Source organism: Paenibacillus sp. B46(2026) (assembly GCF_056786355.1).
Map to the genome: position 1 here is coordinate 403,701 of NZ_CM165907.1, position 115,343 is coordinate 519,043.

Annotated in this window: 109 protein-coding genes, 1 pseudogene and 1 riboswitch (2 of these 111 cut by a window edge); of the genes and pseudogenes, 73 read left to right on the forward strand and 37 right to left on the reverse strand. The window is 46.6% G+C overall.

Annotated elements, in window-relative coordinates; genetic code table 11:
* Positions 1-419 carry the 3' portion of a Crp/Fnr family transcriptional regulator gene (locus AC1S8V_RS01945; RefSeq protein WP_482072203.1) on the forward strand. The gene continues 358 nt to the left of window position 1, outside the view, so only the last 419 of its 777 coding nucleotides appear in the window; its start codon lies off the left edge, out of view; it ends in the stop codon at positions 417-419.
* Positions 420-536: 117 nt separating this feature from the next.
* On the opposite strand, the gene AC1S8V_RS01950 is transcribed toward AC1S8V_RS01945, so the two are convergent.
* Together AC1S8V_RS01950 and AC1S8V_RS01955 are read right to left on the reverse strand one after the other, a co-directional pair.
* The gene (locus tag AC1S8V_RS01950; protein WP_482072204.1) at positions 537-1,094 is read right to left on the reverse strand and encodes a GNAT family N-acetyltransferase; all 558 of its coding nucleotides are present in this window, start codon (positions 1,092-1,094) and stop codon (positions 537-539) included.
* A 125-nt stretch (positions 1,095-1,219) separates the two neighbouring features.
* Complete coding sequence (locus AC1S8V_RS01955) at positions 1,220-1,375, reverse strand: hypothetical protein (protein ID WP_167350941.1); 156 nt, start codon at positions 1,373-1,375, stop codon at positions 1,220-1,222.
* Between the two features lie 371 nt (positions 1,376-1,746).
* Here AC1S8V_RS01955 and AC1S8V_RS01960 point away from each other — a divergent pair, with 371 nt between their 5' ends.
* The 4 genes from AC1S8V_RS01960 (at position 1,747) to AC1S8V_RS01975 (ending at position 7,762) form a co-directional block, all read left to right on the forward strand.
* Complete coding sequence (locus tag AC1S8V_RS01960) at positions 1,747-3,261, forward strand: DUF6359 domain-containing protein (protein WP_482074364.1); 1,515 nt, start codon at positions 1,747-1,749, stop codon at positions 3,259-3,261.
* Between the two features lie 210 nt (positions 3,262-3,471).
* Positions 3,472-4,101 carry a sporulation-specific diadenylate cyclase CdaS gene (cdaS, locus tag AC1S8V_RS01965; protein ID WP_482072205.1) on the forward strand — a complete coding sequence of 210 codons (630 nt, stop codon included), beginning with the start codon at positions 3,472-3,474 and terminating at the stop codon, positions 4,099-4,101.
* Positions 4,102-4,354: 253 nt separating this feature from the next.
* Positions 4,355-5,461 (forward strand): Glu/Leu/Phe/Val family dehydrogenase, encoded by a 1,107-nt coding sequence (locus tag AC1S8V_RS01970; protein ID WP_482072206.1) that lies wholly within the window; start codon positions 4,355-4,357, stop codon positions 5,459-5,461.
* Positions 5,462-5,695: 234 nt separating this feature from the next.
* Complete coding sequence (locus tag AC1S8V_RS01975; RefSeq protein WP_482072207.1) at positions 5,696-7,762, forward strand: methyl-accepting chemotaxis protein; 2,067 nt, start codon at positions 5,696-5,698, stop codon at positions 7,760-7,762.
* 157 nt (positions 7,763-7,919) lie between these two features.
* Here AC1S8V_RS01975 and AC1S8V_RS01980 read toward each other — a convergent pair whose 3' ends face one another.
* On the reverse strand, positions 7,920-8,783 hold the full coding sequence (locus AC1S8V_RS01980; RefSeq protein ID WP_482072208.1) for a LysR family transcriptional regulator: 864 nt from the start codon (positions 8,781-8,783) through the stop codon (positions 7,920-7,922).
* Between the two features lie 165 nt (positions 8,784-8,948).
* On the opposite strand from AC1S8V_RS01980, the gene AC1S8V_RS01985 reads away from it, so the two are divergent.
* On the forward strand, positions 8,949-10,001 hold the full coding sequence (locus AC1S8V_RS01985) for an oxidoreductase (protein ID WP_482072209.1): 1,053 nt from the start codon (positions 8,949-8,951) through the stop codon (positions 9,999-10,001).
* Between the two features lie 40 nt (positions 10,002-10,041).
* On the opposite strand, the gene AC1S8V_RS01990 is transcribed toward AC1S8V_RS01985, so the two are convergent.
* Together AC1S8V_RS01990 and AC1S8V_RS01995 are read right to left on the reverse strand one after the other, a co-directional pair.
* Positions 10,042-11,328: an MFS transporter gene (locus AC1S8V_RS01990; protein WP_482072210.1), complete on the reverse strand. Its 1,287-nt coding sequence runs from the start codon at positions 11,326-11,328 to the stop codon at positions 10,042-10,044.
* A 66-nt stretch (positions 11,329-11,394) separates the two neighbouring features.
* Entirely contained in the window at positions 11,395-12,636 is a 1,242-nt protein-coding gene (locus AC1S8V_RS01995) for an ATP-grasp domain-containing protein (RefSeq protein WP_482072211.1), read from the reverse strand.
* Positions 12,637-12,853: 217 nt separating this feature from the next.
* Here AC1S8V_RS01995 and AC1S8V_RS02000 point away from each other — a divergent pair, with 217 nt between their 5' ends.
* Both AC1S8V_RS02000 and AC1S8V_RS02005 read left to right on the forward strand, forming a co-directional pair.
* Entirely contained in the window at positions 12,854-13,417 is a 564-nt protein-coding gene (locus AC1S8V_RS02000; RefSeq protein ID WP_482072212.1) for a type 2 periplasmic-binding domain-containing protein, read from the forward strand.
* On the forward strand, positions 13,414-13,824 hold the full coding sequence (locus AC1S8V_RS02005) for a DUF2000 family protein (protein ID WP_482072213.1): 411 nt from the start codon (positions 13,414-13,416) through the stop codon (positions 13,822-13,824). Before AC1S8V_RS02000 ends, AC1S8V_RS02005 begins: the two co-directional genes overlap by 4 nt.
* Positions 13,825-13,948: 124 nt before the next feature.
* On the opposite strand, the gene AC1S8V_RS02010 is transcribed toward AC1S8V_RS02005, so the two are convergent.
* Positions 13,949-15,163, reverse strand: a complete 1,215-nt coding sequence (locus AC1S8V_RS02010; protein WP_482072214.1) for an MFS transporter — start codon at positions 15,161-15,163, stop codon at positions 13,949-13,951.
* A gap of 271 nt (positions 15,164-15,434) precedes the next feature.
* Here AC1S8V_RS02010 and AC1S8V_RS02015 point away from each other — a divergent pair, with 271 nt between their 5' ends.
* Positions 15,435-16,013 (forward strand): TetR/AcrR family transcriptional regulator, encoded by a 579-nt coding sequence (locus AC1S8V_RS02015; protein WP_482072215.1) that lies wholly within the window; start codon positions 15,435-15,437, stop codon positions 16,011-16,013.
* A gap of 100 nt (positions 16,014-16,113) precedes the next feature.
* Here the strand turns inward: AC1S8V_RS02015 and AC1S8V_RS02020 are convergent, their stop codons facing one another.
* Positions 16,114-17,238, reverse strand: coding sequence for an LLM class flavin-dependent oxidoreductase (locus tag AC1S8V_RS02020; RefSeq protein ID WP_482072216.1), 1,125 nt, complete (start codon positions 17,236-17,238; stop codon positions 16,114-16,116).
* A gap of 264 nt (positions 17,239-17,502) precedes the next feature.
* Between AC1S8V_RS02020 and AC1S8V_RS02025 the strand changes: the two genes are divergently transcribed.
* The 7 genes from AC1S8V_RS02025 (at position 17,503) to AC1S8V_RS02055 (ending at position 25,455) form a co-directional block, all read left to right on the forward strand.
* Entirely contained in the window at positions 17,503-18,888 is a 1,386-nt protein-coding gene (locus AC1S8V_RS02025) for a transcriptional regulator (protein WP_482072217.1), read from the forward strand.
* Between the two features lie 296 nt (positions 18,889-19,184).
* The gene (locus AC1S8V_RS02030; protein WP_482072218.1) at positions 19,185-20,513 is read left to right on the forward strand and encodes a hypothetical protein; all 1,329 of its coding nucleotides are present in this window, start codon (positions 19,185-19,187) and stop codon (positions 20,511-20,513) included.
* A gap of 30 nt (positions 20,514-20,543) precedes the next feature.
* Positions 20,544-21,899 (forward strand): helix-turn-helix domain-containing protein, encoded by a 1,356-nt coding sequence (locus tag AC1S8V_RS02035; RefSeq protein WP_482072219.1) that lies wholly within the window; start codon positions 20,544-20,546, stop codon positions 21,897-21,899.
* Between the two features lie 476 nt (positions 21,900-22,375).
* Positions 22,376-22,555, forward strand: coding sequence for an aspartyl-phosphate phosphatase Spo0E family protein (locus AC1S8V_RS02040; protein WP_482072220.1), 180 nt, complete (start codon positions 22,376-22,378; stop codon positions 22,553-22,555).
* Positions 22,556-23,047: 492 nt separating this feature from the next.
* On the forward strand, positions 23,048-23,563 hold the full coding sequence (locus AC1S8V_RS02045; RefSeq protein ID WP_482072221.1) for a hypothetical protein: 516 nt from the start codon (positions 23,048-23,050) through the stop codon (positions 23,561-23,563).
* 100 nt (positions 23,564-23,663) lie between these two features.
* Positions 23,664-24,563 (forward strand): ATP-binding cassette domain-containing protein, encoded by a 900-nt coding sequence (locus AC1S8V_RS02050; RefSeq protein WP_482072222.1) that lies wholly within the window; start codon positions 23,664-23,666, stop codon positions 24,561-24,563.
* The gene (locus tag AC1S8V_RS02055) at positions 24,556-25,455 is read left to right on the forward strand and encodes an ABC transporter permease (RefSeq protein ID WP_482072223.1); all 900 of its coding nucleotides are present in this window, start codon (positions 24,556-24,558) and stop codon (positions 25,453-25,455) included. Before AC1S8V_RS02050 ends, AC1S8V_RS02055 begins: the two co-directional genes overlap by 8 nt.
* A gap of 124 nt (positions 25,456-25,579) precedes the next feature.
* On the opposite strand, the pseudogene AC1S8V_RS02060 reads toward AC1S8V_RS02055, so the two are convergent.
* A pseudogene (locus AC1S8V_RS02060) lies at positions 25,580-25,742 on the reverse strand (transposase); the annotation flags it as partial.
* Positions 25,743-25,934: 192 nt separating this feature from the next.
* Between AC1S8V_RS02060 and AC1S8V_RS02065 the strand changes: the two are divergent.
* The 9 genes from AC1S8V_RS02065 to AC1S8V_RS02105 all read left to right on the forward strand — a co-directional run bounded on the left by AC1S8V_RS02065 (position 25,935) and on the right by AC1S8V_RS02105 (position 35,023).
* Positions 25,935-26,204: a hypothetical protein gene (locus AC1S8V_RS02065; protein ID WP_482072224.1), complete on the forward strand. Its 270-nt coding sequence runs from the start codon at positions 25,935-25,937 to the stop codon at positions 26,202-26,204.
* Positions 26,205-26,394: 190 nt separating this feature from the next.
* A complete protein-coding gene (locus tag AC1S8V_RS02070) occupies positions 26,395-26,583 on the forward strand; it encodes a Spo0E family sporulation regulatory protein-aspartic acid phosphatase (protein ID WP_347397282.1) in 189 nt (62 codons plus the stop codon).
* Between the two features lie 275 nt (positions 26,584-26,858).
* On the forward strand, positions 26,859-28,682 hold the full coding sequence (locus AC1S8V_RS02075) for a sensor histidine kinase (RefSeq protein WP_482072225.1): 1,824 nt from the start codon (positions 26,859-26,861) through the stop codon (positions 28,680-28,682).
* A 5-nt stretch (positions 28,683-28,687) separates the two neighbouring features.
* Positions 28,688-29,455 carry a response regulator transcription factor gene (locus AC1S8V_RS02080; protein ID WP_482072226.1) on the forward strand — a complete coding sequence of 256 codons (768 nt, stop codon included), beginning with the start codon at positions 28,688-28,690 and terminating at the stop codon, positions 29,453-29,455.
* Between the two features lie 103 nt (positions 29,456-29,558).
* Complete coding sequence (locus tag AC1S8V_RS02085; RefSeq protein ID WP_482072227.1) at positions 29,559-30,854, forward strand: ABC transporter substrate-binding protein; 1,296 nt, start codon at positions 29,559-29,561, stop codon at positions 30,852-30,854.
* A gap of 30 nt (positions 30,855-30,884) precedes the next feature.
* Positions 30,885-31,595 carry a hypothetical protein gene (locus AC1S8V_RS02090; protein WP_482072228.1) on the forward strand — a complete coding sequence of 237 codons (711 nt, stop codon included), beginning with the start codon at positions 30,885-30,887 and terminating at the stop codon, positions 31,593-31,595.
* Between the two features lie 278 nt (positions 31,596-31,873).
* Positions 31,874-32,788, forward strand: a complete 915-nt coding sequence (locus tag AC1S8V_RS02095; RefSeq protein ID WP_482072229.1) for a carbohydrate ABC transporter permease — start codon at positions 31,874-31,876, stop codon at positions 32,786-32,788.
* Positions 32,772-33,626: a carbohydrate ABC transporter permease gene (locus AC1S8V_RS02100; RefSeq protein ID WP_482072230.1), complete on the forward strand. Its 855-nt coding sequence runs from the start codon at positions 32,772-32,774 to the stop codon at positions 33,624-33,626. Before AC1S8V_RS02095 ends, AC1S8V_RS02100 begins: the two co-directional genes overlap by 17 nt.
* Before the next feature lie 59 nt (positions 33,627-33,685).
* Complete coding sequence (locus AC1S8V_RS02105; protein ID WP_482074365.1) at positions 33,686-35,023, forward strand: FAD-dependent oxidoreductase; 1,338 nt, start codon at positions 33,686-33,688, stop codon at positions 35,021-35,023.
* A gap of 73 nt (positions 35,024-35,096) precedes the next feature.
* Here AC1S8V_RS02105 and AC1S8V_RS02110 read toward each other — a convergent pair whose 3' ends face one another.
* From AC1S8V_RS02110 to AC1S8V_RS02125, 4 genes are all read right to left on the reverse strand, one after another.
* Positions 35,097-35,747, reverse strand: a complete 651-nt coding sequence (locus AC1S8V_RS02110) for an amino acid ABC transporter permease (protein ID WP_482072231.1) — start codon at positions 35,745-35,747, stop codon at positions 35,097-35,099.
* 94 nt (positions 35,748-35,841) lie between these two features.
* The gene (locus tag AC1S8V_RS02115) at positions 35,842-36,561 is read right to left on the reverse strand and encodes an amino acid ABC transporter permease (RefSeq protein ID WP_482072232.1); all 720 of its coding nucleotides are present in this window, start codon (positions 36,559-36,561) and stop codon (positions 35,842-35,844) included.
* A gap of 101 nt (positions 36,562-36,662) precedes the next feature.
* Positions 36,663-37,499 (reverse strand): transporter substrate-binding domain-containing protein, encoded by an 837-nt coding sequence (locus tag AC1S8V_RS02120; RefSeq protein ID WP_482072233.1) that lies wholly within the window; start codon positions 37,497-37,499, stop codon positions 36,663-36,665.
* Positions 37,500-37,539: 40 nt separating this feature from the next.
* Entirely contained in the window at positions 37,540-38,268 is a 729-nt protein-coding gene (locus AC1S8V_RS02125) for an amino acid ABC transporter ATP-binding protein (RefSeq protein WP_482072234.1), read from the reverse strand.
* A gap of 479 nt (positions 38,269-38,747) precedes the next feature.
* Here AC1S8V_RS02125 and AC1S8V_RS02130 point away from each other — a divergent pair, with 479 nt between their 5' ends.
* Positions 38,748-40,361 carry a glycoside hydrolase family 28 protein gene (locus AC1S8V_RS02130; protein ID WP_482072235.1) on the forward strand — a complete coding sequence of 538 codons (1,614 nt, stop codon included), beginning with the start codon at positions 38,748-38,750 and terminating at the stop codon, positions 40,359-40,361.
* A gap of 152 nt (positions 40,362-40,513) precedes the next feature.
* Here the strand turns inward: AC1S8V_RS02130 and AC1S8V_RS02135 are convergent, their stop codons facing one another.
* Positions 40,514-41,365 (reverse strand): helix-turn-helix transcriptional regulator, encoded by an 852-nt coding sequence (locus AC1S8V_RS02135; RefSeq protein WP_482072236.1) that lies wholly within the window; start codon positions 41,363-41,365, stop codon positions 40,514-40,516.
* A 200-nt stretch (positions 41,366-41,565) separates the two neighbouring features.
* Here AC1S8V_RS02135 and AC1S8V_RS02140 point away from each other — a divergent pair, with 200 nt between their 5' ends.
* Positions 41,566-42,027 carry a cupin domain-containing protein gene (locus tag AC1S8V_RS02140; protein ID WP_017691032.1) on the forward strand — a complete coding sequence of 154 codons (462 nt, stop codon included), beginning with the start codon at positions 41,566-41,568 and terminating at the stop codon, positions 42,025-42,027.
* Between the two features lie 90 nt (positions 42,028-42,117).
* Here AC1S8V_RS02140 and AC1S8V_RS02145 read toward each other — a convergent pair whose 3' ends face one another.
* From AC1S8V_RS02145 to AC1S8V_RS02155, 3 genes are all read right to left on the reverse strand, one after another.
* Positions 42,118-42,969, reverse strand: a complete 852-nt coding sequence (locus AC1S8V_RS02145) for a DUF4179 domain-containing protein (protein ID WP_482072237.1) — start codon at positions 42,967-42,969, stop codon at positions 42,118-42,120.
* A complete protein-coding gene (locus AC1S8V_RS02150) occupies positions 42,966-43,484 on the reverse strand; it encodes a sigma-70 family RNA polymerase sigma factor (RefSeq protein WP_482072238.1) in 519 nt (172 codons plus the stop codon). The genes AC1S8V_RS02145 and AC1S8V_RS02150 overlap by 4 nt, the downstream gene beginning before the upstream one ends.
* A gap of 272 nt (positions 43,485-43,756) precedes the next feature.
* Complete coding sequence (locus tag AC1S8V_RS02155) at positions 43,757-44,584, reverse strand: aldo/keto reductase (protein ID WP_482072239.1); 828 nt, start codon at positions 44,582-44,584, stop codon at positions 43,757-43,759.
* Between the two features lie 454 nt (positions 44,585-45,038).
* On the opposite strand from AC1S8V_RS02155, the gene AC1S8V_RS02160 reads away from it, so the two are divergent.
* A complete protein-coding gene (locus tag AC1S8V_RS02160; protein ID WP_482072240.1) occupies positions 45,039-46,295 on the forward strand; it encodes a DUF445 domain-containing protein in 1,257 nt (418 codons plus the stop codon).
* An 85-nt stretch (positions 46,296-46,380) separates the two neighbouring features.
* Here AC1S8V_RS02160 and AC1S8V_RS02165 read toward each other — a convergent pair whose 3' ends face one another.
* From AC1S8V_RS02165 to AC1S8V_RS02180, 4 genes are read right to left on the reverse strand one after another with little or no spacing between them, the layout of a single operon-like run.
* Complete coding sequence (locus AC1S8V_RS02165) at positions 46,381-46,734, reverse strand: YxeA family protein (protein WP_036616662.1); 354 nt, start codon at positions 46,732-46,734, stop codon at positions 46,381-46,383.
* A gap of 29 nt (positions 46,735-46,763) precedes the next feature.
* Positions 46,764-47,495: an ABC transporter permease gene (locus AC1S8V_RS02170; RefSeq protein WP_091038112.1), complete on the reverse strand. Its 732-nt coding sequence runs from the start codon at positions 47,493-47,495 to the stop codon at positions 46,764-46,766.
* Positions 47,496-47,507: 12 nt separating this feature from the next.
* Positions 47,508-48,257 (reverse strand): ABC transporter permease, encoded by a 750-nt coding sequence (locus AC1S8V_RS02175; protein WP_133386958.1) that lies wholly within the window; start codon positions 48,255-48,257, stop codon positions 47,508-47,510.
* Complete coding sequence (locus AC1S8V_RS02180) at positions 48,257-49,174, reverse strand: ABC transporter ATP-binding protein (protein ID WP_482074366.1); 918 nt, start codon at positions 49,172-49,174, stop codon at positions 48,257-48,259. Before AC1S8V_RS02180 ends, AC1S8V_RS02175 begins: the two co-directional genes overlap by 1 nt.
* 156 nt (positions 49,175-49,330) lie before the next feature.
* Between AC1S8V_RS02180 and AC1S8V_RS02185 the strand changes: the two genes are divergently transcribed.
* From AC1S8V_RS02185 to AC1S8V_RS02220, 8 genes are all read left to right on the forward strand, one after another.
* Complete coding sequence (locus tag AC1S8V_RS02185) at positions 49,331-50,044, forward strand: response regulator transcription factor (protein ID WP_482072241.1); 714 nt, start codon at positions 49,331-49,333, stop codon at positions 50,042-50,044.
* Entirely contained in the window at positions 50,044-51,426 is a 1,383-nt protein-coding gene (locus tag AC1S8V_RS02190; protein ID WP_482072242.1) for a sensor histidine kinase, read from the forward strand. Before AC1S8V_RS02185 ends, AC1S8V_RS02190 begins: the two co-directional genes overlap by 1 nt.
* Before the next feature lie 279 nt (positions 51,427-51,705).
* The gene (locus AC1S8V_RS02195; RefSeq protein WP_482072243.1) at positions 51,706-51,888 is read left to right on the forward strand and encodes a type A2 lanthipeptide; all 183 of its coding nucleotides are present in this window, start codon (positions 51,706-51,708) and stop codon (positions 51,886-51,888) included.
* 101 nt (positions 51,889-51,989) lie between these two features.
* A complete protein-coding gene (locus AC1S8V_RS02200) occupies positions 51,990-55,340 on the forward strand; it encodes a type 2 lanthipeptide synthetase LanM family protein (RefSeq protein WP_482072244.1) in 3,351 nt (1,116 codons plus the stop codon).
* A complete protein-coding gene (locus AC1S8V_RS02205; protein WP_482072245.1) occupies positions 55,333-57,552 on the forward strand; it encodes a peptidase domain-containing ABC transporter in 2,220 nt (739 codons plus the stop codon). Before AC1S8V_RS02200 ends, AC1S8V_RS02205 begins: the two co-directional genes overlap by 8 nt.
* A 426-nt stretch (positions 57,553-57,978) precedes the next feature.
* Positions 57,979-58,260, forward strand: coding sequence for a hypothetical protein (locus tag AC1S8V_RS02210; protein WP_482072246.1), 282 nt, complete (start codon positions 57,979-57,981; stop codon positions 58,258-58,260).
* Between the two features lie 58 nt (positions 58,261-58,318).
* Positions 58,319-59,617: a Tle-like phospholipase domain-containing protein gene (locus AC1S8V_RS02215; RefSeq protein ID WP_482074367.1), complete on the forward strand. Its 1,299-nt coding sequence runs from the start codon at positions 58,319-58,321 to the stop codon at positions 59,615-59,617.
* 52 nt (positions 59,618-59,669) lie between these two features.
* A complete protein-coding gene (locus AC1S8V_RS02220) occupies positions 59,670-59,942 on the forward strand; it encodes a hypothetical protein (RefSeq protein ID WP_017691024.1) in 273 nt (90 codons plus the stop codon).
* A 230-nt stretch (positions 59,943-60,172) separates the two neighbouring features.
* On the opposite strand, the gene AC1S8V_RS02225 is transcribed toward AC1S8V_RS02220, so the two are convergent.
* The 4 genes from AC1S8V_RS02225 to AC1S8V_RS02240 form a co-directional block, all read right to left on the reverse strand.
* Entirely contained in the window at positions 60,173-60,964 is a 792-nt protein-coding gene (locus AC1S8V_RS02225) for a YcnI family copper-binding membrane protein (RefSeq protein ID WP_482072247.1), read from the reverse strand.
* A 464-nt stretch (positions 60,965-61,428) separates the two neighbouring features.
* The gene (locus tag AC1S8V_RS02230; protein ID WP_482072248.1) at positions 61,429-63,144 is read right to left on the reverse strand and encodes a copper resistance CopC/CopD family protein; all 1,716 of its coding nucleotides are present in this window, start codon (positions 63,142-63,144) and stop codon (positions 61,429-61,431) included.
* A gap of 197 nt (positions 63,145-63,341) precedes the next feature.
* Complete coding sequence (locus AC1S8V_RS02235) at positions 63,342-63,998, reverse strand: response regulator (RefSeq protein WP_482072249.1); 657 nt, start codon at positions 63,996-63,998, stop codon at positions 63,342-63,344.
* 1 nt (position 63,999) lies between these two features.
* Positions 64,000-64,830 carry a sensor histidine kinase gene (locus AC1S8V_RS02240; RefSeq protein WP_482072250.1) on the reverse strand — a complete coding sequence of 277 codons (831 nt, stop codon included), beginning with the start codon at positions 64,828-64,830 and terminating at the stop codon, positions 64,000-64,002.
* A gap of 305 nt (positions 64,831-65,135) precedes the next feature.
* Between AC1S8V_RS02240 and AC1S8V_RS02245 the strand changes: the two genes are divergently transcribed.
* Positions 65,136-65,303 (forward strand): hypothetical protein, encoded by a 168-nt coding sequence (locus AC1S8V_RS02245; protein ID WP_017691019.1) that lies wholly within the window; start codon positions 65,136-65,138, stop codon positions 65,301-65,303.
* Between the two features lie 136 nt (positions 65,304-65,439).
* Here AC1S8V_RS02245 and AC1S8V_RS02250 read toward each other — a convergent pair whose 3' ends face one another.
* The 3 genes from AC1S8V_RS02250 to AC1S8V_RS02260 form a co-directional block, all read right to left on the reverse strand.
* Positions 65,440-67,272, reverse strand: a complete 1,833-nt coding sequence (locus AC1S8V_RS02250) for a bifunctional diguanylate cyclase/phosphohydrolase (protein ID WP_482072251.1) — start codon at positions 67,270-67,272, stop codon at positions 65,440-65,442.
* A 311-nt stretch (positions 67,273-67,583) separates the two neighbouring features.
* A complete protein-coding gene (locus tag AC1S8V_RS02255; protein ID WP_482072252.1) occupies positions 67,584-68,174 on the reverse strand; it encodes a DUF5317 domain-containing protein in 591 nt (196 codons plus the stop codon).
* Between the two features lie 242 nt (positions 68,175-68,416).
* The gene (locus AC1S8V_RS02260; RefSeq protein WP_482072253.1) at positions 68,417-69,838 is read right to left on the reverse strand and encodes a hypothetical protein; all 1,422 of its coding nucleotides are present in this window, start codon (positions 69,836-69,838) and stop codon (positions 68,417-68,419) included.
* A gap of 277 nt (positions 69,839-70,115) precedes the next feature.
* Here AC1S8V_RS02260 and AC1S8V_RS02265 point away from each other — a divergent pair, with 277 nt between their 5' ends.
* The 7 genes from AC1S8V_RS02265 to AC1S8V_RS02295 all read left to right on the forward strand — a co-directional run bounded on the left by AC1S8V_RS02265 (position 70,116) and on the right by AC1S8V_RS02295 (position 77,288).
* Positions 70,116-71,147, forward strand: a complete 1,032-nt coding sequence (locus AC1S8V_RS02265; protein WP_482072254.1) for a BMP family lipoprotein — start codon at positions 70,116-70,118, stop codon at positions 71,145-71,147.
* A gap of 332 nt (positions 71,148-71,479) precedes the next feature.
* Complete coding sequence (locus tag AC1S8V_RS02270; protein WP_482072255.1) at positions 71,480-72,979, forward strand: ABC transporter ATP-binding protein; 1,500 nt, start codon at positions 71,480-71,482, stop codon at positions 72,977-72,979.
* Positions 72,976-74,043, forward strand: a complete 1,068-nt coding sequence (locus AC1S8V_RS02275; RefSeq protein WP_482072256.1) for an ABC transporter permease — start codon at positions 72,976-72,978, stop codon at positions 74,041-74,043. Before AC1S8V_RS02270 ends, AC1S8V_RS02275 begins: the two co-directional genes overlap by 4 nt.
* On the forward strand, positions 74,027-74,950 hold the full coding sequence (locus AC1S8V_RS02280) for an ABC transporter permease (protein ID WP_017691011.1): 924 nt from the start codon (positions 74,027-74,029) through the stop codon (positions 74,948-74,950). The genes AC1S8V_RS02275 and AC1S8V_RS02280 overlap by 17 nt, the downstream gene beginning before the upstream one ends.
* Positions 74,951-74,997: 47 nt before the next feature.
* Complete coding sequence (locus AC1S8V_RS02285) at positions 74,998-75,669, forward strand: sulfite oxidase-like oxidoreductase (RefSeq protein WP_036673147.1); 672 nt, start codon at positions 74,998-75,000, stop codon at positions 75,667-75,669.
* A 1-nt stretch (position 75,670) separates the two neighbouring features.
* Positions 75,671-76,426 (forward strand): nucleoside phosphorylase, encoded by a 756-nt coding sequence (locus AC1S8V_RS02290; protein WP_482072257.1) that lies wholly within the window; start codon positions 75,671-75,673, stop codon positions 76,424-76,426.
* A gap of 250 nt (positions 76,427-76,676) precedes the next feature.
* Positions 76,677-77,288, forward strand: coding sequence for a hypothetical protein (locus AC1S8V_RS02295; RefSeq protein WP_482072258.1), 612 nt, complete (start codon positions 76,677-76,679; stop codon positions 77,286-77,288).
* A gap of 65 nt (positions 77,289-77,353) precedes the next feature.
* Here AC1S8V_RS02295 and AC1S8V_RS02300 read toward each other — a convergent pair whose 3' ends face one another.
* The gene (locus AC1S8V_RS02300) at positions 77,354-77,539 is read right to left on the reverse strand and encodes an Arc family DNA-binding protein (protein ID WP_482072259.1); all 186 of its coding nucleotides are present in this window, start codon (positions 77,537-77,539) and stop codon (positions 77,354-77,356) included.
* 164 nt (positions 77,540-77,703) lie between these two features.
* Between AC1S8V_RS02300 and AC1S8V_RS02305 the strand changes: the two genes are divergently transcribed.
* The 8 genes from AC1S8V_RS02305 to nfsA all read left to right on the forward strand — a co-directional run bounded on the left by AC1S8V_RS02305 (position 77,704) and on the right by nfsA (position 84,910).
* Positions 77,704-77,889 carry a hypothetical protein gene (locus AC1S8V_RS02305; protein ID WP_036616704.1) on the forward strand — a complete coding sequence of 62 codons (186 nt, stop codon included), beginning with the start codon at positions 77,704-77,706 and terminating at the stop codon, positions 77,887-77,889.
* Positions 77,890-78,013: 124 nt separating this feature from the next.
* Positions 78,014-78,502, forward strand: a complete 489-nt coding sequence (locus AC1S8V_RS02310) for an N-acetyltransferase family protein (RefSeq protein WP_482072260.1) — start codon at positions 78,014-78,016, stop codon at positions 78,500-78,502.
* Between the two features lie 123 nt (positions 78,503-78,625).
* Positions 78,626-79,027, forward strand: a complete 402-nt coding sequence (locus AC1S8V_RS02315; protein WP_458127136.1) for a metal-sensitive transcriptional regulator — start codon at positions 78,626-78,628, stop codon at positions 79,025-79,027.
* A gap of 55 nt (positions 79,028-79,082) precedes the next feature.
* Positions 79,083-79,283 (forward strand): copper ion binding protein, encoded by a 201-nt coding sequence (locus AC1S8V_RS02320; RefSeq protein ID WP_482072261.1) that lies wholly within the window; start codon positions 79,083-79,085, stop codon positions 79,281-79,283.
* A gap of 189 nt (positions 79,284-79,472) precedes the next feature.
* A complete protein-coding gene (locus tag AC1S8V_RS02325) occupies positions 79,473-81,986 on the forward strand; it encodes a heavy metal translocating P-type ATPase (RefSeq protein WP_482072262.1) in 2,514 nt (837 codons plus the stop codon).
* A gap of 271 nt (positions 81,987-82,257) precedes the next feature.
* Positions 82,258-83,418 carry a YhgE/Pip domain-containing protein gene (locus tag AC1S8V_RS02330; protein WP_482072263.1) on the forward strand — a complete coding sequence of 387 codons (1,161 nt, stop codon included), beginning with the start codon at positions 82,258-82,260 and terminating at the stop codon, positions 83,416-83,418.
* 156 nt (positions 83,419-83,574) lie between these two features.
* Positions 83,575-84,174 (forward strand): TetR family transcriptional regulator, encoded by a 600-nt coding sequence (locus AC1S8V_RS02335; RefSeq protein ID WP_482072264.1) that lies wholly within the window; start codon positions 83,575-83,577, stop codon positions 84,172-84,174.
* A complete protein-coding gene (nfsA, locus tag AC1S8V_RS02340; RefSeq protein ID WP_482072265.1) occupies positions 84,167-84,910 on the forward strand; it encodes an oxygen-insensitive NADPH nitroreductase in 744 nt (247 codons plus the stop codon). Before AC1S8V_RS02335 ends, nfsA begins: the two co-directional genes overlap by 8 nt.
* On the opposite strand, the gene AC1S8V_RS02345 is transcribed toward nfsA, so the two are convergent.
* The 7 genes from AC1S8V_RS02345 to AC1S8V_RS02375 all read right to left on the reverse strand — a co-directional run bounded on the left by AC1S8V_RS02345 (position 84,907) and on the right by AC1S8V_RS02375 (position 90,842).
* Positions 84,907-85,737, reverse strand: a complete 831-nt coding sequence (locus AC1S8V_RS02345; protein ID WP_482072266.1) for a TatD family hydrolase — start codon at positions 85,735-85,737, stop codon at positions 84,907-84,909. The two genes, nfsA and AC1S8V_RS02345, sit on opposite strands and share 4 nt — an antisense overlap.
* A gap of 81 nt (positions 85,738-85,818) precedes the next feature.
* Positions 85,819-86,727 carry an ABC transporter ATP-binding protein gene (locus AC1S8V_RS02350; protein WP_482072267.1) on the reverse strand — a complete coding sequence of 303 codons (909 nt, stop codon included), beginning with the start codon at positions 86,725-86,727 and terminating at the stop codon, positions 85,819-85,821.
* A 37-nt stretch (positions 86,728-86,764) separates the two neighbouring features.
* Positions 86,765-87,523 carry an ABC transporter permease gene (locus AC1S8V_RS02355; protein WP_482072268.1) on the reverse strand — a complete coding sequence of 253 codons (759 nt, stop codon included), beginning with the start codon at positions 87,521-87,523 and terminating at the stop codon, positions 86,765-86,767.
* Complete coding sequence (locus tag AC1S8V_RS02360; RefSeq protein ID WP_017690996.1) at positions 87,523-87,813, reverse strand: thiamine-binding protein; 291 nt, start codon at positions 87,811-87,813, stop codon at positions 87,523-87,525. Before AC1S8V_RS02360 ends, AC1S8V_RS02355 begins: the two co-directional genes overlap by 1 nt.
* Positions 87,814-88,076: 263 nt before the next feature.
* Positions 88,077-89,117, reverse strand: coding sequence for an ABC transporter substrate-binding protein (locus tag AC1S8V_RS02365; RefSeq protein ID WP_482072269.1), 1,041 nt, complete (start codon positions 89,115-89,117; stop codon positions 88,077-88,079).
* A gap of 308 nt (positions 89,118-89,425) precedes the next feature.
* Positions 89,426-89,538: riboswitch (TPP riboswitch) on the reverse strand.
* Positions 89,539-89,683: 145 nt separating this feature from the next.
* The gene (locus AC1S8V_RS02370) at positions 89,684-90,439 is read right to left on the reverse strand and encodes an NAD-dependent epimerase/dehydratase family protein (protein WP_482072270.1); all 756 of its coding nucleotides are present in this window, start codon (positions 90,437-90,439) and stop codon (positions 89,684-89,686) included.
* 16 nt (positions 90,440-90,455) lie between these two features.
* Positions 90,456-90,842, reverse strand: a complete 387-nt coding sequence (locus tag AC1S8V_RS02375) for a VOC family protein (protein ID WP_482072271.1) — start codon at positions 90,840-90,842, stop codon at positions 90,456-90,458.
* 174 nt (positions 90,843-91,016) lie between these two features.
* On the opposite strand from AC1S8V_RS02375, the gene AC1S8V_RS02380 reads away from it, so the two are divergent.
* Positions 91,017-91,526 (forward strand): DUF2798 domain-containing protein, encoded by a 510-nt coding sequence (locus AC1S8V_RS02380; protein WP_482072272.1) that lies wholly within the window; start codon positions 91,017-91,019, stop codon positions 91,524-91,526.
* 424 nt (positions 91,527-91,950) lie between these two features.
* On the opposite strand, the gene AC1S8V_RS02385 is transcribed toward AC1S8V_RS02380, so the two are convergent.
* Positions 91,951-93,186 (reverse strand): MFS transporter, encoded by a 1,236-nt coding sequence (locus AC1S8V_RS02385; protein ID WP_482072273.1) that lies wholly within the window; start codon positions 93,184-93,186, stop codon positions 91,951-91,953.
* A gap of 389 nt (positions 93,187-93,575) precedes the next feature.
* On the opposite strand from AC1S8V_RS02385, the gene serS reads away from it, so the two are divergent.
* Positions 93,576-94,874 (forward strand): serine--tRNA ligase, encoded by a 1,299-nt coding sequence (gene serS, locus AC1S8V_RS02390; RefSeq protein ID WP_482072274.1) that lies wholly within the window; start codon positions 93,576-93,578, stop codon positions 94,872-94,874.
* A 228-nt stretch (positions 94,875-95,102) separates the two neighbouring features.
* Here serS and AC1S8V_RS02395 read toward each other — a convergent pair whose 3' ends face one another.
* On the reverse strand, positions 95,103-95,306 hold the full coding sequence (locus tag AC1S8V_RS02395; protein WP_482072275.1) for a hypothetical protein: 204 nt from the start codon (positions 95,304-95,306) through the stop codon (positions 95,103-95,105).
* Between the two features lie 179 nt (positions 95,307-95,485).
* Between AC1S8V_RS02395 and AC1S8V_RS02400 the strand changes: the two genes are divergently transcribed.
* The 19 genes from AC1S8V_RS02400 to pstC form a co-directional block, all read left to right on the forward strand.
* Positions 95,486-96,592 (forward strand): Ig-like domain-containing protein, encoded by a 1,107-nt coding sequence (locus tag AC1S8V_RS02400; RefSeq protein WP_482072276.1) that lies wholly within the window; start codon positions 95,486-95,488, stop codon positions 96,590-96,592.
* Between the two features lie 375 nt (positions 96,593-96,967).
* Positions 96,968-97,519: a GrpB family protein gene (locus tag AC1S8V_RS02405; protein WP_482072277.1), complete on the forward strand. Its 552-nt coding sequence runs from the start codon at positions 96,968-96,970 to the stop codon at positions 97,517-97,519.
* A 4-nt stretch (positions 97,520-97,523) separates the two neighbouring features.
* The gene (locus AC1S8V_RS02410; protein WP_482072278.1) at positions 97,524-97,931 is read left to right on the forward strand and encodes a ribosomal maturation YjgA family protein; all 408 of its coding nucleotides are present in this window, start codon (positions 97,524-97,526) and stop codon (positions 97,929-97,931) included.
* A 28-nt stretch (positions 97,932-97,959) separates the two neighbouring features.
* Positions 97,960-98,517 (forward strand): GNAT family N-acetyltransferase, encoded by a 558-nt coding sequence (locus tag AC1S8V_RS02415; protein ID WP_482072279.1) that lies wholly within the window; start codon positions 97,960-97,962, stop codon positions 98,515-98,517.
* A gap of 51 nt (positions 98,518-98,568) precedes the next feature.
* Positions 98,569-98,898: a DUF952 domain-containing protein gene (locus tag AC1S8V_RS02420; RefSeq protein ID WP_091038169.1), complete on the forward strand. Its 330-nt coding sequence runs from the start codon at positions 98,569-98,571 to the stop codon at positions 98,896-98,898.
* Positions 98,899-98,967: 69 nt separating this feature from the next.
* The gene (locus tag AC1S8V_RS02425; protein WP_482072280.1) at positions 98,968-99,558 is read left to right on the forward strand and encodes a DUF1572 family protein; all 591 of its coding nucleotides are present in this window, start codon (positions 98,968-98,970) and stop codon (positions 99,556-99,558) included.
* Positions 99,555-100,148 (forward strand): histidine phosphatase family protein, encoded by a 594-nt coding sequence (locus AC1S8V_RS02430; protein WP_482072281.1) that lies wholly within the window; start codon positions 99,555-99,557, stop codon positions 100,146-100,148. Before AC1S8V_RS02425 ends, AC1S8V_RS02430 begins: the two co-directional genes overlap by 4 nt.
* Positions 100,149-100,982 (forward strand): DUF2785 domain-containing protein, encoded by an 834-nt coding sequence (locus tag AC1S8V_RS02435; protein WP_482072282.1) that lies wholly within the window; start codon positions 100,149-100,151, stop codon positions 100,980-100,982.
* A gap of 39 nt (positions 100,983-101,021) precedes the next feature.
* The gene (pxpB, locus tag AC1S8V_RS02440; RefSeq protein WP_482072283.1) at positions 101,022-101,738 is read left to right on the forward strand and encodes a 5-oxoprolinase subunit PxpB; all 717 of its coding nucleotides are present in this window, start codon (positions 101,022-101,024) and stop codon (positions 101,736-101,738) included.
* The gene (locus AC1S8V_RS02445; protein ID WP_482072284.1) at positions 101,735-102,769 is read left to right on the forward strand and encodes a 5-oxoprolinase subunit C family protein; all 1,035 of its coding nucleotides are present in this window, start codon (positions 101,735-101,737) and stop codon (positions 102,767-102,769) included. Before pxpB ends, AC1S8V_RS02445 begins: the two co-directional genes overlap by 4 nt.
* Positions 102,766-103,539, forward strand: coding sequence for a LamB/YcsF family protein (locus tag AC1S8V_RS02450; RefSeq protein ID WP_482072285.1), 774 nt, complete (start codon positions 102,766-102,768; stop codon positions 103,537-103,539). The genes AC1S8V_RS02445 and AC1S8V_RS02450 overlap by 4 nt, the downstream gene beginning before the upstream one ends.
* 86 nt (positions 103,540-103,625) lie before the next feature.
* Complete coding sequence (locus AC1S8V_RS02455) at positions 103,626-104,084, forward strand: NUDIX domain-containing protein (protein ID WP_482072286.1); 459 nt, start codon at positions 103,626-103,628, stop codon at positions 104,082-104,084.
* 641 nt (positions 104,085-104,725) lie between these two features.
* Positions 104,726-105,142: a pyridoxamine 5'-phosphate oxidase family protein gene (locus AC1S8V_RS02460; RefSeq protein ID WP_482072287.1), complete on the forward strand. Its 417-nt coding sequence runs from the start codon at positions 104,726-104,728 to the stop codon at positions 105,140-105,142.
* A gap of 479 nt (positions 105,143-105,621) precedes the next feature.
* Positions 105,622-107,862: a bifunctional 2',3'-cyclic-nucleotide 2'-phosphodiesterase/3'-nucleotidase gene (locus tag AC1S8V_RS02465; protein ID WP_482072288.1), complete on the forward strand. Its 2,241-nt coding sequence runs from the start codon at positions 105,622-105,624 to the stop codon at positions 107,860-107,862.
* A 217-nt stretch (positions 107,863-108,079) separates the two neighbouring features.
* On the forward strand, positions 108,080-109,135 hold the full coding sequence (locus AC1S8V_RS02470) for an EAL domain-containing protein (protein WP_482072289.1): 1,056 nt from the start codon (positions 108,080-108,082) through the stop codon (positions 109,133-109,135).
* A 179-nt stretch (positions 109,136-109,314) separates the two neighbouring features.
* Positions 109,315-111,411, forward strand: a complete 2,097-nt coding sequence (locus AC1S8V_RS02475; protein WP_482072290.1) for a methyl-accepting chemotaxis protein — start codon at positions 109,315-109,317, stop codon at positions 111,409-111,411.
* 178 nt (positions 111,412-111,589) lie between these two features.
* The gene (locus AC1S8V_RS02480) at positions 111,590-112,882 is read left to right on the forward strand and encodes an arsenic transporter (RefSeq protein ID WP_482072291.1); all 1,293 of its coding nucleotides are present in this window, start codon (positions 111,590-111,592) and stop codon (positions 112,880-112,882) included.
* 546 nt (positions 112,883-113,428) lie between these two features.
* Positions 113,429-114,352 (forward strand): phosphate ABC transporter substrate-binding protein PstS family protein, encoded by a 924-nt coding sequence (locus AC1S8V_RS02485; RefSeq protein ID WP_482072292.1) that lies wholly within the window; start codon positions 113,429-113,431, stop codon positions 114,350-114,352.
* 115 nt (positions 114,353-114,467) lie between these two features.
* Positions 114,468-115,343 carry the 5' portion of a phosphate ABC transporter permease subunit PstC gene (gene pstC / locus AC1S8V_RS02490; RefSeq protein WP_482072293.1) on the forward strand. It continues 60 nt past the right edge of the window, so 876 of the gene's 936 nt are visible here — the first part of the coding sequence; its start codon is at positions 114,468-114,470; its stop codon lies beyond the right edge, outside the window.

Consider the following 115,343-nt stretch of genomic DNA (forward strand, 5'->3'; position numbering starts at 1 on the left):
AACTGGCCATTATCTCGCTTGGCGATCTGGAAAGTATACTCAGCAAACATGGCGATCTGGCCTTGAAATTCTTGCAATGGATGGCACTGTCGCAGCGGATTACCCAGTCGAGATTCCGTGATTTGCTGCTCTATGGCAAGGCGGGTGCCCTCGCTTCGACACTGATCCGTGCCAGCAACTCGTATGGCAGGGTTACACCGGATGGTATTGTGCTGGACATGAAGCTCAACCATACCGAGCTTGCCGAGATGATCGGAGCTACCCGGGAGAGTGTAACGCGGATGCTGGGAGCATGGAAAGAACAAGGTACGCTGGATATGATGGATGGCAAACTGATGATTCGAGATCTGGCAGCCCTGCGCTGCATGTGTGGATGTCCGACATTCCCAAGCTGCCCGGTAGAGCTGTGCCGGTTGTAAAAAAATAGCTTGTTCCGAAGGTTGTACCTCCATTGGCGATTGGGGTCGTTACGGAGAATGATAAAAAGAGCTGGCATCCGTATAATCGGTGTCAGCTTTTTTGGTGTATGCGGAAAATTACATATGTAACAATTGGTCTCCATTGGCCGCGCCATATTCCCTGGCGAGAATCGAATAGATCACCGAGTCATGGAAGGAACCTTTGTAGAACCAGTGCTCCCGCAGCAGACCTTCACGCTGCATACCAATCTTCTTCATGACTTTCTCCGAAGCCGTGTTGTGCGGGCGACATTTGGCGTAAATCCGGTGAATGCCCAGTTCGTTGAAACCAAAACCCAGTATAGCGAGGGCTGCCTCGGCGGCATAACCCTTTCCTTGGTAAGCGGGATGGAGGACGTAACCGATCTCTGCGTTGGTTTTCTCCATCACGTGAATACCTACTCCGCCAAGGAGAGCCCCGTCACTTTTCAAACATATCGCAAGTTCAAAACCCTCTCTTGGTTGCGCCTGCTGCATGTCCATCACAAACTGCACGTATGCTCGTGTATCCTCTTCGGTATTCGGTCCCCATGCTGTATGTTGTGTAACTTCCGTCATGGAGGTATAGGCATGAATTCTCTCCCAGTCCGTCTCCCGAATCTCCCTGATAATCAGTCTATCGGTCTCCAATTGCATCGTTATTCACTCCTTCACGTTGTAAACATTTTACTGTTCATTGTACAACAAAATAGCCCATAAAACGGATTCAACGAAGGAATCGGTCATGGGCTATGCTGTGTATCCATGATGTATGTCGGGTGCTATTGTGGTTGTTTACATTGAACTGCGGGATACGTATACGCCAGCTTGCGAATAATTTCCTTTTGCCATTTCGTATCACCCAGATTGGTTGCCAGGTTCAGAAGATCCAAATAATCGTCAAGCTGCAGGTCAGCCTTTTGCAGAGGTGTATTCATTCGATGTTCGTTCCCCTTTATCTATAAAATCGTAAAATCATATACAGTAGACAGGTACATAGAGACAAGTTCAAGAATGATAATCATTATCACAGTTATATACTCATTATGCAATGAACGATGGCAAAATGCAATCCCAAGTCCGTAACGAATTTAACTTTTTTCAGAAAAAAGTCTCATCCACAGCACATAGGCAAATAGACTCAATTTCTAAACTTTTTCAATAATTTTACAAAAAGAAAGAGGAATTCAGCATATGAACCATTAAATTAAAGGAGCACAACCCATTATCAGGTTATTTGGAGGAGGAGAAAGGGAATATGAAGAAGGCGTTATGGCAGCACTGGATCGGGGCATTCCTGGTCTTTATCATGATGGCAACCGCATTGCTGGGGCCGGGTTCGCAAAGTCCGGTACAAGCTGCAGCACCACTTACGGTATCTCAGGCCATCGCTGCCCAGAGCGGTGGAGGAACGGCAACAGTTGAAGGGATCATTGTTGGACATGCTACCGGGTCACTTACCGCGAAGTTTACATCTCCGTATGCCAATGATTTCAATGTTCTGATTGCAGATTCAGCGTCAGAGCGAACCAACGCCAGATTATTGGATGTACAGATCCCCGCATCTTTCCGTTCGCAATATGGACTGGCTTCCAATCCGAGTCTTGTAGGCAAAAAGATCATCGTAACTGGAACCTTAGGTGCCTACAACAGCTATGCAGGAGTCAAAAATCCAACTTCCATCACACTTTCCTCCGGAACAACCAATCCTGATCCAGAACCGAACCCGGGCACTACACTGCCGGACGGTACTGGCAAGAAAGTATTGTTCGATAATACCCACGCCCAGACAGCAGGTGCTGCCGACTGGATTATTGACGGGGCATTTTCGGATTTTGCCAACGGTTTGCGTAACGCAGGCTTTGCCGTGGATCAGCTGGAACGCAGCATCCCGTATTCATTTGGTGAGCAAGCCATCACCTATAATAAATTGAAAGATTACCACGTCTTCATCATCGGCGAAGCCAACGTGCCGTTCAAAGCGACTGAGCAAGCTGCGTTGGTGCAGTATGTACAGAACGGAGGAAGTGTTTTCTTCATCTCCGACCACTATAATGCAGACCGCAACAAAAACCGCTGGGATTCTTCCGAAGTATTCAACGGCTATCGCCGCGGTGCCTTCCTGAATCCGGCCAAAGGCATGTCTTCGGCTGAAGCCGAATCACCAGCGATGCAGAGTGTGACGAGTTCAGACTGGCTCGCGACGAACTTTGGTGTCCGTTTCCGCTATAATGCCCTCGGCGATGTGAACGCATCGGATATCGTTGCACCAGCACAATCCTTCGGCATTACCACTGGCGTTAATTCTGTAGCCATGCATGCCGGATCAACCATTGCAATTATGGACCCGAATAAGGCCAAAGGATTGGTGTACGTACCAAGTGGCGTGTCCAAGTGGGGCAATGCCGTGGATCAGGGCGTATACAATGGTGGTGGACGAGCTGAAGGAGCCTATGCTGCCATTGCGAAGATTGGTGCGGGCAAAGCTGCATTTATCGGCGACTCTTCTCCTGTGGAAGATGCTACTCCGAAATATTTACGTGAAGAGACTGGCGCTACCAAGAAGACCTATGATGGATTCAAAGAAGTGGATGATGCTACTTTCCTCGTGAATACCGTGAAATGGCTCGCGGTCAAAGAGAGCTATACCAGTCTGGCACAAGTGCCAGGACTGACATTGGATACGGCAACAAGCCTGCTTCCTATCGAAGCTCCAGCTGCGTCCACCGAGCCGCAACTTGAGCCATGGGCTGCACCCGCCGCAGGCTACAAATGGTATGACCCGACTACATTTAAGACAGGTTCATACGGCAAAGCGCAATAAGTGAAATAAACAGGACATCAATCATCATGCGAATGGGGCCTGACCGTGGATGTTTGCGGACAGGCTCTTTTTTTGCTTGTTATACCCGTTACAATCATGACGACGCTTAGCTCCTACAGTCCTGCCATTGCATAAATAACTGCTCCGGAGGGGAAGGTATGGATACTAATGATGCGGCGTGAAGCCCAACCCAACCAGAGGAGGCGGCGAATGATGACTCAGCAAGCAGACTGTGACAGTTCCTCGATGAGGCAGAAGCTCAAGGCAGACCTCCATCGTGTAGCAGAGCGTATGAATCTGACGTTATCCCGGTTTGACAATGACAGCGTCTGTCTGTTGGGGCAATTTGCAGAGATTCGAGCGGAGATTAAGCAGATCGAGGTGCTCGCCTCTTCTTTTTATCTGGATTGTTACCTGTCACCTTTTACCGAGAAGTTTGCCGAATTAACATCAAGCGTACAGCATCTGTCTGACCGGAGATATGGTGCGTTGATTGTGATTGAACGGGAGACTCCGTTGGAGTCGATCATTCATTCAGGGGTGGCGGTGGATGCCAGAGTGACACATGCGTTGCTGGAATCCCTATTCATTCCCGGCGCGCCACTTCATGACGGGGCTGTGTTGATTCGTGGCAATCAAATTGTATCCGCTGGTAATGTGCTGCCGTTGTCGCAGGCGGAAGCGCATGAACGAAAGATAGGCACCCGTCATCGGGCTGCACTGGGATTAAGTGAATTGACGGACGCCGTTGTACTGGTTGTCTCCGAAGAGACGGGACAGGCCTCATTCGCGGTGGATGGAGATCTGCATCCGATTAATGTGGTTGAGACGCTATCTTAAATGTGAACGATTCAGTCGCTTGCTTGGGGGCAATTATATTAAAGCAGTTATGAGAAGAGTACCTTTCTCCTATAAGGGAGAGAGGTTTTTCTATTAATAGACCCCGCCATACGAGAAACATCGATCGATGCTTCTCTAACATTGTGATGTGATTTTGCACAAACTGGGTATTCGTGGGTACAATAGAGGATGGTCAATGAATAGAGAACAATGCGATTGGATCGCAAAAATGGTTGGAGGAGACGGTTAGCACATGAGTTGGTTTGAAGCAATGGAGCACCACGATTATGAGGAACTGGTTCTGTGCCAGGATCGAAATTCAGGGTTAAAAGCAATAATCGCCATACACGACACAACACTGGGCCCTGCGCTGGGAGGCACGCGGATGTGGACATATGCTTCGGAAGAAGCAGCCATTGAAGATGCCCTGCGCCTTGCCCGTGGTATGACATATAAGAATGCGGTATCTGGCCTGAATCTGGGCGGCGGTAAAACCGTCATTATCGGAGATCCGCGGCGTGACAAAAATGAAGCGATGTTTCGGGCTTTTGGCCGATACATTCAAGGGTTGAACGGACGTTATATCACGGCCGAAGATGTGGGGACGACGGAAGAGGATATGAACCTGATCTATCAGGAAACCGATTATGTGACAGGCATCTCGGCAAGCTATGGTTCATCCGGTAATCCATCGCCTGCAACTGCTTGGGGTGTATATCGCGGGATCAAGGCAGCAGCCAAAGAGGCATTTGGTACGGATATGCTGGAAGGCAAAACGATAGCGGTCCAAGGTGTGGGCAATGTAGCGATGCATCTGTGCAAATATCTGTATGAGGAAGGTGCGCATCTGATCGTTACGGATATCCACAAGGACTCGGTCAAGCAGGCTGTGGATCGCTTCGGCGCGACCGCTGTTGATCCCGCAGACATCACGGGTGTGGATTGTGATATCTATGCACCATGTGCGCTCGGGGGCACGATTAATGATGATACGCTCAAGACGCTCAAGGCAAAGGTCGTAGCGGGCTGTGCGAACAACCAGCTGCTGGAGACCCGTCATGGAGATCAACTATATGATATGGGCATCGTATATGCACCTGACTACGTCATCAATGCGGGTGGCGTGATTAACATTGCGGATGAGTTGAACGGATATAACGTAGATCGGGCGTGGAGCAAGATTGGAGAGATCTACACCAATCTGGAGAAAATATTCGAGAGCTCGCGTACTGAGGGGATCGCAACCTATGTTGCCGCAGATCGTCTGGCCGAGCGACGGATCGAACAGATGAAGAATACGCGCAGTACATTCTTGCAGAATGGTCATCACGCGCTGAGTTCTCGGAGATTGCGCAAGTAATCTTAATCCATTTATCATGTAATTCTGAAAACTGTCTGTTAAGTATCGGCAAAATCCATTCCGAAATTGGATGTTGTCGATCTGACAGGCAGTTTTTTTTGTTGCTGTCAGAACATAACAAAGAAAAACAGTGGCAATATCTCCCTAATTCATCAATTCCACTATGCATTTTTCCGATAATGTATATACATCGTTCAGATGAAGATGGTTCAGGGAAGTGGGGAGAAGTGGAAAATGGGGAAAAGACAAGGGGTAGGGCAAAAGATCAAAAATATGTCGCTTAAAATCAAGCTGCCAATCATGATCAGTGTATTGGTTGTGTTGGTTCTGCTTGGTGCAACGATCACAAGTTATATGATTTCATCTGATGTTGTGGTCAAGAAAAGCAAGGATGAAATGAATGTGATGGCTGACCGCCTTGGGGAAGGGCTTTGGACAGCGATGCAGCTTCAACAACAATTGAGTCATGCCATATCGGTGCATAATACCTTCAAGGAACTCTTGGAGTTGCGTGATACGAACGAAATGACAGATGAGACCTTTTTTACAGATGAGAATCCATATTTCAACAGAGCAAATACGATTCTCACTGACAGTATATCCGATACGGAAGGCTCCAAGCCGGACCTGTTCGTATTTGACAAGGAAGGAACCATGGTGGCGGGGACCATGCCAGAAGTCATTGGGCAGTCACGGGGAGATCGGGAATATTTCAAGGAGTCCATACAGGGGAAATCCTTCATCAGTGACGCGGTTGTCTCTAAGACTGGCAAGAAGCTCATTATTGTATTCTCGGAGCCTATCACCGATGAACAGGGGAATATACTGGGTGTGTTCGCCATGTCGGTGGACAGCAGCTTTTTCCTGGGGCAACTGGGAGACATTAAAATCAATGCCCAAGGCAGAGTTGAAGTGCTGAGCCGGAGCGGCATCATCATGTATGATTCACTGGACCCTTCCATTGTGGGACAAACGCTGGAAGAGGACAAGGAAGCGATGGGAATTATCGAGGCCAGAGCCACTGACAAAGTGAAAGTCACTTCAATGGATCGAGATGACATCTACTATCGTATTAATCAGATTCCTGAGGCGGATCTCTCCGTGGTCATTATTGACGATTATGATGATATCAAACGTCCATTAGAGGATATGCAGCGCCAGATGGTTATCGTAACATTGATCGGAGTTGCTCTGGCTATTGGCGTAGGATTATTGATCTCTCGAAGTATTACGAGACCTATCATTCGTCTGATTGGGCTGTTCCAACAGCTTGCTCAAGGGAATCTGACCGTCAAGGCCAATGGTAGGTATAACAGCGAATTCAAGGACCTGGCGGAGAGCTTCAATGGCATGGTGGAGCAGAACAGAAACCTGATTACTGATATGAATAGTTCGATCCATGTTCTTCAAGCCAGCACTCAGGAGCTGGAGGAAACATCCAGACAGACGGCAAGATCCATTGATGAGACATCGGCGACGTCCATGGGGATCGCGAAGGCAATGGAGGCCCAATCCGAAGATACCGAACAGATTGCAGGCAAATTCAACAGCTTTGGCGATAAAGTGGCTGCCATGAACAGCAGTGCCCAGGATGTGAAGGCGAGAGCAGATGAGATCGAAACGGTATTCCATAACGGGAATGAAGTCGTCAATGAATTGATGCGTATTAATGAGGTGAACGAGCGGGAAGTGGAGAAAATCTCGGAGATTACGGTCAAACTTCAAACGAGTTCGGGCAGTATTAGTCAGATCACGGAAGCCATCAGTCAGATTGCCAAGCAGACCAACCTGCTCGCATTGAATGCTTCCATCGAAGCATCCCGGGCTGGAGAACATGGCAGAGGATTTGCAGTTGTAGCCGAAGAGATTCGCAATCTGGCAGAGCAGAGTTCCCGCCAGTCCAAAGAGATCTCCAGCATTATCGAGCAGAATCTGGCCGATGTAGCCGAGAACAACCAAAGTGTTGCGGAAATTCACACCATTTCATCAAGGCAGGATGAGCTTGTTTTGCAGACTCGTCAGGCGTTTGATATGATTTTGGAGAAGGTGACGGTCATTAACCAACAGATCGCTACGATGGCAGGACAGATGCAAGAGATGTTACAGAACAAGGATGATGTACTGGAGTCAGCCCATAGTTTGTCCGCTTCAGGAGAGCAGGTATCCGCTTCGGTTGAGGAAGTAACGGCAACCATGATGGAGCAATCTTCGACAGTGCAGCAGTTGGCTAACATGGTCGATACGATCGATCAATTGACGCAAAAGCTGGCCGAATCGGCTGCGCGATTCAAGGTGGAGTAAGCGTTAGTTGAATATGGTATAGAGGAAAAAAATGACGACCAAAAAACACTCTTCGGAGTGTTTTTTGTTTTGCAACCAGCACCCCTGTCCCCATCTAAGTAATGCGCAATAAGGGCAATGTTCCGTGTGATGTTGTGTTGTGGTATAGTTGTCATCTTTAAAACGTAATGCATTTCTGATTCAGCAGCTTCATGAATTGATCCAGCGCACTGCTGACATAACGATCCTCACCGCGGACAAAGGTTGTCGTGGTATGAGTATAGCGATCTGCGAGATCGAATACGGAGAAAACATCCGGTTTCTTGTGAATAACATTGCACGGCATTATGGTAAAAGCAATCCCCGACTCCACACAGCTGAGCAGGTTTTCCATCGTACTAACTTCGATGATATTACGAGCGGACAGCCCCTCTTCCTGCAAAAATTCTTCGGTCATTTCACGATACGGGCAGCCCTCGGGGAAAACAACCCAAGATACTTGGCACAGACTTTCGGGTGGTGTGTCCATCTGTTTGGATATGATATGCACCGTGTCTTGCATCTCGTATTCCACTTTCAGTCCTTCCTTCACACAAGCCCCACTGATAAAGGCACCATCAATCTCATCGTCCTGTATTTTCTTGCGCAGTACTTTGGGTGAAGTGGCGTTAACGAGTGAGATGGACACCATCGGGTAGGTTGTTTGATATTCATTCAGAATCTCCATAAAGCGGCTGGATGCCGCTGTTTCTACAATGCCGATTTTCAGCGTGCCGGAAGGCTCACCGGGATCGGTCATATCCTGCTTCAGATCATGTAAAAGGTTGTGAATCTGTGTGGCGTACTGGACGAACTGTTCTCCTTTGGAGGTCAGTACAACGCCTTTGGGAAATCGGTTGAACAGCTGGATTTGATATTCCTGCTCCAGTTTTTTGATGCGCGTGGTGACATTGGATTGCGCATAATTCAGTTCTTTGGCGGCCTGTGAGATTTTGCCTGAACGTGCTACCGCGAGAACAATATCGATATCGGAAAGTTCCATGCTGTATCCTCCTGAACGTGGATTAACTTACATTGCATCCGCAGATGTGGATGTTAGGTATCTCTCTGAGAGATACAACTATATATTTCAATCATTTTACGATATATCATAGCCGCCGTACAATATCCTTAATGACGAAGAAAGTAGGGATATGACATGAATAACATGAATATACGTTCAACACTATTAAGCCCGGTAACGATTCATCAGTGGCAATTAAGGAACCGAATTGTGATGGCTCCGTTGACCCGGGGATTTGCTGATGATCAGGATGGGACCGTGACGGATGAGATGGTGGCATATTATGAGCAGCGTGCGCGGGATGGCGTGGGACTGATCATCACCGAAGGCATTATTCCGAATTTGGCAGGCAAAGGCACGTATGGCATCCCCGGCTTATATACAGATGAACAGACGGCTTCTTGGAAAAGGGTCACAGATGCTGTTCACAGACATGGCGGCACCATTATTGCTCAGCTGTGGCATGTCGGCAGGTTGTCCCACTCCGATCTGATCGGAACCGCTCCATTGGCACCTTCCAGCCTTGCGGCAGAGGGAAAGGTTCATAAGCTGCATAAGCCGTATCAGGTTCCCCAAGCGATGAGTGCACACGACATAGCGGATACGATTCAGCATTTTCAGACGGCCGCCCGCAATGCAGTTCTGGCAGGGTTCGACGGGATCGAACTTCATGCTGCGCATGGGTATCTAATCGACCAGTTTATCAATGAGAAGACCAACCACAGAACAGACAAATACGGAGGAGACACTGCGGGCAGATTGCGGTTCCTGCGGGATATTATTTTGGCTGTGAAAAAAGAGATCTGTGTGGATCGCATATCGGTACGATTCTCCGAGAAAAAGGACGATGATGCATCCTATGTATGGGCAGACAAAGCTGGAATGATTGATGCATATCTGAACTTGTTCCGCGAGACGGGAATTACAATTTTGCATCCCTCGACAGATCATTATGCGAAAGTGTGGGAAGGGGAGCAGTCTTTTCACGAGCGGATTCGAAGTCGGTGGGATGGAATCATCATCGGTGTGGGCAATTTGGATGTTCAGACCGCGGAGAACGCTATTGGTAAGGGAAGCATAGATTTGGCTGCGTTCGGCAGACCATTTATCGCCAATCCAGATCTGGTACAGAGATTGCATACGGGTCAGCAGTTGATCGAGTATGATGCGAATGCACATTTGCCTGTTTTGGTGTGAAAATAAAGTAAAAAAAGGGCAGAATAGGCTGCCCTGAGGTTCAGATACTTTTGGAGTGATCCAGCGGTTCCATTTCGTTTCTTCTTGTTGAGCTTTTTTCGATATACCAGAGAATGATCATACACAGCGCATAGAACAGACTGAAAGCCAGAATAATGATCCATACACTTTCCATGTCCATGCTTTTGATGAAAATGCCTGTCAAATATGGACTAAGTGTATAACCCAGGCAGCCTACGAATAACAGCAAGCCATTAAACCGTCCCTGATGTGTATCGGGTACACGCGAAGCAATATACAGGTTGATATTGGTCTGCACAAGAATCTCTCCAATGGTCCACAGCACCGTGGATAAGGCGACGATGGAGAAATGGGGGAAGGTTCCGAGCAGGTTCAAGGCTCCAAATCCGATTCCATAGAAGAGTGCGCCTGTAGCTATGGAGTTTAGGGCAGTTAATTTGCGTGTAGCGGACAGGATCACGGTGGTAAGAATAATGACGCTAATGGCATTGATGGTCATGACAGAGCCGTAATAGGCTGCCCCGTTCTCGCCAAACGAGTGATTCATCTGGAGTGGGAGGCTAAATGAGTATTGCATATAGATAAAATAGTTAAGAAATGACACAACGATGAAGAAGGCAACGAGTGGGTTTTTCAGCAGTAGTCTGAATAACGGTGAAGGCGGTTGGCTCAATCGTTGTTGTTCTTGTTGTTGTCCAGCATGTTCGCTGCTTGTTGATGCCAATTCCTTGCGTGTGCCGATCTTAACCTGGTTGATGATGATAAAGGTAGATATCAGAAACACGGTACCGATACTTATAAAGACAATGTTGACGTGATCCTTGATAAAAAAACCGGCGACCAGTGGTCCAATGGCTATACCCAGATTGGCCCCCAGATACATGAGGGAAAAGGCGGACTTTCGCTCTTTCTCCTCCGTACACAGTTGAATAATCAGTGCATTATAAGCAGGCCGGGTAATACTGATGAAGAACATGACTGCAATCAGAAGATAACCAACGGTAATGGTGTCTGACCAAAAAGAGCAACTTATAATCATGATGGCAGACAACAGTTGCCCGATGACAATAATTGTTTTTTTGCCCATCAGATCGCTTAAATAGCCGCCGAGAAGTACACCGGGTCCGCTAATCAGGGCTGCCATGGACACAAAGATCCCTGCACTGACCACATCCATGCCCATCTGCAACGTAAGCACCAAGGTAATCAGGGAGAATACAAAATCTCCCGTGCTGTTAATCGTTCTGGCTAAACAGAGATAATAGATATCGCGGCTCAGACCCGCGTAGGTTTTGAATAATGACAATAATTCCAGCCCTCCCCAGGATAACCGTCACTCCAGACCAAAAACGGCAAGGATCATCCGTACATCTTATACGGTTTCAGCAACCGTCACTTCAATCTTGAAGCGATCGTACATATCCAGCAGGGTTTGACGCAATTCCTCGAACGAATCACCCTCCACGATAGCATACCCTGATCTGGTCATCGTATCGTTTACGTCTCCGGCGAGCTGTCCCACTTGATAGGATACATTGAACTCAACGATGCCAGGTATATCCTCATAATCGTCTATTCCGGATATGTGTTGAATTACTCCTGCGCGTGAAGGGAAGCAGATCATTCCTGTGAATTTGTTGTTTGTCTTTTGTTGGTTAAACTCATATATTCCAATCTCGAGATCGGTGACAGCTTCGAAGAAATCAACGCCATGGGTGTTCTTGATACAAGGAGGCATAACATGCGATCCCCCGATTCTTGCACCAATTTCTCCAAATACCACTTCTCCTTCCGGAGTTAGAAATAGCTCGGCATGTGTTACAGATTGATTGATACCCAGGGCAGCAATGACCTGTTCATTGAGTTCTTTGATGTGTTGGATAAAATCAGCTTCCGTGCCTTCAGGGAACGTAATGCTGGCAGGGGGTTTCTGCTTGGTCGCAATGTCCAGACAGTTATACAGGTATTGGGAAACGGATGAAAATACAACTTTCCCCTTGGACACAATGGAATCACAATGAAACTCCGTACCGTGGATGAATTCCTCCAGCAAATCCCTTTGCTGCGCTTGTCTTGTATGGTGAAGATATTGAACTAATTCATCCATGCTGGACAATTTGAACGTATTAATACTGCCATATCCGCTGAGTGGCTTCACAATAACGGGGAACCCATGTGCAGCAGTGAAACGGATGTAGTCCTGTTCATGCAGAGCAATGGCAATTTCGGATGTCCGAATTCCACGTTGATGCAGCATTTGTTTCATAATCCATTTGTTGCGGACGGCTTCAGCCTGATTGCGCTGCATCCCTGGAATGCCGAACTCGGAACGGAGCTGGCCGCCGATCTCAATCGCATTCTCTCCCGGCGTTAACAAAGCTTCGATGGAATGGGATTCCCGAATCTGGATTATATGTTCCCGGATGGCGTCCACAGATTCCAGATGATCAACATATCTAATCTCGTCGAAGAAATCCTGAAGCCGCTCGGCATGATGCAGATTGTACCGTTCAATAATCAGAATTTTCTTGTGATCCGCTAATTTCTGTAAAGGTTTAACGAAGTTTAATCCAGTAGGTAGCCTGAAATCAGATATGTATACAATCGTTTTCATACGCTCTTGTAAATCCCCTTTCAGCAAAATGATAAAAATAGTAAAAATTCATTTCATAACATTATAACTCAACATTTTCCATTTTCAATACACTTTTTGGCGGGAAATATGAACGGAAATACATATTTGTGTTACGTTAAAGTGTTAATTGACAATAGGGATTTTTTGGTATACGATCTTTAGCGGATTAGAAATAAAAAGGAGGAAATAGAAATAAATGGAGATCGTTAAAGAGAAATATGCCATACTGGGAACGCTGGGAGACGATGAAGGATTCCTGACTTGCAGCATGCATATCGCGAAGAAGCTAGGCAACTCGGAACGAATCAAGCCATACCCCGAATTTGAAGCGGCTGCGGAAGACTTGAAATCGGGGGGAATTTCCTGCCTGTTGGTCCCTGGGGCATATCCCAAGCTCAACAGCTTCATCATGGATTCTGATTTGGTGGTGTCTGAGAGTTTTGTAGAGAAGATTCCTGCGCTGGTTCTATCCGGATACCATGAGGTATGTCCGGATCAGATCGATATTATCTATCATCATCCAGCAACCACATACTTGTTATCTGAACTTGATACAACCTATAGAGAGAACAGCACCGTATCGTCCAACCCCGAAGCCTGTAGAAAGGTTCTGCACAACACGGAGAATTCCATTGCGCTCACGAATCAGCTATGCGCTGATCATTACGGGCTTGTGACCTACAAGGTGTTGCGCGAGGGAATCAACATGCCATGGGTATGTTTTACACAAAATACACAGAGGGTGAATGCAGTCATATGAAGAGAATTGCTATTATACTGGATAAAAATCTGGAACCTGGCGCCGCCGCCAATGTGGCCGCCCTGTTAATGGGACAAGCAGCCCTGAACGAGCGGGCCTTATATTCTGATGAACCTGTGCTGGATCAGAGCGGTGTTCAGCATGCAGGTATCCGTTACAGTACAGTCATTCTGAAGGCAGGGGAGAATCAACTGATCACCCTTGCCAAATCCTGTTCGATTGACGGTGGTGGATTGAGTCATGTTGTTTTTTCACAAACAGGCCAATCCCTCAACAATGCATTTGAACAATATGCGGTTGAGATTGCTTCGATGGAATTGGAAGCTACCAGAGTGGTAGGTGTCATTGTATGGGGCGAGGATGATCAAGTTAGGGCAGCGACCAAAAAATTCAGTGTCATGAAATAAGGGAAAGGGCAGAAGCCGATCTTAGAGATCATTCTGCCGTTCTTTACATATGAAAGAATCGTTGTTATAGAGGTTGTTCAAAAAGTCCGCTTTTGATTACGAAGGATGCCTGAAGGCATCGCACTTATAGATGATTGCTGACAACGGCAGCTTTCTTTTCCGTAAAGTAATACACCAAAGCGAGCAGCGGCATGATCATGCCAATCAGCGTTGTGAGATTCCAGCCTCCGTTAGCATAAGACCAGCTTCCAAGGGATGAACCGATCGCACCGCCGACAAAAAAGATCGACATGAATATGCCATTCACACGTCCTCTCGCTTCGCTTCCTAACGAATAGATGATGCGTTGACCCAGCACCAGATTTCCCGAGACAGCCATATCCAGTGTGATCGCCACGATCACAAGCAGGATCAATGCCAACGTGGAGTGGCTCTGGAACACATAAGCAAGACCGAATGAAGCAGCGGCGATCACCATGGCAGCACCCGTCAGAATACGTGTTAGTCCGCGATCTGCCAATCTTCCGGCAATAGGAGCGGCAATAGCGCCTCCGACACCAGCCAGTGCGAACCAGGCGATTCCTTGCTGGGACATATCAAAATCGTTAGCCAGTCTGAGCGGAACCGTGGTCCAGAACAAGCTGAAAGCACCAAACAGACTGGCCTGATAGAACGCCCGGCGGCGTAGCAGTGGCATCGTTCTGAACAGTGTGCCCAAGGACACAATTAATTGCCCGTATTTCAAGGTGGGTTCAGGCTGGCGAGCAGGAAGAGCACGTGATAGGAGCAACATGAGAAGTGTTATGACAATGGCGGAGAATACAAAGACCGTCTGCCATCCGAAGAGGCTGGTGATAAAGCTTGCGACAGGACGAGCCAGCATGATGCCCAGCAACAGACCACTCATTACATTGCCAACAACCCGTCCGCGTTGTTCCTCGGAAGTAAGATATGTCGCATAGGGCACCAGAATTTGAGCGACCACAGAACCTATACCAATGAACAGAGAGGCAGTCAGAAATACAACAGCGGTGGGCGAGAAAGCCGCAGCAATCAGGGCAACAACCAGTACGATGAGGAAAAGAACGACCAGGCGTCGATTCTCGGTAATGTCACTGAGCGGCACGATAAACAGCAAACCAATGACATAACCAATCTGAGTCAACGTTACAATCAATCCGGCAGCGGCAGAAGACAGCCCTGTGGTCATGCTAATCGGTCCGATAACAGTCTGAGCATAATACAGGTTTGCCACGATTAATCCACAAGCTGAGGCCAGCAAAAAAATAATCCAGGTGGGCACAGGCGCCTTCTTCACTTGTTGTCTCATATCCATCATAATCATCCTCCACAGTTCTAAATTAGTAGTCCCTATAATCAGTAAATATAAAAATCGATAATTACTAAACGTTACGTACACTAATTACAAACATATAATAAACTAAACGTTTAGTATTGTAAATAGGCGTTGAAATTTTTTGTGAATATAAAAGTGAGCGGAGGATGTAATTGTGTGTGCTCATCGCAGTTTAGTATAATGAACGTATCGTTTTTAAGAATATGACTGATGATGAGAACTATGAATTAATTTACTTCCAGGAGGGCTCAAGATGACTGCCAAAAGAGGACGTCCGCGTAACATGGAAACCCAGAATGCCATTCTTACAGCATCGTATGAGTTGCTGTTGGAGTACGGATTCGGGGCAGTTACGATCGAGAAGATCGCTGAACGTGCACAGGTGAGCAAAGCCACTATCTACAAATGGTGGCCGAACAAAGGCGCCGTCATTATGGATGGATATATGTCAGCTGCAACGGCAAGATTGCCAGTACCGGATACAGGGTCGGTATTGGAGGATATACGGATACATGCGAGTAATCTGGTTCGTTTTTTGACCAGTCGAGAAGGAAAAGTGATTACACAGATCATCGGAGAAGGGCAGTCGGATGATGGGCTTGCGGAAGAATACCGCACAAGATATATCCAACCACGTCGGCGTGAAGCATGGGGAATTCTGGAGAAGGGTGTAGATCGTGGCGAATTGAAGACAGGGGTGGACATTGGATTATACATTGATCTGATCTATGGACCGGTGTTCTATCGCATGTTAGTGACGGGGGAAGCGATGGATGATGCGTTTGTAGATGTGTTGCTTGACTCCCTGTTTGAAGGCATTAAGTCCAAGTAGATATAGGGATAGTCGCGATACAAGTGGGAGGAAGAGGGAAGAGGGCGATTCGTAGGAATCACCCTGGAAGGAGCACGTGTATATTGTACGTGGGAGATTGTTAGACCTGGAATATAGGTGAGATGGCTGTGGGCCATGAATCTGTAGCATTAGAGGAAAGGAAGGATGAGTGCTGGGTTAACACCGGGGGTTCATTCCATACCGTACTGGGCAGTTCGCGGCGTAATACAGGGGCAACTTCCTTGGCAAAACGCTCCACTTGCTCCAACTGCTCGCTATGCGTCAGTCCATCTACGCTGATACTCAGCACCTGATGTCCGTAAGCGGCATGGTAGTCCAGAATTTTCTCAATGATCTGCTCCGGACTGCCGATTAACGCAGGACCTCGTGCAATGTTATCCTCCAGATCGGTGAAGGGCGACTGGTTATGCTGTGCGGCGGCGGTGGCATGGAACGCTTCATAATATGGCTTATAACGGCGAATGGCTTCTTCGCCCGTATCCGCAAGATAGAGACTGCCGGCACCAGAGCCAATCACTGCTTGCTGCGGATCATGACCATAATAATCGAGGCGCTCCCGATAATGATCAATTAACGCTTTGTATTTGGCCTGAGGATGAAAAGAATTCGACGTAAAGAGCGGCTCGCCATATTTGGCAGCTAGTTCCGTCGAGACCGTGCTGGACGCGCTACCATGCCAGATTGGGATGGATTGCTGAAGCGGCCTGGGCCACGTGGTCACTCCCTCAAGCGGAGGGCGATACGTTCCCTGCCAGGTTACATTCTCTTCAGACCACAGCCGTTTTAGCAGATGGTAGCGTTCATCGAGTGAGTCCCATTGTTCCTCTTCGCTTATGCCAAACAGCGGATAGTGCCGAGGGTCATTGCCTTTCCCGATGATCATCTCCAGCCGTCCGCCCGATAATTGATCCAACGTGGCATAATCCTCGGCAACCCGGACTGGATCAAGTATACTAAGAACAGTGACGGTGGTTAGTAACCGAATGCGTGTGGTTGCTGCGACTATTGCGGTTAATACGACAGGTGGCGAGGAAGATAGAAAAGGCGCACCGTGTCGTTCACCGATCCCATAGGCATCGAAACCCAGTCGTTCAGCCAGCTTTGCCTGCTCTAATATATTGTGGAATTTCTGCTGAGTTGTCAGAGCTTCCCCGGTTACGGCATTAGGCAGATTCATCATGAGACTAAACAAGGCAAATTTCATCTGACCTTCTCCTCGAACTGAATTGATAGTATCTGTGTCGTATAATCCTATTGAAATAGTAGGATATATAAGTTGGATTAAATGTATCACGTTCTAACGGATTCTTCTAATGGATTTTTTCTATAAGCAGGAACAGCGAGGCCTCCTTGCATAAATGTGAAGGGAATTGCCACGATTTTTATTGACCGCTGTAAAATTTAGGATTAAAATTGTGCTTATCATATAAATTCAAAATTATGGATTTTCATTGTGGAGGTGGGATACATGGAACCTACAACTACGATACGCTCATATATTGAGGACTACATCAGGAAACAGGGGTACACCCTGCAGTATTTTGCCGATATATCGGGAGTTAACGCTGGAACGCTTAGCGCAATTATTAAGGGGACTCGGCCTATCGCTATGGCGCAACTGGATCTGATTACCCAAGGCATGAAGCTGGAAGAGGGGTATTTCTACGAGATTTATGGGGCTGAATGTTTCGTGGAATCGGCACCTCATTGGAGGAGACTGGAACCATTCCTGCAACGCTGTGCTGAATTGGACAAGCTGGAATGTATTCATAAGGTTATTCAGGAAGTGACGGATGATCGCTCGTATATCTCGGAGTTGTTTGAGATGGCCGAAGGCATGCTTGAACGTGGACAGACGAAGGCTGCACGGATGTTGTACGAATGTGTGGCGGAGTGTGAGAAATATCAACACTCGGAACGTCTGGCTCTGTGCCAGTATCGCATCTTCACGTTATCTCTCGGTCAGAATCAACATGATAACCTGCGGGCCGCTGTGCACTTTGAGCCATATATTAATCGGCTGGATGAGGAACGGCAACTGGATGCGATTAAGGATTTGGGGAATACGTATCTCGCCCTGAGGTATTGGGACAAGGTAATTGATCTGGCTGAAGAATTAGATCAGAAAACGAAAATTTTGCAGTCATATACAAAGAAAAAAATAGCTAAAAGCGATAGACTTACCGCCTATCCTTTGTTCGTATATAGAGCTTATTCCAATTTGCTTAAATCAATGTCATGTGAAAGGCAGGGACGTTATGAAGAGGCATTGCACTATACAGAACTCTATGCCAAGCTTGCTAAAGTCTCTGAACCGGATGAAGAAGATCAGATTTTTATTGATAAATTTGCTGGTTGGACAGAAGCCAATACTTATTTATATAAATTAATGATTGGTGATTTCAATGTTTTACCTGCTTACGTGGAATTTATTGAACAAAATGAAGATGAAATTTTACCTGCAATAGTTAATATTTTAGAAGCGGCTAATAAGTTTGAACAAAATATTGATGAGATTTTGTATAAGTTTAGTGATCAAATTAACTCGGAAATTAACCATTCAAAAGGATATACAGAACAGATGAAAAGTGATATGTATGCTGCATTTTTGTTAGAACGTTCTCTCTATCACTTGAATCGTCATGAATATCGAGAGGGTTTGAAGGAGCTTATACACTGTTTAGCAGAATCTATAAGATTAAATAATCAAAAAGATGTCATTCATTGTATTTCCTTATATGAAAAGTACAAAAGCATGGGCAACACTGAAATCGAGCATCAATACAAACTTATAATGATGGAGGTTCAGAAATCTTATGAAAAAAAAGAAAATCTTCTATGTAATCTTGCTTAGCTTTATGATTATTAATTTTGGTGGAATTGGTAATTTTGATAGTGATGTAATTATACAAATGTTAGCTTATCATCATGGTGGAGGCAGTCTATAACAGCCAGAGATATATTAAATTGTCAATGAGGTTTACTTTCAAGTATTGAGAGTAAGCTTTTTTTGTATTTTCATAGATTGACCAATGTAAAATACAGGATTAAAATAACATTTATTATATATTATTGAATTATAAGTGATTAGATGATGGAGGTGTGATAAGGGAAATGGTACCTACAATAAGAGCACATATTGAGAAATATATGAGAGAACAAAATCTCAAGTTGCAGCATTTTTCCGATATGACAGGAATTAATGTTGGGACATTAAGTGCTATTCTTAAGGGTAGCAGACCAATATCCATGAACCAACTGAATCAGATCACTTCTGCAATGGGATTAGAAAAAGGATATTTTTATGAGATTTATGGGGTGGAATCCTTCATTGAATCATCGCCTCACTGGAGACGTTTGGAGCCATATCTATATGAGTGTGCTGAGCTTGGTAAGCTGGATTGTATACAACAAGTCATCACTCATGTAACGGACGATCGATCATATATAGAAGAATTATTTGATGTAGCTGAAAGCTTTTTTGCTAGAGGATTAAAAGAAGTAGCTCTTATTTTGTATGAATGTGTGGCAGACAGTGAAAAATATCAACACTCCGAGCGTTTGGCCTTATGCCAGTACCGTATTTTTCTGCTTCATAAAACATTGAATAAATTCAATAACTTAAATGCTGCAGTAAAGTTTGAACCCTATATTGATAAATTGAATGATGAAATGCAATTGGATGCGATTAAAGATTTAGCAAACCTTTATGCAACAATACATGTGTGGGATAAAGTTTTGGAGCTATCTGAAAAACTAGAACAAAGAGTTGACTTTCAGCTTACTCTTCGAACCAACAGGCGGAGAAATAAATTGAGAATTGCACATTACCCGGTATTCAGTTATAAAGCCTATGCGAATTTGTTAAAGGCTACTGTATCCGAAAAGCGTAAGCAGTACAGGAAGGCTTTAAAATACACAGACGTTTATGAGGATATTATGGACGGAATTAAAAATCCGACAGAGGAAGAGCAAGAATTGATAGAGCGATTCAAGGGTTGGGCTGAGGGCAATCGATATTTATATACATTATTGTTGGGCGATTTTGATATGTTAGATGATTACCTAAACTATCTGGATGCCAATCCTAAAGAAATCTTAACAGCATTCGTATATATTGTGAAGGCTGCTAACCAGTGCTCATACGATATTGACAATGCATTAGATAGATTCAAAAATCACATCAATGACATTAGAATAGAGAAATATTTAAAAGGGACATATAACGAACAGGCGTTGAATCTTAGATATATACGCTTATTCTACGAACTAGCAAAATACAAATTAAATCAAAACCAAATTCAGCAGGGGATCGAACATTTAATTACTAGTTTCGAACGTTCTGTCTCAAGTAATGATGACATGATGTGTATCAAGTGCATTGACTTATATGGAAAGTATAGAAATCACGCCAGTAAGACCCAGGAAGAGCAGTATACAAAACTAATAGATAAATTAAGTGTACCAACTTTTCAATAGTGAAATATATGGGGAAGGACGATGAAGACGATGCCCAAAATACGTTTCTATATTGAAAATCACTTAAAGGATAAGGGATATAAACTACAGCATTTTTCAGAAATCGCTGACATTAATGTCGGTACATTAAGTGCTATCATCAAGGGAACCAGACTTATTTCAATGAACCAACTAGACCAAATAACATCAGCAATGGATTTAGAACAGGGGTACTTTTATGATATGTATGGTGTGGAGTGTTTTATTGAATCTGCACCCCATTGGAGACGCTTAGAACCGTTTATATATCGTTGTGCTGAGATTGGCAAGCTGGATATTATTCAACAAGTCATTACTCATGTGACAGATGATCAATCCTATATTGACGAGTTATTTGATGTGGCAGAGAGTCTCTATAGTAAAAGCATGAATGAAGCGGCACTCATTTTATATGAATGTGTGGCCGATAGTGAGAAGTATCAACACTCGGAGCGGTTGGCCCTTTGCCAGTACCGTATTTTCCTACTTCATAAAACACTGAGTAAATTTGATAATCTCAATGCGGCGGTTAAGTTCGAGCCTTATATTGATAAATTAAATGAAGAAGTGCAATTGGATGCAATTAAAGACTTGGCTAACGTGTATAATACGATACATTTGTGGGACAAGGTCGATGCATGGGCACGGGAACTGGAACGGAAAGCAGAATTTCAATTAAAAATTCAATCTCGTAGGCGAAAAAATAAAAAAAGGCTAACAACCTATCCTCTTTTTACATATATAGCCTATGCAAACTTATTAATATCAAGCGTTTATGATGCCCGTAAGGAATATGAAAATGTCCTAAAGTATACAGAAAAATACTTGGAAATAGTTGAGGTTGGGAATCCTACACAAGAGGATCAACAAATAATAGATTTGTTCCGAGTATGGGGGGAAGGGAATCAATATGCCTCCCAATTAATGCTTGGTCAAGAAAATGTAATCGATTCTTATTTGGATTATATCGAAAACAACCCGTCAGAAATATTAGCTGGATTCGTTAATATTTTGCAAGCAGCTAATCAGTATTCTTTTAACATTGACTTTGCTTTAGATAGATTTAAGAATCAGATCAAATTGTTTAATACAGACATGCACTTTAAAGGTGGTTATAACGATCAAATGTTTAACCGCGTGCATCAAGATTTTTATTATGAATTGGGATATTATCAAATAAAACAACGTAATTACTTACTTGGGATTGATGCCTTACTCATGTGTTTAGATCTCTCTTCTTCAAGTAAAGATGACCTGATGTGTATTAAATGTTTAGATTTGTACGGGGAGTATAGGAGCGAAGCCAATGAAACACAGATCAGAAAGTACAAAAATGTAATAGAAAAGTTAAGTTTACCGACTTTTTGATGATGAAATATCTGGGAAGGGACGATGAAGAAGATGCACAATATGCGTTCCGTATATGTTGTTTAATTATGAACTTGCAAAGTATAAATCCAGGCTAAAAGTTTATCAAACCGGTATAGATGTAATACTTTATAACTTATCTCTTTCAACGTTTAACCAAGACGATCATATGACAGTAAAATGTGTTGATGTATACGGGACTTATAGACAACACGCTACTTTGTCTCAGCAAGAGACGTATCAAGTATTTAAGTCAATAAATATATAATAAAGCAAAACAGCCTAACTGCTTCTGAGTTAGGCTGTTTTGCATTTTGAGAAATGACTATGCAGAGCAGAAGGTCTTTTCTAAAGAATTATTTTTACAAAATTATGCAAAATACATTATGTTCTTAAAAGCACTTGTAGTCACTAACGAAACTATATAGCGTTCTCAGATTTAATTTATTCTAGAATATCCTAGAGGGGTACATGCTATGAGAGAACGGAGTATCTTGAAAGACCAGATCGAGCAAGGTCGGCAAGAGTTAAGTCGCTTAGTAGATCAATATGGAATTCCTAGTGTTAAAGTGCTTGAACAGTCGATGGCGTTGGATGAGCTAATTAATGAATATAATCGATTTACCTCAGAAATGAATATGAATATTAAAAAATGAAATACATTACACATACCTGATTTTAAGACAACCCAAAATATATAAAATGTTACCGGTGAAAAAACGTTGTATTCATTAGTAAAGGAAGAACTAAAATTTCCTGCAGAGAACATATAATAAGAACCGAAACCGATCATGTGAGATTTTGTACAAAATGAAACTAAAAAGGAGAAATCGAAATACAAATGTTTTGCTTAAATAAATAAAATCAGTCTTTGGATGAGGAGTATTAATTCCCAATAAACATTTATCTCTCTAATATTTTATTTATAGGTTTTTATTCATAAGAAGAGTTTTTTAGTATTTTTTGCAAAATATTATAAGGTTTTATTGGGGGGTCAATTATAATCTATTTCAGTTTTATAAAAAGATTGACGCTTCTTGCTCTTTTTCTGGAAACGGAGGTGATTGATATTTAGATGTATAATTTTTGAAGTATTGCTGGTTGATCTTGAACGTTTTTCAGTCCAAAAAAAAAAGGAGAATTTTAAAATGAAAAAAAATTCAATCTTAAAAATTTTGTCTGTCGCTGTTATGAGTACAGGATTAGCATTTGGTAGTGTTGCTCCAACATTCGCAGCGGAGAACGTGGAAATTCCGGATACTTCAATTATTGGTTCTGAATCATATGTAGCCCCAGTGCCGGGGGCAAATAACGATGGATTTTCAACATTTGCGACAATTTCAACTCATTCTTGGCAGAAAAGCTATAAAAATTTATTGGGACTCACAGTTGCAACGCAAGAAGCATTTGTTCAATGGACTTGGGATGACGGTAAAGTAACAAATTTCGGTAATTTGTGGCAAGATAATTTTACTGCTCCGCTCTACGGTTTCAAAGACGAAGCGAATAAATGGAACTATAAATATACTTCATCTGGTCAAACGAACCAAGGCGTATTATTTGAGAGCGGAATTCCTACACCATGGGGTCACGCAGGAGGATCAGAATTTACAAGTCGTATTCTAATTAATGTTTCTTCGACCGGTACCTCAACTGCTCAATAAGCTAGAAAACATATGAAAAACAAAAATACTTGGATGGGTATATAATGACCTTATCCAAGTATTTGTTGGTATAAAGGATGAGCGTCGAAAGGAGCTAAATATGAACAGAATTCTGAAAGTAGATAACTTGAAGATCAAATTTAAAAATGATCTGATACTAAATGATATTTCACTTTCTCTCATTACTGGTGATGTTTATGCATTGGTAGGAATCAATGGTTCTGGAAAAACTACTTTATTATCCAGCTTAGCTGGACTCCTCTCACCAACCTCAGGAAATATTTTTATTGAAGAAAAATTAAGTCAATTTAGCCAAACGAGTATGTCATTCCAACCCACTTCTTTCTACTCACATTTAACGGGTAACGATAATGTGCGATTATTATCCCCTGATCCCGAAAGAGCATTGAAAATATTAAATAAACTAGATCTGACTACACCACAAATAATGAAAAAGAAAGTGAAGACGCTGTCTTTTGGTCAGAAACAACGACTAGGACTAGCTATTGCTCTTTCAAAGAAAGCGAAAGTTTACCTTTTGGATGAACCAACAAATGGACTCGATAATTACTCCTATAATAGGTTGGTTGAAATAATTCAAGATATGTCAAATCAAGGATGTTGTTTTGTTATAGCGAGTCATGAGTGGGATGTAATAGAACAATGCTGTAATAGACTTGGTATGATTATTAATGGACGAATTGAAAAAGAATTAGATATATCTGATTATAATAATGGTGTGCAACCAAAATTAATTCAAATAAAAGTAAATGCAGAGTTTAGCACGAATGAACTTTTGGAACTTGATGAAGTACTGAATGCAAACATGGTAGATCGTTTTTCTTGGCAAATTACGCTTAATAAAAATTGTACATTTGAGTCTTTTCAAGATTCATTACGCCAAAAAAATGTTTCTATTAACGAATGGATTACTTTGAATCATGTACAAGAATGGGAATCTATTTACAATCAGCTTATAGAGGAGGGAAATAATGATTAAATCGTATACGAATGAATGCATTAAGCTTATTAAACACCCATTCAGTATATGGTCAACTGTGATCTTCCTGGTATTTGTTATATATGCATATTTAAGTGTCGGATCAAATTTTCAAAACTCATTCCAAGCGTTTATGGATAATAGTGGATATTCTAAGGAACAAACCTATCAATTTATCAGGGGTTCGGATACTTCCAGCAGTTCTTTATCAGCGATGTTATTTATCTTAAGTCCTAAAATGGCAATACCCTATTCGCTGGCTTCTGTAAATGCCCTAGGACCAATAATAATCTCTATCATTGGTGCGCTGATATTTGGAATAGAATACCGTAGCTTTACGCTCAGACAATTATGGGTTCAAGGCTTGACGCGTTTAGAGGTGCTGCTTACAAAAGTTATGGCTATATTTACATTTATACTTTTGTTTATGTTGATGACAATGCTTGTAGGAATTATATTTAGCTTTGTCACTCCAGCTGTTTTTAATCTTCCGATGGATTTAGTAAACACGAAAATAATCACTATTAAAGATTATTCTCTACAAATTTTAGGTTCTATAATAAGTCTATTATTGTGGGGGATGTTTGCAGGTTGCATCACCGTTTTGAGCAAAAGTTTAATGGCGGGGATCATAGTTGGTTTTATCTACCCAACTATTGAATCATCAGTGTTCCATAGTTGGTCTTTAGGACAGTATTTACCTTTATTTATTCAAAAATCAATGCTTCCTATTTTATTTAGAGATACTGCTTATGGAGGAATTGTATCATTCTACGATATGCCTGACATTTATTCTGTAACTAAAAGCATGCTGTTTACCTTGGCATATACAATGTTTTTCCTGTTAGTAACATTGATTGCTTTAAAGAAACAAAGGACTCTCATGCCATAGAAATCTTTTAGACGGCCACATCTCAAATTAACATTAATTAGCCATTTCTAAGATAGGCTCTTTTTTAAACAATTTTTTTGGGCTTAATCTAGAAGTTAGGGTTAAATTATTCAATTATTAAATATCATTGATTGCATTCGAATAAAATACCTGTTTTGTAGCACGCCCAATTACGAGTGAAGTAGTGCCGACGCTGGTAAGCTTTAATCAGGTTATGCTTTCCTTCCACTGTTGCATTCGTAAAACGACAAGTGATGGTAATTCACGATCTCCTCTTGCCAGTTTTTATGACGACATAAATCAAATCACAGATATCAAATCGGACGCTCTAATTTTTAGGATGACTCGCAATAATATCACGTGGAAAATAGCATCTGCTGAGATTATACGTAACATGGAATAGACTGAGATGATATTTACTTTAATTGAGTTTTTAGGTTCCCCTTTCCAATATTATATTATCAAAGGAGAATTTAAATTTGAAAAGTAAAATGATTTCCTTAGTAGCCCTTATCTGTTCATTTGTATTATTTGTTATTGGATTTCAGTTTATTGCTCAAAGTACTGATTGGGGTATGAACAAAGCTATGTTGGTTCTTGCAGAATACCAAAATGCAAAGTCTGATACGTTTGATATCTTTGGTAGTTTCATAAACTCAGAGATTTGGTCGTATAAAATTGAAGGAATATTATTGATATTTGTAGGGATGTTAATGTTGTATTTAGCAAATTCATTACGAAGTAAATAAGTAAAAGTATTCGGGTTCCGAATACTTTTTTTCTTATTTACAATTTAATCTTTAGTTCAACATATAAGTATGAAAAAGGTTGAATTCCTTTGAAAACTTTTGTAAATAAACATTTTACTTTGCAAAGGAATATAATGTTAATTTTTTGGCAATGTATCCTAAAATATTAAAAAAAGAGGGGGTGCATGCTGTGAGTGAACCGAAACAGATCAGAGACCAAATCGAACGGAACAGGCATGAATTGAGTCGTTTGGCGGAGAATCATGGCATGCAGGACAACAAAGTCCTCCGACAGTCCATGGTACTGGACGAGCTTATTAATGAATATAATCGATTCAAATATAAAAGCCATCTCAGGAACAGACAACCGATTGCATAATGCAGTCGGTTTTTTGGTCTAATTCAACTGATTGTTTTGCTAGATTAACTCAGCGGATTTCTTCTATAGAAATAGCGTAGTCGACTGTAGCGATACAGTCGGCTTTTTGGCGTTCACCCTGAAACCCATGCGCATAACTTGAAATTCCGTACCAATTCGAGGATTGGCAGGATAGCGAATGATCATTAAAACTGGATATGATGACCCCAGTTATATCCAGATTGATCTGTGAAGGGGGCTCATACAATGATCGGGAGAGGGAGGGATGAACGGAAATGATGGGCAAGGTAAAGGGCTATTTCGGAAAAAATGTAAACCTGCGCACCAAGTTGCTCCTGTTGTTCCTGGCGCTGACGTTGCTGCCGCTAAGCTTGCAGGGAGTGATGAACTACAAACATTTCTCGCAGACGATGGATCGCAAGACCGAGCAGTTCACCATTGATATGGTTCGCCAGATTAACGCTAATCTGAATCGGCTGCTGAAGGACTTTGAGCGGTTGTCGCTCTTGCCGCTTTACGATCAGATGGTACTTGGCATCCTAGACAAATACAACGCTTCAATGGGGTCGGGTACATGGGCGAGGTCTGAGGATTATCTGAAAATGAAGCTCTATACATCTGGTCAAGCTTATGACCGACCCGAGATTCGAGGAATTCATCTGATTAGCAACAGCGGCATTCTGTTCTCCAACCTCGATTCACTGGCGGTCAAGCCGGTATGGGACAGCAGACAGGATGACTGGTTTGCAGAGCTTGAAGACTCGGAAGGGACATGGCGCCTGCTTCCTCCGCATCAACCCGGCTATTACACGGGTGGTCAGCAAGAATCGTATATATCGGTGGGCAGAGTACTTCGAGATCCGGGCACGCTCCAGCGATTGGGTTACATTCTGATTGACATCCGTCTGGAGGCCTTCGGTCAACTGTTATCCAATCTGAATTATGAGCAAGATGCAAGCCTGATGATTGTAGACAGCAAACAGCGTCTGCTGTTCGAACGGACCTCAAACGGAGGAATGTCTGCGTACGAACAGTTGCTAATGCAGGGACAGCTTCAAAACTATGCAGGAAACCAAAAAGTTGTTCTGGATGGGCAGTCCTATCTCTATGTACAAAATCATTCCAGCTATTCTGGGCTTTCAGTGATTAGTCTTACACCTATTGCTGTGATTCAAAAGGAGTCAGGTGAGATGCTCACCTTCACGATATGGTTCGCAGTGTTGTGTATGGCGGGTATAGCGATTCTGGCGGTTCTTTTATCCTATCGCATCACCCGGCCACTGATTCGACTGAAGCACCACATGATTCGGGTGGAGCAGGGAGATTTTAGCCAGCGTGTAGCACACTTCAGCAGTGATGAATTCGGGCAGATAAGCCGGGGTTTTAACCGCATGATGGAAGAGATTCATCGACTGTTCAATGAGGTGTTTCTGTTGGGCATTCAAGAGCGGGAGGCAGAGTTGTCAGCGTTGCAAAGCCAGATGAACCCCCATTTTATATACAACACGCTGGAGTCCATTAACATGATGGCCATTCGCCAGAAGCACGCAGAGGTGTCGGACATGGTGACAGCGCTTGGCAAGCTGCTGCGCTATACGATTGATAAGGTGGACCGGATGGTTCCACTTGGGGAAGAACTTGCTTTTGTACAATCCTATGTACGCATTCAGCAGGTACGTTACGACGGCAAGTTAGAGATTATCTATGACATCGAAGAAGCAATAACGGAGTATTTGATTCCCAAGCTGGTACTGCAACCGCTGGTGGAGAATGCAGTCTACCACGGCATTGAAGGGCAAGAAAATGGAGGAGTAATCTGGGTATCTGCCTTGAAATTTGACCATGAGCTGCTGATTAGCGTGCGAGACAACGGTAAGGGTATGACTCAGGCTGAGATTGATGAGTTAAACGAGTCCATATCGAAACAGCCTTCCAGTCAGGCATTACGTTGCCATGCCGGGGACAGTCTGGGGCTTAACAATATCGCCCAGAGGCTTCGCCTCATATATGGAGAAGGCGGGAGCCTAAGCATTGATGGAAGTCCCGGGCAGGGCCTGGTGGTCACGATATCCATTCAACTTCTACCGAAAGGGGATTGAAGCGCATGTATAAAGTATTGCTTGTAGAGGATGAGACGGTCATCCGTCAGGGACTGAGGGAGTTGATCGTACAAGCGTCTTCTCAGTTTCAGGTAACGGGCGAAGCTTCGAGTGGAACCGAGGCGCTGGATTTTCTGAGATGTGAGGTGCCGGACGTGTTAATCACGGATATCCGCATGCGTGAAATGGACGGATTAACTTTGGTAAGCAAAGCCAGAGACATGTATCCTGAATTGCTAATGCTCATCATAAGCGGCTATGGCGAGTTTGATTATGCACGCAGAGCGATGGAGTTTGGGGTGTTGAACTACCTGTTGAAGCCAATCGATCGCTATGAACTGGCATTATGCATACAAAAGATTCAATTGCTACTGGATCGCAGATACGGTATTACAACTCTTTCTATCTCTGAGCCATCTGGGAAAGCAGAACACGCTGGCGGAGATACACGGAAGATTATCCGAGATGTGAAGGAGCACATCAAGCAACATCCCGATGGAGATCTGCGACTTCAGACGATGGCAGATCTCGTTAACTTGAACCCCACTTATTTAAGCCAGTTGTTCAAGAACGAAATAGGCATCAATTATTCCGAATACATCACTGAGGCGCGTATGGAGCGGGCCAAGTGGTTGCTGATCAACACGGGTCTCAAAATCTATGATGTGGCGCGGTTATCCGGTCATCAGAGCCCCAAACATTTCATGCTGGTGTTCAAGCAGCAGGTGGGATGGACCGCAGGAGAATATCGAGACCGATTCAGTATCTCTTGAAAAACCATACCATTTCTGTAGTTGACGTGATTTATGAGGGAACGATGCTTTCGTTATACTTTGGTTGCACATGTATACCACGACGTCCATAAGGGGGATTTCCATGAAAAAAGCAGGACTGATACTGATGCTTGTACTCATGATGATGGCTTCAATCGCGTGCGCAAGCTCCAATTCTAACAGTGAATCTGGGAGTGCAGGCGGAGAGAATGGAGAGGTCGAGCTGAAGTTCATGATGTGGGGCAATCAGGCGCATATGGATGTATACAACAAGTTGATCGATGACTTCACGAAGGAAAATCCAGGCATCAAAGTAACGATGGAATCCGTACCTTTCGCAGAATACCAGCAAAAAATTTCGGTGCTTGCCGCCGGAGGCTCTCTTCCCGATCTCGCCTGGGTATCGGAGCGAATGGTGCCACAATTCAAGTCCAACCACATTCTGGCCGATGTATCCGAGTTCAAGGATGATGCTCAGTTTAAGCTGGATGATTATATTCCAAGTACATTGGATTTGTTCCATGATGGCGATCAATTGCTAGGGCTACCTTTCTCTACACCTCCGGTGGTCATGTTTTACAATAAAACGCTGTTCGACCAAGCCGGCCTGACTGATCCAAACACACTTGCCACCCAAGGACAATGGACATGGGAACAGTTCGAAGAGTCCGCCAAAGCCATTACCAGCAAGGATGCGAGTAACCGAGTCTATGGTGCCAACTTTTTTCGCGATTGGAAGACCTGGGCGGTGCTTTCCTCCTACTCCTGGTCCAATGGAAGCGGTCCATTCGATGAAGGCATGACAACGTTCACCTGGAACGATGCCTATGGCGTACAGACCTTTGAATTACTGGAACGCATGATGTTCACCGATGAATCACACCCAAAGGCGGGCGAACAGGTCAGCTTTGATGCGGGTAATGTGGGCATGTTCTTTGATAATTACAGCTATGTTTCCAAAGCAAGAGAAATTACGGATTTTGAATGGAGCATCGCTCCTATGCCTTCCGGCTCTCAAGGCAGTGTACCGATGCTGGGGCAGGCCGGATATGCCATGTTCAACGACAGCAAACATCCAGAGGAAACGAAGAAGCTGTTGAAGTATTTTGCCAATGAGCAGGGGATTCAGGCGACAGCCACCTACTTTGTGCCTCCGCGTACCTCTGTTCTGAACTCGGATGCATTCATTCTCCAGCCGAATAACCCGAGCAAAGAGCATATCGTGCAGGCCGTCATTGATGAAATGCCGAAAGCGCGCTTAATTCCCGGTCATATCCGTTGGCAGGATATCGACAATGCGGTATTGCAGGGATTTGACCGACTATTTGCAAAGACAGCGACAGCTGAGGATAACCTGAAACAAATGCAGGAAGAGATCCAAAGCGTGTTGCAACCCTAAATCATTCGATTGAAACCGGAGGTGAGAACGATGGGCAAATTCAAAGAATTACTTGAACGGAAACCGCTGTCGCTGGTGGTCAGTCTGCCTGAGAATGATATTGGTTTGGCTCGGGCAGCCATGGAAGAGGGCGCTGATGCACTGAAGGTGCATTATAATGTCGGTCATCGCGCCAGCGGGAATCATTTTGGTCCATTGGACATGTACGCCGAGGTGTTTCGGGCGATCCGCAGTGAGTTTGGTGGTCCGCTAGGGGTCGTACCTTCTGGCAGTATTGATGGAGCACAAAGGGAGGATGTGGAGGGACTTTCTGGGCTGGGTTTTGATTTCTATTCCATCTATGCACATCACTTGCCTTCCTTCATGTTGAATGACTTGGGGCTGGACCCAACGTTTGCGATCAATGAAGAATATGATGCTTCCCTCGTAACATCAGCAGCGCACTTCGGCTTCACCGCTCTGGAGGCATCCATTGTACCTGGAAAGGAATATGGTACACCGCTCAGCTTCGCGGATGTGCTCAAGTATCGCCGTCTGGTCTTGCAAGCCCAGGTTCCGGTATTGGTTCCTTCCCAGCGAAAGCTGGTGCCGGAGGATGTTCGTGTCCTGCATGATACCGGGGTCAAAGCGATTATGCTTGGGGCGGTCGTGACAGGCAACACGGAGGAACAGCTGCGAAGGACTGTGAACGGGTTTCGTAATGCGGTGGACAGTCTGAACCGTTCGGACTATATAAGTTGAACTAAAGAATATTTACACTTGTCACTCCGATGCCAGAACAACCTTCCGATCGCTGTTATCCCCAGATTTTTTTTGAATCCCTTATATAAAGGGGAAATCCGGGGATAAGCATATGCTTCCGATGCAGCTTTCTTCCAGAAAGCTTTTAGGCGACCACTTCGCTTCTTCAGGTTTTTTCTGTCCTCTACGTTCTTGTGTAAATGTATAGTTCACCTTATATAGAATCGTCGCAGAGTTCAGCTTCAGGAGGAAATTTGATTATAAAGGGGGCCTGAATTGTGACCCATTCACGCAAGCGTACAGGAAGGGGGCCGCTCGCCAGAGAGGCCCAGATCGCGGGTTGGCTGTTTGTATCGCCAATGGTGCTTGGGTTTACCCTGCTGCTGTTATTTCCCATGGGTCTTGCGTTATACATGAGCCTGACCGATTGGCCTCTGCTGGGGGATCATCATTTTATTGGATTGGATAATTACGGGAATATTATGACAGACGCGATGTTCTGGAAAGTGCTTGCCAATACGGTTTATTTCACAGCGGGGCTGGTGCCGCTTAATATTGTGCTCGCCCTGCTGCTCGCGTTGCTGCTATCCAGAAATCTGCGGGGTATCGGAATTTTCCGAACCGCCATCTTTGTTCCGGTCATGACTTCGCTGATCGTATGGGCCATCGTGTGGAAGCTGATGTATGCGACAGAGTCGGGATTGATTAATCAGCTTCTGTTGATGACGGGTATCAAGGGTCCGGCCTGGCTTTACAATGAGAATTTGGCAATGCCGGCGGTTATCGTGACAAGTGTGCTGAAAAATGTAGGTCTGAATATGGTGCTGTTCATTGCAGCCATTCAGCAGGTACCGCGTTCACTGTACGAAGCAGCAACATTAGACGGGGCGGGCAAAAGGGGAACCTTTTTTCACGTCACGCTGCCCATGATCACACCAACGGTGTTTTTGACTGTGGTCATGACCGTGATTGGTTCACTCAAAGTATTCGGGCAGATCTATGTGATGACACAGGGCGGGCCGAGCAACAGTACAAAAGTATTGGTTTATTATATCTGGGAAAAAGCATTCAAATTATTTCAGTTTGGCTACGCTTCTGCTCTCGCATATGTACTGTTCTTTATCGTGCTAATTCTGACACTGCTGCAATGGCAGCTCCGAAAGAGGTGGGTATTCAATGAAGGCGATGCCTAGTCCTTCGGGGCGGAAGATAGGAAGTACTCTGGGGACGTATTTGTTGCTGACTCTAATTTCCCTCATTATGATTGTGCCATTTATCTGGATGATATCGACATCATTCAAGGAACCCCAGAGCATATTCACCTATCCACCGCAGTGGATACCGGAACCATTCCGATTTCAGAACTACATCGATGTCTTTCGATTGATTCCGTTTCACCGTTTTTATTGGAACAGTATCTACATTTCTGCGTTGGTTGTGCTGGGAACAGTATTTTTTGCTTCTCTCGCCGGTTATGCATTCGCCAAAATTCCGTTTAAAGGACGTAATGTGGTATTTCTCATCCTGCTGAGTGCAATGATGATTCCCCATGAGGTGACGGCGATTCCGATGTTTCTATTCATGCGGCAACTGGGGTGGATTGATACCCATCTTCCGTTGATATTATTGCCAATCTTTGGCGCGGGCGGTGTATTTGGCATCTTTGTGATGCGGCAGTTCTTCATTACGGTGCCAACGGAGCTGGAGGAAGCGGCGATGATCGACGGCTGCAACCGATTTCGAATATACGCGCGAATTATGCTGCCCATTGCCAAGCCGGGTATGGCTACGCTGACGATCTTCACGTTTGTGACCATCTGGAATGAGTTTTTTGATCCGTTGATCTTCATTAACTCGCGTGATCTAATGACGCTGCCGCTTGGATTATCCCTTTTTACAGATGAAGTGGGTACAGCCTGGCAATATCTGATGAGCTCCACCGTCATGGCGACCTTGCCACTGTTAATTGTTTTTTTCCTGGCACAACGGCGGTTCATTGAGGGGGTTGCCATGACGGGACTGAAAGAGTAAGCCGTGTAATACGTGCAATAGAACGGAAGGAGGAACAACATTTGCGTGAACGGATGAGCATGAAAAAGGAAGAAGCAGATGTCGTTATTGTAGGAGGGGGCCCTGCGGGTATAGCGGCAGCCATTGCGGCTGGACGGCAGGGTATACGAACAGTGCTGGTGGAGCGATACGGATTCGTGGGCGGGATGTCAACCGCTGCTATGGTCTATCCCTGGATGACTTTCCATACGGAGCGTGGTGAGCAGGTCATTAAAGGTATTGCGCAGGAGATTGTGGATCGTTTGCAGGCGCGTGGCGGCTCCCCGGGGCATTTGCGTGATACGGTTGGATTTGTGCATACCGTTACGCCGTACCATCCAGCCATCTTTCAGGTGGTTGCGGCAGAGCTGTTGCAGGAGGCCGGTGTCCGGCTGTTATTGCACAGTTTTGTGGATGAAGTGGTCGTTGGGGACGATCGGGTGGAAGCGGTGCGAGTGACAAACAAGTCTGGACGAAAGGAGTTCCAAGCGAACGTATTCGTGGATGCAAGCGGTGATGCGGATCTGGCTTATCTTGCTGGTGCTTCGGTGGCGAAGGGGAGAGATGGCGATAACCAGTCTCAGCCAATGACCATGAAATTCCGCATGCGTGGTGTCGATCTTGGACGAGTGAAGCAATACATGCAGGAGCACCCGGAGGATTTCTATGCCAAGACCCCATTCTCCGAGCTGGACAGCATTCCGTTAACCGGCGTGAGCGGCTTCTATTCCCAGTGGAAAAAAGCGGGTGTGCCGATTAATCGCGATCAGGTATTATTTTTTACCGGACCGGCAGAGGATGAAGTGCTGATTAATTGTACGCGAGTGCAGGGACTCGATGCGACGGATGCCGAGGATCTGACCTCTGCGGAACAGGAAGGCCGGAAGCAGGTGCTGATGATCGCTGAATTTTTGCAGCATGATGTCCCAGGCTTCGAACGGGCTTCGATCTCGGCAGTAGCGCCGCAGATTGGCATTCGTGAATCCAGGCGGATTATTGGGCATTATGCGTTGACCCAGGCGGATGTGGTTGCGGGACGGAAGTTTGACGATGTGATTGCCAGAAGTGGTTATCCGATTGATATTCATGACCCTTCAGGTCAAGGCGTTGTAGCTGCCTTTATAGAGGGAGACGGGGCATACGATATTCCGTACCGCTGTCTGATTTCTCAGAATATTCGCAATCTGTTGGCGGCAGGACGCTGCATCTCCACCACACATGAGGCGCATGCTACGACAAGGCTGACTCCGAGCTGTATGGCTACGGGGGAGGCCGCGGGGACAGCAGCTGCATTAACAGTGAAGATGAAGCTTGATCCGGAGGAACTGCCGATCGCGCTGCTACAGGCGGAATTACGTCACAACGGAGCGGAGATTTGAGGGACAAACCAAAGAAGACTCCGTAACCACCATTGAGGTGGAACTGGAGTCATTTCTTGGGGTTCTTCCCACTTCAATTCATCCGTGCCTCAAGTCGCCTTGCGACAATGGACAGCGCGTAGTTGATGACAAAATACAATACGGCTGCGAGCAACAGGGCTGGGATAATGTAATCGAAACTTTGACCGCCAAGGATCTGCACGTTGTGCATTAGCTCCGGCAGGGAGATGATGATCGCCAGTGAAGTATCCTTCAGGAGTGAGATGAACTGGCTGACCATCGGCGGAGACATGCGGCGTAGCGCCTGTGGCATGATGATGCCACCGAGGGTCTGCATGTAGCTAAGTCCCGAGGAGCGGGCGGCTTCCACCTGACCGCGCTCAACGGACTTCAGACCGCTACGGACGATCTCGGCGATCATCGCGCCTTCAAACAGACTCAGTCCAACAACTGTGGACCAGAAGACGGACATTTTAATCCCGAGCTGTGGAAGTACCATGTGGATGAAGAAAATGATGAGCAGCAGCGGCAGATTCCGGATCGTATCCACGATCACCGCCACGATCTGTGACAGAACAGGGAGGCGGGTATACCGCACCGTACCCAACACAGTTCCGAGCACGAAGCTGAATACAATGGATAGCCCTGCTACCTGCAGGGTGATCAGGAATCCTTGAAGCAGGAACCGAAGGTTGGGCCACGCATAGGCCCCGCTAAAGTCCATATTTTATTAGCCTCCTTCTGTGTGCAGGAATGGAATATCGAAGATTAATAGATGGAGCATGGACTGTGTATAGAGCAATTCAAGCACCGTAGCATTACATGGTGACCTGACCCGCAGGTTTGTTCTTTTTCGGCTTGCCCTTGGTGCGCGCCTCTGCATCACTCTGTCCAAACCTGCGCTCCATATAATGCACCAGGAAGCTAAGTGGTAGTGTCATTACCAGATAGAACAGCGCAACAATGGTGTACACACTTAGCGGTTGGAACGTATCCGAGTTAACCAGGTCGGCAAAATACATAAGATCCATACCGGCGACAACGGCAAGAATGGATGAGTTTTTGACCAAATTGATGAACTGGTTGCCGATGGACGGCAGTACAATCTTGATGGCCTGGGGCAGAATGATCAGGTTCATGGCCTGTACATAGGACAAGCCGGAAGACCTTGCTGCTTCCAGTTGTCCACGCGGCACCGTCTGAATGCCCGCTCGGATCGCTTCGGCAATGAAAGCGGCGGTGTAGATGGTCAGACCCAGAGTACCGGAGACAAACCCATCCAGCGAGATGCCTAGTGCAGGCAGTCCAAGATAGAAGAAAAACACAACCAACAGCAATGGGATGTTCCGGATAAATTCCACAAAAGCCGTGCCAATCCAGTTCAGCGGTTTCACAGGAGATATCCGAAAGATGGCCAGGATTGCGCCAAGGATAAAGCTGCCGATCAGAGCTATAATGCTCACTTGAATGGTATTCAGGAATCCTTCCATAAAACGATCCGAGTGTCGCATCAGTACGTTGAAATCCAATGTGCCCATATAGGCGAAGCCTCCGTTCTCCAGATGTAGAAACGGCGATTACGCCTGCTTATGTATCGCATCCAGCAGACGAATTCGCCGCTTACCCATCTTAATTCGGGTTACTCGGGCTTGGAGCCCAACCATTTCTCATGTAAGGTGTCATATTCCCCGCTGTCTTTCATGCTTTTGAGCAGCGTGTTGACTTCCTCCACGAAGGCAGTGTCGCCTTTGCGAATGGCCATACCATAAGGTTCGCTTGTGAAATTGCCACCAACCAATTGGAAGCTGTTATCCGTCTGTTGCATACCGATCAGGATAATGTTATCTGTAGTCAGCGCTTCGCCTTTACCGGCTTTGAGAGCGGTGAACGCATCCTGATAATTATCGAATTCGAGCACCTCGGCATCCGGGGCTTTCTCGCGAATGTTCTGAGCGGATGTGGAGCCTTTCACCGCGAGTACTTTCACCCCGCTGAGGCTTTCCAGGCCGGTAATCGCACTATCATTTTTCACCAGCAGGGACTGCCCTGCCTCGAAGTAAACATCACTGAAATCCACTTGTTCCTTACGCTCATCCGTAATCGTCATCGTGGCGATGATGATATCAATGTCTCCATTTTGCAGCATGGGAATGCGTGTTTTGGAAGTAACCTCTTTCAGTTCTACTTTGGTTTCATCCCCAAGAATCTGTTTGGCGAGTGCCTTGGCTATATCAATGTCGAATCCTTCAACGTTGCCGCTGGCCGGATCTTTCAGGCCGAACAACTTCGTATCGTATTTCACACCAGCAATGAGTTTACCGCGCTCTTTAATTCGTTCGATCGTGCCTTTGGCCTCGGCGTCACCACCGCCGCTCGTCGAAGGTGTATCTGTATCTGTACCTGTACTACAACCGGATAATACCAGCGACAGAATGAGGACAAGCATAAATGATGGCCATTTGAATATGTTCTTCATGAATAAAGACCCCTTTTCTAAATGGAATATTGGATTATTCTCAATGATGAATCAGACGGCTCAGGAATTGCTGTGCTCGTTCTTCTCTGGGGTTGTCAAAAAATTCAGCGGCGGTAGCCTCTTCAACAATTCGGCCTTCGTCCATGAAGATGACCCGGTCCGCAACTTCGCGGGCGAATCCCATCTCATGGGTAACGACAACCATGGTCATGCCATTATGAGCAAGGGAGCGCATAACATCGAGGACTTCCCCGATCATCTCGGGATCGAGTGCAGAGGTAGGTTCGTCAAAAAGCATGATTTTGGGCTCCATAGCGAGTCCTCTGGCGATGGCTACCCGTTGTTGCTGTCCACCGGACAACTGGGAGGGATAACTGTCTGCTTTGTCGGCAATGCCCACCCGGGTCAGATACTTCATTGCCGTTGTGGCTGCCTGTTCTTTGGGTTGTTTGCGCACCTTCATGGGTGCAAGGGTAATGTTATCGATGACTTTTTTGTGAGGATAAAGATTGAAGTGTTGAAATACCATGCCGATGTCACGGCGGAAGAGGTTAATGTCCACCTTTTTCTGATGTAGAGGAATCCCACTGACGACAAGTTCACCTTCGGTAATGGTCTCCAGGCGGTTAATACAGCGGAGTAACGTGCTTTTGCCGGAGCCGGAAGGTCCGATAATGACGACGACCTCTCCTTCTTCAATGTGAAGATGGATATCCTTGAGGACATGAAAATGACCGAAATGCTTCTGGACACCCCTAAATTCAATCAAGAGTACACCCCATCCTTTCTGCAACGTTGGTTTGTAAAAGGGATAATAAGGAATAAATTGAAACTAGTTATTTAATCATACATAGTCATCCTGCTTATGGCAATTAGTTTGTGATAAAACATGACATAAGTAACAGGAATTCTAGGGCTATAGCCAGTAATTGTGTTATATATCTGTCATATTATTGAATGTCTTGTGACGAATCCTGACAGAAAAATGAATCGAATCTCCTAGTTGTTTACCAACCTTTGGAATAGATGTATAGAGTATACTGGGAATGGTGTTTGATTTATGACTCTCATCATAAAAACAAATTCCATCAAGTTCTAACCGTACATGGCAAAAAAGCTCAACCCTGTGTATCATGCCATTGATATGATGGAGCGAGAGAGTACCTATCTGAAAGGAAACTAAGAAGGTAGAACGAAATGTTGATCCCATAACGATTCCATTACAGGTAGAGAGGATGATTCTGCACGATGAATACATATCACTCCCCAATGTCGACAGGAGCAGGTGCCCGGTCTGATATTCGAGCTTATGAAGCTAATTTGCCCGTCATCCCTGCTCAGGATTTTCGAATTACAGACTATGGAGCTGTTGGAGACGGCGTAACAGATAATACGGAGATGTTCCGACTTGCCATCGCTTCATGTGCTGAAGCAGGAGGAGGTAGAATCGTAATCCCTGCGGGGGTATGGCTCACAGGTCCAATTGTAATGCGCAGCCGGATCGAACTGCATGTGGAAGCAGGTGCACTGGTTACGTTTAGCCGAGATTTTGATCAATACCCATTAATTGCGTCGAGCTTCGAGGGCTGGCAGGTTGTACGTTGCCAATCCCCAATCGATGGTGATCAACTGGAGGATATTGCGATTACCGGTGAGGGGATATGGGATGGAGGCGGTGAAGCCTGGCGTCCGGTTAAACGCTCCAAAATGACGACTTCACAGTGGAACCGATTGGTGGCTTCGGGTGGTGTTGTTGAGCAATCTGGTGGGGAGGAGGAAATCTGGTGGCCTTCCGCATCTGCACGTGAAGGAGGTGCCATTGCGAATCGGTTACATAAGGAGCAGGTACGTGATGTCGCATCTTATGAAAAAGTCAGAGACTTTTTACGCCCCAACATGGTCAGCTTGCGCAGATGCAAACGGGTACTGCTGGACGGTCCAACGTTCCAAAACTCGCCTGCATGGAATCTGCACCCTTGGGCATCTGAGCATATAACCATTCGTAACGTGAGCGTGCGGAATCCGTGGTTTTCTCAGAATGGAGATGGGCTGGACATTGAATCCTGCCGTCATGTGGTAGTGGAGCAGAGTGTATTCGATGTCGGCGATGATGCGATCTGTCTGAAATCAGGCAAGGATGCCGAAGGCCGTGAATTGGGTCTTCCATCGGAGTACATCACCATTCGGGATTGCACGGTGTATCACGGTCATGGCGGTTTCGTAATTGGTAGTGAGATGTCCGGTGGTGTGCGGCATGTGCGTGTGTCGGATTGTACGTTTATCGGCACGGACATTGGACTTCGCTTCAAAAGCGCACGTGGACGCGGCGGGGTGGTTGAGGATATTCAGATTGAGCGCATTTATATGAAAGATATCATTATGGAAGCCATCTCGTTCTCCTTTTTCTATGCGAATCAGGAAGGGTCTGCCCGGGGCAGTGATCTGTCTCAGGAGATCAGCGAAGAGACACCAGTGTTCCGGGATATACGAATATCGGATGTGGTCTGTGCCGGTGCCGACACTGCGTTGCTCGTGAGTGGATTGCCGGAACAGCCTTTGGATGGCGTGATCATCCAGCGTTACCACGTGCAATCTCGCAGTGGCATCCAATGTGCTCATGCGAAACATCTACATATCGCTGAATTGCAGGCGCAGATTACCGAAGGTCCGCTGGTTCATTTGCACCAGTGCAAAGGGGCAGAGTTAGAGAGCATTCAGGGCAAAGGTGCAGATGGCCGACTTCTGATGGTGACCGGACACGAATCCGCTGGCATCGTATGTCGTGAAGGCGATGCCGACACAGACGGTCGTCAGATCTCTGTGGGTCCTGAGGTACGAAGTGGTGTGATCATTCGCAGGTAAAAGGTAAGTAGTAGGGGTTATACAAGTTGGTCCAATTCAGCCGCAGTGGCGTAGCCATAGATCCAGTAATCGCGATGCCTTTCGATATAAGGAATACGTAATCTCTGGAGCAAGGCTACCCACTCGGCTTTTATATGATGTTATCTGATGATCTACCGGTGTTCCTTGCGATAGCGAAGCGGTGTTGTACCGGTGACTTGTTTGAATGTTTTGTTAAAATGAGCCGTATGCTCAAATCCTACCTTCTCTGCGATCATTTGTACCCGCTCTTGTGTGGACAGCAATCTTCGCTGTGCCTCACGGACCCGGACAACACGTAGATATTCGCTAAACCGAAACCCGGTAAACCGGCTGAACATTCGGCTCAGATAGGATGGACTGATATAAAAACGATTTGCTGCACTCTCCAGCGTAAGTGGTTCGGTATAGTTGCTATTCACATAAGTGACAATTTCACTGATTTTGTCCTGCATCGGATGCAAGGGACCGGGGCATGACTGCTGGATGTTCTCCTCTACCCGATGAATACGGATCAAAAGTTGGGCAAGCAGACTTCTTACGGCGATCTCATAGTGAGGGCGTCGCTCTTTGCATTCTTGCAGCATCTGCCACAGTATACGCTCCATCTCGGGCTGTTCTTCTTCAGGCAGGCGAAGGAGTCTTGAACAATTAAAAGGAAGCAGACCACATATGCCGAGTTCCATCCCCGTTGCAAAAGCAGGCGAAAAACCGATTAATATTCGTTCGAAGCCGGGAATACTTCCTTTGGAGGTAGTATGTACATCGTGTGGATTAATCAGAATAAAATCACCCTTGCGGGCGGACAGAATCTGACCATTCATGGAATAAACTCGTTCACCTTCAAGTAAGTAATACAATTCGTAGAATGGATGAGCGTGAGGCTGTGGCATACCGTTACCATCATGTCTCCGCATATGTTCAATGGTAAATGAATGTTCACCGATTCGATATTTGGGTCCAATCCGATCCTCTATGAGACTCATGGTACAGCTCCCCTCTGCTTCACGGATTAACAACGATATCCATATCATAACGGAAAATCCATCTTTTTGTAAACGCTATCATTGGAAATCGTGTGCTGTCAAGGTGACAAAACTTGAATGATGTTTTAGAGTAGGGGGAGAGAGGCGAAACTCTAGTTAAGGAGTGTCTCCAATATGATTTGGAAGGAAGGAAACAGGTTATGACGACACATGAATTATCGCCATTGGTTGCTGCGCTCAATATGCAGCCTCACGTTGAAGGCGGTTGGTATAAGGAAGAATGGAAGGCATCTTATCAGATTCCGCAGTCCGTTCTGCCGGATACATACTCCGGCCCACGATTCTCGGCAAGTTCTACGTATTTTCTGCTGCACGCACATGAAATCTCCGAGTGGCATACGGTTCTGTCCGATGAACTTTGGCTGTGGCACAGCGGCAGTCCGGTTGAGCTGAAGCTGGGTGGCAACGGGGAGAACCCGGAGAACGAGGAAGTTCTTGTTCTGGGGATGGATATTGCTGCGGGGCAATCACCACAGGTGCTCGTTCCTGCCGGCGTATGGCAGACAGCGCGCCCGCTGGGTGATGAGCCTGTATTGGTAACGTGCGTAGTAGCACCAGGTTTCCACTTTGATGATTTCAAGCTGGTATCCAAAAGCGAATAGGTTTTGATATGTGAAAATCCCGATCGGAGATGCTCAGGGCATCCGAATCGGGATTTTTTTGGATTGAGCGTCACTTTTGGCAATAACTAATCACTTTGGATTTTCGTTACTCATCCAGCTGTCCACATAAAACTCCTCATGATAATCCGGTTGCTGAGCGAGTTCTTTGAGCTTCTGTTCAGCTTCTTCAGCGGTAAGATATTCTCCAATAACTGCTGTAAACTCACCAGTGGACGTTTTGAGGAAAGAGATGTCCTCATCCGGATAGGATTCTTTAATTATACCCATCGATTCTCCAAAAGGCATTGATTCTGTGCGGAGAGAGTATACCTTCCGAGGTGTGACCGGTTTGCCGTCGGAAGTCAGTTTCACTTCCAGGTATCCAGGGTTCTTGAATTCCGTTACGGCATACTGTACCTCTTCTTTTAAAACAACTACGAATCCGACGGAAGAGTCGTCTAAAATCATGGAACCATAAACATCTTTCACTAAAGGCTGGGTCATAAAGTCGGCTTTGACTTTCTCTACATCCATGTAACGTGCACCGCTAAAAGTGAAGAGGACACGATTCGGTGCTTCTTTGTGTTCGACATTATAAGAAGGTGCATCATTGGCCTGATCCTGTTCGTCGGTGCTAAAATTAATTTTAAGTGTATTTTCGGTTGTCTCCGTGCCAATGGTAACTCCATCTGTAACTTTACCTCCATCGCCAAATTGCAACACCTGAACAATAGATCCGACCACAGGTATTTTGGACATGGCGTTTGCTACGGAAGGGATGTTCACCACGAAGAGAAAAGCAACACATGCCGCTATGACTGAGGCATAACGAATCATTCGAGATGAATTCTTGCGAGCAGTGGCTCTTTTCTGGGCATGACGAATAACGTCAGTAAGTTGAGCAGGGATTTCAATATTTTCGTAACGGTCTTTGCCTATCATACGTTCTCAACCTCTCCTTCAATCAAATAAAATTTTAATTTTTTGATAATCCGATAGAATTTGGACTTAACTGTATTTTCCGGTATGGAGAGCACTTCAGCCATCTCTCGAAAAGGAAGATTCACAAAGAATTTTAATATGATATAGGCTCTTTCCTCGGGGATAAGCCGGTCCAGTGCGTCATATAGATCCATTTTTTCTTCCAGCGACGCCCCTCGCTCTGGAGCCACAAACTCCTGAATATGATCCTCCATATAGGTCACTCGCTGGTTGCGTCGAATATGATCTATCGCTGTGTTAATCACAATTCGTGACATCCAGGAATCAAAATAAGTCATGGACTCCATCTTTCTATAAGCGATGTACCCTTTATAGACCGCTTCGGATACGATATCCAGCGCTTCTTGTTCATTTTTAACATAGCAGTATGCCAGTCGATATAATTTATTTTGAATCTCTGTTATTTTTTCGCTGAACTGTTCTTCTTTTGTCTTTCTATGGTTCAGTCTAATCACTCCTGATCCCCCCTGATAAACCTAAATATTCAAGTCACCGCTTGTTCCAGGCCTGGATTCTGTATAAGTGCTTGAGTTCGCTTGACACTCGTTAGACTGATGAGGAGACAAAATAGTTCTAAACGGTCAAAAAAAATTTTTCTTTCGACCTGAGTAGGATAGCGAGCCTCGCCTTCATTCTTAACAACGAATAGACTGCCTATAACATCACATACCAAAACACCCGCTCTTCTAAGATCGAAGGCGGGTGTAATCGAATTAATCTGCTTATATTAGAAGTTAAAGTTGTCTGGATCGGAACCAAAGCGTTTGTTCTCGTTCAGGCCGTTAATCTGCTCTACTTCTTCCGAAGTTAACTCAAAATCGTAGAGATCGGCGTTGGCGTAAATACGCTCAGGTGTAACGGATTTGGGTATGGTCACGATGCCGTTCTGCAGATCCCAGCGCAGAATCACTTGTGCGGGGGACTTGCTGTATTTGGCGGCGATGTCCTTCAGCAACGGATGATCCATCAGATGACCTTGTCCGAGCGGAGACCAGGCTTCGATCTGAATCTGATGTTTGTTGCAGTACTCACGAAGCTCCGATTGAATCAATAGTGGATGAAGTTCCACCTGATTGACTGCAGGTTTGATCGTGGCATCAATCATCAAGTCTTCCAGATGGTGAATCTGGAAATTGCTCACACCAATCGCACGGATGCGTCCTTCTTTATGGAGTTTCTCCAGCGCTCTCCATGTATCTTTGTACTTGCCCTTAACCGGCCAGTGGATGAGATAGAGATCCAGATACTCCAGTTCGAGTCGCTTCATGCTCGCTTCGAAGGCAGCTAGCGTGGATTCATATCCCTGATCACTATTCCATACTTTAGTGGTAATGAACAGATCCTCACGGGCTACTCCAGATTCACGAATACCCTGAGCGACACCTGTTTCGTTGTTATATGCTTTGGCTGTATCAATACTGCGATAACCAGCTTGAATGGCCGTTTTGACAGCATGAACGACTTCGTCTCCGTCTTTAACTTTGAATACGCCAAAACCTAGCCAGGGCATTTTGACTCCGTTATAGAGCGTGGTTGTGTCCTGCACGTGTTTCATGGTCCGAAATTCCTCCTCTTATGGATTCTTTGTTCCACTATGTAATTACCCTGCTGTCCAGCAGCCAATCGATATAGAAGGGCCGTCTTGATTGATTATACTAAAATCTCCCTTGTATTGGAAAAGGAAGTGATCCACATAGCGAAGTAAACGCTCCAAATATCCTTTTTCTCCAATCAGAGGTTTGGTTTTGACGCTTGTGGGTGATAAGATGAAGTATACGAAATATGGAAGTTAAGACTTCGCTAGTGGAGAGTTTACATAAGCATTTTGCATAAATCCCATGAGCGTCTTCCAATCAGCAAGATATAGATCGAAATGATCCTGTTCGTCTATATCTTGTACCCGTGAGCGCTTAGAATCGAATTATGCAAGATGCTGACATAAGAAATGAAGAAGTGCGTAATCGGACTATTCTGGGCCGTGCGATTAACGATAAAGGAGCAAGAATACAATGGCTAAACCTAAACAAACCAAAAAAGCAGCTGCCTGGTCTCTCGTAGTCATGGGAGCGGGATTTGCTGCATCCTTGCCGTTCCAGGGCGTTCCTGTGGGCAAGTTGCTGGTAGGATCATTTGAAGCGGGACTCGTAGGTGGACTTGCGGACTGGTTCGCCGTTACAGCACTATTCCGTCACCCGCTCGGCATTCCTATCCCACACACAGCATTGTTGCCGAAAAATCGCGATAAAATGACGGAAGGTCTGGTCTCCGCAGTAGAGAATAACTTGCTCAACAAAGACAGCATTACCGAGAAAATTGCAGATTTCAAAGCAGCAGAGACGGTGCTCGATACGTTGACACGTGAGCTTCACAGTGACGGGATCAAGATCATGATTGATACGCTCTGCAAACGAATTCTGGCTGGTCTGCCGTTAGAGCAGATTGCTCCGCTCGTAGCACGTGAGATCAAGTCACAAGCGGGCGCCTTTGATCTGGGTCCGATTTTGGAACGGGCTGCTCACCAGATGACAGAGCGGGGTTACGACGCCAAAGCGCTGGACTACGGATTAAAGCAAGCCGAGGAGTGGCTGGTTAAACCCGAGACGATCATGTTTTTGGGTGAAAGCGGCATGAAAGCCATCAGCGGCATTCAGATGAACGGATTGATGCAGTTTGCGATGAATGCATTCCTTGGTTATATGAACGAGGAGCGTCTGGGTGGCATTTTACAAGGATATCTCTTCGATCGGGTAGAGGATATGAAACGTGAAGGCAGTGCTCTAAGGTACAAGGTGCTTGATATGGTACGTACCCAGACAGTGCGGCTGGCGATGAGCGAGGCTATGCAAGATGGAATCAACAGCTGGAAGAACAATATGCTGGAGGGCTGGAACGCAGAGGAAACGGTGCTGAACAAACTCACCGAACTGAGAGACAAGGCACTCGCCGCGATGGAAGATGGACAGTATGTAGATACGTATGCACTGCCTGCCATTGAGCGGGTATTGGTTGATCTGCGGGCAGATGACGCGTTGATGACAGGCATGAATGCCAAGATCGTAAATGGCGTCACAACACTGCTGGAGAAAAATCATTCCAAAATCGGTAAACTGGTACGCGAAAATGTGGACAAAATGGACAATGCCACTTTGGTTTCGATGATTGAGGATAAGGTTGGACAGGATCTGCAATGGATTCGGATCAACGGAGCCGTTACCGGATTTGTTATCGGGATTGCGCTGACTGCGCTGCAGATGGCATTGGCATAACCTAAAAGAGCCACCCTTGAAGTAATGGGGCAAGGCTCTTTTTGTTATGCAAATATCAATGGAGATATAGATACGCATCTTTTTTCTATTTAGAGGTTAACTGCTTGGCTTGCCCTGGCAGATCGTCCGCTGTGACCTCTTCCCAGTGTGTAACACCACGCAGCGTGGATACATATAGTTTCAGATAGGCTCCATTTTTGAGTAGCTTACTGGTGGAGAAGCTGAGTGTTTTGGATTTTCCTTCGTCTGTATAGCCGATCAGTTCATAAGCATATCTGCCATTGTCATCCTTGTTGACTGTAGTCTGATTCACAGTGGTATAGTAGGTTGTTTTGCCGGCAGGGTTATCGGGAGTCAATTTAGCAGGGTCCATGAAGAAGAGCCACAGGCAAGTCAGAATAACGAGTACCAATGCGAGAATAGTGAAAGCTTTTTTCATGTTCTTGTCCTCCTTTGATCTCGGTAAATTTAGGACGATGCGATGTCTTTATATTTCAGGCGGCGGATCGACCAGGTAGCAAACAGAAGGATAAAGAGACTGTTCATGAAAAGAAAGACGATATTCTCCGAGGATGTCAGTCCCTTTTGACTCAGTACACCCATGCCTATGGTTAACAGGGAATAGGGGAATAACATGCCGATTTTTAGCACATACATGCCCAGTCCCAGAAAGACCGCACAAAGGCTGATGCCAATTGGCGTCGCGAAGCTTCGTATCCGTATCGATAACCCCAGTTGCAGTGCGGCAATGGAAATAGAGGCGAACCATCCTCGCAGGCTCCACACCACCGTTTCCATCGGGAACGGACCCGGAATGACGAACAGTTGGCCTGCTGCCCAGTACATGAGCATGAAGAAGGTTTGAGCCGAGAAGATCAATATGCCGACAATGACCAACTTGGCAACAAACAGGCTGGTGACCGAAACCGGAGAAGCCAGAATCATGTTCCAGTTGCGATTGCTGTGTTCCAGGCGGCATACAAAGGCACAACAGATAGCGATTAGGATGGGTAGAAAGAATTCCCCGTAAAATAAACTGACCTGTGTCCACAGGCTGTACCACCCGTTTTGTAAAGCCGCTTGATTGAAATAAAAGTTAAAGCATCCGATCAGCAGGCTGATAATAGGCAGAATGGCCAGTACCAGGCTGATCCGGGAATGCCGAAGTTTAAGCCATTCGGCGGAAATGCTCCTCAGCATGTGTTTCCCTCCTCAAATCTCTTGTCTTGAAGCATGAATATTCCCTGCAAAATAGAAGATGGCAGCCATCAACAAGGCGGCTAAGAAAAGACCGACAGGCAGCATACCCGATACATAGGTACCCGAAGTTGCGCTGTAAATGTAAGTGACTGGATTCAGATCCATGTAGTAAGACCATATGAAAAGGTGACGTACACCTGCAGGAAACAACCCCGATGTTGTACCAATGAATCCGCCCAGCATACCCAGACATAACGCAAAAGCCTGATTGCGTACCGTAAGAGACAACCATTGCTGAAGAGCGGTTATCGCGAGTGTAGTTAGCAGTGTGCCTATAACGAACTGCACCAGCAGGGAGAATGGTAGCGGGCCGGAAATGTTTTTGGATAGACCGAAACCGACAATGAACACAGCTTGCGCAAGAATACCATACAGGATCAGGCTGTTCGCACATATGTACTTGGCTGTGTAGACATGATTACGTCCGATGTTGGTCGTCATCAGCATCTTCCATGTGTTCCCCTTATGCTCCATGTCACAGATGCGGGATACAACGATAGCCGATATAATGGGCAGGAACAGTCCGTTCATGGAAGCGATGCTGAAGATCAAGGCTTCCCAACTCGCATTGGCTGCACTTCGGGAGATGGAGATGCTCATAGACATGGAGGCCCAGATCATTTCTGCGGCCAGAAAAAGGGATAGCATGACCCAGATCCTTTTGCGGCGGATTTTATAATACTCCAGGGATAGGGCTTTCATTACAGGCTCCGCTCCTTTCCGGTCAGATCCAGGAATATGTCTTCCAGACTTTTCTTGTGTTCCTCGATCCGGATCACGGGGATATCGTGTTCTACCAGCACCTTGTTCATCCGAGAGACTTCCTCGTCACGAAGATAGTTGAACACCAACTGTTTTCCATGAACTGTGGGCATGTAGCCTTGAGTCAAAAGGATTTTCTCTGCCCTTGTCGTGTCTGTTGTCTGAAAACGAATGGTGGTCTTGTTATTGGCTTGAAGGCTCTGCATGGTTCCCTGAAACAGCAGCTTGCCATCACTGATAATCCCGACCGAGGTAGCAATCTGTTCGATCTCTGACAACAGGTGGCTGGATAACAGGACTGTTATGCCATATTGACCCGGAAGGGACTTGATTAATTCCCGGATCTCACCGATCCCGGCCGGATCAAGTCCGTTTGTAGGCTCATCCAGAATAAGCAGGCTTGGGAAGGCAAGCAGGGCCATGGCAATACCGAGTCGTTGCTTCATCCCTAGGGAATACTGATCGGCCTGCTTGTGTTTCTGATTTTCGAGCCTGACAATTTTGAGAGCTTCATCAATATTTTTGTTCGGTACGTTCCGCAGTCGCTGCATGACTTTCATATTCTCAAGTCCAGTCAAGTGGCCGTAATAAGATGGGGATTCGATCAGTGATCCTGTCTGATTCAGAATGGAAGGGCGATGTTTATTCAGATCTTTGCCGAACACCTTTACATTGCCTTCGGTGGGTTTGATCAAACCGAGCAGCATTTTTAATGTGGTTGTTTTGCCTGCTCCGTTCGGACCCAGGAAGCCAAAAATCTGTCCCGTCTCAACTGCCAGATTAACCTGGTGTACGCGGTTAGTACCGCCATAAGATTTGGACAGGTTATGCGTTTCCACGATGGGGGAAGAATTTATCATTGATCTCAACTCCATTTCACTAATATCTCTGTTGCTCTAAATATAGATCAGGCTTCTTGCTCGTGGCTGAAGATAACCTTACAATTACCTTAAATGGAAATGGAAAATATCGGATGAATGCCTCTATGATGTATAATAAAAAGGGTGATATCAATGGAATTATTGAAGAATAAGAAAATATTGATCGTAGATGATGAACCTGAGATACGGGAAATGATTGAACGTTTTTTACGTAAAGAAGGTTTTTTTCGGGTCTATACGGCTGATAACTTCGTGAATGCCTTGGCAGTATGCAGACTTGAAAAGCCGGATGCATCAATCCTGGACGTGATGCTTCCAGATGGGGATGGGTTCTCTCTGCTCTCTTCGATCCGGTCATTCTCGGACATGCCTGTTCTGTTTCTGTCGGCACGTGGTGAAGATGAGGATCGATTGCTCGGTCTGGGGCTGGGAGCGGATGATTATATGGTCAAGCCCTTTCTGCCAAGAGAGTTGATTCTCAGGCTGATGGCTATTCTGAAGCGGGTATATGCCTCCAATACGGTGGAGAGATTGCCTGTATTCCGTTTAGGTGAACAAACCATTGATCTGGAGAGTGCTGTTGTACAGGGGACAGACAGGGAGCTTCCATTGACAGCTAAGGAGCACGCCATACTGATCAAGTTGTATGAGAATCAAGGCCGGATTGTAACCAGTGATGCCCTGTGTCAAGCCGTATGGGGAGACGAGAGTTATGGTTATGAAAATACACTGATGGTGCATGTTCGGCGAATCCGGGAAAAGATTGAGGAAGACCCATCCAAACCGGTATTTTTGCTAACCGTTCGGGGACTTGGTTACAAACTGATGGCTCAGGAGTCTAGGTGATGGATGGCGTTGTTCGAATTCTAAGAAAGTTTGTCGGATCTACCATTCTGGTATCTGTGGTGCTGTTATTGTTCAATCTAATTTTGCTAGGTTCGCTGATCTTCAAGGAAATTCATGAGGGTCCTTCCCCCGGTGCGGTTGTGAAACAGATGGCCAGTGGCCTGAGTAAGGGCGAGCAGGGGGACTATGCGCTAAACAGCGATGGAATGCAACTGCTGGAGACTTATCAGGCTTGGGCGATGCTGCTCGATCCCCAGGGCAAGGTACAGTGGAGCGAACGGCTTCCGACTGAAATCTCGCGCTCTTATAACGTGACGGATGTTGCGAAGTTCTCGCGATACTATCTTAAGGAATACCCGGTGTACGTATGGGAACGTGAAGACGGACTCTTGGTGGTAGGCTACCCCAAAAACACGTACGGAAAATACCAGTTCGACTTTCTGGCAGAGTGGCTCAAGTCATTGCCTATTCGGATCATACTATTGTTGGTGTGTAATGTGGCTCTTGCTCTACTAGTATCCATACTCATTGGAACGCGGGTGATCCGTAGTATTCGACCGTTAATCCATGGCATTCACGCATTGGCAAAGGAAGAGCCTGTTCACGTCGAAACCAAGGGTATATTTAATGATCTGTCACAAAGCATCAATTCAACCTCCCGCATGCTTCAGGACAAGGATGATGCTCTAAAAGTGAGAGATGAAGCGCGATCCAACTGGATCGCAGGCATTTCTCATGATATACGGACACCCTTGTCCATGATTCTGGGTTACGCGAGTGAGTTGGAGGAGCAATCGGATTTACCAGCCGAGCACAAACAGCAGGCCTCCATTATTCGTCGCCAGGGTGAACGCCTGCGGTCACTGGTCAGTGATCTAAACCTGGTATCCATGCTGGAGTATGAGATGCAGCCTTTACAGTTGAAGTCGATTCGACTCTCGGTACTAGCAAGGCAGGTTGTGTCGGATTTTTTGAATAATGGACTGGATGAGCGTTATCCAATCTCGCTTCATGTTCAGGACGAGAGTCTTCATGTTATGGGGGATGAACGATTATTGTATCGTGCAGTAACGAATCTGGTACAAAACAGTATCACGCATAACCCGGAGGGGTGTGCAATTGTGCTGGAAACGATGCGTGCAGCTGAGGATGTATGTTGTGAATTTGTGGTGTCAGATGATGGAAAAGGAATTCCAAAAGAGTATCTGGACGATGTGGTGGTTCTACCCTATGCGGCAGGGCGTGTACGGCCTTCCCGTCAGGGACATGGCTTGGGGCTTCCAATGGTAGCAAGGATTGCGCTGGCTCATCGGGGCAAGCTTGTTCTGGAGAGTGAAAGTGGAGAAGGGCTTAGAGCTGTATTGAAGTTGCCTGCTACTTAGAAAAACACCTGTCTTGGAACAGGTGTTTAAAATTTTGTACATTTAACAACGGAATAACGCAATTTTGTTGTGATTCTAGTAAAAGCAATTTATTTTGTCAAAATGATGGTAAAATCCCAAAAAGAGATTTACAAAAACTAGCAAATTATGCTAGACTGATTACATAGAAAATAATTACATAATTTAAATATTTTACAATATTCTGCAGTTGAATTCAACATTGGTGTTTAGCTTTTTATAAGCTATACATATAAAAAAATTCGAATGGAGGTTTTTTCAATGAAACAATTCAATCTCGAAGCATTGGGAGCAATCGAGGACATCAGTGATGACGAGCTTATGGTCATTACAGGGGCTGTATCGGTAATTGATGCTGAAGCTAGCGGCGGTGTATTCTGTACGGTAAGTCATGAATGTCATTATAATTCGGTTTCACCTTCTTCCTGGCTTACTTGTTGTTAAATTTTACTCTCATCTTCAAGCACATAGCTGATTTCAGTTATGTGCTTGATTTTTTTATGTTAGATTTTGAGCACCAAACCATCCAATAGAAGGGGAATGAAATGATGAGCATACAGGAGCGATTACATGACTCCCGCTGGAGTGATGCACTCTACTTAACAGAGAAATACAAACAGTTTGTGCAGCGATATACTGCACAAGTTCCCAACGTTCCGAATGTGGACATGCCTGTAGAGCAAACGGATTCAGGAAGAATGCAGCAATGGCTTGACAAGTTTTTTCAGGATCAGGAGCAATTGTCCGATCGCTTCCGGGCTGAATCCATGAATATGGATACAGTGCAGGCTATGTTTAACGATACAGGTTTTATGTACGACTTTGCTGAGATGCTCTGGCATCGGGAACTCCGCAGAACATTTCTTGAGAATGAGCATCTGGAGATCGAATATTTTATTGAGGGCGATACGGATGAAATTCCGTTCTTTGAGTTTTCCAAACCCTTTCTGCAACGATCCATTCAGATCATGACCGAAGGCCTGAATGAAGGATATGACTGGCTTGACAGACGGCGTATTACAGGGCTTGTTCTGAAGACGGTCTCGGATAAAGTTTTCCACATGTCTGCCAAGACACTAATCTATGAATTAAACAAAGCGAGATTACAAGATGAATTGAGAGGTGAGGATTCCCGGCAACGGTATCAGCACTTTGTGAGCCAAAACATCCAGTCCAGAGAACAGATACTGGCCTTATTGCTGGAGTATCCTGTTCTTGCCCGTGGACTCGTTGAGCACACTCTTCGGATCAGCCTGAATATGATGCGTGTTCTGGAACGCCTGACGAAAGATCGTCGTGAACTGGAGTCCTTTTTTGGTTTCGAGCTGGATAAGCTGGAGGATATCATATTTCTCGGGGATTCCCACAATGGAGGAGCCAGTGTATTGCGGTTGACGTTTGCAGGAGGGGCCAATGTCATGTACAAACCAAGGAACATGGCTATCGACACCGCTTTTGCCAGACTGTTGCAATGGTTTAATGAACAGCAAATTGGATTGCCTTTCCGGATTGCCAAATCGCTGGATCGCTCCGAATATGGCTGGCAACAGTTCATTCCGTATGAGGAAGTCACCAGTCTGGAGGGAGCCGAACGTTTTTTTGAACGGCAGGGGCAGTATCTCGCTCTTCTGTATGCCGTTAACGCAACGGATATGCATATGGAGAATATCGTTGCCCAAGGTGAGCATCCATTCTTTGTCGATCTGGAATCACTGCTGCACAATCAGCCCTTTAAATATGTGGAGGAGAAGGAGTACTATACGGCGCTGGAGAAGACCCTCTCGATATTGAATGACTCCGTGTTAAAAACGAGCATGCTGCCCACACTGGACTCTAATGCCTTGTATCACAGTGATCTGAGCGGGCTTGCGGGGGATGTAGATCAGGTACTCAACACGTATGAGATTCACGATAAGAATACAGATACCATGAGAATACAAAGAAGCAAAGTAAGTGTGAGCCGGTTCAGTCATTTGCCTTCATATGAACAGACCCCCATCAAACCTGAACGATATATCCAAAGTTTGAAGAAGGGTTTCTATCGTGTATACAGCGCCATCCTGGAGCAAAAGGAGTCATTCATCTCCATCGTTTGCAATTACTTTGATGGTTGTGCTGTGCGAACGATTGTTCGTCCGACTGTTACATACTTTACGCTGATTGAAGCCAGCTCCCATCCCAAATATCTCAGAAACGGGCTGGATAAGAGCTTGTTGTTCGACATGATGTGGATGATTGTACGACAGGATCGTATGCGTGAAAAGCTCGTGAAATATGAATGCTACGATCTATTGCACGGAGACGTACCTATGTTCCAGACCTGTATCGGCCAGGACATGTTGTTTCACCACCACGACAACCAAGCCATTGCCGGCGTATTTTCCTCTGATATTTTAACGCAGACTGCGAATAAAGTGCGGGCAATGAACCCAAAAGACATGGACATGCAGTGGGAATTTACCGAAAGGACACTCCAGACCAAGTATGTGCTGGAACGTTCATTCGCTATGGAGAAGAGTACCGCAAGTGTGCAACCGGCACAGTTGAATGAACTTCGAATACCCATGACGAAAGAAGAATATTTGCATGAAGCCGTAAGGATCGGGGATTACATAAAGGATATTGCCATTATGGGAGATGAAGGTCTTTCGGTGTCATGGATCAGTATGGGTATGGATGCAGACGAGAAGTTAATCTACAAATCTTCGGAATTGGGGTTATATAACGGGGTAACGGGCATTGCCTATTTCTATCTGTATCTGAGTCAGGAGACAGGTGACCACAAATATATGCAGATGGTTCATCTGTGTATTCAGACTGCCTGGGAGATGATTCGCAAAAAAATCGATAAAAACATCTCATTGTTCACTGGCTATGGATCACTTCTCTATTTACTGGTTCATAAAGCCGACGTATGTTCCGAACCGGGGATTAACCCGGATACGCTGGAATTGCTCGATATCCTGGACGATATGATTGATAATGATCAGCAATTGGATGTGATCTCAGGTTGTGCAGGTACATTGATGGCTTGTGTGGACATGTATATAAACTTTCAATCGCAAAAAGCGCTGGACGTGGCTGTGCGATGCGGAGATCGTTTGCTGAAGCTTGCGCAGCCGATGGATCAAGGTATGGCTTGGGTGACGTCAGCGATTAATAAAACGCCACTTAGCGGCATTGCACATGGGAACGCAGGCATCTGTCTGAGTCTGGCTCGTCTGTACAGTGCTACAGGCAATAAAGCCTATCTTGAAACCTGTATTGAAGGACTGAAGTATGAGGACGGTCTCTACAGTCCTGAAGTAAACAATTGGAAAGATCTGCGTTTTACAGACGGCAATATGCCAGAAGATCATTATGTTATGTATTGGTGTAATGGTGCACCGGGTCTTGGAATCGCCCGCATAGGGATAGCGCAGCATTTGAGCTCATTGGGAGCTATGGATAAGGTTGAGAAGGATATCCGCAGAGCGTTAGCCAAGACGATGGAAGAAGGGTTTACAGAAGTTAGCTATTCGCTCTGTCATGGGGATATGGGCAATCTGGAGTTGTTCCTGCTCGCAGCCGAATATTTGCAGGATGAAGAGTTGAAGGAATACTCGTATCAGATGGCAGCCTATATTGTGGCACAGGTGAGAAAGGATAACCATCATTGGAGATGTGGGATTCCTGGTCGTCAGCAAATTCCAGGATTGATGCTTGGACTTGCCGGAATTGGCTATCAATTGCTGCGATTGTATAACCGTAAACTGCCTTCAGTACTGATGATGGAGGGACCAAAAGGCAAGGAAATAAGGGATATGGCGCAGACATACGCTATGGAAACGGCATCTGCTCAGCAGCAGATGGACACTATGGAACAGTCACCCCATATGGGGCAGCATTATGCCTGAACGGCCTGTATTCCGTCTGCGCGGAAAGAGACAACGCAAAGTCCCTGTCAAACTGCAAATGAATCAATATGATTGTGGCCCCAGTTGCTTACATATGTTACTCGCATATCACGGCTACGAAGCGGATTTCACGGATCTGAAGGAACGTTTTGCGATGCTGGGGAACGGTCGGGATGGCAGTTCCATGCTCAAAATGAAAGAGGTTGCCCAGACCTATCACTTAAAAGGGATAGCCAAAAAAGCTCCTGTTGAATCGCTCAACAATAATTTCCTGCCGGTCATTTGTTTCTGGGAGGAAAGGCACTTTGTCGTGCTTGAGCGAATCAAGGCGAATGGTCACTTCATCATTGTTGATCCGGCTCTGGGAAGGCTGGTAATCAGTAAGTATGAGTTTACGGAGAAATATTCAGGGATTTTTTTGCTCGTATATCCGGATGAGGGTTTTGTACCCTTGTCCGAAAAAAAGATTAGTAAAGTGGCGTATTTCAAGGATTTGATTCGAAGTAACAAAAAATATTTTGGTTGGACCGTTCTGCTAGCTCTGGGGCTGCAAATGGTTTCTGTGGCCTTCCCGTTCCTGATGCAAGTTTCAATCGATGCGGCCACAAGCGGTGAAGGGTACTCGTTATTTCCTATCCTGATCACAAGTATTGTGCTGCTAACTGTATTCCAGATTGGCTTCAGTTATCTGAAGGATATGTGCATCGTACGGCTTCAGGAATTACTGGATTCTCAGCTGACAACAAGCTTTGTCTCACATATGCTCAGGTTGCCTTATCAATATTTCGAAATTCGCTCCCGTGGAGATCTGATGCTTCGGATTAATAGTAACACGACCATCCGGGAAATTTTGTCACAGAAGATGATCTCTACGCTGATTAATCTATTTTTAATTGTTGTGACATTCACGTACATTGTGATCCAGTCCCGTTTGATTGCTTTCACACTGCTTAGTATAGGACTGGTACAAATTCTTATTTTTGTATACACCCGCAGCAGATTCAAGAAGCTGACACAAACCCAGATTGTCGCCCAGAGTCTGGCTGGATCATTCATGACGGAGGTATTGGAAGGCATCTCGACCATCAAATCACTTGGGATTGAAGAGCGTACCGGGGAGAAATGGAGAGCGCTATTCAAGCGTCAGCTCGCAACAGTCAAGGAAAAAGCGATTTTTCAGACGAGAGTCAATACCGTGACCAATACGCTGAACTTTATGACACCGATGCTCATTCTGTTGGTGGGATTATATCAGATTATGCAGGGGAATATGACCCTTGGCATGCTCGTTTCCTTCCAGTCTCTGGCCGCATTGTTTCTGGGGCCACTGAACTCGCTTGCCTTGATGCTGAACGAGTTCGTGATGGCGGATGCATTGCTTGATCGAATCTATGATGTCATTCAAGCTGAAGAAAGTAATAAATTCAAGAAGAAATCAACACCGGCCCTTAAACCTGTGAAGCTAAATGGGGACATAACGATCGATCAGGTCAACTTCAGGTATACAGACTATGGTGAAGATGTGCTGAAAAACATCAATATTTCGATTAAAGCAGGGCAAAGGGTAGCTCTCGTTGGCAAATCAGGTTCAGGAAAGAGTACCTTAGCGAAATTGCTGGTAGGGCTGTATGCTCCCACACAAGGAAATATCTATTTCGATGGATTGAATGCAGAAGAACTGGAACAACAGGAAATTCGCAGTCAGATCAGTATCGTGCTTCAGGATAACTTTGTCTTTAACAACACGGTGTATGACAACATCAGGCTGCATGCAGAAGAGTCGACGATGGAGGATGTAATGATCGCAGCGAAGCTGGCGGATATTCACGCTGATATTGAGAAGATGCCGATGAAGTATAACACACTGATCTCCGAGGCGGGTTCGAATTTGTCCGGAGGGCAGAAGCAGCGGGTAGCTCTCGCGCGGGCATTGGTGAGCAGACCTAAAATTCTTCTGTTGGATGAAGCAACCAGTTCACTGGATACCGTTACAGAGGGTACCATTGCCCATAATCTGAATATGTTGAAATGTACTCAGATTATCATTGCTCACAGGCTAAGTACTATTCGAAGTGCGGACACTATATATGTACTTGATCAAGGTGAACTCGTTGATGCTGGAACACATGACGAATTGATTGGGCGTTGTGAAAAGTACAATATCCTCGTATGTGAACAGTCGGCTGAAACCGGGGTCAGGCAGTATGGATAAGGTTTGCAATCATGAGGATATTAACGGAAATAAATAGGCTTTCTTTTCTGCACTAGACGTGTTGAAGAGAAAGCCTTTTGTTATGTATATAGAAAAGCTGAGTAGTTAAGATGGTACAACACTCAGGAAAGCGGGTAATGTACACCAAAGTGTCCTATTTGAATCATATAGGAAGAAAGTTACATGAAAACGATTCTGTCAGCCGATGTGGGTCATGTTGATTTTGTACTATGATGCGGGTAACAGATGAATAGGGTGTATATCACAGAGGGTGAATGTCCCTGTTCTAGCATGAGAAAGGCATAGGCCTCGTTGAGGTTACATGCGCTTGGACCAAGAGGGGGGAGCGTTATTAAACGTACATGGACAAAGGTTTTATTCACACTGATGATGGTGTTTACTATATTTCTGGGGGGATGTCAGAACATGAATGCAAACGAGAAGGAAGCTCTATACCAGGAAGCTGAAGCAACGGTAATTCAACATTTTAAACAGAAGTTCGAACTGGATGTTGTCATTACAAGCAAAGAGTTGCTGCCGGAGATGGCAGTGTCGCAGATTGGACTGAAAGGACATGTAAAAGATCATGATGATCAGAGTTTCGGGATTTCATATGACTACAAAAAGAAGATAACCAAGAACCTGGTCATCAGTCCTGAAATTGAACAAGCCATGTTAGCTAAGGGACATGATCCATACGCCAAATAAAAGGGAGGTGTAGTTGTTGAGTAACGGGTCCAATATTGATGATGAAACGTATAAAACGATGTCTGATCTAGCCTACCAGGATCAAAAAGCCGGGGATCGATTAACGGAACTTCCAGGGTGGCAGGTTCTGGAGGGGACGGAAAGCAATAAGTTATCCGGTTTTGATGCCGTAACATTTTATAATCCCGAGACCAAGGAAGCTGTCATTGCTTATCGTGGTACAGAAGGAAGTGCCTCCTTGGATCGCTCTGTACCTGACTTTGTCATGGATGGCCGTATCGGGGGCGGAGAATTGATTCGTAAGGGCCAGCAGGAGGCCGGGAATTTTGTCAATAATCTTACGCCGGATTGGCTGGACAAAGGGGTCGAAGGCGTTAAGGACTTCACGGGCATATCCAAAGTGGAGGATTGGGCCGGTGACAGGGTAAGAGACGTGGAGAACTGGACGGGTGATCGCGTAAAAGATATTGAAAAAACCGTTTCCCCTACAGGCTGGGCCAATCAGATGTATCAAGCTGAAGACTACGCAAGTCACATGCAGAACAAGCATAAGGATCTGAATTTCTCGATGACCGGACATTCCTTGGGCGGGGGAAATGCACAATATGCATCTGCTTATACAGGAATTCCAGCCGTGACGTTTAGTGCACCATCTGTAATGGGTAATTTGACGCCAGAAATGCGGCGCCGGGCTGAAGCGGGTGCATTTGACGGGCAGGTTGTGAACTATGCGAATCCCAGTGATCTGGTAGCCAGCGGGACGCTGGGAGGATATGACCGGCATGTGGGATCGACCTATTACATCAACTCCGATTATGACTCGGCGAATGATGGCGTGAGTATTATCGATAAAGCCAAGAACTCATTTGGTGGGGAAAACTATCACAGTCTGGATCAATATGATTTCAAAAATGGTTACATATCCAATGACCTGTACGATCCGATTACTGGAGAGAGAATCCGCTATTCACCGCGCCTTATGGATCACATGGGACCGTTCAGCAAGAACTTCGGTCCGTTACGTTTCAAGTCCGGCGGCGGTGGAGGTATGGCTTCGGCTGCTGCGGCTTCAGGTCTGATTCAGGTAACGCCGGAGGAACTGAAAAGTGTCGCTTCGCGGTGGAAGCAAAATGCACAACAGTGCAATGCCGAGCTGAATCAGGTACGAAGCCGCATGGCTCAATACCTGCATACAAGCCGTAGTCGCAGGCTGGAGCCAATTGTCACCCAACTGGACGCGTCCATTCATGAGCTTGGCACATGGCATATGAAACATACCAGCCAGTTCCTGAACTTTATTGATGAGAAGGCGGATGCCTTCCGACAGGCGGACGAGAGTCCGGTTCATTTTAATTAGGATTTCTGGGTGGCTAGCGTTGATATCACGTACATAGGGGAGGGGAACACGAGTGGGTGGACAATTGCTGGTGGAATTGAATGATCTTCGGATTGCGGAAAAAGAACTGACACAGCTGCTTGCCCGTCTGCAAGCCGACGAACAGGAAGCGAGGGCTCTATACAGTCGCCTGAACGATTGGAAAGGCCAGTCGGCAGATCATACAAGGCAGCAGATTGAGGAGTTTTTTGCGGGCCTGTCCAGACGCATTCAATCCATTGAACAGCAGAAGAAGAGCTTGCTGCAATACATTGAGATTATGATCCAGACGGATCAGGAACGCTAAGAAATAGCCATGCTGTTGCCATATTGCGGATGGCAATCAGCGTTAAGATGAGTATGAACGTGGAGAGGCATGATTGAGTGATAAACCACGGAGTGAAAAGAACAAGGGTAGCCAAACAAAGAATGATAGCCAAAAAAGCAGCCTATGGTACATCGGATTAGATTCCGTATGCCATAGGCTTCTTTATTATCTAAACTTTTCACCAGTTATCGTAAACGACAAGTTAGTTCTTAGCGTTTTTTACGACGTGTGGCCAAAGCGATCCCCAAGAAGGACAAAATCAGGGCCAGAATAGATACGATCAGTGTTGCTTGTTGAAGCTTCAGTGTACCCGGGTCTGTATCCGTGTTGTTTGGCTCACCTGTAACGGTGTCATTGAGTGCACCGCCCAGTGTAGTATCATCGTTTGCTTGCGTATCGTCAGTAGCCGCATTATCACCAGCGGCTCCTTCTGTACCTGCACTATCATGCCCTTCATTGGCAGTACCGGCGCTATGATGATCTCCACCTGCCGCGGCATTACCAGCAGCAGCTGGGTCTTCGCTAATCGTTGTAATACTGTGCGGGTTGCTATCACTTGGCTGGCCTGTCCATTCTACAATACTGCCATCGCTGTAATACTGGAAGGCATCCCAAGCGACTTCAGCTTCAGCCTTAGGGTTCTGTGCAACGAAGTTGAACTGCTGGAATTGTCCTGCCAGAATGCCTTCGTTATCGCCGTCAATCTCCCAAGTAATTGATGTTACTTCATTGGAATCGTTCTTCTCTGTGGTGATTTTCCAGCCTGCCAGTGGTTGATATTGCTTGAAAGCAACACCTTCCGGAACTTTCATCGTGATCTTGGTTGTAGGCAGTTCTTTCTCGGAAGGAATCTTAATCGTATACGTCTGCCATGCGCTTGTCTGTGCAACGGATGGACTAACAGTAACGTGAGCGCTGGCGAATCCAGCGAATAACATGAATGCTGCGGTACCTGTTGCAATAGTGGATGTTAGTTTGGAAATCCAGGATGTTTTCTTCAAAATAAATAACCCCTCTCAGTTCTTATCATATATGATGCAGCCCATTATCTTAAATGAGTGTCTACGTTCTGCAAAGGCACCGTTCGGTTACGAATGGTTCTTTCGATCACCGTTATTCCCGGATTTTTTTGATTCAACTATATAAATTGAACTAAAGATGGTTTACACATGCGCTCCGATGACAGAATAACCTTCCAATCGCTGTTATCCCCAGATTTTTCGATTCCCTTTTCTTAAGGGGAAAATCTGGGGATAAAGGCGAACGCTTCGCTTTTTCAGGTTTTTTCTGTCCTCTCCGTTTCAGTGTAAATAATAGTTCAATTTATATAGTAATGAGTTGAAATCCGGGAATAAAGGCGAGTGCTTCGCTTCTCCAGAATCAATTTCGTTTCCTTCACTACATTTGCAGTGTGTAGAAACACTAATTTTAGATTGGGTCACTTTTCAATATAAACGTTGTGCAACTATGGTTTGGCGGTGTCGATCTCAAATTCGGCATCCAGTGCATCCAGCGTTTTGGTCAGGAGATGTACCTTAATATTCCAATGTCCAGGCATGGAGATGTAATCTTCAGCCTTGTACACACCCGTGTCATTTTTCGGAATGGTAATCTCATAGATCCCCATATCCATGTCCAGATGTGTAAGTGACAGCGTGATCTGTTCCAGATCAGTAACGATACTGCCATCTGCACGTTTGACGTCCACTTCGAATTGGTTTTCTCCCGTTACATTGGGACTCACCTGAAGTGTGATCGCCGAGCCATCGTCCGTAGTCTGTGTCTCCTGATACGGCCCGACCGCTGCTGGTTGTCCCGGTGAGAGATGTGTCAACACGGCAGCCAGAGCAAGAATCACAGCACCGGTGGCAAGCTCGGCTTTGAGGCTGCCGGATAATCTGCCTCCCGTTGCTGCTCTTGCCAGTCGGGCATGACGCCAGGCGAAGACAAGCATCACAATAAGCAGGACGATCTTGCCGATTAATACAAGGCCATAGGCTGTATTGAACAAGGAGGTCAGCACGGGTGCAGGCAGAATAATCAGACTGCTATATATTCCTGTAGCAACCAGAGCGGCTACGGCGCCAATCCCCCAGGCGGTAAACCTGCGAATAGCAACCCAGTAGACTTCTACTCGAACCTTCGATGGCAGCTTATCCGCCAGTGGAGGCAGACATATCGCCATGGCGGTTAATGCGCCAATCCAGAAAGCAGCACCGATGAGATGTATGAAATCCATGGCAATCGCCAGCGCACGTTGATCTGCTGCAGCCGGGTGTCCTGTCATGGCATGTGTGAACAACCAGCCGAGCACGAGCACAAGTGATCCGTATGATGACCAGATACGAACACGGATGGATCGATCCCGATCATAACCGGAGAGAATGGTGACTGCCAGCAGCATGACAATCAGCATCTGTATCATCCAGATCTGACCAAAGGAGGTCAGCTTGAGCGCACTTCCGATTAGTGCCCAGCTCAGTTCGCCCAGCGCCACACCCGATTCATACAATGTGTTCAGTGGCAAGCTGACCAGAGCGGCCAAGGACGCAGCCGCATAGCTGATCCATAACAGCTTGTAGCTACCCGGAACGTCCATAGGTTCTCTTGCCATGGAAGTTGGAGCGATCCGCAGCAGCAGGAATGCGAGTGTACCCAGAATGCTAGACAGCCCGAGATACTGAATCCAGTCTGTCAGGGATACGATCCATTTCAGCGGCCCACCTGTTGAACCGGAACCGGATGTAAGATCACTCAGCCCGGCAGGCGATCCGGAAGGTTCCCCGATATGGAAAACATATGCTCCCTGAATCGGATGCCCATCGGCAGATACAGCTTTCCAATTGACGGCATATGTTCCGTTCTCGAGTCCGGCCTGCAGACCAGTCTCCAGGATATGAGGGCGATTCGCATCGATCTGCACGTTATCATCGTCTGCCTGATTGCCGTCAGGTCCGGTAATTTTGATATCATAAAAGGCCGTCTGCAAGGATTCGTTGAACTCCAGCGTCAGCCGCTCCGGAGCGGTTACGAGTAACTCGTTCTCTCCGGGCGAAGCCTTAACAATATAAGCATGGGCAGATGCCCACTGTGGCATAACAAGGCAGCACACGAGCATCAGGCAGGTGACGAATGCCCAGTGCCGTTTGCCCCATTTCAGGGTAAAGCTTGTGAAAATCAAAAAATCATCACCCTCAGGTTATAGATTTGTAGTCTTTCATGGCCTTTCGAACACAATCTAACCCATTATAACTTTGTCCAAAATGAGTGCGTATGACTACATTGGGCTATAAAAATACGAATTGGACTGCATAATTGTGACAAAAGCATGAATGCTATGCTACTTCACACCGATGCACCAGCTTCGGAGCAGCGTGATTATTTGCGAAGCTTGCGGCCTGCAAGCCCGCTCTCCAGAGCGTAGCGTGTGAGTTGCACCCGATTCTCAAGCTGGAGCTTCTGCAAAATGTTCTTCAGGTGGTTCTTTACCGTCTGGTCGGAAATGCCGAGTTGATCAGCAATCTCCCGATTGGTATATCCTGCGGATACCCATTGTAGAATCTCAAGCTCCCGTGCCGTTAACGGGTTATCTTGCACATCTCCACTGCGAGGTGCAGGGAACTCCTGCAATATCCGGTAGGCCAATTCTTTGCTAAGGGGTGCATCATCACTGACAATGGCGCGAAGGTATTCAAGCCAGGTGGAGGGCGTCAGGTTTTTGAGTAAATATCCTTGAGCGCCTTGTTTCAGTGCCTCGAACAGAAAGGTCACATCATCCGACACCGTGACCATCACGATAATAACGTACGGGAAGCGCAGCTTAATCTGGCGAGTGGCTTCCAGTCCATCCATGCCCGGCATCTGCACATCCATCAGGATGAGATCAGGCATCCATTGTCCGGTGAGCTCCAACGCTTCCTGTCCATTGGAAGCTGTACCAATCACTTCGAACAGGCTGTCCTCCGATAAAATACTACAGATTGCTTCACGCGCATGCGCATGATCATCAACAACCAATACACGTACATGTTCCATGTTAAGCATGCTCCTTTCCAATTGTCATTCGGGTATGCCCCGGTCTGGAATCGAGGGTAAACGACCACCCCATCTCGGCAGCACGTTCCTTTGTAATTCGCAGTCCATATCGATCTTTCAGATGCAGAGGATCTCCGTTTATTCCAATGCCGTTGTCCTGAATATAGATGGACCAGATGATCGGGTTGCCCTCTGCGTGAACCTGAACATGGGTAGCCTGCGCATGTTTGCGTACATTCAGCAGACCTTCCCGGATACAGGCCAGCAGTTCCACTTGCTCCTTGGCAGAGAACGTTACACCGTTTAGATCCCAATGAACCTTTGCTCCAGGTACCGTTTCCTTGACGAGGACTTCGACCTGCGCATGCAGCGAGATTATCTCATGTACCTCAGCAGAGGCAGGAACATAACGCAACTGGGCAATGGCTTGCCTCACATATGTATTGACTTCATGCACGGTCTTTTGAATCTCCTGGATCTCGTGCTCATGTCCGCTTCCTGCCAAGCTACGGCCTGCTTTGTCCGTTTTTACCGACAGCAGGAAAAGGGATTGGGATATGCCATCATGAAGTTCCCGGGCCAATTGGTCACGGGCTTCCAGTGCGGCCTTGGCAGCCCGCTCCTGCTCCAGAGCTGCCCTTGCGCCTTCAAGCATGCGGAATAATCGGCTGAGCAGTGTCACGCTGACGAGGTACACAATGACGGGTGTTAACCAGTTCCCGGCATCCATCGAAAGGTACGGCATCAGGAACTGATGGCGAATATATTCCCAGATGCCTACTGTGAAAGTGGGAATCAGTAGGATCATCCATTTGATTTGTTTATAGGACATGAATGCAGAACTCCTTTGATCTAGGATTAGCTTAATGACGTACTTTATTTATGTAGGGATGGGACCATTATAACGCAAGCTTGTCCAAGACCCTAGTCGGTACCTCTGGAGGAACTTGGGGAGGATCAGGGAGTATTTAGAAGGATATCTAAGAACGACAAGGGGTGAAATGTTGTCACGCTAGGTGAGGGTTGGTGTGCACAGCTGAGGAAGGCTGAGTCCATTTTCCCTATTGGGGAAGGTCCTCTATACTTAATAAAGAACGTGAATTCATTACAAAACATGTTAAGGAGTGACGCAACAACATGAGTCAAGAAGTATTGGAACGTCGCAGTGAATTGCTCAAAAAGAACATTCATCAGATGCTTGTTCAAGACAATCAGCACGGTATCAGTCGTCAAGACAACATGTTCTTGCAGCAGATGATCAAAGAGCTGCATCAGACCTCACATGAACTGAATACCAAATCTTAATGTAGAATCTGCACGAGAATGAAGTTGTCTGGTGTACGATTCATTCCATGAAAATGAATGAAAATGGCGCTATCTCCGATCAGACCGGGGATAGCGCTTTGACTTTTCCAGGGGATGGAGAAGAAGCTCCGTCATTTTACAGCAACTGTTGCTGAGCGGTTTTTTTCTCAATATATCGAATGAATAACTCAGCCAGCTCCGGGTCGAACTGTGAACCCGAACATGCGCGTAGCTCCCGAATGGCTTCCTCCACGTTCTTGGTCTCCTGATACGGCCGCTCTGTCGTCATGGCATCAAAGGAGTCAATCACGGTCAGCATCCGGCACAGCCGGGGGATCTCGTTCCCCTTCAGGCCGTAAGGATAACCTTTGCCATCATAGCGCTCGTGGTGCAATTCAATATACGGAATCAGATCAGCGAAGCGATCGTTCGTAATCACCATTTTTTTGCCCCAGGTGACATGTCCTTTAATCGTTTCCCATTCTTCTGCGGTGAGCTTGTCCTTCTTGTTGAGGATGGACCAGGGAATCTCGAGTTTGCCGATATCATGAATCAGTGCCCCCAGCACGAAACACCGTTTCTCCGCATTGTCCAGCTTAAGCAATTCACTGATATCCAGTGCATATTTGTAGACCCGTTTGGAATGTTTGAACGTATCCATATCCTTGTATCTAAACAGATTGAGCTGCTGCTCGATGTCACGAACATCCTGTACCAGATCAATCTCGTGCTCCATGCCATCATTGCTGCCGTGGCGGTGCACGTTGTTTTTGCCTTGTTTCTTCGCATAATACAGTGCTTTATCCGCCTGATCCACGAGTTGGGATTTGTTATACATATCCACCTGATAGGGGGCGACGCCAGCAGAGAAGGAGAGACAACCGTGTGGAAACACTTCAACACCTTCAAACGGTGTATCGTTCAGTTGTTTGCGCAGCTTGTTCATGAATTTGTAGGATTCGTCCAGATCCATCCCTGGCATGAGCAACGTGAACTCTTCCCCTCCATAACGAAAGGCGGTGATCGGTGTACCTTCCGTCTTTCGCATCAGAAAATCCCCAAGCAGGGCCAGCAGGCTGTCACCTTGAAGGTGGCCAAACCGGTCATTATACTTTTTGAAATCATCAATATCAATAAGTCCCAGGCAGAGCGGGGTTCCCTGTGTGCGTGCGGTAGCCAGTTCACTTTCCAACATGCTTTCGAAATAACTATGGTTGAACAGACCTGTGCGTTGATCCGTGTTGGCCTTTTCCTCAATCGTCTGATACATCACAAACAACTGCCTGAATGCGTGGGAGAGCAGAATGCTGAGACTCAGATATAAGAGCAGACCGAGTACGCCGTTATGCACAACCAGAATCGTCAGGACAAGCGCCAGAATCAGCGTACATAGATAAACCAGCAGGGATTCAGTGACGAATGCCCGCTTCATCTGCTGTAATGCATCCTTCGTCGAGAAATGAAAGAACAAGCCGAGTGTGATCGTGTTAATAATGAAGTAAGCTGCGAGCGCAGCGAAATAAGGAAACAGGTTATATCCGTTCAACGTTCCCGATTGCCCGCCAGTCCACTCAAACACGGCAGCTGCTCCTGTAATCATAAGACTGTAGATGCTGAAATTTACGATGTGTTTCCACCAGGTGAGCTTGCGCTCTTTAATTAGCAGGATGATGGAGACAGGGAGCAGGACAGACAGGCTGAAAGCTCCGCCAAACATGAATATACAGGCAAGGTATACCGATGAGTCCATGGATTGCTGATTGCCTTTGGGTGGAATCTGAAATGTAAAATAATCCAGAATCAACGCTGCCCCCAGCATGGTGTAAACCATGACCCAATCCGCCGTGGACAGATGAAGGTAAGACCACTTGTTCATGTACAGAAAAACAACGATACCCGTGCAACTAAGCATAATAACATACAGACTGCTTCGATCTGCCTTATGGATAAGGTTACGAATAAAGTTCATAAAAAATCTCCTGCTTGGGTTTAGTCTACTCTTGATGTGTATATAATTGGTGTTCTTGTATAGATGCATACTATATAGATGTATAACATACCAAGTTGACTACCAAAAATCCAGAAAGAAAAAACAGGCCGCTGGCAGCCTGTTTGTCTTGTTTGGCGGTATGGATACTAGCCGCCCAGCTTGTATCCCGAAGTTAATGCCACAACGACAGAAGCCACGATAATTGCGTTGATGACAATGCGGGAATATTTCACACCTTCAAATTTTTTCATGGAGAAGACCTCCCTTCCTTGGAGTCTACCTGTTTCTCTTCAAGCCTGATGAGTTTTAGCAGGTTGCACAGCCTTTTTATCCCGATTCACCATCATGTACTGGATAAAAAGGAATATGCCAACGTTCATGACCACATCACCGATGCTGATGACCTGAGTCCGTGGATAAGGGCTGGAGAGTGGGATGATATCACCGAGAAAAGGCAGATGTGTGGACGCATCCATCATAAAATGCTTCGATACGGCGCCGCCTTCCCGGAGCATGTCTACATAGTAGGGTCCCAGTACAGCAGAAGCTTCCACAGAAACTGGCATGCGCCCACCATTTACAGCCATAACGGCAAAATTGAGAAACACCCCAATCCAGATGAGCATGAAACCGGTGTGGTGCCTGTTGAGCCACAAAAATGCGAGTCCTGTAATGTAGACCGCAGCAAAGAGGTAACCATTAATGGATGCCACCCATTCAAATCGATCCTGCAGATAGAAAATAAAGAACTGGATTAGCAGCAATACAGGGAAAATCCAGCCACTTCGCAACTTGAGTGCTGCAAACTGGTTGAGCCCATGCTGCAACCCGCCCCGAAAAAATCCAACGATCAAGCCGAGAAGAATACCGTCATATACCATGATTAACTCCTGTTCGTGCGGAGATATGCAATACGATTGCGTGTTTGTGTATATAAAAGGATTCGACCCTATATTGGTAATTCCTGCATGAGAAAAATGATTTTTTAGAAGAAATTTGCAAAATGCTGAACAAAAAACCGTCTTTACGAATCTATAGGTCGAAAACCTTGAAAAATTCGGTAAAGACGGATGCTTATAAAGGCAAAATACGAGTTTTAATTCAGTTGGCGAGGGATTTTATTTTATTCGGAACCACCGTTCAGATAGTTGAAGAAAGGCTGGTCCACCCAGAATTCATAGGTCGTAATGTCCGCATCGGGTGCCAGTTTCAAGAATCCTTCGCGAATGGCTTTGGCATTCTCTTTCAGAGAGAAGGACTGAGCATAATAATTGCCAAGAGCTATTTTATTGTTGGAAATGACCGGATAGTTCGCCAAAGCAGTTGGTGAATAGTACAACGGTTGCCACCAGGAACTGAGAATCAGTGGAGATGTACTATCACTGTTCTTTTTGGCATATTTCAGAACAATGTCGTTGAAGCGGACTTTGTCTGCCACATTGTTGAACTCGAATTGAATGTCATATTCCTTCGCAGAGGCAATATAGTTACCATTCTCGATCTGTGTCACTTTATAGTCTGGCGTTTCCTTCGGCTCGCCCCATTCCTTCAAATAAATGAAGGCAGATGTCTTGGGTTGGAATTGCACATCAGCATCAATACCTTCGCTACGCAGCAAACCAATCAACTGTACAGCATGCTGGATATTATCGTGGCCGTAAGTAAGTGTCAGCTCATCGATAAAGTTGGAATCAAAGCGGCTATCTTTCAGGTTGTAACCTGTTACAAGATCATCTCGCAAAGCCTGATCCACAATTTTTCTCAGCTCAGGTGATTCGATTAGATCTGCTGTGCGATATGCAGCAACCAGTTTGGAATAAATGTCCGCATCGCCGGAACGTCCAATCTCATGTTTATATTTTCCTTGGCTGATCAGGACGCGTCCAAGCAGTGTGTTGGCGAAATCCTTGCTTGCTACACCGCCTTTAAGGAGAGAAGGGTACAGGCTTTCGGGAATCAGGCCCGTGTCGATGGCTGCAGCCAGTTCTTGTGCAGCTTGTCCCTGAACACGGTTCGGGCTAATGCCAACCTTGGCAAGGGCTTTGGCTGTTTTCTCCGCGGGATATGTGTAAGCAAGTTCCTTGAATCCAGCTGCTTTTACCGCGATGAAGACCGCTGCATAAGTGCTCAATTGATCCTTGGCACGTACTTCTGTACCTGTAAGAACCCCATTATTGTATAAGGATACGGCAGCATCATAAGCAGAATCACCAGAGGCCAGATCGGTAAAGGCTGGAGCCTGGGCTTCACTGTCACTTGCTTTAGTTGTTTCCGTGATGGCTGCAATGGCTTGAATGAAATCCCCTTTGGTAATCTGTTGCGGCAGTTGAATATTGTATTTCGCTTGCAAGAATTGAGCAAAATCCGCTGCGCTTTCCGTATAAGCAACGGGAGCCTGAGCTACTGGTCCCTTGACACTTTGTGAGGTGGTTGGTTTAGCCGGAGTTGCAGATGCTGCAGAAGCAGAAGCGGGCAAGCTTAGGCTGCCGAGAGTTACCGGAGCGGCGAGTAGGGCCGCCAGTGTGATCTGGGTGATTTTTTTCAAATGAATATCCTCCTTAAAATGGGTTGGAAAATGATCAGCTCTGGGTTATAATCCTGACAAATCCTATAAGAATAGAATGATTGGATTGACTTTAGCACGGAGACGCGCTGGATGTCAACGAAAAAAAAGCTTGATATAAAGCGGTTTCCAGAGCATGGTAGAAAGCAAATCGTCAATTATATTCTATTTGAGTGTATACGCTCAAAGATTTATTGACAAGGATCGACAGTATCCGCTAGGATAAGAAAAAAGAATGTGGAAAAGGGGTATTTTCAAAATGAAAAGAGGTTTATCGTTCGTCTTCTCGATCATCATGTTGGCTATTTTGTTGGCAGCTTGTGGGACTTCGGCTTCCAAAGACGAACAATCCGCCCAAGGCAGTGATTCGGAGAAATCTCTTCGGATGGCCCTCGTACTTCCCGAAAAAATAGGGGTTAACCCTTTCTTTGTACAGATGGATGAAGGCTTCAAAAAAGCAGGCGAAGAATTCAAAGTAGACACTAAGACGATTGAATCGACAGATCCGGCGGCATTTGAGCAAAATCTGCGCGCTGCAGTTGCCGAGAATTATGATCTGATTATTACAGCAACTTTCCAGGCAGAAGATGCATTGAAGAAAGTCGCTGCAGAAAACCCGGACAAGTCCTTTGCGATTGTAGATACAACAGTGGATCTGCCTAACGTACGTAGCGTTGGTTTCCGTGAATATGAAGGGGCGTACCTGCTCGGTGCAGCTGCTGGGTTGTCCACCAAAACAGACAAAGTCGGCATGATCGCAGCAATGGATGTACCCTTGATCAAGAAATATACCGAAGGTTTCAAAGCTGGATTGGAATCCGTGAATCCGGATGCAGAATTCCTCGTGAACTATGTAGGTGGATTTAATGACCCGGCCAAAGCAAAAGAATTGGCGCTGGTGCAATTCGGCAAAGGCGCTGATTTCATCGCTGGCGCATCCGCTGTAGGTGATCTTGGTGTGTTTGAAGCAGCGAAAGAAAAAGGGTTCTACACTTCCGGTCAGGATACGGACCGTACTGTTGAAGACCCGGAACATATCGTATTGTCTCAATTGAAGTCAACCGATACGGTTGCTTATGAGACCGTGAAAGATTTTGTTGAAGGCAACTTCAAAGCAGGTGCAGTAAACTATGGTTTGAAAGAAGACGGTGTAGGCCTGACTTACGTTACACGTGATAGCGAATCTCCGCTGAATGCTTTCGTTGGACAAGAAGTGATCGACCAAGTGAAAGCAATCAACGATGACATCGTATCAGGCAAAATCGTAGTTAAAGATCCATTGCAACAATAGTTTTGAATGTTCTTTTCAATGAATGAGTGATGGAAATGATCAGCCGGCTGCCCGATCAGGCAGCCGGTTTTGCTGCTATTAAATGACCAGTATATGTTCAACTTATCGTTTACACGATAACGAAGAGGACAGAAATAACCTGAAGAAGCAACGCTAAAAGTTTTCTGAAAGAAAGCTGCTTCGGAAGCATACACCTCGCCTTTATCCCCGGATTTTCCCCTTGATAAAAGGGAATCAAAAAATCTGGGGATAACAGCGATCGGAAGGTTGTTCTGTCATCGTAGTGGCGAGTGTAACCTTTTAAGTTGAACTGAGGGGAGCGAACGCGAGATATGCTGTTGGAGATGGAGCACATTACGAAGAAATACGGCGGCTTCACCGCTAACCGTGACATCCGTTTTAATTTGCGTGAGGGAGAGATTCATGCCCTGGTAGGTGAGAACGGGGCCGGTAAAACAACCTTGATGCGTATGCTGTACGGTATGGAACAGCCTACGTCAGGCACGATCAAAGTCCGTGGACGTGAGGTGAATTTTGCTACGCCGTCCCAAGCTATGGCAAGTGGCATCGGTATGGTGCATCAGCATTTCATGCTGTTCCCTTCCTTTACGGTGGCGGAGAACATCGTGATCGGACGCGAACCGGCTAAGGCAGGTGCATTTGACCGCAAAAAGGCAGCGGCCCAGGTGAATGAGCTTGGCAGACAATATGGCATGCCGGTTGACCCGTGGAAAAAAGTGTCCGAGTGCCCACTGGGTATGCAGCAGCGTGTTGAAATTCTCAAGGTGCTGCATCAGGGCGCAGATATCATTGTATTGGATGAACCTTCGGCGGTACTGACACCGCTGGAAGTAAAGGAACTGCTGGCGAACATGAAATCACTCGCCAAGCTGGGCAAAACCTTTGTACTGATTACACATAAACTTCAAGAAGTTATGGATGTAGCCGACCGAATCACGGTGCTTCGGGATGGTCAGGTGACAGGCACGTTGGAAGCCAAGGATACACATGTGGAGGAACTATCCCGTTTGATGGTTGGTCGTGAACTTGTGCGTATGGACAAGCAGCCATCGGTTCCAGCGGAAGCTGTGCTTCAGGTGGAAGGGATCAATCTGTCCGGAGCCAAGGATCGTTCGGCGCTTAAGGACATCCACATGGAGGTTCGAAAAGGTGAGGTCGTTGGTATAGCAGGCATCTCGGGTAACGGCCAGTCGGAACTGATTCAGGTCATTGCGGGACTGCGTAAGGCAGACAATGGTCGTGTCTTGCTCTCCGGGCAGGATACAACCAACTGGCCTGTGCGGCGCATTCGGGAGCATGGACTTGCTCATATCCCGGAAGATCGCTATATGTGGGGAGCGGCCAAGGACGCAAGCGTTCGTGAGAATGGACTGATGGGACATCATCATCGCTTGCAGTCACGTGGCATCATCAAAGCCAAAGCAGCAAGAACGATGGTAGAGAGCTGGATCAAACAGTTCAGCATCAAGACGGGTTCTGCAGAGACCAAGGCACAGTTTCTGTCCGGAGGAAACTTGCAGAAGCTGATTGCTGCCCGTGAATTTGCACAGGATACGCCGTTTCTGATCGCAGCCGAACCGACACGTGGTGTGGATATCGGAGCGATGGAGACAATCCATGCTGAATTGCTGCGTAAACGTAGTGAGGGTGCGGGCATTTTGCTCATTTCATCGGAGCTGTCCGAGATTTTGCAATTATCTGATCGGATTATTGTCATGTATGAAGGCGAAATTGCCGGAGAACTGAGAGCAGAGGAAGCAACTGAGGAACAGATCAGCTTGTTAATGGCAGGAGGGAAAGAGCGGATATGAATCGGGTAAAAGAAACACTTCGCGGACTCGTACAGCCGCTGCTTGCCGTATTCATCGGTCTGATTGCAGGGGCTGTAGCGATTCTGATCGTTGGCGGTAATGTGGTGGATACGTATGCGGAGATGTGGAAAGGGGCCTTCGGCAACTTCTACTTCTTCACCAATACGCTGGCTCGTTCCACACCAATTATCTTGGCAGGACTGGGTGTAGCGTTAGCATTCCGTGCCGGATTTTTCAACATGGGAGCCGAAGGCCAGATGATTCTCGGCGGGCTCAGTGCGGCGCTCACGGCGCTCTATCTGCCAGGCCCAGGCTGGTTCGTGTGTATTGCTGCGATTGTGGCAGGTATACTTGCCGGGGGAATCTGGTCCCTGTTTGCAGGTTGGCTGGATGCACGTTTCGGTATGAATCTGTTGATCACAACCTTACTTCTTAACTATATTGCGATTTATTTCGGGGGATACATGGTCTCCTATCCATTCAAGGATCGGACTGGATCAGCGGCAATGGCACAGACTCCGATGATTGATCAGGGTATCTGGTTGCCGAAGTTGTTCCAGGGCATGGGACTGCATGCCGGCTTCATCATTGCCATTGTAGCGGCCGTTCTGATCTACTGGTTCACACATAAAACGGTAACCGGTTATGAGATCCGCATGCTTGGCAGCAACCCGTCCTTTGCAACCTACGGCGGTGTTCGCCGCATTCGCATGATGATGCTGTCCATGGTCATCAGTGGCGGACTTGCTGGACTCGCGGGTGCAGGGGAAGTGCTCGGTACACAGTACCGATTCCTTGATGGCTCATTGTCATCGGCAAGTTACGCATGGAGCGGCATTATGGCAACCCTGCTTGCCCGCTCGCATCCACTCGGTACAGCTGTAGCAGCTATTCTGCTGGCTGCGTTACAGACAGGTGCCATGGGGATGGAACGGAATACGGATGTGCCGCTGGAAGTCGGCAGTGTCATCCAGGCCGTCTTGACGTTATTTGTATCAGCTCAGATCGGTTATTCATTCCTGAAGCGGAGAAAGGAGAAAAAGTCCAATGCAACAACTGTTTGATGCAGCCATGTTTGGCTCAACCTTGCGGATTATGACTCCAATCCTGCTTGCAGCGCTTGGTGGGGCTTTATGTTCCCGTGTCGGTCTGTTCAACGTTGGTCTTGAAGGACTGGTGCTGATTGGTGCGTTCTCCGCCATTGTCGGTAATTATCTGTTTGGCAATGTGCTGCTGGCTGTACTCTTTTCCATTATTATTGTGATGTTATTTTCGGCGCTGTTTGCCTTTATTAGTATTAATCTCAAGGCCAACGCCATCGTAGTCGGGATCTCGCTGAATTTCCTGGCTGCGGGAGTGACGACCTTTGCACTGCGTGCGATTTTTGATGTAAAAGGTGCATACTACGATAAAGACATGGTGGGACTTCCCAAGTGGGATATTCCGCTGATCAAGGACATTCCGTGGGTGGGCGATGTAATATCGGGGCATAGTCCGCTGGTCTATCTCGGCATTGTGCTCGTGATTGCATTGCAATTCTATCTGTTCAAAAGTGTATCCGGCTTCCGTCTGCGCTCCGTCGGTGAGAACCCGATTGCAGCACAGAGCATTGGGATCAAGGTACGTGGCATCCAGTATGGTGCCGTTCTGATGTGCGGCGTGTTGTGTGCCCTGGCTGGCGCACAGCTGTCGCTCGGTCAGGTGACGATGTTTACCGAAGGCATGACGGCTGGTCGTGGTTTTATCGCGCTGGTGGCAACGATGCTGGGACAAGCGAATCCGCTTGGCGTCATGGGTTCCAGTGTGCTGTTCGGCTTCATGGAGGCATTGAGTATTCGTCTGCAAGGATTCTCCCTGCCAACCCATTTCACCTTGATGCTGCCGTATATTGTGACGCTGGTCGCGATGTTCTTTTTCAAAGACCGTACCTATGCACAGGATGCACTGAAAGCGGGCGGAAGCTCGCGTTAATTCCTGAATGCCTATGCTAGAGACAGTAAAAGAAGGAGGAATCCCACTTGCATAACAAGGCTGAACGTTTGAAAAAAAGTAAAACCCCGGCATCCAAAACAGGCAACGATCACGGAGATCGTCTGCCGCCGGGACAGATGCTGACGGAGAAATTCCCGATTCTGCATGAAGGGGAAGTGCCGGAATATGACCTGTCCACCTGGGACCTGAAGGTATTCGGCGAAGTGGAAGAGGAGAAGGTGTTCTCCCTAGCTGAGTTGCAGGCCATGCCTCAGGTGAACACGGTGAGTGATATTCACTGTGTTACCCGTTGGTCGAAATTCGATACGCCGTGGGAAGGTATTCGCTTCTCCGATTTTGTGAAGCTTCTTGGGGTTAAACCGGAAGCAAAATACGTCATGATCCATGCAGATCATGATTATGAGACAAATGTACCTCTCGAAGAATTGATGCATGATGACGTACTACTTGCATTCAAATATAACGGCGAGCCACTAACGCCCAAGCATGGTTTTCCATTGCGTATGGTTGTGCCACAACTCTACTTCTGGAAGAGTGCGAAGTGGATACGTGGGCTGGAGTTTATGACAGAAGACCGTAACGGCTTCTGGGAAGTGAATGGTTTCCACCATTTTGCCGATCCGTTCAAGGAACAACGCTTCTCGGGTGAAGATCTGCCGATTCCGGAAGACGAGTGGACGAAGAAGGAGTTTGATTGATATGTTGATGCCTATTTTACAGATTCATTCGGAGGACATGCCGGCATATGCCATCGTCTGTGGTGATCCGGCACGTGCAGAGAAGATTTCCCGCAAGCTGGAGCAGGCGAGAGAACTGGCGTTCAGTCGGGAGTATCGCACGTTTGTTGGCTTGTATGAAGGGGTACAGATCGCTGTGGTTAGCCATGGTGTAGGTTCACCTGGAGCAGCTGTCTGCTTCGAGGAATTGATTCGCGCGGGTGTAACAACTCTGATTCGTGTAGGTACAGCGGGATCGTATACAGCCGATTATCCGGCAGGCAGTGTGATTGTGAGTACAGCCGCTGTTCGTACAGACGGGTTGACTCGCCAACTGGTGCCGGATGGTTTCCCAGCGGTAGCGGACATTGGGGTGACGCAAGCACTGATCGAGGCTGCTCGTGAGCAGGGGAGCGCGGATGCTGCATTTGCAGGCAAAGTGGGCGTTGGTATCACCGTAACACTGGATGCATTCTTCGCAGGCGTGGAAGAGATTCCACACCGCAAGTACAAGCAGGCTGGAGCACTGGCAGCCGAGATGGAAATTGCGGCGCTCTATATTGTTAGTACCTTGCGTGGCGCTCGCGCTGGAGCGATTGTCGCGATCGATGGATTCGCGGACAGCGATCTGGCTGCCGAGTATGATCCGCATACGGATGCGGTTGGACAAGCAGTGGAGCGAGAGATTAATGCAGCGCTACGTGCGCTAGCCGCTCTTGCTCGCCAGGATCAGGCATAGGCTGGTTAAGGAAAGTATGCATTTTTTTTCATTGTTACAAGCAAAACAGTAGATGATGTCCATTTGAGGTGGACAATATAAAAAGGGCGTCCCGTAAGGTCATGAATATGACCCAGGGGCGTCCTTTTTGAGTTCTCCGTTTATAGTTAAGTGGAGCCTTTTAAATAAACTGAAAAAAGAAGAGGGGATGCAGGTACAATAGCGAATTGTATTTGCATGACATGTCATTAAATTGGGAGAGTGATTAAATATGGGCTGGAGTGAATTACGTGAAATTCCTAATGAATACAACGATGAGGTACAGCGGATTGATGAGCAACTTTTGAAACTGGTTGCAGCCAGAAAGGATATAACCGGAGCTGTTCAATATCAACCCCCTCAAAATATCATCGATGAATGGGTGGGCTTACTGGATATGAAGGAGGAAGATATACGATATGTTCTCCGTAGCGTGCAGCCGATGCCGCAAAGACACTACTATCCAAGTGAACCTCTCCAATTGACGAGTGTGGTACCGATTATGAAGAAAATGATTAAAGATTCGTGTGAGTATATGATCACGCATTCGATGCAATATGAAGGCGAAAGCCTCGTATATGTGGAAATTCAATATAAGGGGAATGAAGCTGAGCGTATACAAATGGTTCCACATTTGGCTCTGGAAATATTCAGCGAACAGAGATATATAACCATGAGACACGGCAGTCGTGGAGGAGGTGGGGAGACGCAAATTAGTTTCCGAGTGGTTCCTGCCCTTCCTTCTTCTATGGAAAATGTTCGATTCTCCTTAATTCCCTCAATACCAGAGTTCGAATACAAAGTAGAGGAGATCATTTTGGATAAACAGGTTGATTTCGATTAACAGGGAACAGGATACTTCACGAAAAATGACGTATGGATAATGCGCATGTACTAAGGGCGCAAAATCTATACGTCATTATGTTTATCTGGGGAAATAACACCTTGTTCTTTCTCAAATGCTTCAATATGTTGTTCAATAAGATACTCAATTTGCATTGCGATAGATCGTTTGTTTTTGTCCGCAATCACTTTAATTTTCTCAAAATTCTTTTCTCGCAGCCTAAGTGTAAAGACTCTTTTATCTGTAGCCATGAAATAAAATCTCCTCAAAAAGTAATGTTCATATTGTATCATTTAATTCAAATAACACATAACTTGGGGGACCGCCTGATCCTCGAAGAGAATGATAATGCAGAAAGTGGGCACGTTATATAAAGGAACATCAACCATGAATACGAAAAAGGGAGGACTCTATGATGACACAGAACAATCAACCTCAGGACGAGGCGGAAATTCGCAACAAGCTGGATGAAGATGGGGATTCCTTGATGGAGAAAAAGAAGATTCTAAGCGGAGTGGACATTGAGCCGCAGGCGGACGAATGGGCAGCGAAGCCATCACCTGTTGCTTTTAATGAAGGAAATACTTCTTCGAAAAAATAAACAACATGAGCATCATATGGGCTTGGTGGAATGAAAATAAGTTTAAACGAAGCAGGTACCCTGATGGTATCTGCTTTTTCGTTGTATAATAATGTGAAATTCATTAGATGAAAGAGTGATGGGGATGAGTACAGGTACGATTAACATCAGAAAGGCAGAAATGAGGGACTACTCTGGCGTGTCATTGTTGATGGATGAGCTGCACCAGATGCATGTCGAGGCGCGCCCGGATCTATACAGAGCGTTAGAGACGAGAATGGAGGAAAAGGAGTTTACCGAACTACTGGAAACGGACAAGCGTTACCTGTATGTTGCCGAGTCTTCGGAAACGGGCTTGATTCTGGGTTACGGGAGTGCGCAGTTAAGTGTAATTCAAGATAACCCATTGATGGTGGATCGCAAGATGCTGTACATCCATGAACTTGTAGTGGATACCAAGCATCGGGGCCAAGGAACAGGCAAACAGTTACTACAAGCATTCATCGAGTTAGGGAGAGAGCTTCAGGCAGACAGCTTGGAATTATCCGTTTCGACTTTTAATTCTGGCGCGCAGGCTTTCTATGAACAAATGGGTCTGGTCGTCCGCAGCAGCAGGATGGAGTATACTTTGTAAGATGCATCGCTCTATTTAATTAGGAATAAGCAATCCATTTTTAACAAAATATCAAAACACTCTTGAATACCCCCATGGGGTATGTTACTCTTAGAAAAGAACGAAAGAAAAGGGGTGTTCATGATGGATCATCAGAGCCATCCCGAGGAACCTTTGCAATCCTCCGTAACTGATTCAACAACTGAAGCTTCGGATACAGTTCTAGAAGCGGCATCCTGTCATGCCGAGGGCAGTGATGGGAAGCATGTGCGCAAGAGTCATCATTCACAGGAGATGAAGAGTAACCTGGTATCTCGTTTGAACCGTGTGGAAGGTCAGATTCGCGGAATCAAGGGATTAATTGAGAAGGATACGTACTGTGATGATGTGCTGACACAGATTGCCGCGGCTCAGTCTGCTCTTAATTCGGTAGGCAAGCTTCTGCTTGAAGGCCATATGAAGAGTTGTATCGTTGAGCGCATTCAGGCTGGTGAACATGAGGTTGTGGATGAACTGCTGGTTACGATGCGGAAGTTAATGAAGTAAGTTATGTCAATTCAATCAAGTTATCATTTTAATATACCCCAAGGAGGAATTTACAATGTCTAATGTTACGTTGAACGTTACGGGAATGTCCTGCAATCACTGCGTGAAATCAGTTGAAGAAGCTGTGAAGAATACCGGTGCGAGTGGTAAGGTTGATCTGGCAGCGGGAACGGTATCCGTGGAATATGACGAGCAGACGGTGAACGTGGATCAGATCAAGGCTGCCATTGAAGATCAGGGATATGATGTAGTCTAAAGGAACACAGGCTTAAACCGAACATGCTCATGGGCGAAAAAGAGGTCAAAGACCTTTTTCCACGAGTCAGGTTTAAGCCTAATTTTCTGTCTGGTATATACCCCTTGGGGGTATAGTGGAATACAACATACAATAAATTGAATCGACATGAAAGGAGCTGACATGATGGATAACTCAACCAATAAACCAATGGATAGATCATCTGAACCTACACCAATGCCACCTATGGCAGATGCACCAGGACTAAAGACAACACTGCACATCACGGGGATGACCTGTGCTGCGTGTTCGACGCGAGTGGAGAAGGGATTGTCCCGTATGGAAGGGGTACAGCAGGCCAATGTGAATCTTGCCATCGAACAGGCAACCGTATCTTATGATCCGAAGACAACCAACGTGAATGCGTTGCGGGATAAAGTGGAGGCGCTTGGCTACGGTACGGTGACAGAATCGGTTGATCTGAACATCACCGGTATGACGTGTGCTGCCTGTTCCGCCCGGATTGAAAAAGGTCTTTCCCGACTACCGGGTATATCTCAGGCGAATGTGAATCTGGCGCTGGAGACAGGGCATATTGAATATGCCGCTGGCGCACTCAAACCTTCGGATATTACCGCCAAAATCAAGCAGATGGGCTACGGTGCCGAGTTGCAACTTACGCAAGAAGAGACCACATCTGTTCGTGAACGTGAGCTGCAGCGCAAAAAGTGGAAATGGATGATATCTGCCTTGTTATCGATCCCATTGCTATGGGCTATGGTCGGGCATTTCTCATTCACATCCGGAATCTATGTACCTGAGCTGTTCATGAACCCTTGGTTCCAGCTGCTACTGGCAACGCCGGTACAGTTCGTGATTGGGTGGCAGTTCTATGTAGGAGCATACAAAGCACTACGTAACCGCAGCGCTAATATGGACGTTCTCGTCGCACTGGGTACCAGCGCAGCATTTTTCTACAGTCTGTATCTGACGTTATCCAGTGGGTACTTACCTTCTACAACAATGGATCATGGTGCAATGGGAACAAGCACAGCCGCCATGCCTTCGGTAGAACTCTATTATGAGACAAGTGCGATTCTAATTACGTTAATTTTACTGGGAAAATGGTTCGAAGCTGTGGCGAAAGGCCGCTCTTCACAGGCGATCAAAAGCCTGATTGAACTGGCTCCACGTGAAGCCCGTGTCATTCGTGACGGACAGGAAGTGATGGTTCCTGCCGCATATGTCGTGGTAGGTGACTTGGTTCTGGTGAAGCCGGGGGACAGTATACCTGTGGATGGTATCGTTGAAGAAGGTCAATCCTCAGTAGATGAATCCATGCTAAGCGGAGAAAGCCTCCCCGTGGATAAAAAGCCTGGAGATCCCGTTACAGGTGCTACGCTGAACAAAAACGGGGTATTACGATTGCGTGCGACCCGAGTGGGATCGGACACGGCTTTGTCCCAGATCATCAAAGTGGTGGAGCAAGCTCAGGGCTCCAAAGCACCGATTCAGCGGATTGCAGATGTCATATCAGGCATTTTTGTTCCGATTGTCGTCGGTATAGCCGCGCTTACGTTCCTGATCTGGTATCTGTTTGCAAGTCCGGGTGACTTCGCTGGTTCCCTTGAAAAAGCGATTGCCGTGCTTGTCATTGCCTGTCCATGTGCACTGGGGCTGGCAACGCCGACTTCTGTCATGGCTGGATCAGGACGTGCGGCTGAATATGGCATTCTGTTCAAGGGCGGCGAACATCTGGAGTCGGCACAACAGATTCAGACCGTGGTGCTCGACAAAACAGGTACAGTAACCCAAGGTAAACCGGTCCTTACGGATGTTATCACGGCTCCGAATTGGACGGAATCTGATCTGCTTGAGCGCGTGGGAGCGGCCGAACAGAGTTCCGAGCATCCGCTGGCAGAGGCGATTGTTGCAGGTATCCGTGCCAAGGGTCTGGAGCTGCCCCCAACAGAGAAGTTCGAGAACATACCGGGATACGGTGTGCGAGCTTCAGTAAAAGGGCAGGAAATTCTGGTCGGCACGCGTCGTTTGCTTGCGGATGCACAAGTGAATGTCTCTGAGGAAACCGTTCAGCAGATGAACCAACTGGAGGAGCAGGGACGTACAGCGATGCTGGTTGCGGTGGATGGTCAGTGGGCGGGGATCGTGGCTGTAGCTGACACCATCAAGGATACTTCTCGTGAAGCCATTGGTCGACTTCAGGCGATGGGGATCGATGTCATCATGATCACGGGAGACAATGAGCGAACAGCTCGCGCTGTAGCAGAACAGGCAGGGATCGGTAAAGTTCTGGCTGAGGTGCTGCCGGAAGGTAAAGCTGCGGAAGTGAAGAAACTTCAGGAGAGTGGCCTGAAAGTGGCGATGGTAGGTGACGGCATTAATGATGCTCCGGCACTTGCTACTGCTGATATTGGGATGGCCATCGGAACAGGAACGGATGTAGCAATGGAAGCGGCGGATATTACGTTGATGCGTGGTGATCTGAACAGCATTGCAGATGCGATTGAGATGAGCCGGCGCACGATGGGTAACATCAAACAAAACCTGTTCTGGGCACTCGGATACAACGTTATTGGTATTCCCATTGCGGCAGTTGGCTTCTTGGCTCCATGGCTGGCAGGGGCCGCAATGGCGTTCAGCTCCGTGTCGGTTGTCCTGAATGCGCTGCGTCTGCAACGCATGAAACTGAAGAGAAATGACTGAACGATCTTTGTTTAAATCGATATCCAACGTCTCATTGTAATAGAGTGAGGATAAATAAATGCGCGGTTCGCTGCGGCGGACCGTGTTTTTTTGTTGAATGCTCTTTTGTGAAAATGGATCGATTGTATTCATGAATAAAGCTTACGTTTTCTGAATTTTTCAAAAATGAGTTGACAATATGGACATATTCACATAAAATTTAAACGATCGTTTGATTCAAACAACTGTTTAAATCAAATTAGAACTATTTGAGTAATGGAGGACACCTTTTATGTTACAGGCTTTACGTACATTGTTTAAAAAACCGCCAGTGATTGTAGGGATCGTAACAGCACTTATGTTCCAAGTGATCTTTAGCGTGATCTGGATGACCGCATATTCTGGAGTAAATGACCGTACGAAAGAATTGACGGTTGCGATTGTGAACGAGGACGGCGAAATGTCCAAAGGCATAGCAGACTCACTCGCAGGAACACTGCCTTTCCATACCGTATCCAATCTGAGTGCGGCCGAAGCGTTGGACCAGCTGAATCAGCACCAAGTACACATGGTGCTGGATATCCCGGCTGGATTTAACGAATTGCTTCAAACGGCTGGCTCAACCGCCGAGATTAAATACACCATTAATGAAGCGAACCCGGTTACGATTAAAAGCATGATGCAAGGTGTATCACAAAGTGTGACAAACACGATTAACAAACAAGCTACAGCACAAGGAGTACAGACCGTGTTGACCGCTTCAGGTGCGCCTGCGGATCAGGCAGCTGAAGTCGCTACGAACCTGGCTACCCGAGTGGAAGGAACGACAACGTCCATCAACCCGGTTAACGGGATGAATAATCAGATGGTGCCAATGATGATGGTACTGGCTTCGTATGTAGGAGCCATGATCATGGGGATGAATCTTCAGACAGCGATGGGCATGTTGTCATCTACCTATTCCCGCATGACTTTGTTTGGCGCGAGAGTAGTCATTAACGTGGGTTCTGCATTGGTCGTTTCCCTGTTGGGATCATCATTGATCGTGGCATTGGGCGGACAGATTGCACAAGGATTTGTCGCATTCTGGTTGTTCCAGGCGCTCTTCCTGTGCACGTTCATGTTCTTCTCCCAGTTCTTCCTGATCTGCTTTGGACCAGCAGGAAGTCTGTTCAACATCATCTCACTGTCCCTGCAACTGGTATCCTCCGGTGCAATGGTACCGCGTGAATTGCTGAACAGCTTCTATAGCGGCATTGGCCAGTACCTGCCTGCAACATACGCCGTTCAAGGTATTCTGAGCGTGCAGTTGGGAGGCCCAGGAGTTCAGTCTGCTGCTGGCTCCATCGTGATTGTATTGTTGGTTGCTGTTGCTTTGTCATTAGTCGTGACGTTGTTGAAAAAACAACGCATGCCAGCTATGGCTCCAAGCCCTGCTCAAGCAAACAACTAATACAGCAGATGTATACCATTGCATCATAGGATAGGACAAGCCCCCCGATGATTTTCATCGGGGGGCTTGGTGTAATATAATAGACAGATACAGTACCTGATTACAGCCCTTGAGCTGGAGCAGATGAAATGAACGGACAAGAGGGAGCGGGACGGAATGACTGAACCGGAATTGGATATCAAAACGAGGATATTGCTTGCAGCCAAGAAGCTTTTTGCACAGCAGGGGTATGACGGGACGAGTGTTCGTCAAATCTGTGATGAGGCGGGTGCGAACGTGTCACTGGTCTCATACCATTTTGGCGGCAAAGAAAAGGTGTTCGAAGCATTATTTGAACATTTTTTCCCGGATCATATGATGAACTCGCTGGCGGAAGAGTCCATGTCCTCGCCTGTGGAAGGTATCCGACGAATTATTGGTGAAGTTGTGAAGTTCACGATGACGGATCGGGAGATGAGTGATATTGTGCAGCTTGAAATTACACTGCGTACACATCGCACAGCTACCGTATTTCGTTTTCTGGACCCTGTTTGGACCCGAGTGAGGGAACTACTGCAAGAAGGAAAAGACCAGGGATTGTTCCAGATTGAGTCCGTAACTTATGCAATGCTTCAGGTCATGGGTGTAGCATTGGCGCACAACCGGGCCAAGAACTCACGATTTGGCTTTGATTATCAGGACATGAATACAGACGAGCTCGCTGAGCAGACGATTGAGTTCGTACTTCGAGGATTGGGAGTGAACAGCCATGAATGAAACCATTGAATTGATGATGAAACACCGCTCTGTACGCAAATTCAAGCCAGACCCGGTGAGTGATGAGCAGCTTACAGCCATCGTAGCGGCTGGGCAGATGGCTTCCTCTTCAAGTAGTGTGCAGGCCTATACCGTGATTGCTGTGACTGACATAGAGCAAAAAGCCAAGCTTGCTGAATTGGCAGGCAATCAGGCCTACGTCAATGAATGTCCCGTGTTTCTCGTATGGTGTGCTGACCTATATCGACTGAGTGATGCTGCGAAACGTCATCTTCCTGAAAAGGAATCGTATGCCGATTCAACAGAGAATTTCATGGTAGCCACGATTGATGCTGCACTGGCTTCTCAGAATGCCGCTCTTGCAGCAGAGTCACTAGGATTCGGAATCGTATACATCGGTGGGCTCCGCACACGGATTGAAGAAGTCGCTGAGCTGTTGGGATTGCCGGAGGGTGTATATCCGGTGTACGGCATGTGTATCGGTGTTGCAGATCAGGAAACGGGAATCCGACCACGTCTGCCACTGGATGCAGTTCTGCATCATAATCGCTATAATGCCGAGCAGAGCCTGCAAGGTGTTGAGCGTTATGATGAGACAACGACGGCGTATATGAAAGAACGGACCAATGGTGAACGAACGACTCCATGGTCCGAACTGATGGCGAAGCGCCTGACTGAGCCGACACGTTTGCAGGTGAGACCGTTCCTGGAAGGCAAAGGATTCTTGAAGCGTTAAGTTAAACCATAGAAACGCTTTGTGTTCTGATAAAAGAGACGAGCTGCCCGCTCGGTTCCCATGCCAGTGATCTCACTCCATGCCTGGATAACCTGTCTGGTCATGGCGGGGTGTGTCATTCGTCCCTGAAACGGCCCTTCGAAGGGCCAAGGTCCGTCGGTCTCGGCCATGACTTGTTCCGATGGATATTGCCGGGCGAGTTCACGAATCTCTTCTTCGTAATGAATATCTGGCGTGAAAGAGATGAAATATCCATTATCAGCCATGCGTCTAATGGTTTCGCGAGATCCCTTGAACCAGTGGAAATGGGCGCGTCGGAACTGATTTTGCTCCAGCAAATCACAGACGATATCCGCATCTTCGTATACCGCATGAAGGACAAGTGGTTTGTTGTGCTTTTTGGCGAGCTGGATGAAACGTTCAAGCAACTTGATATACCCGCTCTGATCGAAGCGCTGCCCTGCCTGCTCCGCTTCCTGACGGTTGTAATAGGGGAGGCCGACTTCTCCTATGGCTGTAGCTTGTCCAATATGCTTCTCGATCCATTGGAAGAACAGGTCCATTTCTGCAACGGACGGCAGTTCCTGTTCTGGATGGAAACCGAAGGCCGGATAGATGTTACGTGGATGTATTTTTGCAAGCTCCAGATTGGCCTGGGCAGAAGCGAGATTCATGGACACGGCAATGACTGCTTCGACCTGCTGAGACGGGAAAGATAACAGCATCTCGCGTTGTTCGTCAGGGGTATACTGATCGAAGTGAATATGAGCATCAATTAATGGTGCAAAAGCTTGAGAATGCACGAGGGTATTCCTCCTTGTGTTCATTTATATTCTAACTATGTTACGCAGAATTTCTTATGGTGGATCACCCATTAAAGGAAAATAATAACTTAAAAACCCGCGCTATTATGATAGGCGGGCTTTCTGCTGTTCTTCTCTCATCCACTGTGCAATCTGCCGTTTACGCTCCAGAAAAGCGGATTCTTCCGTAATTTCTTCTCGTCTTGGGCGATCAAAAGGAACATGTACCTCGTGCAACACGGTTGCAGGTCGGTTAGATAACACATAGACCCGATCTGCAAGCAGCAGTGCTTCTTCGATATTGTGGGTGATGAACAGCACCGAGCGGCGGTTCTTTTCCCAGATATCGAGCAGCCAGCGCTGCATGTCGCTACGTGTCAGTGCATCCAGCGCGCTGAAAGGTTCATCCAGCAGCATTAATTCCTGCGGACTGAGCAGGGCGCGCAGAAATGCAGCACGCTGCTGCATTCCGCCCGACAGCATATGAGGATAGGCTTGCTCGAATCCCGCAAGACCCACGCTGCTTAACCACTTACGAGCTTCTGCAAGTGCTTCGGCCCGAGGGGGAGCGCTTGAAGATACTTCACCAGCAAGCAGTACATTGTCTTCAATGGTGCGCCACGGGAAAAGGGCGGGCTGTTGTGGCATATAACTAATTTTGCCACGTTGGCCCGTCACATCATGACCGTTCATGAGTACTTGCCCTTCCTGAGGTTTCAGCAGACCGCCGATGATATGGAACAGGGTGCTTTTGCCACAGCCGGATGGCCCAACGATAGCGACAAACTCGCCTTGCTCCACCTTCAGGGACAGGCCGTTTAGAACCGGTAGCCTACTGCGCCGTTCGCGGAATGATGCATGAACATTAACAACGTCCAGTGCAGGTGGAACGGGAGCAGGAGCAGTATTGGCAGGTCGATCAGGGTTAGCCGGGTGAAGCCTTTCACCGTGCTTTGGCTCCATTACGCTTGCTTCTCGTCCAGGCTGGACTTGTTCGTCCTGTTGCCGATTCATATGATCATCACTTCCTAATATACAGATTACTTCTTTACTACCGCTTCTGTGGCCGCCAGCGCACGAGCAGCTTCTCCAACAGGGCAATGAGCAGGAAGAGCAGTAAGCTGAGCGCGACAATAATCATGATTGCCACGAATAAACGATCTGTGCGATAAGCCGACTTTTGCAGCATCATATAATAACCAATACCCTTGTCTGCACCAATCCATTCGGCGATGATGGCACCCATCACGCTATAGGTAGCGGCGATTTTGACACCGGAGAACACAGATGGCAGCGCATGGGGAAGCTCCAGCTTCCAGAAGATATGGCGACGTTTGGCACCAGCCATGCGCATATAGTTCATCATTGCTGCATCTGTACGGGTCAAGCCGTCCATGGCCGCCACTGCAACGGGGAAGAAACAGACCAGGATGATCGTAATCAGCTTGGGCAACAGCCCGAATCCGAACCAGATTAACAGGAGCGGCGCGAGCGCGATGGTTGGGATATTTTGACTGAGAATAAGTAAAGGATACAAGGCCGACTTGAGAAAAGGGACCAAATGCAGCACCATTGCAATCAGTAATCCAACCGCTGTGCCAGCGGCGAATCCGATCAGCGTTAACTGAATGGTTGCGGAAGCGTGCATGCCAAGCCGTTCGGTCTGGGTTGCCGCTTCGCGGGCGATGTCGGACGGTGCAGGCAGCATCCATTTCTCAATATGGAAGAGAGAGACGGCTCCCTGCCATATCGCTATAAAGAGAATAACCGCCACAAAGGGCGGCCATACACTTTTGAAATAGGCATGCATTAGCGATACTTCTCCGTCAGGGTATCCATGCTGAAGCCAGTAGGGCTATGGGCGATCTTGATCTGAGAGATGATGCTTGGGCTGCCAGCCTCCACAAGTACCTCGTGCATCTTGCGGACAACCTCCAGCAGTTCCTCCAATTCCCCCTCCATCGTGGTGTCGAGCGCGTTCACCTGATACTTAAGGCCAGATTGCTGAATAACTTCAATGGCGCGATCTACATAAGGATAAGAGTTCTCGCCATTTGGCGTTTTGGGAATAACCTGAATGCTAAGCAGTGTGCTTGCCATGAGAGATCACGGCTCCTTTCGAATGGGTGGTATAAGTCGAACATAGCGAATGTACACTTTACCACTCCGATTGCAGTACCCTCTTCCGATCGCTGTTATCCCCGGATTTCTTGATTCCATTTTTAATGGAGGAAATCCGGGGATAGCATATGCTTCCGAAGGAGCTTTCTTTCAGAAAGCTTTTAGGTGAGCGCTTCGCTTCTTCAGATGGGTTCTGCACTCTTCGTTCTTGTGTACATAAAGGTCAACTTAACAGTTAGATTTTATTGGGGTAAGAACTCGTTCGTATATGCTTTGCTCACATCGATCTGTTCATCCAGTAGTTTTTTGCTAAACATCCAGTCCGTGTAGTTCTGCCACACTTCCTGCTTTTGTTCTCCCCAACGCGGGGCGTCATCCGTGTACTTTGGACTAAGCCATTTCTGGCTTGCCACCACGAGGTCTTTATCCAGATCCGGTACGGCCTTGATCAGAATGTTCGCTGCGTCTTCGGGATGATCAATCGCATATTGATACCCTTCGGAGGTGGCCTTCAGGAATGCTTTCACCAGCTCAGGGTCGTTTTGAATCGTCTGCTCGTTCGTTACGAGGACAGGCGTGTAGTAATCCAGTGCATCTGAATAATCCTTCACATATAACATGTCGATCGGTTCCCCGCGAAGTTCGGCTTCAATGCCCGTCCAGGCGTAGAAAATCCACGCAAAATCAATATCCCGTTTCACTGCGGTGAAAAAGTCAGCGTCACCCATGTTAATATTTTTCACTTTGGATACATCGGCGCCTTTGCCTTCCATAATGGATTGCATCACGGCTTCTTCCACTGGAGAACCCCAGCCGCCATAGGTTTTGCCTTCAAAATCTTTCGGTGATTTGATATTCCGATCCGCCGGAGCAGCGAACCCGGATGTATTATGCTGAATAACTGCTGCGATGGAGACGAGTGGAACACCCTGTGTACGGGCTTGAGTAACACTCTCCTGATAACTCACGCCAAAAGGCACTTCATTGGAGGCAACCATCGTATCTGCGCCACCGGCACCTGGCTGTACAATCTCAACGTTCAGGCCTTCGGCCTTATAAAAACCTTGATCAACGGCCGCATACAGGCCTGTATGATTCGTATTTGGTGTCCAGTCGAGCACCACTTTAATATCCTTCAAGGCGGCAGTGTCACCTTCGTTGCTGCTTTCTGTATTTGTGTTGCCGTTCTGTCCTGTCGGGGCAGCTTCTTTGCCGCCACATGCGACTACAGTCACCATAAGCACGCATAAGAGCAACAATCCCATCGTTTTACGCCATTTCATCTTTGATTCTCTCCTTCGGTATGTCCGGCCGAGTGGCACGGGGTACTCCTTGGCTTCATATCCAATCATCTTGCATAAATCGACAGATTTATACCAGTTGAGATCCGGATGACGTTATTTTGAACATAAGAAAAACGTCTATCGATGTCATTCGAAGAAGCCAGACCGCGTTTAGCGGAAGTTTTTCTTGCAATATCAGGAAGGTGATGCTTCGAAGCTTATACTTTCTGATATCAACAAAAAAAGCGTCCCGTAATCCGGGACGCGTGCAGGCGTTAGAGAGGTGGCGTTCAGCCATAGGGCTGTGCCATTTCGATATACTCCGATTCCTACGCTGGCATGATCCAGATCAGGTCTAAGGGTTAGTATCTTGGTGGGATACACTCTCAGCCGGCCAATTCCGACTCCCCTGGGAAACTATGAAGTTACGGGCATTACTAGGTGTAATTATAGGCCAGCGAGTGGAACGTGTCCAGTCAGGAACTGGATAGGGACACGTATGGACTTATCAAACAGGCCGTTATACATATGTATAACAGCCTGTTTAGATGTGTTATTTTCAATAATTATCGTGGCGAATCATATAAGGAAATCTGGCTGAGTGCAAAAGCATCGGATTTCGGGTCATAGCCTACCTGTTTCTGAGTGGTTTCCAGATTCAATCGTTTAAACCGATTATTCGAGATCCCATGCAGTATGGTGAAGGGCTCCAGATTGGTAGCTGTAATTGCTTTGAACATCAAATCACACAAGTCAGCCGGACTAATATACGCGCTCATATCCCTTGCCTCCAACGCTGGTCCGTCCGATTGAAAATCATCATATGCACCTATACGTACCGCAACACTTTGTAAACCTTCGGTATACGCAAAATAGGAAGCGAGCGATTCTCCAAAACATTTGCTAACCCCGTACAAATTCCGTGGGCGTGTCGGCATGTCTGGATAGACTTGAGCATCAATGGGATACCCCTCGATCGTCTGTGCACTGCTTGCCAGAATGACTCTTCGTACACCTTGGTCCTTCGCTGCACGGAATACATTAAATGTACCTTTGATATTGATGTCCAATAACGATTCATAGAATCCGGCATACGGGGAAGGATCTCCCGCCAGATGTACAACCACATCCATGCCTTCGCAAGCATGCTGACAGGCTTCGGGATCTGTCACATCCAGTGTCATGACTTCATGGCCTGTCCCTTGATACGTATGTAGTCTGTCGATATTCAAATCCGTTAGTCGCAGGTGAAATGCTTCTGACAAGTGTTGGGACAAGTCACGTCCAATTTTCCCTGCTGCGCCGGTAATTAAAATGTTCATAAATCAACTCCAATTCTTAGCGCTGGAAGAACTCAATCCATTCTTTTTCAGGTCCATAGATGAAGAAATAGCGGTAACCGTTAGGCAGTGTAATAATCTCTCCATCAATAAATTCGGCTTCGGTGGCTTGGATGCGTTTGTACTCAGAATCAAGATCATCCACGTGGATCGCAAAATGGTGTACCGTACCTTCGGAAGGCAGCTTGTCGCTGTATCCTTGAATTAACTCAATCTCAGTCTCGTTACTTCCATTGAAGCCAAGGAAGGCGAGCTGAATGACGCCGTTGGTATGGGTTACCCGGTCTTTCAATTCAAGACCAACAATCTCCGTATAGAAACGCAGTGTGGTATCCAGATCACGCACGGCAATGCCGACGTGGTCAATGCGTTTTTGAAAACTCATAATCCAAATCCTCCTTATGTAGTGAATGCTTCTACCATTTTAAGGGATATCATAGGGCTGTACTACAGGGTTGTCAAATCCAGTTTTAATTTGGAAAAATCATAATTGTTCACAGAATGTTCACTTATGTGGGGGCATCCATGATCTCTATAATTGTCAAAGTAAACAGAGAGGATGAGAGAATTGCCAACAAGCAAGAAGGAACAAATAATTTTCGGATTAATGATGTGTACAGGAATGGTCGTAGTCATGATGTTCTTCAATCTATGGCACAGTGGGTTACTCGGCAAGATGTCCCCGCTTGAGATACTGCTTCAATTCATATTATGTTTTGTCATCGCGTTTCTGGTGGAGTCCTTCATTGTTGGCCCTGTGGCGAGAAAGATTGCTTTTTCCTTGCCCTTTGACAAGTCCAACAAGATTTTGGGTGTGCTCGCCATGTCATTTTTTATGGTGATCGGTATGGTTTTGACCATGTCCATGTATGGAATGATTTCGGCATATCTCGCGGATCAATTAAATGGGGCATCCGTACTCCGTACGTACCTTCATACAATCGCTCGTAACTTCAGCCTGGCGCTTCCATATCAGTTAATCATTCTGGGACCACTCGTACGATATGTATTCGGTAAATTCATCAAGGGCAACGGGCCTGTATTGCCTGCCGTTAACAAAAGTGTGTGATTCAGCCGGTCCCAAAGTATTTCCTGGGCAATCTTGTGCAAATGAATAAAAATTATTCTCACCTTTAATGAAAGGTGATTAGGGAGGAAAAGATAGGGCACTTGCCACCATGATTACAGCGCTAACGAATCGAGAACACCTTATTAGGCCAGTTTGTAGGGAATAAAAAATCTAACGAATCTCAGCGGCGTTATTATGCTAAGAAACTGCAACGAGACCTTGATTTGAAGCTAGTTATCTAGAATAACGTCTCTAGGATTCGTTAGATTTCAAACATGCAGAAATGGAGATAAATAGCGTGTACCAGGTTCGTTAGAACAGAATAACGCTACAAAAAAATGTCCACCATCAGGTCATGACAGTAGACATCTTGATTTCTTTAATAGGTAATTCTAATTCTCAGGACTGCATCGACACATAACTGTTAAGTCGCTGGATCGACTACATGTTTGTTCTGCCATTGATACGTGATCACGCTAATGACAAGCAGGCCAACTGCAAAGATGGCAAGCATCCATGCAGACTGATTAACCGCCAGATGATCAAGACTCCATCCCGTCGTCAAAGGCAGAATGGCACCGCCAACCCCACCTGAGGCAATCAAAATGCTGGGTGTGGATTCTTCTGTTCCGGGCAGCAGTTTACTGGCGAAGACAAGGGCAATGGAGAATATCCCTGACATCGCAAGTCCAAGCAGTAAGATGATGAGAAATGCAGACCAGATTTGGTTTGTGAATGGAAATACCATTAACAAGAGAACAGATGCTAGACAACTGTACAGGACATAGACGCGGTATTGGAATTTCTCTGCGATATACCCGGCAAAGAGTCGTCCGACAGACATGGCAATCCAGAAACAGGTGACACTAAGCGCTGCTCCGGCTTCCTTCATGTTCATTTTCTCAATCAGGATCGCTGGCATGAAGTTCGCAAGACTCATCTCCGTGCCAACATAAAGGAAGAAGAACAGGACGAATAGTACCAGAAGAGTCAGGTTACGTCCGCGATAGGTTGGACCGGGTGTGCTTGCAGATGCGGGGTGCATCTCACCCGATGTCCCAGCAGAGTGCGTATGTACGGAAGCATGATTTGAACTCCGTCGATCCAGTACCTGATCCAGCTCTCCAAATGATCCTTTCGCCCAGAAAACAAAGGTCAGCGCTGCGCAGGTCGCAACAACGAGAAAGGAAAGGCGCCAGTATCCGGCAGCAATCAGACCGCTGGCCATGAGTGGCATGACCATCGCCCCGATCCCGAATAACACTTCCAATCGGCTCATGGCAACGGCTGTATTGTCTTTGATTGCAGCAATGATAATGGTGCCAATGACAGCCTCAACCATTCCGAATCCGAAGCCGGCTGCGGGTGCGATGACGAACATCCAGCCCCATGGTGGCAACAGCATGTAGGATAATTCTGCAATAAAGAGCAACGCTGTGACGATTAATAGACCTCCCCTTTTACCGAAGCGTCTGTTCAGCCATGGAGATAACAATACACCACCCAGGAATCCGGCAAATTGAGCAAAGATCAGCGTCCCGCCTTGGCTGTAATCTTTGCCGTAATGTTCAAGTGCAACGGGCAGAATGGAACCGAGCACAACGTGGGCAAGTCCAATCAGGAAATAGGACAGACATCCGATCCAAAGTAATTTTTTCATAAAGAACTCCTTCTACTTATATACATAAATTGAGGATCACAATAAAGCACAGTCTTGGAAACAAAGTCTATCATAACAGGACATGTTACGTTGTGCCATGAATTCCGGATAGATACAGAAGATTGCAATTTGGTCTATCGTTCGTATATACTGAAACACAACAATTACAGATCGGAACCATGCCGTTGAAGAGCATCCAACTCGGAGGTGTTTTCGCCAGGGGAGCGATATTTCCCCAAGTTAACCGGAACCGCCCGTTATCGCGGACCAAGAGGCTGGAAGCAGGATATCCTGATTCAGCAAGTTGGGTGGCACCGCGAGCAGAGCGCTCCTCGTCCCAAGGGATGAGGGCGCTTTTTGTATTTTTACAGCCAAAGGAGACGGTGACCATGTTGGAAATGAAGTGGATTCGCGCACATGCAGAAGAGGTTCAGGCGGCAGCAGACGGGAAAAAAATCAAGATCAACATTCGTACATTGTTAGAGCGGGATGAAGAACGCAGAACACTTTTGCAGGAATCAGAAGAAGGACGCAGGTTGCGCAATACGTTATCTGCGGACATTGGTAGGCTAATGCAGGCTGGTAAACGGGAACAGGCTGAGGGTTTGCGGACGCAAGTGAAGCAGCTCAATGCACAGTTGGAACAGGTGGAAGCCAAGCTTGCCCCTGTGCAGGAGGAAGTAACCAAGCTGCAATGGCTGGTGCCCAATATCGTATCTCCGGATACCCCCAATGGCTCGTCGGAAGCAGATAATGTAGAGCTGCGACGTGTGGGAGAGTTACCAGCGTTCGAGTACGCTACCAAGGATCACGTAGAACTTGGGGAGTTGCATGATCTGATCGATATTCCTCGTGGAGTTAAGATTGGCGGTACGCGAAGCTATGTATTAAAAGGCGCTGGCCTGTTATTGCATCGGGCAGTACAGCAACTTGCGCTGGATCTGCTGCTGAAGCACGGGTTTACACCGATGGAGGTACCGCTGATGGTCAGGGAGGACGCACTGGTGAACACCGGATTCTTCCCAACCGGTCGAGATCAGGTCTACGAACTCGAAGGGGAGAACAAGTGGCTGGTGGGAACTTCTGAAGTGCCGCTGGTCTCGTATTATGCGGATGAGATTGTCGATGTTCAAGAGCCGGTGAAGCTGGCCGCGGTATCGACGTGTTTCCGCAGTGAGGTTGGCTCTGGCGGACGTGATGTACGCGGATTATATCGTGTGCACCAGTTTGCCAAAGTCGAGCAGGTCATTCTTTGTGCCCCTGATGCAGAAGAATCGGAGCGCATGTTGCAAGAGATTACGGGACACGCGGAGGAATTGCTGCAATTACTTGAACTGCCTTATCGTGTTGTGGCCGTGTGTACCGGAGATATGTCGCAGAAAACGTACAAACAGTACGACATAGAGACCTGGATGCCAAGCCGCGCTGCATATGGAGAAACCCATTCGTCGTCGAATTTGCATGATTTCCAGGCTCGCCGTTCGAATATTCGTTGCGTGGATGCCGAAGGCAAGTTGGCTTATTGTCACACGCTGAATAATACGGCGGTGGCGTCGCCGCGTATCTTGATTCCGTTGCTTGAGAATCATCAGCAGGAGGATGGAAGCATTCGCATTCCGGTAGCCCTACGGCCATATATGGGCGGCGCGGAGAGCTTGATTTTGCCAGAGCAGGATGAAGTGAAGTAGAGAGGTTATGTGACGCTTTAGGTAGTAGAAAAAGGGGATGTTACACGTCAAGTTGCATGTGACGATGGACATCCCCTTTTAAACGGTAACACTTTTTAACGAACCGATCTCCTAATATTTTGTGCTAAATTTAACTGATCTGGTTAGTGCTTGGACCTAAGATATAGCTTACTTCCTTGATCACAAATTTCTTCGTTTATGTAAATAAATAAAATTATTTCTTAAATGTTAACGCAGCTTCCATTCACGCTCGTTAATGATTTCAATTTGTCCAGATTCAAGGGCTTTTTTGAAACGATTGCGGGCTGTTTTCATCAATAGAATCATTTCGTCTTCAGAACGGATCTTGGTGGATGCCGCAGTGACAATAGCTTTCATACGTTTACGGTTATCTTTAGGAGAAACCATATCAAGCAAATTCTTTTCGATCATACATATCCCACCCCACCTTTTAGGTTTATTAAAACAGTATTACGCGACCTTCCCATATTATACAATGAAAATCATGAATTGTTCCAAGACTCCCACTTACGTTATTCAACTTTGTGCAATGCGTATCCGATATAATATAATAGAAGTAAAATATTGGATTATGGGAGATGGGGATAGAAATGAGTAGAATCAAACTGGCTCTTCGAGGCACGCTTGCTCTAATTATGGCGTTAGCCGTAATGGTTCCTTCGTTAGCCTTGGCGGCAACGGGTGATGTGACATCGATTGAAATTACCAATAGCAGCCCGCAGAAGTTGAGTGTATCCGAGACAGCTAAGCTTCAGGTGATGGCAACCGTAGAAGGTTTTGATAACAAACAGGATGTTACCGAAGGTGTCACATGGTCCACCAGCAATGCAGCAGTTGCGACGATGGTGAAAGGTAAAGTCAAGGCCGTGGCCGCGGGCGAAGCAACCATTTTTGCACAGGTAGACGGGGCAAAAGCCCAGTTGGTTGTCCAGGTGCAGGAGAAGATCAAAAGCATCAAAGCTTCACCGAAATCCTATAGTTTTGTTAAAGGTAGCGAAAGTACTCTTCCCAAAGTAAGCATTGTCCGTGCGAACGGCAAGGAAGAGGATGTGACGTCTAAGATTGTGTGGTCCGTATCCACTTCTTCGGCTGTGCTGGAAAACGGTAAAATCAAAGGCGTTACACCCGGCAGAGTATTGCTGCAAGGCAAATACGGAACAACGGTTGTGAAAGTCCCCGTTGCCGTGACGGACGAGATTACTAAAGTCGAGGTTACCCCTGCTACAATGCAGCTGAACATCAAGAAGTCCAAAGCGTTGAAGGTTATCGGCACCTACGCAAACGGCAAAACTATCAACCTTTCGAAACAAGTGATATGGACTTCTTCCAATACAAATGTAGCTATCGTAAAAAATGGAGCAGTCAAGACGCTGACAGAAGGACAAGCAACCTTGACAGGAACTTATCAAAATCAGACAATAAAGGCAGAGGTTACCGTTGTACCTTTGCTCAAAAAGCTGATTACAGGCCAGAAAAAACTGGTTTTGTCCCCACAGGGAAGTACAACGCTGAGTGTGATGGCCCAGTATGATACGGGCAAAACCACTGTTGTGACCAACAGTGCGGTGTGGAGCAGCACAAAGCCGGGCGTAGCCACAGTAACGAATGGCAAGATCGTGGCTGTAGGCAAAGGTAAAACGTCCATCACGGCCAAGTGGGGCAACAAAAAAGTGACCATACCTGTTACGGTAAAATAAATCTTCATATAATGAAGCATCTTGCATGAATCGATAGTTAATTTCAGTACATGACATCGTTGAAATCATCAATGTAACAGACAACTAGGGGCGTAGACATACGCTCCTTTTTGGATATATAGAAATATGTATCTGGAATGCCTTCTGTTTTAACAACAATATAACGGGATGGGATGGGATGAATATGAAAGCTTCGATTATAAGCTCAGACTCTAACTCTAGTGATCTGGCTTACCTGAAATATCTTCTTTTATCCCTAATTTCCACACTTACATTTCAACGGAGTACTTCGATGGAGCGAATGAAGCAACGCACCTATGAAAAATACAGAGAAGGTTATCATTTAAAATGTCATGGTGAAGAGGAGATACCTGAATGAAAGATCCAATGCAACCGGAAAACTGGCCTGCCTGGGCCACAGAGTCGGTAGAGATTGCACCGGCCAACCCCAATTGGGGCGCGCAGGCTCAGGAAGAAATCCTGCAACTTAAACACCTTTTACAGCAGTTTAATATTCATCCATTCGAACATATCGGAAGCACGTCCATTCCCGGGTTACCCGCCAAGCCCATTATTGATCTGATGGCAGAGGTACAATCATGGGATGACATGGATCTGATTGCGGATCAGCTGAATCCGGTGGGCTGGAATTACGTTCCGCCTGAACTTGATGGCCGGGAATACAGACGATTCTGGGTCAGGGTTAAGGATGGGAAGAGAGCTGTACACCTTCATCTGATGCGCCCGGGAGAGGAACGTTGGGATCGCCAAATCAGGTTTCGGGATGTGCTGAGAAAACGCCCAGATCTGGTGGAAGCTTACGCTGTCCTGAAGGCGAAGCTTGCTGACGAGAATAAGGAAGACAGGGAATCGTATACCGCTGCCAAAACGCAGTTTATTTTACAAGTGCTTGATGAAGGCATGTGATTGATTGAAAAGCGTACTTATCAAGTACAGGCTGATCTATTTCTTCGCAGTTATGTTGACCATGGCGGCAGGAATCGCATCCAGACATTTTGGTGATCAATTGCCGGATTGGGTGCATGAACATTTCGGAGATGCATGTTGGGCGGGCATGATTTATTTCGGACTACGCATGGTGTGGCCTCATCGCAGCTTGGTATGGGCGATGTGTTTGAGCTGCGTATTCAGCTGGATGATTGAGCTCTCACAGTTGATTCAGACGTCTTGGCTGATGGAGATACGCTCAACCGTATGGGGTGCTCTTATTTTGGGACATGGTTTTCTGGTGATTGATCTGATTCGATATACGGTGGGAATTCTGTGCATGGTTATGATCGATCGTTATTTCCTGAGAAATAAGATGGCTGGATCATGAACTCAAGTGAATCATGGAGGTGCGCTGAATGAATGTAGAGAAACTTTTTGCCGAATCGCCCGAATTCGAAACACAGCGGTTAAGACTGAGACGCCTTACGATGGATGATCTCGAAGAATATTATGCGTTCGCCTCTGATCCGCGAGTGAGTCAGCAGAGCTTGTGGAACTGCCATGAGACGGTGGAGGATTCGATACAATATATTCAGCGGGTACTGGATAATTATGAACGGAAAAAGGTCCATATCTGGGCATTTTTCCTGAAGGAAACAGGGACGTTGATTGGGAGGGGTGGCATTTTTCATCTTAATGAGCCCATGCAGAGTGCTGAACTGGGATACGCAATAGCCAGCAGTCACTGGGGCAAGGGTCTCGCAGCAGAAGCAATGCAACCCATCGTGGAGTATTGCTTTCGGGAACTGGATTGCAATCGGCTGGAGGGAAAATGTAACGCAGGCAACATAGGCTCTGCACGTGTCATGGAGAAGCTGGGCATGTCGTACGAAGGTTTGTTACGCAAACAGTTGAAGATCAAAGGTGTATTTACGGATCAAAAAGTGTACTCCCGTATCCGGGATGATCTATAATACTTCCAATGACACATAGGGTACATCGCAGAAATTGAAGGAGGCGGAACCATGATCTATAGTATTATTTCCCGTTCGTTGTGGGAGCAAGTGTCAAAGGGGAGTGAGTATGCACCAGATAGCCTGGAGACGGACGGATTCATTCATTGTTCCACCAAGGAACAGATCCCATGGGTAGCCGGGCAATATTATGCAGGCCGCACGGATCTGTTATTACTTAGTATTGATGAAAAGGCGTTAAAGCCAGAGCTGGTGTATGAGGATCTCTACGAATTGAATGAACTATTTCCACATATCTATGGAGAGCTCAATCTGGATGCGGTGCGTAAAGTCATTCCATTTGAACCGAATGCAGACGGTACGTTCTCATTCCCTGAATAAAGTAACATGTGACGGATCTGTCTGAACGTGATCAGGGGTTATCATACTTTTCCGAAGGGCGGTTAACGGATGGATATGAATCAGGTTTTTCTGGAGACAGCCGAGAAACAGTTTTTGTATTACAAGCAGCTCGGAGAAAAAGCCATGGCGCAACTGGAGTCCGAGCAATTGTTTCAATCCTGGAATGAAGACGCGAACAGCATTGCGGTTATCGTAAAACATCTATGGGGCAATATGCTGTCCCGTTGGACGGATGTACTGACAACAGATGGAGAGAAACCGTGGCGTGAACGAGATGCCGAATTCGTGAATGATATTTCTTCCCGGGAAGAGTTGCTCTCCAAATGGGAGGAAGGCTGGAATTGTCTACTCGAAGCCATTCGTTCGTTTACCCCGGAACAATTGTCTCATATCATATACATTCGCAATGAAGGACACACCGTCATGGAGGCTATTATTCGGCAATTGGCACATTATCCGTATCATATAGGACAGATTGTATTTGCCGCGAAAATGCTTAAAGAAACAGCGTGGGACAGTCTCTCGATTCCGAGAAACGGGTCTGCTCAATATAATGGTGGCAAATTTGCCAGATCGAAAGCACGAAAACATTTTACAGAAGATGAACTTCATATCGAAAAAGGTGAGGAACAACAATGACCCAAATCGCATTGATTCGCCATGGAAGCACAGCGTGGAATAAGGAAAAACGTTCGCAGGGCCAGACGGATAATCCGTTGGATCAGGATGGCAGGGAACAGGCGGTATTACTTGCCGCGAGACTGGTCGAAGAATCCTGGGATGCCATCTATGCAAGTGACTTGGAGCGTGCAAGTGAGACAGCTCGCATCATTGGTGATCGCTTGGGCATCCAAGAGATTCATCTGGACCCTAGACTTCGCGAGATGGGCGGAGGACAAGTCGAAGGAACGACAGAAGAGGAACGCATAGCCAAGTGGGGAGTGGACTGGAATACCCTGGATCTGGGACGGGAGCTTGCGGATGCAGGGACTGTTCGAGGTAGTGCGGTGCTTGAGGATATTGTACAACAGCACCCCGATGGAAGAGTAATCGTAGTCAGTCACGGAGCTGTTCTGCGGAATACACTGCGTGGTCTGGTACCTGAGCTTGATATTAGCGTGAAGCTGTCCAACACATCCATTACACGGATTATCAAAAATGATCGTACGTGGCAATGTGAACTGTACAATTGCAGTGTGCATCTGGACTCGTCCAGGGAGTCTCAATAGATGGATGCTCTGACATTAAAGCAAAAATTGCAGCATATCCAGTCAGCTAATCGGTCCATCGACCACGTGGAACAGCCGTATGAATTGGCGCTGGATATGATGAAGCATATTGGTAGTCCTGACCCTGTTTTGCGGGATGAATTGATCTATGTTACGTTTGCGACCTGGATTGGGCAGGGTGTATTTTCGGAAGACCAGCTCCGGCATGTGTTGCAGTTGGCGCTGGACGATCAACACCTTTTCTACGGGATCGGAGAGCAGGGAACGGATAGTGTGTTTACGCGGACGTTCTCCGTGTTGTTACTACCCCCCATTCTGAATGTGGATCGTCAGCGGCCTTTTCTGGACAAGGAGGATATCGCAGGGATTCATCATCGGTTGACTACATATCTGGAACGTGAAAAAGATGTTCGCGGCTATGCCGATGATAAGGGCTGGGCACATGCCCCTGCACACGCGGCGGATGCGGTTGAAGATCTGGGACAGTCGCCATATCTAGAACGAACGGATCTGTTGGAACTTCTGCGTGCACTCGCTGTGAAAATAACCGAATCAAGTATGGTTTACATCCATGATGAGGATCAGCGAATTGCGCATGCCGTCATGACCATTCTTCGTCGCAATCTGCTGGAGCAAAAGGATATTGCGGTGTGGATCGATTCACTTTACCAAAGAGATCAGACAGAGAACAGATCGCATCTGGAAACCAGTCACAGAAGCCTGAATGTGCGTCTGTTTCTTCAGACACTGTATCTTGCGATACGTTCAGAAGAAGCCGAACCTTTTCCGGCGGTTCGTTCATTGGTATTGCAGGCGTTGGAGAGAGAAAAATAAAGGTACGCCAAACGTGTGGACAAAAGGGGGAGACGCAACATGACCGAATTGCCGTATGCATGGACGGAGGATATCCTATCTCCACTGGGTGAGACTGCGGTTATCATCCATTGCGGGGATCGCTTGTCTGAAACGGTGCAGCGCAGAGTGATGTCCATCTGTGCATTGCTGGAGAAGCGATCGCTGCCAGCCATGATCGAATGGGTGCCTTCTTACACGTCCGTTACGCTGTTCTATGATCCGTTCATCTCCCCGTACTCCGAGTTAAGCCGTATTCTGCTTCAGCAGTTAAATGAAATGAAGGAATCCGTACAAGACAAGTCCAGAACGGTCACGATTCCCGTATGTTACGGTGGAGAATGGGGGCCTGATCTGTACTATGTTGCGAGTGAACATGGACTCACCCCAGAGGACGTTATTGCGATTCATACATCTGGGGATTATCTCGTACATATGATTGGATTCGCCCCGGGTTTTCCTTATCTCGGCGGGTTGTCTGAACGGATTGCTACGCCCAGACGGGCAACGCCAAGGCTCCGGGTTGAGGCCGGTACAGTAGGTATTGGTGGCAAACAGACGGGAATCTATCCGGTGGATACACCCGGAGGATGGCAATGTATTGGACGAACCCCACTCCGATTGTTTCGTCCGGATGAGCACGTGCCGAGTTTGCTGGCAGCAGGTGATCGGGTTCGATTCGAGCAGATTACGATGCAGGACTATCTGGCGCTGAAGCGGAAGGAGGGCGAAGGATGAGCATTGAAGTGATCCGCGCTGGTCTGTTATCTACTGTTCAGGATGAAGGCAGAACCGGTTATCGCCGGTATGGTATTCATCCTGGCGGGGTCATGGATACCTTTGCAGCCAGAGCAGCTAATATGCTTGCTGGTAATTCCCGTCATGCAGCGGTACTTGAGATGACGATGACGGGGTCGGAGCTTCGATTTCAGGAGAGCCAGCTTGTCTCATTGTGTGGGGCCGACTTGACGGCGACGGTGGACCATCTGCCTGTACCTTTATGGCGTCCTGTGCTGGTGCGGGCTGGAAGTGTACTGAAGTTTGGCCAATGTCGTCATGGCTTGCGCGGTTATCTGGCGATTTCGGGTGGAATAGCTGTACCTGAAGTCATGGGTAGTCAAAGCACAGATCTCAAGACAGGTCTTGGCGGTGTGGAGGGGCGAGCCTTGCGTGTGGGGGATCTGTTGTCTACGGGGAAACCTTCTGTTGAAGCGCAAGTATGGATGCAGCGTATGGAGCAGCAGGCAGAGGAGCATGAGACTAAACAACGAATAATGGCACCAGTGTGGTTCTTGTCTGAGCGGGAAAGACCTGACTATGATGGCAGATCTGTTATTCGCGTGATGCAGAGCAAGGATAGTTTGCTGTTTAGCCAAGAAAGTCTGGAGCAATTCTATACCGAAAAATACGTGATCTCTCCGCAATCCGATCGGATGGGCTATCGCTTACAAGGCTCCAGACTGGAGCTGGATCAGCCGCTCGATCGGCTGTCTGAAGCCGTTACCTATGGCACGGTGCAGGTGCCACCGGATGGTCAGCCCATCGTCTTGATGGCAGACCATCAGACGATTGGAGGTTATCCTGTCATTGCACAGGTAGCTCAGGTGGATATGCCAATCCTGGCTCAGTCCAGGCCAGGAACCCAAATCTCTTTTGAACAGATTACTCATGATCAAGCCCGACAGTTGTACATGGAACAGGAATGCAACATGCAGCTCATGGATAAGCTGATACGCAGAAGAATGGCAGAAATGGAGGGCACTCAATGAATACCTCGAAAACCTTGGATATCAATTGTGATCTGGGCGAAAGTTATGGTATATATCGCACGCTGTCGGAAGAAGCCATTCTGCCCTTAATTACGTCAGCCAATATAGCCTGCGGGTTTAATGCAGGGGACCCGGCTACGATGCGGCTGACGGTGGAGGGCGCATTGGAGCATCAGGTTGCGATTGGAGCCCACCCCGGGTTGCCGGATTTGCAAGGGTTCGGCAGAAGACGGATGGACATTACGCCACGGGAAGCATATGACATGGTGGTATATCAGATCGGTGCACTGGATGCCTTTGTCCGTGTAAGTGGGGGGCGAATGCATCACGTCAAACCACACGGTGCCTTATACAATATGGCTGCAGAAGATACGAAGCTTGCAGAAGCCATCGTGGAGGCGATCTATCAGGTGCAGCCTGATCTGTATTTGTATGGTCTGGCGGGCAGTGAGCTGATTCACGCTGCTGATCGCATCGGTATGCGCAGTGTGAGCGAGGTGTTTGCGGATCGAACCTATGGGGCGGATGGTAAGCTAACCCCTCGCAGCCAAGCGGGAGCTGTCATTGAAGAGTCGGGACAAGCGATTGCTCAAGTGCTCCAGATGGTGAAAGACGGCGTGGTTGTATCTACGGATGGTACGCTGGTTCCCATTAAGGCAGAGACTGTCTGTATCCACGGTGACGGAGCGAACGCTCTCGCATTTGCTCAAGAAATTCGTCGCTTGCTGGAATCGGAAGGCATTAAGTTATCCGCGCATACCACGGGATGATACGTCTGTTCAGCAGAACAACAGTGTTATCAGGTTGAACAGATTGAACTTTGAAATTTTGGAATGACAAGGAGTGAAAGAACAGAATGAAACCCATACGGAACTCGGCGAAGGCCGTTATTGTGCAGGATGGACGATTGCTGGTCATCCGGCTGGAAGACCAATATGGCACCGCTTATGTGTTCCCAGGTGGAGGACAGGAGAAGGGTGAAGAACTCAAGGATGCGGTCGCGCGCGAATGTTTGGAGGAGATTGGTGAGGCTGTGAACGTGGGAGAGCTGTTACATATCCGGGAATATATCGGAAAAAATCATGAATTCGCCGAGTGGGATGCAGATATCCACCAGGTTGAATTTTATTTTACGTGCAGCCTGATCGATCCGGAGGCAACTATTTTTGAAGGCTCCAATCCAGACGACCACCAAGTCGCCGTTGAATGGATTCCGCTTGAAGATCTGTCCCAGCTTCGTTTATATCCAAAAACAATTGGCGAGTTGCTGCTTAAATCAGGCTCTTCCTCAATCTATCTGGGAGATCTGAATTAAATCAGAAATTTCGTACTAATCCCTTTATGTAAACATTTTTATAAAGAACTTTTCCAATTTTGTCACGTTTGCGTATCGGTTCATGGATTCACCACAGGTGAGGTGGGTACACTATAAGTACAGGCTTATTACACCTAACGTAAGTTGACTGTACTTATACACAGCAACGGAGCGGATTAAATCTAAAGAAGCGAAACCTGTAAAAGTTAAGTACAGGTTTCTGTTTGAACTTTAGCTTACCCACTCCTCAATTTGGAAGAACGGTAGACGTAGTGGAGGGGACGGAATCGATTCTGAGGAAGCGAAGCGTCTGCTGGTATCCTGGATTTTCACTTGTATATCCATTGAATTAAACATTTACACGATAACGGAGAGGACAGAAAAAACCTGAAAAAGCGAAGCGTTCGCCTTTATCCCCGGATTTTCCCCTTCGGAAAAGGGAATAAAAAAATCTGGGGATAACAGCGATTGGAAGGTTATTCTGTCATCGTAGTGTCAGTGTAAATCGTCTTTAATCCAACGTATACGATGAAGAGATCAGGATCATTGCGAGATAACAGCGATCCAAAGAACGATCCGTACCCGGAACGGCCGCCTACACAGTCCTCCAACATTCCCCCAAACCGAAAGGAGCACTTCCCATGAACCAGACTGAATTGGAACAAAACATTGTAAAAGCATTGGAAAACAACCCATTTTGCAGCTTCTCGACTGTGGAGAATGGTAAACCGAAATCCCGCTATATGGCGCTTTTCAACGATGGACTCAACATTCATCTGGCAACGAACCGCCGTACACACAAAGTAGAGGAACTGGAGAATAATCCGAATGTTAGCCTGCTACTTGGTTACGAGGCTGGTGGTTCCAAGGAAGTGGTTGAGATCGAAGGAACCTGTGAAGTGACGAAGAACGAAGGCTTGCGTGAGCAAGTGTGGAACGACGAACTGAAGGCATGGTTCGATGGACCTAATGATCCGAACTATGTCATTCTGGATATCACCCCGGATCGTATTGAATACACAGGGAAAGATCATGAACATCATGTGTGGGAACAATAATCCGAATATGAAAATAACCTCTGCGAAGTAGCGTCCTTATGCGAAAATACGCGCAGAGTTCAATCCAACCGTGAAAGCCAATTCAGGCTTCACGGTTTTTAGTATGGATGAATAACGCAAAATTGGATACACATGTAAGATTCGTGTAATATACGTATTTTAAAGATAATAAGCACTAAATACCTACTAAAATGTTGAAAAAATTGTCGAAATCACGCATGATAATGTAAACTCGGCTTGGTATGTGCGGGTAATGTAAAAAATAATGCTTTTCAATGGCTGAACATTGCGTTATGATTTGGAATGTAAACGACAAGCACAGACATAAATAGATGTTCATGTGAGATAAACTTACCTGAAATTCCAATGCATGTCATCTGAGCGTCAGTACGCACAACCCATGAAATCTATCTTTTTTTCTGCGCTCTTCGTTTGCCCATTAATGCATGATTCAATGTACATAACCGGGAGGGGTTATTTTGAAAACGAGTAAAAAAGTATTATCAAGCCTGACTGCCGCTTTGGTTGCATTAAACGTGCTTGCGGTATTTCCGGTACCTGTATCGGCTGCGGATGCTGCCAAAGTGAAGCTGCGGATCATGGAAACCACAGACATTCATACCAATCTGGTTAACTATGATTACTATTCGGACAAAGAGACAGACCAATACGGACTCGCCAAAACAGCAACACTGATTAAGAAAGCCCGTGACGAAGCGAAGAACAGCCTGCTGTTTGATAACGGGGATCTGATTCAGGGAAATCCGCTGGGAGACTACACTGCCAAAATTGATCCATTGAAAAAGGGTGAGACTCACCCTGTATATAAAGCGATGAATCTGCTCGATTATGATGCAGGTAACATCGGTAACCATGAATTCAACTATGGTCTGGACTTTCTGGACATGACGCTGGAGGGAGCAAACTTCCCTTACATTAATGCCAATGTCTATGTAGACGATGGTGATGATGACGAGACGAATGACAAGAACTATTTCACACCTTATGAGATTTTGGATAAAAAAGTAACGGATGAGAATGGCAAGGAACATACGATCAAAGTGGGTGTGATCGGATTTGTGCCGCCACAAATCATGCAGTGGGACAGTGCTAATCTTGAAGGTAAGGTCATCGCCAAGGATATTATCGCTACTGCGAAAAAATTCATTCCTGAGATGAAAGCAAAAGGGGCCGACATTATTGTAGCTATTCCTCACTCCGGATTTGAGGAAATTCCTCAAACGGATCTGATGGAGAACTCCGTATTGTATTTGAGCCAAGTTGAAGGCATTAATGCCATTTTGTTTGGACATGCCCACAAAGTGTTCCCAAGTGCTGATTTTGCTGGCAAAAAAGGGGTAGACCTGGAGAAGGGCACCATTAACGGCGTTCCTGCTGTAGAGCCAGGATTCTGGGGGGATCACCTTGGAATTATTGATCTGGATCTAGAACAAGTGGATGGCAAATGGAAAGTGGTGGATTCCAAAACGGAAGCACGCCCAATCTATGACACTGCGAGCAAAAAGCCACTGGTAGAGGCTGATCAGGACATCATTGATGCGGTTCATGAAGAGCATGAAGGTACATTGGAGTATGTTCGTGGTCCGGTTGGCGAAACGACTGCACCAATTAACAGCTTCTTCGCTCTGGTTCAGGATGATCCATCCATTCAGATCGTAACGAATGCACAGAAATGGTATGTTGAAAAACATATGCAAGGTACCGAATATGAGAAAATCCCTGTATTGTCCGCAGGTGCTCCATTCAAAGCTGGTGGACGTTCAGGCGCTTCGTATTACACGAATATTCCTACAGGCACCATTGCCATCAAAAACGTTGCTGACCTGTACGTGTATCCAAACACGGTACATGCTGTAATGGTTAACGGCGCAGAGCTGAAAGAATGGCTGGAATGGTCTGCAGGCCAATTCAACCAGATCGATCCGGCCAAAGGTGGACAACAACAACTGATCAACGATGACTTCCCGACGTACAACTTCGATGTTATCGATGGTGTAACGTATCAGATTGATGTGACCCAACCAGCCAAATACGACAGCAAAGCTACGATTGTTAATGCATCTGCAAGCCGGATCAAGGATCTGAGCTTTAACGGCAAACCGGTTGACCCAGCGCAAAAATTCATTGTAGCGACGAATAACTACCGTGCTTCTTCATCCAAACTGGCTAACCCGGACGGCAAACGGATCGTTCTGGCTGCACCGGATGAGAACCGTCAAGTGATCATCGACTACATTCGTGAAAATAAAACGATTAATCCGGCAGCGGACGGCAACTGGTCCCTGGCACCGATCAAACCATCTGCTGGTTTAACCGCAGCAGCGCTGAACGATCTTGAAGTTGTATTTGCTTCTTCCCCGGATGCGAAAGATCTGGTTGAAGCGAATCCGGCGATGTCGTTCATCGGCACGAACAAAGAAGGTTTTGCAGAGTATGGCTTGAAACTGACAGGTGAAGCAACGACAACACCTGAAACAGGTACGGAACCAGCTAAACCAACACCAACACCGACGCCTAAGCCACAACCTGAGAAACCGGCAACCAACAACAAGGTTGTATACGTGGTGAAAAAAGGCGATAACCTGTACCGCATCGGTTTGAAATATGGTGTGGACTGGCGCAAGCTTGCGACAGCTAACCAAATCTCAAATGTGCACAACCTGAAAGTTGGACAGAAAATCGTGATTCCCGCTTCTTAAAGTTTAATAAGCGGTGAGGAGGAGACCGACAGTCATCAGACTGTTGGTCTTTTTTTCTGTAAATTTGAATATATTTGTTCCAATAACCGTCATATAGGAAGTCATCAAAACAGTAGAGATTAATTTCAAGACCCATGATATAATATTTACAAACTTTGGGTATATACCAGTGAACATTAATGGACATGGAATCATAAATTGGCAAGGGGGGTCCTACATGAATTGCAGTGGCTGCAGTCCAATCTGTCCTATAGAGGGTCAAGGTACCTTGTACCTGCGTCCCAATTCCCCCGCTTTGGTGGAAGCGCTGCAAATGCCGGGAAGACATATCGAAACGTCGGATGACATGATGTGGATACATTTTTCGAATCTTGAGGCGGTTCAGAGCTTGATAGAAGAGATCGGCGAAATTGATCCCACTTTACGTGATTCCCTAACCGTTCAGATTACACCTTTATACGAACAGGCTAGTAATGAAAGCTGGATCAGTCTAAGTATGCAGCAATCTCGTTTCAAGCATGCAGATCTGGTTACCATTATTTTGGAGCACCAATTCAGCAGTCATATGCAGCCCATCGTTGATGCGTCGGAGCAAATTATTGGGTATGAGTTTTTACTTCGACCCTCTGATAATGGAAAATCCTTCAGTTCCTATGAATTATTTGAAGTTGCGCGAGCGACCGGGTTACACTCTTTTCTGGATCGAACTGCGCGTATTACTGCCATTGAGACCAGTGCCCTTTTTCTGCCGCATGGTGTCAAACGCTTCGTAAATTTCCTGCCTTCCTCCATATATAACCCCGAATATTGTCTGACACATACGCTTGAAGCGATTGAACGTCTTTCGCTTGACCCTAAAGATTTTGTGTTTGAAGTTGTGGAAACAGAGCAGATTCAGCATATGTCCATCTTGCAGCATATCTTTGAGGTGTATCGATCCCGTGGAATGTCCGTTGCACTGGATGATGTAGGTGCTGGATATTCGACAATTGAGTTGATGAATCGGTTAGAACCGGATTTTGTCAAAATAGATCGAAGTCTTATTGACCGTTGTGATCAGGATTCGACAAAACAACAGAAAATTCTTCATATTGTTGAGATGTCGAGTCGATTTGGAGGTCAAGTACTTGCAGAGGGGATTGAGCGAATGGAAGAGTTTGAATTCTGCCGTTCTATAGGTATTGAGCTTGCACAAGGTTACTATTTCGGTAAACCTTCTGCACAACCCCCAGAAGGCCCGTATTCTAACACTCTGCCTAGTTTCATTGAATAAAAACAGCATCCTGTACACCAAACAAGTCACTTCTGATCAGAAGTGACTTGTTTGGTGTACCTGCACTTTTTTCTCTCAAATAAATACTCTCCATTAGCCGATATATAAGATAAGCCTTGTAGATTGATTCATACATACAAAGAAAGAGGCCATTTTTACATTTAGAGGGGGAAAAAGCAATGAGTGAAGCTCAGGATAATAAAATAATGAAAGCAGCAAAACCCGCCAAACCAAAACAAAATAAAAATAAAAAGAAGAATAAAAAGAAAGGTTTCGTATGGAATATAAGGAACAAACTATTGGTCTCTTTCCTGGCAGTTCTGCTTCTGCCAAGTCTGGCCATAGGCTTGATCACACTAACGATGGCTGAAGATGGCGTTCAAGGACAATTAGTAGACAGCGCCCTGCAAAGTGTGAACACTGCCAATACCATTGTAGAAAGCCATGTGAATTACAAGATTCATGACATTAACTATTTTGCGGATGCCATTGATTCAACCCTCATTAAAGGAGAGAACGATAGTCCTGAGGTTCAGGTGAAACTGGAGCAATATCTGGGCTTGCATCCGGATGCCATGAATATTTTTGTGGGAACGACAGAGGGAGTCATGGTTCGAGGTAAACCAACAGCGAGTAGCACGCGAGGAGATGCGTATGATCCTAGGGAGCGGGAATGGTACAAACTTGCGATGGAGAAGCCGGGTACGGCCGTTGTGTCAGCTGTTTCCAAAAACACGGATGGAATTGCGGTTGTTTTTATCTCCAAAACATTAAAAGACCAATCCGGTGTTGTCGGTTTGTCTCTGGATCTGACAGATCTTCAAGAGCAGGCATCCATCAAGGTGGGTAAAGAAGGCTACGTCATTATTATGGATGCGAACAAAAATTATGTCGTATCCCCTGTAGTAGATGCAGGTACACAGGAAACGAGTGGTTTCCTGGATGAAATGTATGAAGGTCCAGAAGGTCAATTCGATTACGTATTCAATGAGCAGCCGAAAATGATGATTTTCTCAACGAATGAAGCAACGGGTTGGAAAATTGCCGGTACGATGTTCAAGAGTGAAATAACAGATGCAAGTAAGGACATTCGAATGGCCACATTTATGGTTATTCTCGCGGCCACGTTCCTTACGCTCATCTTTATTATCTGGTTCACACGTTCCATGCTGCGTCCAATTAAACGACTACAGGAATCAGCCAGAGCTGTAAGTAAAGGTGATCTGACTGTGAAAATGGAAACGGGTCGTAAAGATGAAGTCGGTGATCTGGCGAAGTATTTCGAGCGGATGGTCGATAACCTGCGGATGATGATTCTCGGTGTACAGGAGACGACAGAGCAAGTATCTGCTTCTTCTCAAGAATTGTCTGCCAGTGCAGAACAAACCACCAAAGCGATTGAACATTCAACACTAGCCATCCAGGAACTGGCTGAAGGTGCAGAGCAGCAGGTGAACAGTGTGAGAGACGGATCTGGACAGATGAGCCGAATGGCAGAAGATGTTCGGATGATGTCGGAGCGTGTGCAATCGATCACAGCAAATATGCGGAATACGTCTGGAGCGGCTTCTTCTGGGAATGAGGCAGCAGGACAGGCTGTTGTGCAGATGAACAGCATCCAGGAAACGGTGGAGCAGTTGGGAACGGTAGTCCAGTCTCTGAATACCCGTTCGGTTGAAATTGGCAGTATGGTTGATGTTATCGCATCGATCTCCAAACAAACCAACTTGCTCGCATTGAATGCTTCCATTGAAGCGGCAAGAGCGGGGGATGCGGGTCGTGGATTTGCTGTCGTAGCCGGAGAGGTGCGTAAGCTCGCAGAAGAATCCGGAAGCTCGGCAGGGCAGATCGGTGAGCTGGTGCACAATATCCGTCAGGACATGGATGCTGCTCTTATCGCCATGAATGCGGCTCAGACTCGAGTGGGAGAAGGCATCCAGGCCGTGAATACATCAGGACAATCGTTTGCCCGGATTCGGGAGGCGGTGGAAGATGCTGTTCATACATTGGATGACTTGTCCGAAACAACGAAGCAGCTGGAGAGCGGTGCATCCCACGTTGCCAAGGCGATGAGCGATATTTCCAATGTGACCCAAGAATCGGCTGCGAATACAGAATCCGTGTCTGCATCTTCGCAAGAGCAATTGGCATCGGTAGAAGAGATTGCATCATCCTCGGCACATCTGAATAGCATGGCAGAACAATTACAAGGACTGCTCGGTATGTTCAAGATGGTAGAGGATACACCGAAGGATAAGGGTAACGATAAATCCTGATATTGGGACAGCAGAACGTACTACAGTTTATATAAAAGGAAATAAAGATAGACATTGCTCCTGCGGCCCTGTATAAATATATCGTCTGGTTCTTCCGCGCATCGTGCGGTGTAATCTTTCAATATATAGATTGAATGAACGATAGAATATATCGAAACAGGGTACAGCAGGAGGCTCTATGGTATACGTAGCAATATTGATTTTTGCAGTAACGATCACCTTGGTGATTTGGCAACCTCGTGGGTTGGGTATCGGTTGGACTGCCTCGGGTGGGGCATTGCTTGCCCTGCTGTGTGGAGTCGTCAGCTTAAACGATGCCTCGGATGTGGCATCCATTGTATGGAATGCAACACTGGCTTTTGTCGGCATTATTATGATTTCTCTCATTCTCGATGAGACGGGTTTCTTCGAATGGGCTGCCCTTCATATGGCGAGGCTGGCTGGAGGAGATGGTCGCAGACTTTTCTTCTACTCCATTTTGCTGGGGGCCGCAGTGTCTGCCTTGTTCGCAAATGATGGTGCAGCACTGATTCTGACGCCAATTGTGCTCGCGATGGTGCGTGCATTGAAGTTTGATGAGCGTATGGTGCTGGCTTTTGTGATGGCGAGTGGATTTATCGCAGATACTACATCGTTGCCGCTGGTCGTCAGTAATTTGGTTAACATTGTGTCTGCTGATTTCTTTGGTATTACCTTTGTGGAGTATGCGGTGCGCATGGTTGTGCCCAATCTATTCTCGATCGTAGCGAGTACGGGAATGCTGTTCTTGTTCTATCGCAAAAGCATCCCTCGTCGCTACGATATCTCTGCGGCACGCGACCCGAAGGAAGCGATACGTGATCCGCGGATGTTCCGGATCGCCTGGTTCATGCTGGGGCTGTTACTGGTAGCCTATGCATCCAGTGAGTTTCTGCCGATTCCCGTGTCGGTTATCGTTGGCTCCGTTGCGTTGCTGTTTGCCTTAATGGCACGCAAGAGTGAGGCTGTTGATCTGAAACGGGTAATCAAGGGAGCGCCATGGTCGATTGTGGCGTTCTCGGTGGGCATGTACATCGTCGTATATGGACTACGTAATGCAGGGTTAACGGATCACCTGAGCCGCTGGCTGGATGCCATAGCGGAGCATGGCCTGCTGGCTGCTTCGCTCGGGATGGGCATCATCGCCGCCGTATTGTCATCGGTGATGAACAACCTGCCTACCGTGTTGATTAACCTGCTAGCCATCCAGGGTGCACACACCGAAGGTATCGTTCAAGAGGCGCTAATCTATGCCAATGTCATTGGTTCCGATCTGGGTCCCAAAATGACCCCGATTGGATCACTTGCCACATTGTTGTGGCTCCACGTTTTGTCCCGCAAAGGCGTGAAGATCACATGGGGGTATTATTTCAAAGCAGGCATCATCCTGACGATCCCTACATTATTAATTACCTTGGCCGGATTGGCATTGTGGTTATGGATTCTAGGGTAGTAAAAATAGGTTTTACATTAGGAATATCTAAATCATTCAATGTATTGTAAAAGGCTGCTCTCTCCGCTGGTGCTACGCACTGGCGGAGAGAGCAGTTTATTTGTTCCTCTTTTGTTTCTTCTATAGAAGAAATGAATTCTCTATTTCAATTAAGCAGTTAAGCAAAGAAGGCCAGCCCATTGTAGGCTGGCCTTCTTTGCTTACTTCCCAGGCAGGAGGTTGGAATGCCTGGGAACCTCTTAGCGCTGACACAGCGGAGGGAACGGATGATTGTGGAAAAGCGAAGCGTTCGCCTTTATCCCCGTATGTATTCCTTGAAAAAAGTAAATCATATAAATCCGGGGATAACAGCGATTGAAACAACGTCCGTTCCCGGAGCGTCCAATTCAGTCCCAAATAGTTCAATATACAGCCGATATTTTTAACACTGCGTTTACAAAACACTGATTTTAAGATGACATAATGAAACTACAATGAGTAAAGAGTTGATGGTGAACAAACAAATTCACAAAACGCCATCACTACATTGGGGGAGGAAAACAAAACATGTTTAAAAAGTTGCCGTTTATTTTGATGACCTTAACGTTCGTACTGGTGCTCGCTGCATGCGGATCAAAAAATGACGCGGGTACAGAGGGTGCTGCAAGCAATGGATCAGGAGAATCTGCTGAGCTTAGCGGTAACATTCTGGCTGTTGGATCAACAGCACTGCAACCTCTGGTAGAGCAAGCTGGACAGAAATTTATGGCAGTTGATGAATATAAGAAAGTAACAGTACAAGTACAAGGCGGCGGTAGTGGTACAGGCCTGACACAAGTATCTGACGGACAAGCTACAATTGGTAACTCTGACGTGTTTGCGGAAGAGAAAATCGATGACGCCGCAAAAGTAAGTGAACTGAAGGATCATCAAGTAGCTGTTGTAGCAATTGCTCCAGTTAGCAACAAAGATGCAGGTGTGCAAGATTTGACGAAGCAACAACTGGTCGACATTTTCTCCGGTGAAATTACAAACTGGAAAGACGTTGGCGGTGCAGATCAAGCAATTGTCATCGTTAACCGTCCAAGCAGTTCTGGTACTCGTGCAACATTCGAGAGCTTCGCTCTGGGAATGAAAGTAAAAGATATCCCGGGTTCGATCCAGGAAGATTCCTCAGGTACAGTTAAGAAACTCGTATCCGAGACTCCAGGCGCAATTGGTTATCTGGCTCTGTCCTACCTGGATGATAGCTTGCAGGTTCTGAAATACGAGGGTGTAGAAGCAACTGTTGAGAACGTAGAAGCAGGAAAATATCCGGTATGGGCTTACGAGCACATGTACACCAAAGGTGAACCGGATGCAGCAACAAAAGCATTCCTCGACTACATTCTGAGTGATGAAATTCAACAAAGCGACGTAACTGAGCTTGGTTACATCCCGGTATCTGGCATGAAAGTAAAACGTGATGTAGCAGGCAACGTAACGGAATAATCTTTGAACTTGCGCATACAGCGAGAGAGGCGGACCTTGGTCCTGCCTCTTTGCGCGGTTTGCTCTGGGATTATCTTATATTTTGCATGAATTCTACTATAGAAGGATGGTTGTTATGGAACAGACCGAAGGGGGAACGGTAATGAACAACAAGCTGAAATCACGCCGGCCCTTGAGAGAAAAGCATTACTGGGAAGAGTGGACGGGAAGAATCTATACGTCGATTTGTGTCGTTTTCCTGATCGTCGTCATGTTTTCCATCGTGTACTTTGTAGCGTCTAAGGGGCTGTCTACTTTTTTCCAGGATGGCGTAAGTTTACGCGAGTTTTTATCGGGCAAAACATGGAATCCAACGGGGGAACCTGCTGTCTATGGAGCATTACCGTTCATCACAGGTTCTTTCATAACGACATTGCTTGCAGCCCTCATTGCGAGCCCGCTTAGCCTGTGTGCAGCACTCTTTATGACGGAGATTGTGCCAGGTAAAGGTAAAAAGATTTTACAGCCTGCGATAGAGCTCTTGTCTGGTATCCCTTCCGTTGTGTACGGTTTTATCGGTCTGAGTGTAATTGTACCCTTGTTGCGAAGTATCTTTGGTGGAGCGGGCGTTGGGATTGCAGCCGGATGTCTGGTCTTGTCCGTCATGATTCTTCCTACGGTGACAAGTATTATGGCAGATGCATTGTCCGCGTTGCCAAAAGGATTGCGTGAATCCTCCTACGCACTGGGTGCCACTCGCTGGCAAACCATCTACCGGGTTATTATCCCGACAGTTCTGCCTGCCTTGTTGACAGGTATTGTACTCGGTATGGCTCGTGCCTTTGGTGAGGCCCTTGCTGTGCAGATGGTTATTGGTAATGCACCGCATGTTCCAACATCCTTGCTTGAATCGGCTTCAACATTAACAAGTGTAATTACACTCAGCATGGGTAATACCACGATGGGTTCTGTTCATAACAATGCACTGTGGAGTATGGCGCTTGTCCTGTTG

Excerpts from the sequence above, each read along its gene's own strand:
- AC1S8V_RS02385 (WP_482072273.1), bottom strand. The coding sequence starts at position 93,186 with ATGAAAAAATTACTTTGGATCGGATGTCTGTCCTATTTCCTGATTGGA.
- AC1S8V_RS01955 (WP_167350941.1), bottom strand. The coding sequence starts at position 1,375 with ATGAATACACCTCTGCAAAAGGCTGACCTGCAGCTTGACGATTATTTG.
- AC1S8V_RS02415 (WP_482072279.1), top strand. The coding sequence starts at position 97,960 with ATGAATGTAGAGAAACTTTTTGCCGAATCGCCCGAATTCGAAACACAG.
- AC1S8V_RS02480 (WP_482072291.1), top strand. The coding sequence starts at position 111,590 with ATGGTATACGTAGCAATATTGATTTTTGCAGTAACGATCACCTTGGTG.
- AC1S8V_RS02345 (WP_482072266.1), bottom strand. The coding sequence starts at position 85,737 with ATGAACACAAGGAGGAATACCCTCGTGCATTCTCAAGCTTTTGCACCA.
- AC1S8V_RS02160 (WP_482072240.1), top strand. The coding sequence starts at position 45,039 with ATGGCTAAACCTAAACAAACCAAAAAAGCAGCTGCCTGGTCTCTCGTA.
- AC1S8V_RS02175 (WP_133386958.1), bottom strand. The coding sequence starts at position 48,257 with ATGAAAGCCCTATCCCTGGAGTATTATAAAATCCGCCGCAAAAGGATC.
- AC1S8V_RS02100 (WP_482072230.1), top strand. The coding sequence starts at position 32,772 with ATGAAGGCGATGCCTAGTCCTTCGGGGCGGAAGATAGGAAGTACTCTG.
- AC1S8V_RS02330 (WP_482072263.1), top strand. The coding sequence starts at position 82,258 with ATGTTACAGGCTTTACGTACATTGTTTAAAAAACCGCCAGTGATTGTA.
- AC1S8V_RS02485 (WP_482072292.1), top strand. The coding sequence starts at position 113,429 with ATGTTTAAAAAGTTGCCGTTTATTTTGATGACCTTAACGTTCGTACTG.
- AC1S8V_RS02025 (WP_482072217.1), top strand. The coding sequence starts at position 17,503 with ATGGAACCTACAACTACGATACGCTCATATATTGAGGACTACATCAGG.
- AC1S8V_RS02170 (WP_091038112.1), bottom strand. The coding sequence starts at position 47,495 with ATGCTGAGGAGCATTTCCGCCGAATGGCTTAAACTTCGGCATTCCCGG.
- AC1S8V_RS02255 (WP_482072252.1), bottom strand. The coding sequence starts at position 68,174 with ATGGTATATGACGGTATTCTTCTCGGCTTGATCGTTGGATTTTTTCGG.
- AC1S8V_RS02215 (WP_482074367.1), top strand. The coding sequence starts at position 58,319 with ATGTCTGATCTAGCCTACCAGGATCAAAAAGCCGGGGATCGATTAACG.
- AC1S8V_RS02080 (WP_482072226.1), top strand. The coding sequence starts at position 28,688 with ATGTATAAAGTATTGCTTGTAGAGGATGAGACGGTCATCCGTCAGGGA.
- AC1S8V_RS02445 (WP_482072284.1), top strand. The coding sequence starts at position 101,735 with ATGAGCATTGAAGTGATCCGCGCTGGTCTGTTATCTACTGTTCAGGAT.
- AC1S8V_RS02195 (WP_482072243.1), top strand. The coding sequence starts at position 51,706 with ATGAAACAATTCAATCTCGAAGCATTGGGAGCAATCGAGGACATCAGT.
- AC1S8V_RS02075 (WP_482072225.1), top strand. The coding sequence starts at position 26,859 with ATGATGGGCAAGGTAAAGGGCTATTTCGGAAAAAATGTAAACCTGCGC.
- AC1S8V_RS02350 (WP_482072267.1), bottom strand. The coding sequence starts at position 86,727 with ATGAATCGGCAACAGGACGAACAAGTCCAGCCTGGACGAGAAGCAAGC.
- AC1S8V_RS02245 (WP_017691019.1), top strand. The coding sequence starts at position 65,136 with ATGAGTCAAGAAGTATTGGAACGTCGCAGTGAATTGCTCAAAAAGAAC.
- AC1S8V_RS02375 (WP_482072271.1), bottom strand. The coding sequence starts at position 90,842 with ATGAGTTTTCAAAAACGCATTGACCACGTCGGCATTGCCGTGCGTGAT.
- AC1S8V_RS02045 (WP_482072221.1), top strand. The coding sequence starts at position 23,048 with ATGAAAAAAAATTCAATCTTAAAAATTTTGTCTGTCGCTGTTATGAGT.
- AC1S8V_RS02435 (WP_482072282.1), top strand. The coding sequence starts at position 100,149 with ATGGATGCTCTGACATTAAAGCAAAAATTGCAGCATATCCAGTCAGCT.
- AC1S8V_RS02085 (WP_482072227.1), top strand. The coding sequence starts at position 29,559 with ATGAAAAAAGCAGGACTGATACTGATGCTTGTACTCATGATGATGGCT.
- AC1S8V_RS02030 (WP_482072218.1), top strand. The coding sequence starts at position 19,185 with ATGAGAGAACAAAATCTCAAGTTGCAGCATTTTTCCGATATGACAGGA.
- AC1S8V_RS02205 (WP_482072245.1), top strand. The coding sequence starts at position 55,333 with ATGCCTGAACGGCCTGTATTCCGTCTGCGCGGAAAGAGACAACGCAAA.
- AC1S8V_RS02250 (WP_482072251.1), bottom strand. The coding sequence starts at position 67,272 with ATGAACTTTATTCGTAACCTTATCCATAAGGCAGATCGAAGCAGTCTG.
- AC1S8V_RS02185 (WP_482072241.1), top strand. The coding sequence starts at position 49,331 with ATGGAATTATTGAAGAATAAGAAAATATTGATCGTAGATGATGAACCT.
- AC1S8V_RS02450 (WP_482072285.1), top strand. The coding sequence starts at position 102,766 with ATGAATACCTCGAAAACCTTGGATATCAATTGTGATCTGGGCGAAAGT.
- AC1S8V_RS02240 (WP_482072250.1), bottom strand. The coding sequence starts at position 64,830 with ATGTCCTATAAACAAATCAAATGGATGATCCTACTGATTCCCACTTTC.
- pxpB (WP_482072283.1), top strand. The coding sequence starts at position 101,022 with ATGACCGAATTGCCGTATGCATGGACGGAGGATATCCTATCTCCACTG.
- AC1S8V_RS02425 (WP_482072280.1), top strand. The coding sequence starts at position 98,968 with ATGGATATGAATCAGGTTTTTCTGGAGACAGCCGAGAAACAGTTTTTG.
- AC1S8V_RS02190 (WP_482072242.1), top strand. The coding sequence starts at position 50,044 with ATGGATGGCGTTGTTCGAATTCTAAGAAAGTTTGTCGGATCTACCATT.
- AC1S8V_RS02405 (WP_482072277.1), top strand. The coding sequence starts at position 96,968 with ATGAAAGATCCAATGCAACCGGAAAACTGGCCTGCCTGGGCCACAGAG.
- AC1S8V_RS02235 (WP_482072249.1), bottom strand. The coding sequence starts at position 63,998 with ATGGAACATGTACGTGTATTGGTTGTTGATGATCATGCGCATGCGCGT.
- AC1S8V_RS02395 (WP_482072275.1), bottom strand. The coding sequence starts at position 95,306 with ATGATCGAAAAGAATTTGCTTGATATGGTTTCTCCTAAAGATAACCGT.
- AC1S8V_RS01950 (WP_482072204.1), bottom strand. The coding sequence starts at position 1,094 with ATGCAATTGGAGACCGATAGACTGATTATCAGGGAGATTCGGGAGACG.
- AC1S8V_RS02000 (WP_482072212.1), top strand. The coding sequence starts at position 12,854 with ATGGAGATCGTTAAAGAGAAATATGCCATACTGGGAACGCTGGGAGAC.
- AC1S8V_RS02275 (WP_482072256.1), top strand. The coding sequence starts at position 72,976 with ATGAATCGGGTAAAAGAAACACTTCGCGGACTCGTACAGCCGCTGCTT.
- AC1S8V_RS01980 (WP_482072208.1), bottom strand. The coding sequence starts at position 8,783 with ATGGAACTTTCCGATATCGATATTGTTCTCGCGGTAGCACGTTCAGGC.
- AC1S8V_RS02305 (WP_036616704.1), top strand. The coding sequence starts at position 77,704 with ATGACACAGAACAATCAACCTCAGGACGAGGCGGAAATTCGCAACAAG.
- AC1S8V_RS02455 (WP_482072286.1), top strand. The coding sequence starts at position 103,626 with ATGAAACCCATACGGAACTCGGCGAAGGCCGTTATTGTGCAGGATGGA.
- AC1S8V_RS02200 (WP_482072244.1), top strand. The coding sequence starts at position 51,990 with ATGATGAGCATACAGGAGCGATTACATGACTCCCGCTGGAGTGATGCA.
- AC1S8V_RS02155 (WP_482072239.1), bottom strand. The coding sequence starts at position 44,584 with ATGAAACACGTGCAGGACACAACCACGCTCTATAACGGAGTCAAAATG.
- AC1S8V_RS02005 (WP_482072213.1), top strand. The coding sequence starts at position 13,414 with ATGAAGAGAATTGCTATTATACTGGATAAAAATCTGGAACCTGGCGCC.
- AC1S8V_RS02020 (WP_482072216.1), bottom strand. The coding sequence starts at position 17,238 with ATGAAATTTGCCTTGTTTAGTCTCATGATGAATCTGCCTAATGCCGTA.
- AC1S8V_RS02335 (WP_482072264.1), top strand. The coding sequence starts at position 83,575 with ATGACTGAACCGGAATTGGATATCAAAACGAGGATATTGCTTGCAGCC.
- AC1S8V_RS01975 (WP_482072207.1), top strand. The coding sequence starts at position 5,696 with ATGGGGAAAAGACAAGGGGTAGGGCAAAAGATCAAAAATATGTCGCTT.
- AC1S8V_RS02110 (WP_482072231.1), bottom strand. The coding sequence starts at position 35,747 with ATGGACTTTAGCGGGGCCTATGCGTGGCCCAACCTTCGGTTCCTGCTT.
- AC1S8V_RS02315 (WP_458127136.1), top strand. The coding sequence starts at position 78,626 with ATGGATCATCAGAGCCATCCCGAGGAACCTTTGCAATCCTCCGTAACT.
- AC1S8V_RS02355 (WP_482072268.1), bottom strand. The coding sequence starts at position 87,523 with ATGCATGCCTATTTCAAAAGTGTATGGCCGCCCTTTGTGGCGGTTATT.
- AC1S8V_RS02120 (WP_482072233.1), bottom strand. The coding sequence starts at position 37,499 with ATGAAGAACATATTCAAATGGCCATCATTTATGCTTGTCCTCATTCTG.
- AC1S8V_RS02320 (WP_482072261.1), top strand. The coding sequence starts at position 79,083 with ATGTCTAATGTTACGTTGAACGTTACGGGAATGTCCTGCAATCACTGC.
- AC1S8V_RS02165 (WP_036616662.1), bottom strand. The coding sequence starts at position 46,734 with ATGAAAAAAGCTTTCACTATTCTCGCATTGGTACTCGTTATTCTGACT.
- AC1S8V_RS02295 (WP_482072258.1), top strand. The coding sequence starts at position 76,677 with ATGGGCTGGAGTGAATTACGTGAAATTCCTAATGAATACAACGATGAG.
- AC1S8V_RS01985 (WP_482072209.1), top strand. The coding sequence starts at position 8,949 with ATGAATATACGTTCAACACTATTAAGCCCGGTAACGATTCATCAGTGG.
- AC1S8V_RS02470 (WP_482072289.1), top strand. The coding sequence starts at position 108,080 with ATGAATTGCAGTGGCTGCAGTCCAATCTGTCCTATAGAGGGTCAAGGT.
- AC1S8V_RS02300 (WP_482072259.1), bottom strand. The coding sequence starts at position 77,539 with ATGGCTACAGATAAAAGAGTCTTTACACTTAGGCTGCGAGAAAAGAAT.
- AC1S8V_RS02140 (WP_017691032.1), top strand. The coding sequence starts at position 41,566 with ATGACGACACATGAATTATCGCCATTGGTTGCTGCGCTCAATATGCAG.
- AC1S8V_RS02145 (WP_482072237.1), bottom strand. The coding sequence starts at position 42,969 with ATGATAGGCAAAGACCGTTACGAAAATATTGAAATCCCTGCTCAACTT.
- AC1S8V_RS02420 (WP_091038169.1), top strand. The coding sequence starts at position 98,569 with ATGATCTATAGTATTATTTCCCGTTCGTTGTGGGAGCAAGTGTCAAAG.
- AC1S8V_RS02040 (WP_482072220.1), top strand. The coding sequence starts at position 22,376 with ATGAGAGAACGGAGTATCTTGAAAGACCAGATCGAGCAAGGTCGGCAA.
- AC1S8V_RS02365 (WP_482072269.1), bottom strand. The coding sequence starts at position 89,117 with ATGAAATGGCGTAAAACGATGGGATTGTTGCTCTTATGCGTGCTTATG.
- AC1S8V_RS02015 (WP_482072215.1), top strand. The coding sequence starts at position 15,435 with ATGACTGCCAAAAGAGGACGTCCGCGTAACATGGAAACCCAGAATGCC.
- AC1S8V_RS02430 (WP_482072281.1), top strand. The coding sequence starts at position 99,555 with ATGACCCAAATCGCATTGATTCGCCATGGAAGCACAGCGTGGAATAAG.
- AC1S8V_RS02370 (WP_482072270.1), bottom strand. The coding sequence starts at position 90,439 with ATGAACATTTTAATTACCGGCGCAGCAGGGAAAATTGGACGTGACTTG.
- AC1S8V_RS02400 (WP_482072276.1), top strand. The coding sequence starts at position 95,486 with ATGAGTAGAATCAAACTGGCTCTTCGAGGCACGCTTGCTCTAATTATG.
- AC1S8V_RS02105 (WP_482074365.1), top strand. The coding sequence starts at position 33,686 with ATGAAAAAGGAAGAAGCAGATGTCGTTATTGTAGGAGGGGGCCCTGCG.
- AC1S8V_RS02090 (WP_482072228.1), top strand. The coding sequence starts at position 30,885 with ATGGGCAAATTCAAAGAATTACTTGAACGGAAACCGCTGTCGCTGGTG.
- AC1S8V_RS02115 (WP_482072232.1), bottom strand. The coding sequence starts at position 36,561 with ATGGGCACATTGGATTTCAACGTACTGATGCGACACTCGGATCGTTTT.
- AC1S8V_RS01970 (WP_482072206.1), top strand. The coding sequence starts at position 4,355 with ATGAGTTGGTTTGAAGCAATGGAGCACCACGATTATGAGGAACTGGTT.
- AC1S8V_RS02325 (WP_482072262.1), top strand. The coding sequence starts at position 79,473 with ATGGATAGATCATCTGAACCTACACCAATGCCACCTATGGCAGATGCA.
- serS (WP_482072274.1), top strand. The coding sequence starts at position 93,576 with ATGTTGGAAATGAAGTGGATTCGCGCACATGCAGAAGAGGTTCAGGCG.
- AC1S8V_RS02265 (WP_482072254.1), top strand. The coding sequence starts at position 70,116 with ATGAAAAGAGGTTTATCGTTCGTCTTCTCGATCATCATGTTGGCTATT.
- AC1S8V_RS02130 (WP_482072235.1), top strand. The coding sequence starts at position 38,748 with ATGAATACATATCACTCCCCAATGTCGACAGGAGCAGGTGCCCGGTCT.
- AC1S8V_RS02460 (WP_482072287.1), top strand. The coding sequence starts at position 104,726 with ATGAACCAGACTGAATTGGAACAAAACATTGTAAAAGCATTGGAAAAC.
- AC1S8V_RS02035 (WP_482072219.1), top strand. The coding sequence starts at position 20,544 with ATGCCCAAAATACGTTTCTATATTGAAAATCACTTAAAGGATAAGGGA.
- AC1S8V_RS02290 (WP_482072257.1), top strand. The coding sequence starts at position 75,671 with ATGTTGATGCCTATTTTACAGATTCATTCGGAGGACATGCCGGCATAT.
- AC1S8V_RS02270 (WP_482072255.1), top strand. The coding sequence starts at position 71,480 with ATGCTGTTGGAGATGGAGCACATTACGAAGAAATACGGCGGCTTCACC.
- AC1S8V_RS02050 (WP_482072222.1), top strand. The coding sequence starts at position 23,664 with ATGAACAGAATTCTGAAAGTAGATAACTTGAAGATCAAATTTAAAAAT.
- AC1S8V_RS02010 (WP_482072214.1), bottom strand. The coding sequence starts at position 15,163 with ATGATGGATATGAGACAACAAGTGAAGAAGGCGCCTGTGCCCACCTGG.
- AC1S8V_RS02055 (WP_482072223.1), top strand. The coding sequence starts at position 24,556 with ATGATTAAATCGTATACGAATGAATGCATTAAGCTTATTAAACACCCA.
- AC1S8V_RS02280 (WP_017691011.1), top strand. The coding sequence starts at position 74,027 with ATGCAACAACTGTTTGATGCAGCCATGTTTGGCTCAACCTTGCGGATT.
- AC1S8V_RS02360 (WP_017690996.1), bottom strand. The coding sequence starts at position 87,813 with ATGGCAAGCACACTGCTTAGCATTCAGGTTATTCCCAAAACGCCAAAT.
- nfsA (WP_482072265.1), top strand. The coding sequence starts at position 84,167 with ATGAATGAAACCATTGAATTGATGATGAAACACCGCTCTGTACGCAAA.
- AC1S8V_RS02475 (WP_482072290.1), top strand. The coding sequence starts at position 109,315 with ATGAGTGAAGCTCAGGATAATAAAATAATGAAAGCAGCAAAACCCGCC.
- AC1S8V_RS02380 (WP_482072272.1), top strand. The coding sequence starts at position 91,017 with ATGAGAGAATTGCCAACAAGCAAGAAGGAACAAATAATTTTCGGATTA.
- AC1S8V_RS02210 (WP_482072246.1), top strand. The coding sequence starts at position 57,979 with ATGAATGCAAACGAGAAGGAAGCTCTATACCAGGAAGCTGAAGCAACG.
- AC1S8V_RS01960 (WP_482074364.1), top strand. The coding sequence starts at position 1,747 with ATGATGGCAACCGCATTGCTGGGGCCGGGTTCGCAAAGTCCGGTACAA.
- AC1S8V_RS01995 (WP_482072211.1), bottom strand. The coding sequence starts at position 12,636 with ATGAAAACGATTGTATACATATCTGATTTCAGGCTACCTACTGGATTA.
- AC1S8V_RS02310 (WP_482072260.1), top strand. The coding sequence starts at position 78,014 with ATGAGTACAGGTACGATTAACATCAGAAAGGCAGAAATGAGGGACTAC.
- cdaS (WP_482072205.1), top strand. The coding sequence starts at position 3,472 with ATGATGACTCAGCAAGCAGACTGTGACAGTTCCTCGATGAGGCAGAAG.
- AC1S8V_RS02135 (WP_482072236.1), bottom strand. The coding sequence starts at position 41,365 with ATGAGTCTCATAGAGGATCGGATTGGACCCAAATATCGAATCGGTGAA.